The 115,343-nt window shown below is 62.0% G+C and carries 105 protein-coding genes and 2 pseudogenes (2 of these 107 cut by a window edge); 59 read left to right on the forward strand and 48 right to left on the reverse strand.

Going from position 1 to position 115,343, the window contains the following annotated elements:
- The 5 genes from GN300_RS08965 to GN300_RS08985 all read left to right on the forward strand — a co-directional run.
- Nucleotides 1–510, forward strand: the 3' end of a protein-coding gene (locus tag GN300_RS08965; protein ID WP_063315494.1) for a glutamate synthase-related protein. The gene continues 4,959 nt to the left of window position 1, outside the view; 510 of the gene's 5,469 nt are visible here — the last part of the coding sequence; its start codon lies beyond the left edge, outside the window; the stop codon is at nucleotides 508–510.
- A 32-nt stretch (nucleotides 511–542) separates the two neighbouring features.
- Complete coding sequence (locus tag GN300_RS08970) at nucleotides 543–2,315, forward strand: sulfite reductase subunit alpha (RefSeq protein ID WP_063315493.1); 1,773 nt, start codon at nucleotides 543–545, stop codon at nucleotides 2,313–2,315.
- Between the two features lie 46 nt (nucleotides 2,316–2,361).
- Complete coding sequence (locus GN300_RS08975; protein WP_063316005.1) at nucleotides 2,362–3,255, forward strand: hypothetical protein; 894 nt, start codon at nucleotides 2,362–2,364, stop codon at nucleotides 3,253–3,255.
- A 129-nt stretch (nucleotides 3,256–3,384) separates the two neighbouring features.
- Entirely contained in the window at nucleotides 3,385–5,016 is a 1,632-nt protein-coding gene (locus tag GN300_RS08980) for an ABC transporter ATP-binding protein (RefSeq protein WP_063315492.1), read from the forward strand.
- Nucleotides 5,016–6,563, forward strand: a complete 1,548-nt coding sequence (locus GN300_RS08985; RefSeq protein ID WP_063315491.1) for an ABC transporter ATP-binding protein — start codon at nucleotides 5,016–5,018, stop codon at nucleotides 6,561–6,563. Before GN300_RS08980 ends, GN300_RS08985 begins: the two co-directional genes overlap by 1 nt.
- Nucleotides 6,564–6,574: 11 nt before the next feature.
- Here GN300_RS08985 and GN300_RS08990 read toward each other — a convergent pair whose 3' ends face one another.
- Together GN300_RS08990 and GN300_RS08995 are read right to left on the reverse strand one after the other, a co-directional pair.
- Nucleotides 6,575–7,162, reverse strand: a complete 588-nt coding sequence (locus GN300_RS08990) for a sugar O-acetyltransferase (RefSeq protein ID WP_063316004.1) — start codon at nucleotides 7,160–7,162, stop codon at nucleotides 6,575–6,577.
- Between the two features lie 102 nt (nucleotides 7,163–7,264).
- Nucleotides 7,265–8,421: pseudogene (locus GN300_RS08995) on the reverse strand (acetyl-CoA C-acetyltransferase).
- 655 nt (nucleotides 8,422–9,076) lie between these two features.
- Between GN300_RS08995 and GN300_RS09000 the strand changes: the two are divergent.
- The gene (locus GN300_RS09000; protein WP_063315490.1) at nucleotides 9,077–9,457 is read left to right on the forward strand and encodes a hypothetical protein; all 381 of its coding nucleotides are present in this window, start codon (nucleotides 9,077–9,079) and stop codon (nucleotides 9,455–9,457) included.
- Between the two features lie 96 nt (nucleotides 9,458–9,553).
- Here the strand turns inward: GN300_RS09000 and GN300_RS09005 are convergent, their stop codons facing one another.
- Genes GN300_RS09005 through GN300_RS09015 form a run of 3 tightly spaced genes read right to left on the reverse strand, consistent with a single transcriptional unit; the run spans nucleotide 9,554 to nucleotide 11,508 of the window.
- Nucleotides 9,554–10,639, reverse strand: coding sequence for an ABC transporter substrate-binding protein (locus GN300_RS09005; protein WP_063315489.1), 1,086 nt, complete (start codon nucleotides 10,637–10,639; stop codon nucleotides 9,554–9,556).
- A gap of 54 nt (nucleotides 10,640–10,693) precedes the next feature.
- A complete protein-coding gene (locus GN300_RS09010; RefSeq protein WP_233405601.1) occupies nucleotides 10,694–10,987 on the reverse strand; it encodes a siderophore-interacting protein in 294 nt (97 codons plus the stop codon).
- Nucleotides 10,927–11,508 (reverse strand): siderophore-interacting protein, encoded by a 582-nt coding sequence (locus tag GN300_RS09015; protein ID WP_233405602.1) that lies wholly within the window; start codon nucleotides 11,506–11,508, stop codon nucleotides 10,927–10,929. Before GN300_RS09015 ends, GN300_RS09010 begins: the two co-directional genes overlap by 61 nt.
- A gap of 172 nt (nucleotides 11,509–11,680) precedes the next feature.
- Here GN300_RS09015 and GN300_RS09020 point away from each other — a divergent pair, with 172 nt between their 5' ends.
- The 3 genes from GN300_RS09020 to GN300_RS09030 all read left to right on the forward strand — a co-directional run bounded on the left by GN300_RS09020 (nucleotide 11,681) and on the right by GN300_RS09030 (nucleotide 15,146).
- Nucleotides 11,681–13,264 carry an AraC family transcriptional regulator gene (locus GN300_RS09020; RefSeq protein ID WP_063315488.1) on the forward strand — a complete coding sequence of 528 codons (1,584 nt, stop codon included), beginning with the start codon at nucleotides 11,681–11,683 and terminating at the stop codon, nucleotides 13,262–13,264.
- Between the two features lie 157 nt (nucleotides 13,265–13,421).
- Nucleotides 13,422–14,537, forward strand: a complete 1,116-nt coding sequence (locus GN300_RS09025) for an agmatine/peptidylarginine deiminase (RefSeq protein WP_042451624.1) — start codon at nucleotides 13,422–13,424, stop codon at nucleotides 14,535–14,537.
- Nucleotides 14,538–14,573: 36 nt separating this feature from the next.
- The gene (locus GN300_RS09030) at nucleotides 14,574–15,146 is read left to right on the forward strand and encodes a TetR/AcrR family transcriptional regulator (RefSeq protein ID WP_063315487.1); all 573 of its coding nucleotides are present in this window, start codon (nucleotides 14,574–14,576) and stop codon (nucleotides 15,144–15,146) included.
- Between the two features lie 3 nt (nucleotides 15,147–15,149).
- On the opposite strand, the gene GN300_RS09035 is transcribed toward GN300_RS09030, so the two are convergent.
- Complete coding sequence (locus GN300_RS09035) at nucleotides 15,150–15,806, reverse strand: TetR/AcrR family transcriptional regulator (RefSeq protein ID WP_063315486.1); 657 nt, start codon at nucleotides 15,804–15,806, stop codon at nucleotides 15,150–15,152.
- 167 nt (nucleotides 15,807–15,973) lie between these two features.
- Between GN300_RS09035 and GN300_RS09040 the strand changes: the two genes are divergently transcribed.
- Genes GN300_RS09040 through GN300_RS09065 form a run of 6 tightly spaced genes read left to right on the forward strand, consistent with a single transcriptional unit; the run spans nucleotide 15,974 to nucleotide 23,751 of the window.
- Nucleotides 15,974–17,362 carry an NAD(P)/FAD-dependent oxidoreductase gene (locus GN300_RS09040; protein WP_191908647.1) on the forward strand — a complete coding sequence of 463 codons (1,389 nt, stop codon included), beginning with the start codon at nucleotides 15,974–15,976 and terminating at the stop codon, nucleotides 17,360–17,362.
- Entirely contained in the window at nucleotides 17,359–18,513 is a 1,155-nt protein-coding gene (locus GN300_RS09045; protein ID WP_063315484.1) for a serine hydrolase, read from the forward strand. Before GN300_RS09040 ends, GN300_RS09045 begins: the two co-directional genes overlap by 4 nt.
- Nucleotides 18,510–19,550, forward strand: a complete 1,041-nt coding sequence (locus tag GN300_RS09050; protein ID WP_030536186.1) for an NAD(P)-dependent alcohol dehydrogenase — start codon at nucleotides 18,510–18,512, stop codon at nucleotides 19,548–19,550. The genes GN300_RS09045 and GN300_RS09050 overlap by 4 nt, the downstream gene beginning before the upstream one ends.
- Nucleotides 19,551–19,569: 19 nt before the next feature.
- On the forward strand, nucleotides 19,570–21,231 hold the full coding sequence (locus tag GN300_RS09055; protein WP_063315483.1) for a class I adenylate-forming enzyme family protein: 1,662 nt from the start codon (nucleotides 19,570–19,572) through the stop codon (nucleotides 21,229–21,231).
- Nucleotides 21,228–22,973 (forward strand): amidohydrolase family protein, encoded by a 1,746-nt coding sequence (locus GN300_RS09060; RefSeq protein ID WP_003943041.1) that lies wholly within the window; start codon nucleotides 21,228–21,230, stop codon nucleotides 22,971–22,973. The genes GN300_RS09055 and GN300_RS09060 overlap by 4 nt, the downstream gene beginning before the upstream one ends.
- Entirely contained in the window at nucleotides 22,963–23,751 is a 789-nt protein-coding gene (locus GN300_RS09065; RefSeq protein ID WP_030536188.1) for an SDR family NAD(P)-dependent oxidoreductase, read from the forward strand. The genes GN300_RS09060 and GN300_RS09065 overlap by 11 nt, the downstream gene beginning before the upstream one ends.
- A 1-nt stretch (nucleotide 23,752) precedes the next feature.
- On the opposite strand, the gene GN300_RS09070 is transcribed toward GN300_RS09065, so the two are convergent.
- The 3 genes from GN300_RS09070 to GN300_RS09080 form a co-directional block, all read right to left on the reverse strand.
- Nucleotides 23,753–24,232 carry a carboxymuconolactone decarboxylase family protein gene (locus tag GN300_RS09070; RefSeq protein ID WP_003943220.1) on the reverse strand — a complete coding sequence of 160 codons (480 nt, stop codon included), beginning with the start codon at nucleotides 24,230–24,232 and terminating at the stop codon, nucleotides 23,753–23,755.
- A complete protein-coding gene (locus GN300_RS09075) occupies nucleotides 24,229–25,353 on the reverse strand; it encodes a dihydrodipicolinate reductase (RefSeq protein WP_030536189.1) in 1,125 nt (374 codons plus the stop codon). Before GN300_RS09075 ends, GN300_RS09070 begins: the two co-directional genes overlap by 4 nt.
- A 61-nt stretch (nucleotides 25,354–25,414) precedes the next feature.
- A complete protein-coding gene (locus GN300_RS09080; RefSeq protein ID WP_058038404.1) occupies nucleotides 25,415–26,095 on the reverse strand; it encodes an NUDIX hydrolase in 681 nt (226 codons plus the stop codon).
- Nucleotides 26,096–26,173: 78 nt separating this feature from the next.
- Here GN300_RS09080 and GN300_RS09085 point away from each other — a divergent pair, with 78 nt between their 5' ends.
- Entirely contained in the window at nucleotides 26,174–28,111 is a 1,938-nt protein-coding gene (locus tag GN300_RS09085; RefSeq protein ID WP_063315482.1) for an O-acetyl-ADP-ribose deacetylase, read from the forward strand.
- Between the two features lie 25 nt (nucleotides 28,112–28,136).
- Here the strand turns inward: GN300_RS09085 and GN300_RS09090 are convergent, their stop codons facing one another.
- On the reverse strand, nucleotides 28,137–28,874 hold the full coding sequence (locus GN300_RS09090) for a helix-turn-helix transcriptional regulator (protein WP_054781200.1): 738 nt from the start codon (nucleotides 28,872–28,874) through the stop codon (nucleotides 28,137–28,139).
- A gap of 176 nt (nucleotides 28,875–29,050) precedes the next feature.
- Here GN300_RS09090 and GN300_RS09095 point away from each other — a divergent pair, with 176 nt between their 5' ends.
- From GN300_RS09095 to GN300_RS09130, 8 genes are all read left to right on the forward strand, one after another.
- Nucleotides 29,051–30,796 (forward strand): amidohydrolase, encoded by a 1,746-nt coding sequence (locus GN300_RS09095; protein ID WP_063315481.1) that lies wholly within the window; start codon nucleotides 29,051–29,053, stop codon nucleotides 30,794–30,796.
- The gene (locus GN300_RS09100; protein WP_063315480.1) at nucleotides 30,783–32,219 is read left to right on the forward strand and encodes an amidase; all 1,437 of its coding nucleotides are present in this window, start codon (nucleotides 30,783–30,785) and stop codon (nucleotides 32,217–32,219) included. Before GN300_RS09095 ends, GN300_RS09100 begins: the two co-directional genes overlap by 14 nt.
- Nucleotides 32,209–33,342, forward strand: a complete 1,134-nt coding sequence (locus GN300_RS09105) for a nitrilase-related carbon-nitrogen hydrolase (protein ID WP_082845715.1) — start codon at nucleotides 32,209–32,211, stop codon at nucleotides 33,340–33,342. The genes GN300_RS09100 and GN300_RS09105 overlap by 11 nt, the downstream gene beginning before the upstream one ends.
- Nucleotides 33,343–33,579: 237 nt before the next feature.
- Nucleotides 33,580–34,722, forward strand: a complete 1,143-nt coding sequence (locus tag GN300_RS09110; RefSeq protein WP_063315478.1) for an Ig-like domain-containing protein — start codon at nucleotides 33,580–33,582, stop codon at nucleotides 34,720–34,722.
- Nucleotides 34,723–34,751: 29 nt separating this feature from the next.
- A complete protein-coding gene (locus tag GN300_RS09115) occupies nucleotides 34,752–36,497 on the forward strand; it encodes an Ig-like domain-containing protein (RefSeq protein ID WP_233405603.1) in 1,746 nt (581 codons plus the stop codon).
- 104 nt (nucleotides 36,498–36,601) lie between these two features.
- Nucleotides 36,602–38,725: a phosphocholine-specific phospholipase C gene (locus GN300_RS09120; protein ID WP_063315476.1), complete on the forward strand. Its 2,124-nt coding sequence runs from the start codon at nucleotides 36,602–36,604 to the stop codon at nucleotides 38,723–38,725.
- Between the two features lie 80 nt (nucleotides 38,726–38,805).
- Entirely contained in the window at nucleotides 38,806–40,275 is a 1,470-nt protein-coding gene (locus GN300_RS09125) for a cellulase family glycosylhydrolase (RefSeq protein ID WP_007730277.1), read from the forward strand.
- Nucleotides 40,276–40,358: 83 nt separating this feature from the next.
- Entirely contained in the window at nucleotides 40,359–41,420 is a 1,062-nt protein-coding gene (locus GN300_RS09130; RefSeq protein WP_082845714.1) for an alpha/beta hydrolase, read from the forward strand.
- 8 nt (nucleotides 41,421–41,428) lie between these two features.
- Here GN300_RS09130 and GN300_RS09135 read toward each other — a convergent pair whose 3' ends face one another.
- Nucleotides 41,429–41,755 carry a helix-turn-helix domain-containing protein gene (locus tag GN300_RS09135; protein WP_063315475.1) on the reverse strand — a complete coding sequence of 109 codons (327 nt, stop codon included), beginning with the start codon at nucleotides 41,753–41,755 and terminating at the stop codon, nucleotides 41,429–41,431.
- 56 nt (nucleotides 41,756–41,811) lie between these two features.
- Between GN300_RS09135 and GN300_RS09140 the strand changes: the two genes are divergently transcribed.
- Nucleotides 41,812–42,696, forward strand: a complete 885-nt coding sequence (locus tag GN300_RS09140) for an SDR family oxidoreductase (protein WP_054188281.1) — start codon at nucleotides 41,812–41,814, stop codon at nucleotides 42,694–42,696.
- A 61-nt stretch (nucleotides 42,697–42,757) separates the two neighbouring features.
- On the opposite strand, the gene GN300_RS29700 is transcribed toward GN300_RS09140, so the two are convergent.
- Complete coding sequence (locus GN300_RS29700; RefSeq protein WP_267933004.1) at nucleotides 42,758–42,886, reverse strand: hypothetical protein; 129 nt, start codon at nucleotides 42,884–42,886, stop codon at nucleotides 42,758–42,760.
- A gap of 179 nt (nucleotides 42,887–43,065) precedes the next feature.
- Nucleotides 43,066–43,638: a TetR/AcrR family transcriptional regulator gene (locus GN300_RS09145; RefSeq protein WP_050654987.1), complete on the reverse strand. Its 573-nt coding sequence runs from the start codon at nucleotides 43,636–43,638 to the stop codon at nucleotides 43,066–43,068.
- Between the two features lie 53 nt (nucleotides 43,639–43,691).
- Here GN300_RS09145 and GN300_RS09150 point away from each other — a divergent pair, with 53 nt between their 5' ends.
- Nucleotides 43,692–44,129: a DUF2867 domain-containing protein gene (locus tag GN300_RS09150; protein ID WP_007730272.1), complete on the forward strand. Its 438-nt coding sequence runs from the start codon at nucleotides 43,692–43,694 to the stop codon at nucleotides 44,127–44,129.
- Here GN300_RS09150 and GN300_RS09155 read toward each other — a convergent pair.
- The 3 genes and pseudogenes from GN300_RS09155 to GN300_RS09165 all read right to left on the reverse strand — a co-directional run bounded on the left by GN300_RS09155 (nucleotide 44,130) and on the right by GN300_RS09165 (nucleotide 48,027).
- Nucleotides 44,130–45,754 (reverse strand): annotated as a pseudogene (locus GN300_RS09155) (cation:proton antiporter).
- A gap of 39 nt (nucleotides 45,755–45,793) precedes the next feature.
- The gene (locus tag GN300_RS09160; RefSeq protein ID WP_003943143.1) at nucleotides 45,794–46,459 is read right to left on the reverse strand and encodes a YoaK family protein; all 666 of its coding nucleotides are present in this window, start codon (nucleotides 46,457–46,459) and stop codon (nucleotides 45,794–45,796) included.
- Nucleotides 46,460–46,473: 14 nt separating this feature from the next.
- A complete protein-coding gene (locus tag GN300_RS09165; protein ID WP_003942885.1) occupies nucleotides 46,474–48,027 on the reverse strand; it encodes an MBL fold metallo-hydrolase in 1,554 nt (517 codons plus the stop codon).
- A gap of 244 nt (nucleotides 48,028–48,271) precedes the next feature.
- Here GN300_RS09165 and GN300_RS09170 point away from each other — a divergent pair, with 244 nt between their 5' ends.
- Entirely contained in the window at nucleotides 48,272–49,249 is a 978-nt protein-coding gene (locus GN300_RS09170) for an ABC transporter substrate-binding protein (RefSeq protein WP_003942949.1), read from the forward strand.
- Between the two features lie 33 nt (nucleotides 49,250–49,282).
- Here GN300_RS09170 and GN300_RS09175 read toward each other — a convergent pair whose 3' ends face one another.
- Both GN300_RS09175 and GN300_RS09180 read right to left on the reverse strand, forming a co-directional pair.
- Nucleotides 49,283–49,768 carry a hypothetical protein gene (locus tag GN300_RS09175; protein ID WP_042922885.1) on the reverse strand — a complete coding sequence of 162 codons (486 nt, stop codon included), beginning with the start codon at nucleotides 49,766–49,768 and terminating at the stop codon, nucleotides 49,283–49,285.
- 71 nt (nucleotides 49,769–49,839) lie between these two features.
- Nucleotides 49,840–50,718 (reverse strand): alpha/beta fold hydrolase, encoded by an 879-nt coding sequence (locus GN300_RS09180; RefSeq protein ID WP_003942926.1) that lies wholly within the window; start codon nucleotides 50,716–50,718, stop codon nucleotides 49,840–49,842.
- A gap of 98 nt (nucleotides 50,719–50,816) precedes the next feature.
- Here GN300_RS09180 and GN300_RS09185 point away from each other — a divergent pair, with 98 nt between their 5' ends.
- Nucleotides 50,817–52,775 carry a BTAD domain-containing putative transcriptional regulator gene (locus tag GN300_RS09185; RefSeq protein WP_058038410.1) on the forward strand — a complete coding sequence of 653 codons (1,959 nt, stop codon included), beginning with the start codon at nucleotides 50,817–50,819 and terminating at the stop codon, nucleotides 52,773–52,775.
- A 4-nt stretch (nucleotides 52,776–52,779) separates the two neighbouring features.
- Here the strand turns inward: GN300_RS09185 and GN300_RS09190 are convergent, their stop codons facing one another.
- The 4 genes from GN300_RS09190 to GN300_RS09205 form a co-directional block, all read right to left on the reverse strand.
- Nucleotides 52,780–54,354 carry a carboxylesterase/lipase family protein gene (locus tag GN300_RS09190; RefSeq protein ID WP_003943103.1) on the reverse strand — a complete coding sequence of 525 codons (1,575 nt, stop codon included), beginning with the start codon at nucleotides 54,352–54,354 and terminating at the stop codon, nucleotides 52,780–52,782.
- Between the two features lie 25 nt (nucleotides 54,355–54,379).
- Nucleotides 54,380–55,057 carry a GAP family protein gene (locus tag GN300_RS09195; RefSeq protein WP_003942973.1) on the reverse strand — a complete coding sequence of 226 codons (678 nt, stop codon included), beginning with the start codon at nucleotides 55,055–55,057 and terminating at the stop codon, nucleotides 54,380–54,382.
- A gap of 74 nt (nucleotides 55,058–55,131) precedes the next feature.
- On the reverse strand, nucleotides 55,132–56,826 hold the full coding sequence (locus GN300_RS09200; RefSeq protein ID WP_058038411.1) for a hypothetical protein: 1,695 nt from the start codon (nucleotides 56,824–56,826) through the stop codon (nucleotides 55,132–55,134).
- Nucleotides 56,823–57,482 carry a response regulator gene (locus GN300_RS09205; protein WP_058038412.1) on the reverse strand — a complete coding sequence of 220 codons (660 nt, stop codon included), beginning with the start codon at nucleotides 57,480–57,482 and terminating at the stop codon, nucleotides 56,823–56,825. Before GN300_RS09205 ends, GN300_RS09200 begins: the two co-directional genes overlap by 4 nt.
- Nucleotides 57,483–57,655: 173 nt before the next feature.
- On the opposite strand from GN300_RS09205, the gene GN300_RS09210 reads away from it, so the two are divergent.
- The 3 genes from GN300_RS09210 to GN300_RS09220 all read left to right on the forward strand — a co-directional run bounded on the left by GN300_RS09210 (nucleotide 57,656) and on the right by GN300_RS09220 (nucleotide 64,077).
- A complete protein-coding gene (locus tag GN300_RS09210; RefSeq protein WP_058038413.1) occupies nucleotides 57,656–59,101 on the forward strand; it encodes an MFS transporter in 1,446 nt (481 codons plus the stop codon).
- 76 nt (nucleotides 59,102–59,177) lie between these two features.
- Nucleotides 59,178–62,573 carry a BTAD domain-containing putative transcriptional regulator gene (locus tag GN300_RS09215; protein ID WP_082661420.1) on the forward strand — a complete coding sequence of 1,132 codons (3,396 nt, stop codon included), beginning with the start codon at nucleotides 59,178–59,180 and terminating at the stop codon, nucleotides 62,571–62,573.
- 118 nt (nucleotides 62,574–62,691) lie between these two features.
- Entirely contained in the window at nucleotides 62,692–64,077 is a 1,386-nt protein-coding gene (locus GN300_RS09220; protein WP_063315474.1) for an FAD-binding oxidoreductase, read from the forward strand.
- Here the strand turns inward: GN300_RS09220 and GN300_RS09225 are convergent.
- Complete coding sequence (locus tag GN300_RS09225) at nucleotides 64,058–65,386, reverse strand: diacylglycerol kinase family protein (protein ID WP_058038414.1); 1,329 nt, start codon at nucleotides 65,384–65,386, stop codon at nucleotides 64,058–64,060. The two genes, GN300_RS09220 and GN300_RS09225, sit on opposite strands and share 20 nt — an antisense overlap.
- Before the next feature lie 140 nt (nucleotides 65,387–65,526).
- Here GN300_RS09225 and GN300_RS09230 point away from each other — a divergent pair, with 140 nt between their 5' ends.
- From GN300_RS09230 to GN300_RS09245, 4 genes are read left to right on the forward strand one after another with little or no spacing between them, the layout of a single operon-like run.
- Complete coding sequence (locus tag GN300_RS09230; protein ID WP_063315473.1) at nucleotides 65,527–65,961, forward strand: hypothetical protein; 435 nt, start codon at nucleotides 65,527–65,529, stop codon at nucleotides 65,959–65,961.
- The gene (locus GN300_RS09235) at nucleotides 65,958–66,221 is read left to right on the forward strand and encodes a hypothetical protein (protein ID WP_007730221.1); all 264 of its coding nucleotides are present in this window, start codon (nucleotides 65,958–65,960) and stop codon (nucleotides 66,219–66,221) included. Before GN300_RS09230 ends, GN300_RS09235 begins: the two co-directional genes overlap by 4 nt.
- A complete protein-coding gene (locus tag GN300_RS09240; RefSeq protein WP_058038416.1) occupies nucleotides 66,209–66,853 on the forward strand; it encodes a TetR/AcrR family transcriptional regulator in 645 nt (214 codons plus the stop codon). Before GN300_RS09235 ends, GN300_RS09240 begins: the two co-directional genes overlap by 13 nt.
- Before the next feature lie 10 nt (nucleotides 66,854–66,863).
- Nucleotides 66,864–67,499 (forward strand): DUF5701 family protein, encoded by a 636-nt coding sequence (locus tag GN300_RS09245; protein WP_058038417.1) that lies wholly within the window; start codon nucleotides 66,864–66,866, stop codon nucleotides 67,497–67,499.
- On the opposite strand, the gene GN300_RS09250 is transcribed toward GN300_RS09245, so the two are convergent.
- Entirely contained in the window at nucleotides 67,496–68,929 is a 1,434-nt protein-coding gene (locus tag GN300_RS09250; RefSeq protein ID WP_058038418.1) for an amidase, read from the reverse strand. The genes GN300_RS09245 and GN300_RS09250 overlap by 4 nt on opposite strands.
- Before the next feature lie 68 nt (nucleotides 68,930–68,997).
- Here GN300_RS09250 and GN300_RS09255 point away from each other — a divergent pair, with 68 nt between their 5' ends.
- The 3 genes from GN300_RS09255 to GN300_RS09265 are packed head-to-tail and all read left to right on the forward strand — an operon-like array spanning nucleotide 68,998 to nucleotide 71,845.
- Entirely contained in the window at nucleotides 68,998–69,630 is a 633-nt protein-coding gene (locus tag GN300_RS09255; protein WP_231917414.1) for a TetR/AcrR family transcriptional regulator, read from the forward strand.
- Nucleotides 69,627–70,481: an alpha/beta fold hydrolase gene (locus GN300_RS09260; protein WP_058038420.1), complete on the forward strand. Its 855-nt coding sequence runs from the start codon at nucleotides 69,627–69,629 to the stop codon at nucleotides 70,479–70,481. The genes GN300_RS09255 and GN300_RS09260 overlap by 4 nt, the downstream gene beginning before the upstream one ends.
- A 59-nt stretch (nucleotides 70,482–70,540) precedes the next feature.
- Nucleotides 70,541–71,845, forward strand: coding sequence for an HNH endonuclease signature motif containing protein (locus GN300_RS09265; RefSeq protein ID WP_063315472.1), 1,305 nt, complete (start codon nucleotides 70,541–70,543; stop codon nucleotides 71,843–71,845).
- 81 nt (nucleotides 71,846–71,926) lie between these two features.
- Here the strand turns inward: GN300_RS09265 and GN300_RS09270 are convergent, their stop codons facing one another.
- The 4 genes from GN300_RS09270 to GN300_RS09285 form a co-directional block, all read right to left on the reverse strand.
- The gene (locus GN300_RS09270; protein ID WP_047272333.1) at nucleotides 71,927–72,625 is read right to left on the reverse strand and encodes a type 1 glutamine amidotransferase domain-containing protein; all 699 of its coding nucleotides are present in this window, start codon (nucleotides 72,623–72,625) and stop codon (nucleotides 71,927–71,929) included.
- Between the two features lie 139 nt (nucleotides 72,626–72,764).
- On the reverse strand, nucleotides 72,765–74,198 hold the full coding sequence (locus GN300_RS09275) for a lipase family protein (protein ID WP_116057683.1): 1,434 nt from the start codon (nucleotides 74,196–74,198) through the stop codon (nucleotides 72,765–72,767).
- A gap of 145 nt (nucleotides 74,199–74,343) precedes the next feature.
- Nucleotides 74,344–75,036: a TetR/AcrR family transcriptional regulator gene (locus GN300_RS09280; protein ID WP_082845713.1), complete on the reverse strand. Its 693-nt coding sequence runs from the start codon at nucleotides 75,034–75,036 to the stop codon at nucleotides 74,344–74,346.
- A gap of 58 nt (nucleotides 75,037–75,094) precedes the next feature.
- The gene (locus GN300_RS09285; RefSeq protein WP_007735738.1) at nucleotides 75,095–75,265 is read right to left on the reverse strand and encodes a hypothetical protein; all 171 of its coding nucleotides are present in this window, start codon (nucleotides 75,263–75,265) and stop codon (nucleotides 75,095–75,097) included.
- A 154-nt stretch (nucleotides 75,266–75,419) separates the two neighbouring features.
- On the opposite strand from GN300_RS09285, the gene GN300_RS09290 reads away from it, so the two are divergent.
- Nucleotides 75,420–75,833 carry a hypothetical protein gene (locus GN300_RS09290; protein ID WP_063315471.1) on the forward strand — a complete coding sequence of 138 codons (414 nt, stop codon included), beginning with the start codon at nucleotides 75,420–75,422 and terminating at the stop codon, nucleotides 75,831–75,833.
- Nucleotides 75,834–75,848: 15 nt separating this feature from the next.
- Here GN300_RS09290 and GN300_RS09295 read toward each other — a convergent pair whose 3' ends face one another.
- From GN300_RS09295 to GN300_RS09305, 3 genes are all read right to left on the reverse strand, one after another.
- Nucleotides 75,849–77,123 (reverse strand): RNA polymerase sigma factor, encoded by a 1,275-nt coding sequence (locus tag GN300_RS09295; protein ID WP_058038423.1) that lies wholly within the window; start codon nucleotides 77,121–77,123, stop codon nucleotides 75,849–75,851.
- Between the two features lie 3 nt (nucleotides 77,124–77,126).
- Nucleotides 77,127–77,555 (reverse strand): YciI family protein, encoded by a 429-nt coding sequence (locus GN300_RS09300; RefSeq protein WP_007735729.1) that lies wholly within the window; start codon nucleotides 77,553–77,555, stop codon nucleotides 77,127–77,129.
- A gap of 161 nt (nucleotides 77,556–77,716) precedes the next feature.
- Complete coding sequence (locus GN300_RS09305; RefSeq protein WP_054188299.1) at nucleotides 77,717–78,310, reverse strand: hypothetical protein; 594 nt, start codon at nucleotides 78,308–78,310, stop codon at nucleotides 77,717–77,719.
- Between the two features lie 93 nt (nucleotides 78,311–78,403).
- On the opposite strand from GN300_RS09305, the gene GN300_RS09310 reads away from it, so the two are divergent.
- Both GN300_RS09310 and GN300_RS09315 read left to right on the forward strand, forming a co-directional pair.
- Nucleotides 78,404–79,375 (forward strand): alpha/beta hydrolase, encoded by a 972-nt coding sequence (locus GN300_RS09310; RefSeq protein WP_058038424.1) that lies wholly within the window; start codon nucleotides 78,404–78,406, stop codon nucleotides 79,373–79,375.
- Between the two features lie 9 nt (nucleotides 79,376–79,384).
- Complete coding sequence (locus GN300_RS09315; protein ID WP_233405604.1) at nucleotides 79,385–80,464, forward strand: helix-turn-helix domain-containing protein; 1,080 nt, start codon at nucleotides 79,385–79,387, stop codon at nucleotides 80,462–80,464.
- A 22-nt stretch (nucleotides 80,465–80,486) separates the two neighbouring features.
- Here the strand turns inward: GN300_RS09315 and GN300_RS09320 are convergent, their stop codons facing one another.
- Nucleotides 80,487–81,386 (reverse strand): LysR family transcriptional regulator, encoded by a 900-nt coding sequence (locus GN300_RS09320; RefSeq protein WP_042922908.1) that lies wholly within the window; start codon nucleotides 81,384–81,386, stop codon nucleotides 80,487–80,489.
- A gap of 140 nt (nucleotides 81,387–81,526) precedes the next feature.
- Between GN300_RS09320 and GN300_RS09325 the strand changes: the two genes are divergently transcribed.
- From GN300_RS09325 to GN300_RS09345, 5 genes are all read left to right on the forward strand, one after another.
- Nucleotides 81,527–82,933 (forward strand): FAD-binding oxidoreductase, encoded by a 1,407-nt coding sequence (locus GN300_RS09325; RefSeq protein ID WP_063315470.1) that lies wholly within the window; start codon nucleotides 81,527–81,529, stop codon nucleotides 82,931–82,933.
- Between the two features lie 14 nt (nucleotides 82,934–82,947).
- On the forward strand, nucleotides 82,948–83,589 hold the full coding sequence (locus tag GN300_RS09330) for a histidine phosphatase family protein (RefSeq protein WP_054781119.1): 642 nt from the start codon (nucleotides 82,948–82,950) through the stop codon (nucleotides 83,587–83,589).
- On the forward strand, nucleotides 83,589–84,773 hold the full coding sequence (locus GN300_RS09335) for a winged helix DNA-binding domain-containing protein (RefSeq protein ID WP_063315469.1): 1,185 nt from the start codon (nucleotides 83,589–83,591) through the stop codon (nucleotides 84,771–84,773). Before GN300_RS09330 ends, GN300_RS09335 begins: the two co-directional genes overlap by 1 nt.
- A gap of 133 nt (nucleotides 84,774–84,906) precedes the next feature.
- Nucleotides 84,907–86,382, forward strand: coding sequence for an aldehyde dehydrogenase (locus tag GN300_RS09340; protein WP_058038427.1), 1,476 nt, complete (start codon nucleotides 84,907–84,909; stop codon nucleotides 86,380–86,382).
- The gene (locus tag GN300_RS09345; RefSeq protein ID WP_054188305.1) at nucleotides 86,379–87,116 is read left to right on the forward strand and encodes an SDR family oxidoreductase; all 738 of its coding nucleotides are present in this window, start codon (nucleotides 86,379–86,381) and stop codon (nucleotides 87,114–87,116) included. The genes GN300_RS09340 and GN300_RS09345 overlap by 4 nt, the downstream gene beginning before the upstream one ends.
- 82 nt (nucleotides 87,117–87,198) lie before the next feature.
- On the opposite strand, the gene GN300_RS09350 is transcribed toward GN300_RS09345, so the two are convergent.
- Nucleotides 87,199–87,840, reverse strand: coding sequence for a TetR/AcrR family transcriptional regulator (locus GN300_RS09350; RefSeq protein ID WP_058038428.1), 642 nt, complete (start codon nucleotides 87,838–87,840; stop codon nucleotides 87,199–87,201).
- Nucleotides 87,841–88,133: 293 nt separating this feature from the next.
- On the opposite strand from GN300_RS09350, the gene GN300_RS09355 reads away from it, so the two are divergent.
- Nucleotides 88,134–89,483, forward strand: a complete 1,350-nt coding sequence (locus GN300_RS09355; protein WP_058038488.1) for a lipase family protein — start codon at nucleotides 88,134–88,136, stop codon at nucleotides 89,481–89,483.
- 17 nt (nucleotides 89,484–89,500) lie between these two features.
- On the opposite strand, the gene GN300_RS09360 is transcribed toward GN300_RS09355, so the two are convergent.
- Genes GN300_RS09360 through fepB form a run of 5 tightly spaced genes read right to left on the reverse strand, consistent with a single transcriptional unit; the run spans nucleotide 89,501 to nucleotide 94,330 of the window.
- Nucleotides 89,501–90,343, reverse strand: coding sequence for a siderophore-interacting protein (locus tag GN300_RS09360; RefSeq protein WP_058038429.1), 843 nt, complete (start codon nucleotides 90,341–90,343; stop codon nucleotides 89,501–89,503).
- A 21-nt stretch (nucleotides 90,344–90,364) separates the two neighbouring features.
- Nucleotides 90,365–91,189, reverse strand: coding sequence for an ABC transporter ATP-binding protein (locus tag GN300_RS09365; RefSeq protein WP_007735712.1), 825 nt, complete (start codon nucleotides 91,187–91,189; stop codon nucleotides 90,365–90,367).
- 24 nt (nucleotides 91,190–91,213) lie between these two features.
- A complete protein-coding gene (locus GN300_RS09370; protein ID WP_082845712.1) occupies nucleotides 91,214–92,269 on the reverse strand; it encodes an iron chelate uptake ABC transporter family permease subunit in 1,056 nt (351 codons plus the stop codon).
- Entirely contained in the window at nucleotides 92,266–93,312 is a 1,047-nt protein-coding gene (locus tag GN300_RS09375) for an iron ABC transporter permease (RefSeq protein WP_233405606.1), read from the reverse strand. The genes GN300_RS09370 and GN300_RS09375 overlap by 4 nt, the downstream gene beginning before the upstream one ends.
- 4 nt (nucleotides 93,313–93,316) lie before the next feature.
- Nucleotides 93,317–94,330, reverse strand: a complete 1,014-nt coding sequence (gene fepB, locus GN300_RS09380) for a Fe2+-enterobactin ABC transporter substrate-binding protein (RefSeq protein WP_063315467.1) — start codon at nucleotides 94,328–94,330, stop codon at nucleotides 93,317–93,319.
- A gap of 105 nt (nucleotides 94,331–94,435) precedes the next feature.
- Between fepB and GN300_RS09385 the strand changes: the two genes are divergently transcribed.
- Nucleotides 94,436–96,052, forward strand: coding sequence for an AraC family transcriptional regulator (locus GN300_RS09385; RefSeq protein ID WP_063315466.1), 1,617 nt, complete (start codon nucleotides 94,436–94,438; stop codon nucleotides 96,050–96,052).
- Here GN300_RS09385 and GN300_RS09390 read toward each other — a convergent pair.
- Complete coding sequence (locus GN300_RS09390; protein WP_003943112.1) at nucleotides 96,040–96,417, reverse strand: glyoxalase/bleomycin resistance/extradiol dioxygenase family protein; 378 nt, start codon at nucleotides 96,415–96,417, stop codon at nucleotides 96,040–96,042. The genes GN300_RS09385 and GN300_RS09390 overlap by 13 nt on opposite strands.
- 100 nt (nucleotides 96,418–96,517) lie before the next feature.
- On the opposite strand from GN300_RS09390, the gene GN300_RS09395 reads away from it, so the two are divergent.
- The 7 genes from GN300_RS09395 to GN300_RS09425 all read left to right on the forward strand — a co-directional run bounded on the left by GN300_RS09395 (nucleotide 96,518) and on the right by GN300_RS09425 (nucleotide 101,232).
- Nucleotides 96,518–97,243, forward strand: coding sequence for a TetR/AcrR family transcriptional regulator (locus tag GN300_RS09395; protein ID WP_007735703.1), 726 nt, complete (start codon nucleotides 96,518–96,520; stop codon nucleotides 97,241–97,243).
- On the forward strand, nucleotides 97,240–97,677 hold the full coding sequence (locus tag GN300_RS09400) for a hypothetical protein (protein ID WP_063315465.1): 438 nt from the start codon (nucleotides 97,240–97,242) through the stop codon (nucleotides 97,675–97,677). The genes GN300_RS09395 and GN300_RS09400 overlap by 4 nt, the downstream gene beginning before the upstream one ends.
- Before the next feature lie 88 nt (nucleotides 97,678–97,765).
- Nucleotides 97,766–98,128, forward strand: coding sequence for a hypothetical protein (locus GN300_RS09405; protein ID WP_233405607.1), 363 nt, complete (start codon nucleotides 97,766–97,768; stop codon nucleotides 98,126–98,128).
- 31 nt (nucleotides 98,129–98,159) lie between these two features.
- Nucleotides 98,160–98,306 (forward strand): hypothetical protein, encoded by a 147-nt coding sequence (locus GN300_RS09410; RefSeq protein WP_156511705.1) that lies wholly within the window; start codon nucleotides 98,160–98,162, stop codon nucleotides 98,304–98,306.
- A 128-nt stretch (nucleotides 98,307–98,434) separates the two neighbouring features.
- Nucleotides 98,435–99,145 carry a TetR/AcrR family transcriptional regulator gene (locus GN300_RS09415; RefSeq protein ID WP_197487713.1) on the forward strand — a complete coding sequence of 237 codons (711 nt, stop codon included), beginning with the start codon at nucleotides 98,435–98,437 and terminating at the stop codon, nucleotides 99,143–99,145.
- Nucleotides 99,142–100,314: a serine hydrolase gene (locus GN300_RS09420; protein ID WP_082845711.1), complete on the forward strand. Its 1,173-nt coding sequence runs from the start codon at nucleotides 99,142–99,144 to the stop codon at nucleotides 100,312–100,314. Before GN300_RS09415 ends, GN300_RS09420 begins: the two co-directional genes overlap by 4 nt.
- 69 nt (nucleotides 100,315–100,383) lie before the next feature.
- Complete coding sequence (locus GN300_RS09425) at nucleotides 100,384–101,232, forward strand: DUF4344 domain-containing metallopeptidase (protein WP_082845710.1); 849 nt, start codon at nucleotides 100,384–100,386, stop codon at nucleotides 101,230–101,232.
- 105 nt (nucleotides 101,233–101,337) lie between these two features.
- Here GN300_RS09425 and GN300_RS09430 read toward each other — a convergent pair whose 3' ends face one another.
- From GN300_RS09430 to GN300_RS09440, 3 genes are read right to left on the reverse strand one after another with little or no spacing between them, the layout of a single operon-like run.
- Complete coding sequence (locus GN300_RS09430; RefSeq protein WP_233405608.1) at nucleotides 101,338–102,993, reverse strand: AMP-binding protein; 1,656 nt, start codon at nucleotides 102,991–102,993, stop codon at nucleotides 101,338–101,340.
- Nucleotides 102,990–103,454, reverse strand: a complete 465-nt coding sequence (locus GN300_RS09435; protein ID WP_063315461.1) for a MaoC/PaaZ C-terminal domain-containing protein — start codon at nucleotides 103,452–103,454, stop codon at nucleotides 102,990–102,992. Before GN300_RS09435 ends, GN300_RS09430 begins: the two co-directional genes overlap by 4 nt.
- 14 nt (nucleotides 103,455–103,468) lie before the next feature.
- Nucleotides 103,469–104,839, reverse strand: a complete 1,371-nt coding sequence (locus tag GN300_RS09440; protein ID WP_007735697.1) for an MFS transporter — start codon at nucleotides 104,837–104,839, stop codon at nucleotides 103,469–103,471.
- A gap of 219 nt (nucleotides 104,840–105,058) precedes the next feature.
- On the opposite strand from GN300_RS09440, the gene GN300_RS09445 reads away from it, so the two are divergent.
- Together GN300_RS09445 and GN300_RS09450 are read left to right on the forward strand one after the other, a co-directional pair.
- Entirely contained in the window at nucleotides 105,059–105,757 is a 699-nt protein-coding gene (locus GN300_RS09445) for a TetR/AcrR family transcriptional regulator (RefSeq protein ID WP_225320187.1), read from the forward strand.
- Nucleotides 105,758–105,795: 38 nt separating this feature from the next.
- Nucleotides 105,796–106,647: a PHP domain-containing protein gene (locus tag GN300_RS09450; protein WP_063315460.1), complete on the forward strand. Its 852-nt coding sequence runs from the start codon at nucleotides 105,796–105,798 to the stop codon at nucleotides 106,645–106,647.
- Nucleotides 106,648–106,945: 298 nt separating this feature from the next.
- On the opposite strand, the gene GN300_RS09455 is transcribed toward GN300_RS09450, so the two are convergent.
- Both GN300_RS09455 and GN300_RS09460 read right to left on the reverse strand, forming a co-directional pair.
- Nucleotides 106,946–107,473, reverse strand: a complete 528-nt coding sequence (locus GN300_RS09455) for a CinA family protein (protein ID WP_063315458.1) — start codon at nucleotides 107,471–107,473, stop codon at nucleotides 106,946–106,948.
- A 77-nt stretch (nucleotides 107,474–107,550) separates the two neighbouring features.
- Nucleotides 107,551–108,699, reverse strand: a complete 1,149-nt coding sequence (locus tag GN300_RS09460; RefSeq protein WP_063315457.1) for a glutamate--cysteine ligase — start codon at nucleotides 108,697–108,699, stop codon at nucleotides 107,551–107,553.
- Nucleotides 108,700–108,859: 160 nt separating this feature from the next.
- Here GN300_RS09460 and GN300_RS09465 point away from each other — a divergent pair, with 160 nt between their 5' ends.
- Entirely contained in the window at nucleotides 108,860–109,165 is a 306-nt protein-coding gene (locus tag GN300_RS09465; RefSeq protein WP_054800586.1) for a hypothetical protein, read from the forward strand.
- Between the two features lie 57 nt (nucleotides 109,166–109,222).
- Here GN300_RS09465 and GN300_RS09470 read toward each other — a convergent pair whose 3' ends face one another.
- The 4 genes from GN300_RS09470 to GN300_RS09485 form a co-directional block, all read right to left on the reverse strand.
- Nucleotides 109,223–109,492, reverse strand: a complete 270-nt coding sequence (locus GN300_RS09470; RefSeq protein ID WP_054800585.1) for a Rho termination factor N-terminal domain-containing protein — start codon at nucleotides 109,490–109,492, stop codon at nucleotides 109,223–109,225.
- A gap of 87 nt (nucleotides 109,493–109,579) precedes the next feature.
- The gene (locus GN300_RS09475) at nucleotides 109,580–111,748 is read right to left on the reverse strand and encodes a catalase (protein WP_003943216.1); all 2,169 of its coding nucleotides are present in this window, start codon (nucleotides 111,746–111,748) and stop codon (nucleotides 109,580–109,582) included.
- Between the two features lie 142 nt (nucleotides 111,749–111,890).
- A complete protein-coding gene (locus GN300_RS09480) occupies nucleotides 111,891–112,127 on the reverse strand; it encodes a CsbD family protein (protein ID WP_003943084.1) in 237 nt (78 codons plus the stop codon).
- A gap of 302 nt (nucleotides 112,128–112,429) precedes the next feature.
- Entirely contained in the window at nucleotides 112,430–112,894 is a 465-nt protein-coding gene (locus GN300_RS09485) for a hypothetical protein (protein ID WP_225320190.1), read from the reverse strand.
- 281 nt (nucleotides 112,895–113,175) lie between these two features.
- Here GN300_RS09485 and helR point away from each other — a divergent pair, with 281 nt between their 5' ends.
- A protein-coding gene (gene helR / locus GN300_RS09490; RefSeq protein ID WP_082845709.1) for an RNA polymerase recycling motor ATPase HelR crosses the window boundary here: on the forward strand, nucleotides 113,176–115,343 show its 5' portion. Its footprint extends 55 nt past the window's final position; 2,168 of the gene's 2,223 nt are visible here — the first part of the coding sequence; its start codon is at nucleotides 113,176–113,178; the stop codon falls past the right edge of the window.

Genomic DNA, 115,343 nt, shown 5'->3' on the forward strand with positions numbered 1-115,343 from the left:
GCGTCCGCCATCGCAGCACGTCAGGTCCGCACGTTCAAACTCGCAGTGCGCGATGGGCGCCCCGCACTGAACGGAGCAGTCCCCGCCTATGGCGAGACCGATACCGCGACGATGTATGCGCTGCTCAGTGCGTACACCGTGCTTCACTTCGCGCAACAACTCGCCACCGCCCGCACGCCGGGTGCGTCCGGACCCGACGATCCAGCAGTGCAGAAAGCGGCCCGAAACCTGGTGCTGACCGAGGACTTCGCCCTCGTCCAGCACTTGGTCAAGTACTCGAAAGAGATTCTGGCCGACTACGACGACGAACAGTTGGCTGCGCTGATTGCAGCCAAGCGGGTCGACGACTACAAGCAGGCGCTGAGCCTACGCAACGTGTTGGCCATGGACAGCCCGGCGACGTACGGGTGGATTCTGTTTCAAGACAACAAGAATCGGGACAAGCTCGGATCACTGCCGAACTTCGACGAACTGTTCGCTTCGCGCACGATCCCCGACCTGGTGTCCTGACCTCCTCCCCGAAAGTAGGTGAGCTTCAAATCATGGAAATCCCGTACATCCCCGAATACGCACCGTTCACCGGCGACCAGCGCGCGTGGCTTTCCGGATTCCTGGCCGGTCTACACTCGCGAACTGTCATGTCCGGTCAAACCGGTACTGCAACAGCGACAGTGGAGAGAGCTGCCGGCGCAGCCGTGCACATCCTTTACGGAAGTCAGACCGGCAACGCGGAGTCCTTGGCTGAAGACGTAGCCGCAGCTGCTCGTGCCCACGGTCTCGAACCACTTGTCGCGAGTCTGGACACCGTGGATATCAATGCACTTTCCGCCATGCGCCGGGTGCTCGTCATCACCTCCACCTACGGCGAGGGCGAGATGCCCGACAACGCGCAGCTGTTCTGGGATGCAGTCGAATCCGAGAGTGCGCCCCGGCTGGAGGGTCTCTACTTCGGAGTACTCGCACTCGGTGACACCAGCTACGACGGGTACTGCCAGTCGGGAAAGAACATCGACGCCCGCTTCGAAGCGCTCGGCGGGACCCGGGTTGTCGACCGCACCGATTGCGACGTCGACTACGAGGATCCGGCGGCCGAGTGGATCGTTCGGGCCGTCGCTGCGGTGGCCGGTGTCGACGGTGATGCGGGGGCCGCTGCCTCGCCGGTTGCGCCCGCTCAGACGAAGACCAAGTCCCAGTGGACTCGCAAGAACCCCTATCCTGCAACCGTCCTCGCCAACCGGCTGTTGTCCGGCGAGGACTCAGCCAAGGAAGTCCGCCACTTCACCTTTGCGCTCGACGAGGACGGTCTGGACTACGAGGCCGGAGATGGATTGGGCATCCGCCCGATCAACGACCCCGCCCTCGTCGAGGCGATCATCCATCAGCTCGGTGTCAGCGGCGATTACGTGGTTACCGCGAAAGACGGCTCGTCCGCACCGTTGGACCAGGTGTTGACCAGCGACTACGAGATCTCCATTCCCTCGCGCGATTTGATCGAAGACATCGCCCGACGCAGCGGCGACGCCGAACTGCAGCATATTCTCGACACGGAAGATCGGGAAGCGCTCGATGCGTGGCTGTGGGGCAAGGACGTTCTCGATCTCCTCCAGTTGGACAACAGCATTCGCCTGAATCCCGAGGATCTGCTTACACTTCTTCGCCCGCTGCAACATCGGGTCTATTCGATCTCCTCCAGCCCGCTGGCCCACGACGGCACCGTCCATCTGACGGTAGCGAGTGTGCGCTACCGCTCGGGCGAGCGGGACCGCGGCGGCGTCTGCTCGACGTACCTGGCGGACCGCGTCGGCGAGGGAGATCGGGTCGGAGTTTTTGTCTCCAAGAACAATTCGTTCCGCCTACCTGCCGATGACACTACTCCCGTCGTGATGATCGGACCCGGCACCGGTATCGCACCCTTCCGCGCTTTCCTGCACGAGCGTCGCGCGCGCAACGCGTCGGGGCAGAATTGGCTCTTCTTCGGCGATCAGCATCAGTCGAGCGACTTCATCTACGAGGACGAGTTGAACGGGCTGACCCGTGACGGTGTCCTGACTCGCCTCGATCTGGCCTTCTCGCGCGATCAGTCCGAGAAGATCTACGTCCAGACTCGTATGCGCGAGCAGGGCCGAGACTTGTTCGACTGGCTCGAAAACGGTGCGCACGTGTACGTCTGCGGCGACGCCACTCGGATGGCAAAGGACGTCGACGACGCATTGCACGAGGTCGTCGCCGAGCACGGTGGGTTGGATGCGGACGCCGCCGAGGATTACGTCAACAACCTCAAACGATCGAAGCGGTACCTAAGGGATGTCTACTGAGATGTGCCCGCACCGTGGCGAATGTCGTTGCGCAGCTTTGGCACGCATGTCGGACCTGGACGCACTGCTTGCGCGTCCAGGGTTCCGCGGCGGACTGATCGACACCGCACCTGAGGTAGTCGGCAAAATGCTGCCACTCTTGGACGACGCCGTAGCAATCACCGTTGCAGGTCCGGTGGCTGTCAACGACTCGGGCAAGTACTCCGTTCCGACATTTCCCGGCGATCCGTTGGTCTGCGCGCCCGGGCTCGTCTCTCTACGTTTGAACGTTGCCTCCCTCGGCTCGGTGGTGACCACTGAAGCAGGGCAGCACCTACCGCCGACGCTCCGCATGTTCGACATCCACGGATCAAGTTCACACACCACGTATTTGACCCCGGCCTCGGATCGTCTCGCCTTCGAAGCGATGCGAACTGCGCCGAGCACTGCGAGGGAAACAAGCCCTCCCATCCAGACATCGAATACGCCCGCATTCTGGGCCGAAGCCGATCAGCTGACACAGCTCGACTTCATCCTCGCGGACGGCGGCAGCGAACGTCGTAGCGGCCTGGTCGCTCTGGGCGCCCTCGGTTACCGGCGAGTCGATCCTCACCTCATGGCTGCCGGGATGGAGCACCTGTCCTACCACCAACTGCCCGTCACGACCGTCGTCGCCGGGAACGGATGCCTGCAGATCCACCGTGGTGACCTCGACGCCGCAGCCATGTTCGGGGGGACGCTGACTTTGGCGTCCGACACCTGCCGGACGATGATCGACCTGAATGGTGTCTCGGAGTGCTGGCTGACCCTCACCCACGGCGTTCACGGCCTGACCACCTCGATCGAGATGTACGGCTTCCGCCGCAAATGCGTGGCAGTCTTCACCCAAACGGGTCCAACCGAACCCGCAGTCATGGGCGTGTGGGAGGACGTCATGAGTTCCATCTCGGCCGCATCCTGACACCGACAGATGCAGGGCGAGTGTAAGAAATCGGCGTACGGCGATAACCACATGGAGCCATCGACCCCTAACCTTAGGTCTCGGTCATTTGTCGTGCCTGCACCCTGACGCTGATTCAAGGAGTTATCCATGCCCCGCCCTCTCGTCGAACCGTCGCTGGTCCCGGCCTTGCGCCCGGCGCTGCCTGCATTGGCTGCCGGGGTCGTCGCGGCCGCAGCGTCGGGGGTCGCGATGCTCGGGGCGCTCTGGTGCGTCGTGCAACTCATCGGTGAACCGTCGATGAGCTGGGCCGGGTGGGCATGTGGGCTGTGGCTCACCGGGGTAACGCTCGCTGCCACGTCGTCGTGGCTCTCGCATCACGCCGAGTCACTCTTCGAGGCCAGGCTTCGACGCCAGCTCGCAGCCCACCTCGTTCGCCTACCGGCAAGCACGCTGTCCCGCTACAGCGGAGACGCACTGCGGAGGCTCGTTTCGGACGACATCTCGGCGCTGCACCATATGACTGCGCACCTACCGGCCGAGTTCGCCACACTCATCGTGGTCCCCGCGGTCACGATCGCGGCATTGGTTGCCTCAGCCGGCCCCGTGGCGCTTCTCGCTCTGGCTCCCGGCATCGTGGCAGCTCTGTTCTACCTGGTCGTGATCCCCCGAATGGCCGCTCGGCACAGCGCCGAAAGTGCAGATGTCATGGGCGACATCGTGACTGCCGTGGACGACTATGCCCGCGGCATCCGCGTCTGCCGGATCTACGGCGCGCAGACCGGCGCTGCCGCCGACTATGCAGAATCGACAGCACGGTTCACCCGGGGAATGCAGGAGCGCGTTCGACTCGTGGCTACCCCTGCGGCCGTCGCCGTTGCCCTCATGCAGGCGACGGCGACGTTCGCGATCGCCTATGCCGTCGGATTCCACTGGGATGCAACGACGTTGGCCGCCACCATTCTCTTCAGCCTCGCAATCGTGACACCGGCCCTGCGGCTCGGGCACGGCCTCGACTACGTCGCTGCTGGACGCTCTGCTGCGGGCCGGCTCGCCGCTGCCCTGGACGAACCCACCCTCCCTGCCGGTGAAGCGCCAACCGTTCCGGCCTCGAGTCCCTCCGATCGACTGGAGATCGTCAACCTGACTGTCACGATCGCGGACCGCAGAGTCGTCGACGACGTCACGCATGCATTCCGCCCAGCCACGATCACTGCGATCACGGGACCGAGTGGAGCAGGCAAGACGACGCTCCTGAAAGCATTGGCCGGCTTCGAGATCCCGGAACTGGGTACCGTCCGCCACGCAGGTCGTAGCATCACCGCGATCGACGAGAACCTGCGGCCACAGTCCGTTCTGCTCACACCCCAGGGCGCAGACGTGTTACCTGCCACGGTGCGCGAGAACATCGCGCTGGCCGCCCCCGATGCAACGGACGCGGAATACACCGCCGCCCTACGCCGGGCACAGATCGACGTCAGCCTCGACGCCCACGCCACTTCACTCTCCGGAGGAGAACGTCAGCGCGTCGGGCTTGCTCGGGTGTTCCTCTCGCCCGCAGCAGTACTGCTGCTCGACGAGCCGACCAGTGCACTCGACGATCGCACGGCCGCCGAACTGCTGAAGGAATTGCGACACCTCGCACATGACGAAGGAAAGACGATTGTGATCGTCACCCACGACCCCGCTCTTGCAGACGATGCCGACGATCGACTCGACCTCGGCGGTCGAAACGTGAACGACGCTGCCTCGCACAGTGCAGCCCTGACTGGAGCCGAATAATGAACAGCGCCAATGTAGCCCGACGACGCTTGATCACCATCGGACTCGGTTGGGTGTCCGTCGCTGTCCTCGAGGCGATCGCGTACACCACCCTCGCGCTCTCGATCGCTGATCACCGGTCGCCGGTTCTCGTCCTGGCCACGGCCACCATCGCTCTATTCGTGACCGTCCTGGTCTCGCGGGGCGGTTACTTCACCGGGGCTCGACTCGTCGGCGATCTCTACGACGCTCTCGGCGATGCCTTCGCCCGTGCGAAACTGTCCTGGTTCACCGACGACAACCGGGCACTGCTCGCCACCGTCGCCGGGCGCGGAATCCCGTCGCTGATGAGTGTTCCCGCGCACCAACTTCAGACCTTCCTGGTTGCACCGCTGATCCCGCTGCTCCTGCTTCCTGGGATCGCGGTCGTCGCGGGGCCAGGCGTCATGCTGCTCGTCGGTGGACTGCTCGCCGTGTCGCTCGTCGCTCAGACGCTGGCCCAACGTGCGCTCAGCCGAGCGGACGAGCGCCGACACGAAGCCGAGCTCGCAGCAACTCAGTCGACACTCGAGCTCACCGACCACCTCGAATTACTGCGCACAGCAGCCGGTCCCACACGTTCCGTCGAACGAATCGAGCGAAGCTGGCGGAATCAGGAAGCCGCGCTTGCACGGACAAATCTCGCCGCGGCACCAGCGACATTCATCTCGGCGATCGCCACCATTGTGCCGCTGGCAGGTGCAGTGATTTTCCTCGCCGCCACCGGATTCGACGATCCCGCAGCCGCTCTCGCGCTTGTCATCCTCACCGCCCGCGCCGCTGCGCCGCTCGACGAACTCGCCCTGGCCGGAATCGGAGTCAACGAGCTGCGCGCAACGGTTCGCGACTACCGCACAGCGACTTCGGCTCCCGCACTGGCCGAGCCCGCACCCTGGGACGCCGCGCGCCCTGTTGGAACGGACATCGAGGTCGCCGGGGTAGATCACGCTCCGGTTCTGCGTGGCATCACCGCGGAGATCCCCGCGGGTGAGCGAGTTCTCGTCGCAGGACGCTCGGGTACGGGGAAGAGCACACTTCTCGGGCTGCTCATGCGCTTCGACGATCCGGACCAAGGCAGCGTCACTCTGGGCGGAGTTTCACTGCGCGACTTGCCCTACGACGACCTGGCGGCACACATCGGCTACGTGCCGCAGGACCCACTCGTGTTCTCGGGCACCCTCGGGGAGAACATCGGACTTGGAAGACCGGGCGCTACCGAAACCGAGATCGAGGACGCCGCCAGGCGCGCTGCCCTCGGCGCTGTTCTCGACCGCTCGACGCTCGGTATTCATCAGGACATCGGACACCAGGGTGCCGCTCTCTCCGGCGGCGAACGTCAGCGGGTGGCGATCGCTCGCGCCTTCCTCAAAGACGCTCCCGTCCTGGTTCTCGACGAAGCCACCTCGGCCCTCGACGAGGCCACCGAGCGCCGTATCGCCGGCGCCGTGCGGGAATTGGCGGCCACCGTCTTCGTCGTCACCCACCGCGACCCCGCCATCTGGGAGCCCACCCGCACGATCACCCTCTGACATCGCATGCCCTAGTGCTCGCGTTGCAGTCCCTCAACTTCGGCAGGTGTCCGACGGATAACCCTTGCCGGCGATCCAGCAGCAACGACGTGATCAGGAATGTCATGCAAGACCACACTTCCCGCGCCGATCACGGCGTTGTGACCGATCGAAACTCCTGCACCGACAGTGACTGAGGCGCCGAGCCACGTGTTCTCACCGATGACGATCGGAGCAGCCCGCTCCCATCCCTCGCGACGCCGGCGATGATCATCGACAGGGTGCAACGCTGTCATCAGTTGGGCTCCAGGCCCGATCCTCACGTCAGCGCCGATTGTGATCAGCGCATCATCCATGAAGAACCCGTTCGCGTTGACGAATGCGTTTACTCCAAGCCGAATGTTGTATCCGTAGCTGCATTGGAACCGCGGCACCACCAAAGCTCCCTCACCTACCTCACCCAAAAGGCTGGCGAGAGCCCGCGAGCGGACAGCATCCTCGTCCGCCGAAGCCCCATTGAACGAGTCGAGTCGACGCCAACACTCCAGCCGCCGCTGCCTCAGCTCGTCATCATCGAGATACCACTCACCACGAGCAAGACGATCCGCCTGTTCTCCCACACTCGGATCGTCGCACACCGCGCCACGGCACCCCTGTTGGGCGCGTTGCACCCGACAAAGCGCTACAACAGAAGGTCTTCCATGCCGCCCAATTTCTCGAGCTCAGCTCAGCCGCTCGATGATGGTGACGTTCGCGGTCCCACCACCCTCACACATGGTTTGGAGTCCGTACCGTCCATCAATGCGGTCCAACTCGTGCAACATCGTGGCGAACAACTTGGTGCCAGTGGCCCCAAGGGGGTGGCCCAATGCGATTCCACCACCGTTGGGATTGACCCGGGAGGGATCTGCACCCGTCTCGATCAACCAGCTCAGAACTACCGAAGCGAATGCCTCGTTCATTTCTACGGTATCCATCTGGCCGATCGCCATGCCGGATTTCGCCAGTGCATACTTCGTCGCGGGTATCGGCGCCGAGAGCTGCAGCATCGGATCGTCGCCCCGCACGCTCATATGATGAATGCGCGCACGTGGCTTCAATCCATGAACCTCGAGCGCCTTCTCGGAGACGATCAGGGCCGCTGATGCGCCGTCACAGATCTGCGAAGCCACAGCAGCCGTCAGCAACGAGCCATCCCTCAATGCGGGCAGTGCAGCCATCTGCTCCATGGATGTCTCTCGTGGGCATTCGTCAACGACGCATTGGCCCAATGACACTGTCTCACGCTCGAATCGGCCGTCTATGATGGCAGCACGGGCACGCTGATGCGATTGCAGTGCCCACTCCTCCATGTCTTCACGGCTGATACCCCATTTCTTGGCAATCAGGTCGGCGCCGACGAACTGTGAGATTTCGGCCTCGCCGAATCGTGCTGCCCACCCCCGGGACTTGCTGAAGGGCGTGTCGAATCCGTACTCGTTGCCGGCACGCATTGCCGCCGAGATAGGAATCGAGGACATGTTCTGCACACCGCCGACAAGCACCACATCTTGGGTCCCGCTCATGACCGCTTGCGCTGCGAAGTGGACGGCTTGCTGTGAAGATCCGCATTGTCTGTCGACTGTCGTTCCTGGGATGTCCAACGGTAGGCCTGCTGAAAGCCAGGCGGTGCGGGCAATGTTGCCCGATTGCGGCCCGATAGCGTCGACACAACCGAAGATCACATCGTCGACGGCCATCGGGTCCAGTCGAGTGCGGTCGAGAATCGATGTGATCACGTGGGCCCCCCATGTCCGCTGGGTGCTCTCCTGCGAGCGAGCCGTGCCGTACCCACCGGAGTGCGGAGCGCATCGACGACATAAGCCTGAGGTGCAACCATACGAACTCCTTCGAAATCGAGCTTTGTCGGGCTTTCGATGTCGCACACACTCTAGCGATCAAGCATTTGTTTGGTAAATGAAACGTGATTTCGAGACCCGCAGCCACCACCACAGGATTGGTCTCCGCACTTCTATCCAACGAAATCCACTGCTGTCGCAATCATTCGACAGTTCGAGGCTCGACCCCCCAAACGCGACTTGGCTGCCCACGCCGCAGACCCCTCACGCCAGCGTGAAACGGCGAAAGATGCGAGAACAGCTGCGGGAGTGCATCTTCGATCGGAACGAGCGCATCATCCATATCCATTGCCTTCCCTGAGAAATCGTTCAGCCCGCCTTGCGAACAACACCAGCTTTGTCGAGCTACACCGCAAGCCGGCTGGCCGATGGCTGGAAAGTTAGTACTTTCGTTGGAGCCCAGCATGATTGGGCTATTCACTGCCCAATACAGGCTTCGTATACCGATACGCGTTGCAGGACAATGATTCTACAAACGGTCACGCACTCAGCGATTCACGAACCGCCGCTGGCTCGAAAACTGGATCCCCTTGCGGTAATTGCGCTCCGGGTAGAGCATGGGCACCACACCGTCTTCGATTACCGGAGGTTACCGTGACGAATCTCGTACGCCGATTATCTGCCTGCGTATCCATAGTGGCCGTTTCGGTTCTCGCGCCCGCAGCCGTTGCCTCCGCGGCGGTCACCGCTCCGTTCCAAATCAACCCGGCGCCGTTCGGGAACCCAAACGGCAGCTTCGACGCACCCCCTGTCCACTGTGTGGCGGTAGTCGGCGAACAACCTGGCACGGTGACGATCACCGGCGCCAAAGACGAGCGGTGGGGTTGCATGCTTTCGACGGAAGTGCGCTGGATGAACCTCTCGACAGGAGCCTCCGGCTCCGGTCGGCTTTCTGGCGACAACCAAGGAACCCCGGGAGAGGCAACCCTGCAGACTGGAGCCGGGCAAGTTGCCGTCGCCATATTGCCTGCCGCCGGACCTGTCACCCCGGGTTTCGCAACCTTCTTCGTCCCATAGGCAACCCTCAAACCCGGGACACCTGCTGTACGAACGACCCGTCGCCACACAATCGTGTGGCGACGGGTGAGTGCTTTCCGTTCTGCAGTTGCGTGCCTACAGCTTCGCGCTGATGAGCGGCACGATATGTTCAGACGCCCACATCGTTCCGATCGGGCCACCGCTCGTGATTGCCCACAGAACGTCGCCGCCGTCGGCGGTGCGAGGAGGCAGGGCGACCCAACGACCGGAGGACACCGCTCCCAGCGCTTGGAAGAGCTTCCCGCCGGTCAGCTTGTCGAAATCCTCCTCGCTGCCGGCGGCACTGCGGCCGATCAGCAGGAAGTCCGCATCGATGTTCTCGAGAAGTTCCTCGCCGACAGTGCTTTGGGTGACGAACTCCTGTGCACGCGGGTTCTCGGCAAAACCGAGCTCGCCCAAGAAAGTTGCCGGAGCCGAATCGGGCGCTGAAAGGTACTGCAGCCCATTGCCGGTTCCGTAGAAGATCGCCCAGGTTGCGGTCAGGCCAGTGAGTTCAGGGTTCTCCTGACGCACCTTCGCAAAATACCGATCATGGTCCGCCACGATCTTTTCGGCTGCCTTCGAGAGGTCGAGTGTTTCGCCGAGTACGCGGATCGATTCCTTCCACGGCACGAGCATCCGCGACTTCGTGTCGGGGCTCGTCACAACCGGTGCGATGGAGGACAAACGTTCGTAGTAATCGCCCATCGACAAACCACCCAGGCCGTCGGCCCAGCCGACGGCGACGATGAGGTCAGGTTCGCTCGCGGCGATCGCTTCGACGGGAAGTGTGCCGCCCATCGCGAACTCGAAGGTGTCGAGATCCTCTGCGCCGTAAGGCAGCAAGTACGACTGGGAAGCCGACTCCTTGACCATCGACGAGGAGAGAACGGGTTTGACGCCGAGCGCGAGGAGCATTTCCGTGTCGACGGCATTGGGGACGATTGCGGCAACCCGCTCCGGGCGCTTCTCGAGAATACTTGTACCATATGGCGATTCCAGGGTCAGCGGGTAAGTAGTCGTTCCTTCCGCAGCGGGAAGGGCGTTCCCCTCCGAACCGGGAGTGGACGACGTTTTCGAGTTTTCGGCCGAGGCCGAGCACCCGGACACAAGGAGCGCTGCGGCGAGCGCGGCCCCGATCAGTCCGATGATCCGTGATCGTCTGGTGCGCAGGACTGTCATTTCTGCCTTTCGGTGTTATCGAGCGCTTCGGTCTTACCGAGCGATGGAGCCGGGTCAGGAATCTGTGCGCACTGTGTCGCTGCGTTTCCAGTAGCCGGTGAAATCGATGTCGGTCTTCGCAATTCCTCGATCACGAATCAAATGACGCCGAAGCGAGCGAATCGTCGCCTGTTCGCCTGCAAGCCAAGCGAATACGCGTCCGTCAGGCCATTCGACTGCACTGACCGCGTCGAGCAACAAAGAAGTAGTGCCGGGCTCCGCCCCCTCGCGTGGCAACCACGTGACACTCACCCCGGGCAACTCGCGCACCGATTGAATGTGAGCCGAGTCCGCAATTTCGACGAACACATGCCCCCTGGCATCGGCAGGCAATTCCTCGAGCAGCGCGCGATCGCAGGTAGCGCCGTCTCGTCACCGACGACGAGCAGATACTCGCAATCTTCCGGGAGTCCCTGCGATACAGAGGGACCCGCGATGTGCATTCGGTCGCCCGGGCCGGCGTCGCGCGCCCAGGTGGTAGCAACTCCACCGCCGTGAACGACGAAATCGACGTCAAGTTCCCTTGTTCGCGGAACGTAACGGCGCACGGTGTACGCGCGGGCAAGTGGACGGCGTCCCGCTGCGAAAGTCACAGTGCCGTCGACTATCACCGGCAAGACCGGATCGGTTTCGCCAGGATAGGCGAACAACAATCGGAGGTCGTCGTCGAAGGCGGGCTCGGCGAAGCCGTCGGCGTTTGTGAAGGTGTCGAGCTGCGCTCCGGTGAGCGTCACTCTCCGCATGCCCGGCGTCACGTCTGTCACCCGACGTACCTCGAGTTCACGCAAGGTGACTGAGTACGCCGTTGTCGGACGGGTGTTTCGGGGCACGGAAAGACTCCTCGGAAGCGCACAGACGGGGGGTTCGACCCACGCTCGATCACGGCGGGAGGGCCATTGAATAAAGCTAGCCTGCCCTAATCGGTTACGGTTATCCGTGCGTGCCGACTTCTTACACTCATCGGTGGCTGCGTGAGAAAGCATCTGAATCGGGAGGGCATACGTGGGACCACGGTTCGTGTTCTCCGCGGGCGAAGTCCCCGAGATCCCCGCGTCCCGACTCTCCTCGATCGCGAATGTACGTGAGCCACTGCTCTTCTGGGTACACACCGGACACGCGGAACTACAGATCGGCGACCGCACCCGCAGCGTGACCGCTGGGGCGGCAACCTGGGTGCCCGCGGGAATCGCCTACAGCATCCGAGTCGACCCGGGAGCGGTCGCGTTTCCCATTCCGATGCCCGCTGCCGACCTGCCGCCCACGTTGAACCGGATCATCGATTTCGAGATCCCGGCAGCCTGGCAGGACTGGCTCGTCCACCAGTTCGCGCACAACTTGGGATTTCTGCGCGGTGGGGCGACTGTGGGGGCCGGACTACTCGAGCTTGTCGCGGGGGCCCATTCCAACGACGCCGACGCTTCGGTGTCGTACGCCCCACCGAATTTGCCACGCTCGGCCGAGACCCTCGAGATCGCTCGCACGCTTCTACGGACGCCAGCCGACGACACGGAGCTTTCCCAGTTCGCCCGGCAACTCAAGATCGGCGTCCGCACCCTGCAGCGCCGATTCACGGAGGAGACGGGGTTGCCTTTCGCGCGTTGGCGCACCTCGGCCCGGATCGCGGCAGCAATCGCATACCTGAACTCCGGCCGCGAAATCGGATGGACGGGTGGGCAGGTCGGATTCGCGACGCCCGCGGGATTCACCCGTGCCTTCCGTGAACACACCGGTGTGACACCCAGTGACTACACACGTGCAAACCAAGGCTCAGCGCCGATCCATGAGAACGAGACCTTGGCACAGAGCGTCGCACTCTTGTCCAAGGAAGGCGCCCACTCAGGCTCGGCGCCGATACCGCCGACGATTCCCGCAAGCGGAACGTGGGCCAGGGTCAACAACTTTCACGTCGTCGTCTGGATCTACCGAGGCTCCGCCCGGGTCACTTTCGGCGACCGAACCTGGAATCTGAGGCGGGGCGACGCGATGTGGCTTCCCGCGGGAGTACGCAACAGCGTCGAGATCGCGGAGGGTTCGCTTCTACTTCCGCTCGGATCCCAGCCTGGCGACTCTCCCGTCACTGCACCGCCGCCACGAGTGCTGCACTTCGCGCGCGAAGCGGAGGCGTATCTGTTGCACACGGTCGTTGCGAATTACACCCTTCTGCGCCCCGAGATCCATGACCCAGCGAGGATCTCGAGGCTGATCCGAAACAGCGCGGCGACGCGGACACCCGGCGGCCGAACCGATCCTGTCGAAACGATCCTTACCGCACTCCGCGCGGACCCCACCGATTCGCGCACGCTGCCGGAGTGGAGCGCTCGACTCGGCGTCGACGAGGGCCTGCTCCACAAACGCTTCGTAGCGGCCACCGGCCAGAGCTTCCCGCGCTGGCGCGGTCAGTTGCGGATGACCCTCGCCCGCGCTTATCTCGAGGAGGGCTTCTCGGCCGGAGAGACCGCCCGTCGACTCGGCTACGCGCACGCGTCCGGATTCACCAAGGTCTTCATCGGTGCCCACGGCATGTCGCCCCGGGACTACCAGCGCCGCGGATGGCGGGGAACGGTCGAAGGACTCATCGACTCGTGACCTTCCGACGGATGAGTCCTTCGATCCGTCGTGTCGCCCGCCGAAACGGTCTCGAACTGGCACTACTTCCTTGACTAAATTTTCAGTCAAGGTTTACGCTCCATGCAAGCAGGACGCGGACCGGGCGCGCACGCACACAGCACAAGGAGTCACCGCAATGCAAAGACGTCGGTTTATTCAGGCAGGCGCCGCTGCGCTCAGTGGCCTCTTTTTGGCAGGTTGCGGCGATTCCGACTCAGCCTCGCGCGGGAGCGATGGCAGCAACGATCTTCGCGAGTGGGTGATGCCGGAAGAGGGGGATCCGCACAAGCGCACCTGGATGGCGTTCGGTGCCAGCGAAGCGATCTGGGGAGCAGCCCTCCTGCCCGAGGTCCAGCGCAACCTCGCGACGATCGCGCAGACCATCGCGCAGTTCGAGCCCGTCTCGATGCTTGTTCGTTCCGAGGAACTGGACTTGGCTCGCTCCCTCGTCGGCCCATCGGTCGAACTGATCGCCGCGCCTCTCGACGACCTCTGGATGCGCGATACCGGCCCCGTATTCGTGAAAGGCAACGGGACCAAAGCGGGTATCGATTTCAACTTCAACGGTTGGGGCGAGAAGCAGGATTTTGATCAGGACGGCCAGGTCGCAGCTTTCGTTGCCGCCCGCGCGGGAGTCGAATCATTGCCTACCGACCTGATCCTCGAAGGCGGCGGCATCGAGGTCGACGGCGAAGGCACAGCCATCATCACCGAAAGCTGTGTACTCAACAACAACCGCAACCCGGGATGGTCGAAGTCGGACGTCGAAGCCGAACTCGGCCCCCTGCTCGGTCTCGACAAGATCATCTGGCTACCGGGAATCGCCGGCAAGGACATCACGGACGGCCACACGGACTTCTACGCCCGTTTCGCACGCCCAGGTGTCGTGGTCGCAGGCCTCGACACAGACCCGGAGTCGTTCGACCACGACGTGACCGCACGTCACCTCGAGATTCTCCAGAACGCGACCGACGCACAGGGACGGAAGCTGGAAGTGGTGGTCCTCGAGGCGCCGGTCGCAATCAGGCCCGACTTCGAATCGGACGATTTCGCAGCCGGATATATCAACTTCTACGTATGCAATGGGGCGGTCATCGCACCCGAGTTCGGTGACCCCGAGGCCGACCAGGCCGCCAGAAGTGAATTGGAGCGCCTCTTCCCCGACCGCCGTGTCGTGCAGATCAACATCGACGCCATCGCCGCGGGTGGTGGCGGCATTCACTGCACCACCCAGCAGGAACCCGCGGACTAGAAACCTGTCCCGACCACCCTCGTAGAATTCGGACTCGTGTCGAACCGCCAAACGCAAATCTTGGAAGCAGCAGTCCGCGTCATTGCCCAACACGGCGTACGCGGGCTGAGGGTGGAGACGCTCGCTGCCGAGGCCGGAGTGTCGACGGCACTCATCTACTACCACTTCCAGAACCGTGCAGGTGTGCTGCGCCGGGCCCTCGATCACATCAACGATCGCGCCGCGCTGTACACCGAAAGCGCCTTCACGGAGACAGACCCTCGTGCGCAGCTCGAGCAGATGCTCCAGCTGGAGTTTCAGAATGCCCCGAAGATTCGAGAGAACAGCATCGCCTGGGGTGAACTCCGAGCAAGCGCAGTCTTCGCCGACGAACTGCGCGAACCGCTACGCACCACGACGCAAGAGTGGGCAGACGACGTCGAATCTTTGATCCGCCAAGCGCAGGACGCCGGACTCGCTGACCCGAAGGCAAGCCCGGCCGACGCCGCCGAGCGACTCACCGCCCTGGTCGAGGGTTTGAGTGAGCGCTGGCTGAGCGGCTCGATCCCCATCGAACGAGCCAGAGAACTGCTCACCGGCGCGATCAGTGTGGAGATCGATCCGAGCTAGCCTCTACCGCTCGCCGACGCCCTTCGATTCCGGAGACAGAGCCGGGAACCAGATGTCGGTCAGAACCTCGGCCGCCTGCATCCGAGTCACGTCGATCGTCCCCTGCACGGCCCAGCGTGTGAAGAATCGCTCCAACTGACTCACGAGCAGTTCGACGCGCAACCTCGCCTCGTCGTGCTGTTCCTCCGGCCAACGGCCCAGGTACTTGGGCATGGCATTCGGTAGTTCGGTCATACCGTCTCTCGCTGTCTCGCGGAACTCCGGTTCGAGTGCCACGGCCTCGTCCCACGCCGGCAGCAGGCGCTTGTTCTCGTCGAACCAGTCGAAGGCACGCTCCAGCCACGCAGTGAACTCCACGCGAGAGTTCGTGTCGAGGACCCGATCGAGATCGATGTAGAAAGCGAACGCACTCGCCGCCATCCCGGCCGCGCCGATCGTCTTGAGCATCTCCACTTTGCTGGCGAAATGCACGTAGAACGTGGCTCTACTGCATCCGACGACCGAGGCGATGTCATCGACCGTCACGGCCGCGTATCCCCGTTCCTCGAACAGAGTGCGTGCGGCGTCCACGAGTTTGGCCCGCGTCGCTCGTTTCTGCTCGTCGCGAAGGGTTCCCCGCCTGTTCCTCGGGCCGTCCGTAGTCGTGCTCACGTCGCCCACCTTGCTCGCATTTCAACCTCCTGGCAAATCACCAACTCGCCGTCACCAAAAAACATTGCGTCATTCATTGACACAACGTCAGCGAATGGCGCACTATGACTCAAGTCACTTCTCGGGCTTCGATTCTTCTTCTCGCACGCCCGAGACAGAACAGAAAGCGATGGCGAATGAGCCCCTCCCCCTTGCCGAGCGTGTGCATCATCGGCGCCGGGCCTACCGGAATCACGACGGCCAAGCGAATGAAGGAATTCGGAATACCCTTCGACTGCTACGAAGCGTCCGACGAGGTCGGCGGAAACTGGTACTACAAGAATCCCAACGGGATGTCGGCCTGCTACCAGAGCCTGCACATCGACACGTCGAAGTGGCGCTTGGCATTCGAGGACTTCCCGGTCTCCGCTGACCTTCCCGACTTCCCGCACCACTCCGAACTCTTCCAGTACTTCAAGGACTACGTCGAGCACTTCGGACTGCGTGAGTCGATCATCTTCAATACCAGTGTTGTTGCGGCAGAACGTGATGCAGACGGACTGTGGACCATCACGCGCTCGGACGGCGAAGTTCGCACCTACGACGTCCTGATGGTCTGCAACGGACATCATTGGGATCCCAACATCCCGGACTACCCCGGTGAGTTCGACGGGGTCCTCATGCACAGCCACAGCTACAACGACCCGTTCGACCCGGTCGACATGCGCGGCAAGAAGGTAGTCGTGGTCGGAATGGGCAACTCCGGCTTGGATATTGCCTCCGAACTGGGCCAGAGATACCTCGCCGACAAGCTCATCGTGTCGGCTCGCCGTGGAGTCTGGGTACTGCCGAAATATCTGGGCGGAGTGCCCGGCGACAAACTGATCACCCCGCCCTGGATGCCGCGTGGTCTACGACTGTTCCTGAGTCGTCGATTCCTCGGCAAGAATCTGGGAACGATGGAAGGCTACGGTCTGCCGAAGCCGGACCACCGCCCCTTCGAGGCCCACCCGTCGGCCAGCGGCGAGTTCCTCGGACGCGCCGGGTCAGGCGACATAACCTTCAAGCCTGCCATCACCAAACTCGACGGAAAGCAGGTTCATTTCGCGGACGGCACCGCCGAGGACGTCGACGTGGTCATCTGCGCCACCGGCTACAACATCAGCTTCCCCTTCTTCAGTGATCCGAATCTGCTGCCGGACAAAGACAACCGATTCCCACTGTTCAAACGAATGATGAAGCCCGGAATCGACAACCTCTTCTTCATGGGACTCGCGCAGCCCATGCCGACGCTCGTCAACTTCGCCGAGCAGCAGAGCAAGCTCGTCGCGGCCTACCTCACCGGTAAATACCAACTGCCGTCTGCGAACGACATGCAGGAGATCACCAAAGCCGACGAGGCGTACTTCCTCGCCCCCTATTACAAGTCACCACGCCACACGATTCAGCTCGAGTTCGATCCCTACGTCCGCAACATGAACAAGGAAATCGCCAAGGGCACCAAGCGTGCTGCGGCCTCCGGGAACAAGCTACCTGTTGCCGCGCGTGCAGCAGCACACGAACTCGAGAAGGCGGATCGCGCATGAGTCTGGTGAACGGTCACTGCGACAACGAGTTCGACGCCGTCCGAGCGGCTTTCGAGACTCAACTCGAATCCGGTGAAGAACTCGGCGGCTCCGTTGCCATCACCGTCGACGGAGAATCCGTGGTCGATCTCTGGGGCGGGTACGCCGACGAATCCCGTACCACTCCATGGGGCAGCGACACCATCGTCAACACGTTCTCCATCACCAAGACCATGACGGCCCTGTGTGCGCTCCTGCTGGTCGAACGCGGCCAATTGGACGTGTGCCAGAAAGTTGCTCACTACTGGCCCGAATTTGCGGCAAACGGTAAGGAAGACATCGAAGTTCGCCACCTCCTGTCGCATACGTCTGGTGTCTCCGGTTGGGAGCGCCCGATCGAACTGACGGACATCTACGACCTCGAGGCGTCCACCGCTCGCCTCGCTGCCCAGAAGCCTTGGTGGACCCCGGGTACGGCGTCGGGCTATCACGCGATCAACTACGGCCATCTCGTCGGTGAGGTCATTCGTCGCATCGACGGGCGAACTCTCGGCAGGTTCTTTGCCGAAGAGCTTTCCGGTCCACTGGGAGCCGACTTCCATATCGGCACGTCCGCAGAGCATTTCGGTCGAATCGCCACCATGGTTCCGCCGCCCGCGTTGGAGTTCGACCTGTCCACGCTCGACCAGGACAGCATCTTCATCAAGACCCTGACCTGCCCACTGCTCGACTACCCCGAGGTCAATACCGCACCCTGGCGGGAAGCCGAGATCGGCGCAGTCAACGGCCACGGCAACGCACGTTCTATCGCTCGGGTCCAATCCCTGATCTCGAACGGTGGTGTGCTCGACGGCCGGAAGCTGCTCTCGCAGAGCACCATCGACCTGATCTTCGAGATCCAAGCCGACGGTATCGATCTCGGGATCATGACACCACTCAAGTTCGGCATCGGCTACGGACTGCCACATCCGGTTACCGCGCCACTGATTCCCGACGGACGCACCTGCTGGTGGGCAGGTATCGGCGGCTCGATGCTGGTCAACGATCTGGACCGACGGATGACCTTCGCCTACGTCATGAACAAGATGGCACCGGGTCTGATCGGATCCGACCGCAGCAACGCGTACCTGAGCGCCGCATACAACTCCGAGGTCAGCGAGGTCAGCTCATGAAGGCAGCCCAGCTCATGGGGCCCGGGCTCCTGGAAATCAACGACGTGCCGGTCCCGGAGATCGGCCCGTCGGAACTACTGATTCGGGTGGGCGCAGCGGGAATCTGCCACTCCGATCTCCATCTCCTGCACTTTCCGTACAAGATGCGCGAAGAACCGCTGACAATCGGCCACGAAATTGCCGGAACGATCGAAGCCGTCGGGAGTGGCGTCGACGGCCGTTCCGTCGGAGAGCGTGGCGTCGTCTACCTCTGTTGGTCATGTGGACAGTGCCGAGAATGCATGAGCGGCAACGAGAATATGTGCCTCGCCGCTGGACGCACCGCGATGCCGCCCTGCCCCGGACTCGGCCCTGAGGGCGGGATGGCCGAGTACGTCAAGATCCCGGCTCGCTCATTCGTACCCATCGGAGACCTCGACTTCCTGCAGGCCGCACCTCTCGCCGATGCGGCACTGACGAGCTACCACGCCATTCGCGGTGCCCGCGAACATCTCCAGCCCGGTGCCACCGCCGTCGTGATCGGCGTCGGCGGACTCGGTCACGTTGCAGTACAGATACTTCGCGCGATCAGTGCCGTGCGCATCATCGCCGTCGATGTCGGACAGGATCAACTCGATCTCGCCAAACGTTGCGGCGCCGACATCACGCTCGAATCGGGACCGGACACCGCGCAGCACATCCTCGACCTCACATCGGCCAGAGGCGCAGAAGTCATCTTCGACTTCGTCGGTATCGACGCAACTGCACAGATGTCTGTTCAAGCGGTTGCGCCGAACGGCGCGTATCGCATGGTAGGTCTCGGAGGCGGAAACCCCGGAATCACTGCCGAAGCTGCCGGCGGACCAGGCTGGCCATGGGGCGCATCGATCCGGAAGTCCTACGGCGGCACCAGAAACGACCTCGTCGATTCCATCGCCCTGGCACAGGCCGGTCTGGTAACGGTAGAAGTAGCCCGCTTCGACCTCGCTGATGCCCGCGACGCACTCGACCGTCTCGAACACGGCAAGGTCACCGGACGCGCAGTGCTCGTACCCTAATCTTCGAAAGGCACTTCACGTGACTACTTCCGCTGATACACAAGCATTCATCGCGTCCGTCATGGCCGGGCTGACCGGCCCCGGTGGTCCTTTCGAGATGCAAGTCGAGGATGTACTCGGCAGTTCGATGCCCGTCATGAAGAACCGCGACAAGGCACTCGGCGACGTGCTCGCTGCATCCTTCGACTACGGATCACGCGACTATCTGGTGACCAAGGACCGACGCTTCAGCTACCTCGAGCACGGCGAGGCCGTAGCAGCATTGGCGACGGCGCTGCGCGAGCGGTACGGCGTCCGCAAGGGTGATCGGGTCGGCATACTTGCTGCCAATACGCCGGAATGGGTGATGACCTTCTGGGCGGCTCAGTCCCTCGGTGCCATCGCCGTCGGATTCAACTCGTGGTGGGTGGCCCGCGAGGTGGCGTACGGCATCGATCACACCACCCCCACAGTGGTGATCGCCGACGCCAAACGCGCGCAGATTCTTTCCGAACTGAACACCGATGTTCCCGTGCTCACGATGGAAGAAGATCTACCTACCTTGATGGAGAAGTATTCGGGTTCTGCACTGCCCCGCACGTCCGTCGACGAGGACGATCCGGCCGTCATCCTGTACACGAGCGGAACCAGCGGCCGCCCCAAAGGGGCTGTTCACAGTCACCGAAACGTGTTGGCCGTCATCGACTACCACCGCTACAGCGATCGCCTCGCTGCGGCGTTCACCGGCAAACCCAGCGACGGCCGACCGAGTGACTTGCGGTATCTGCTGACCGCGCCGCTGTTTCACATTGCAAGCCTGCATAACCTGGCGATCCCACGACTCGCAACGGGCGGAGCAGTGGTCATCCATCAGGGCGCCTTCGACGTCGACGAAGTCCTTTCCCTCGTCGAACGCGAGAAGGTCACAAACTGGGCGGTGGTCCCCACCATGGCAACCCGTCTCCTCGAGTACGGCAGTCTCGAGAAGTACGACCTGACCTCACTGAGCGCCTTTGCGCTCGCGTCTGCGCCGTCATCTCCGGCCTTGCAGGACCGACTGCGCGCACGACTGCCTTTTGCGCAGCACACCTTGGTCGACAGCTACGGGCTCACCGAATCCTCCACCGGCATTTCAGTTGCCACACCACCGGAACTTGCCGCGTTCCCCGGAACTCTCGGCCGGCCGATCATCGGGGTGAGCGTGGAGGTGCGCGACCCCTTCGGTGTTGCAGTCCCCGACGGCGAGGAAGGTGAGATCTGTGCGCGCAGCGCCTATGTGATGTTGGGGTACTGGAACGACGAGACCGCGACTGCAGCCGCTATCGGTCCTGATCGATGGCTCCGAACCGGCGACTTCGGAGTGTTCGAGGACGGCCGGCTCCGTCTGACGGGTCGCCGGTCCGATCTGATCCTGCGCGGCGGCGAGAACGTCTACCCTCTCGAAATCGAGCAGACCATCGACGAGCATCCCGCCGTACTCGAATGCGCTGTGATCGGCATTGATTCGGCCGACCTCGGCCAAGAAGTTGCAGCCGTCGTCGTTTTGCGGAGTGAGGGAGCCGCCGGCGAAGAAGAACTACGCGACTATGTCGCCGAACGACTGGCTTACTTCAAGGTGCCGGTGAAGTGGAAACTGAGCACAACTCCTCTGCCCCGCAATGCAACCGGAAAAACGATACGTGCAAAGGTGGTTCTCTCATGACCTACGACGCCGTGATCAACAACGGTCTGTGGTTCGACGGCACCGGGGCCAAACCAGCTGTCCGCAATCTGGGTATCCGCGATGGGTTGGTTACTGCCATCTCCCTCGATCCACTCGACGAAACCGACTGTCCCCGTGTCATCGACGCGAAACGCAAGTGGGTGATCCCGGGCATCGTGGACATCCACACCCACTACGACGTCGAGATCCTCGAAGGCCCGGCACTGAGCGAATCGCTCAGACACGGGGTCACGTCGATCTTTGTCGGATCGTGTTCCCTGTCCACCATTCACGCCAGCCCCTCCGACGCGGGTGATCTCTTCGGCAGAGTAGAGGCAATTCCGCGTAAGCACGTCGTCGACGCACTCAACCGTGCCAAGACCTGGAACTCTGCGAGCGAGTATGTTGCTGCACTAGAGGCGCTTCCGCTAGGTCCCAACGTTGCAGCCTTCATCGGACACTCCGATATGCGGGCCGCCGAGATGGGACTGGATCGTGCTACCAGGAAGGACGTCCATCCCACAGACGCCGAACTCGCGTCGATGGAAGCACAGTTGGCCGAAGCTCTCGACGCAGGATTCGTCGGGATGTCCAGTCAGCAATTGTTGTTCGACAAACTCGACGGCGAGACCTGCCGCTCACGCACGCTGCCGTCGACGTATGCAACCACGAAAGAACGACGCCGACTCAATGCGATCCTGCGCCGTCGGGGACGGGTATTTCAGGCCGGACCTGACCTCTCCAACCCGATGAGTACCGGAGCGATGGCGTTCTCCAGCGCGGGTATCTGGCGTAAGCGACTCAAGACGAGCATGCTTTCGGCCGCCGACATCAAGTCCAACAAGTTGGCCGTGGTGATACTCGGCCCATTGGCACACTTGGTCAATCGACTCGGCGGCGACCTGCGCTGGCAGCACCTGCCAGTTCCCTTCGAGGTATATGCCGACGGCATCGACCTGGTTGTCTTCGAGGAGTTCGGATCCGGCGCTGCAGCACTGCATCTGACCGACGAGATGGAACGCAACGTCCTCATGCAGAGCGAGGATTACCGTCGACAATTCCGCAAGGACTACGACCAGAAGTTCGGTGTCAAAGTTTGGCATCGCGATTTCTTCGACGCCGAGATCGTGTCCTGCCCCGACGAATCCCTGGTCGGCAAGAGCTTCGGGCAGGTCGGCGTCGAACGTGGCGGCCTCCACCCTGTCGATGCATTCCTGGATCTGGTCCTCGAACACGGCACGAAAGTGCGTTGGCGCACAACCATCTCGAACCACCGGCCGGAGGTTCTGGACAAGTTCGCCCAGGACAATGGCGTCCAACTCGGGTTCTCCGACGCCGGAGCGCATTTGCGCAACATGGCGTTCTACAACTTCGGCTTACGCCTACTACGACGTGTCTACGATGCCCAAAAGGTCGGCCGTCCGTTCATGACCGTCGAGGCAGCGGTGCATCGTCTCACCGGTGAACTCGCCGAGTGGTACGACGTCGATGCCGGGCACCTTCGATTAGGTGATCGCGCCGACCTGGTTGTGATCGATCCCGCTCATCTCGACGATTCGCTCGACACTTATGCGGAAAGCCCGGTTGTGGAGTACGACAACCTCTCCCGCATGGTCAATCGCAACGACCAGACCGTCACCGCAGTGTTCGTCGGCGGCGAGTACGTCTTCGGCGACGGAGAAGCAGCACCCGTTCTCGGCAACCGCCGAACCGGAAAGTTCTTGAAAGCAGGTGCCCATTAACACGTCCAGATTTGCCGGGAAAACAGCAGTCGTCACTGGAGCAGCATCAGGTATCGGTGCAGCCATCGCACTAAGGCTTATCGACGAAGGCGCACAGGTAGCTGGAATCGACATCGCTGCAGAGGGTTTGAAAGAGATAGCCTCCCAGCACGGCGGGGCCTTCCTCGCCGTTCCCACTGACGTCACCAAGGAATCCGATGTTGCCGAGGCCCTTGCCGCGGCGGCGGCGGAATTCGGCGGTATCGATCTGGCTTTCAACGTTGCCGGTGCGTCGAGGGTGGGGCAGATCGTCGACCTCGACGAGGCCGACTGGGACTTCACCATCGACCTGGTGCAGAAGGGCGTCTTCCTCTGCACCAAACATGAAGCGCGGCATATCCGAGAGCATGGTCGCGGTGGTGCGATAGTCAACGTGTCCTCATTGAACGCGCACGTGCCGAGCCCCTACGGGAGCGCATACGCGACAGGCAAAGCCGGAGTCGAGATGTTCAGCAAGAATGCCGCGATCGAACTGGCTGCGTCGGGGATCCGGGTCAATGCCGTTCTACCCGGCCTGGTCGACACGCCACTGGTCGCGCCGGTCATGAACTACGAACCCGCCCGCGACATGTTTCTCAGCCGAATCCCCATGTCCCGAGCAGCAACTCCCGACGAGATCGCGGGCCCCTGCCTCTATCTCGCCAGCGACGACGCCTCGTACATCACCGGAACCAGTCTGGTCGTCGACGGCGGCTGGGAGGTCTCGAACTACCCGGATCTGACGACGCTGGGCAACTAGTTCAGTTGCCGGGCAACACACATTGAGTATCGAGGCCGAGGACGTGGTTGAGCCTGCCGAAGGCCAACCACGATCCGAGGCACATGCTCAACTCGACGATTTCTCGCTGGGAGTAGTGAGCTGTCATGCGTTCCCAGAACTCGTCGTCGAGCCCGTGGTGGTCGAGGGCGTATCTCTCGGCGTATTCGGCAGCGAGGCGCGTCCTGTCGTCGAAGGCATCGGTGGTGCGCCAGTCGGTGACAGACTGATCGAACGTCGACTCCACAGTCTCGCCGTCACGCTCGGTGCGCCAGTCCTGACAGAAGATGCACCCGTTGATCTGAGCGATCCGAAGCCTGGCCGCCTCGAACTCGCGGAGTCCGAGAGTGCCGTCCGTGTAGACCTTTTGGGAGAACCCGGCGGCCGCGGGTCCGATGCCGGGGACCATCTCTCCCCACACGTAGCCGATCGGATTCTTGCCTTCGGGTATGTCGATATTCATGTGAGTACCTCCGAGTTTCGGGCACCGAGCTTGCCGACGCCGGGTGTGAGCGGAACGTCCAGCGCGTCGTAGAGACCGGGTTCAGCCTGACGTAGCCAGGGAATTGCGTTGACGAGACGTCCTACGGCCGTGGCATTTCCACCGGCCGCGCGATTTCCACCTTCATCGGTGGCTTCGACGTTGATCTCGATTCGTGGTCGTCCTTCGACGATCACCTTGTGCGCGCCGTCGCCGCCGTCGGGCGGGAGCGGCCAGTCGCGGGCACAAGACGGATGAATACGCGTGACGTGTTCGATCACGATCAGGGGTTCCCCGCCGACGATTCCCTGAACCTCGAATCGCAGTGCGCCTTGGGTGCCGGCCGCGAACTCCCCCATATGTTCGGTCGACACGGTTTCCTCGAGCGGGCGGCGCAGCAAGGTCTCGCGGATCTCGTCGAGTTCCACCCCGAGTGCCCGCGCGATGAGCCGAATCTGCCCGCCCCAGACCATGGTGGGTACGGTCGGCGCGACCATGGGAGGTTCGTAGTCCATCGGCTGACCCATCCCGATCAGGTAGCGGACAGAATCCGGCTGTTCGTAGGTCGTGTAGTCGAAGATTTCCTGACACCGGATCTGGTCGATTGTCCCCGCGAGCCCGCTGACGAGAATCGGCAGGATGTCGTTGCCCCAGCCTGGGTCGATACCGGAGACGAACAGAGCACCGCCGCCCGCCTTGGCAGCAGCTTCGACGGGATCACGAAGTTCGGGAGGCGCAGATTTCGGGTCGTACAGCGCATATACCGACGGCGTGACCACCACAGCTCCGGCGGCCAGTGCCCGCGTGATGTCGGCAACCGCGTCGTCGGGCCGAATGTCGCCGGACGCCGCGTAGACCACCGCGCCGGGAGACGCTGCGAGCACGGCATCGGCGTCGTCGGTAGCCGCGACGCCCAGGTGCACTCCCAGATCGGCGAGGTCACCGGCGTCTCGCCCGACCTTCTCGGGGTTCGCAACGATGACGCCGACAAGTTCGAGGGCCGGATTGGCTGTCACAGCGCGAATCGATGCACGCCCGACGTTGCCGGTACCCCACACGACAGTCGGAATCTTGGACTCGGCTTCATTCGAAACTGCACCCATCAATCGGACATTACCCAGCTCAGCGCGTCAGGTCAGCAGAACTGCAAGAATTCGTTTCACTTCATCCGGTCAAAAATGCCATTGCCTGCGCAGTCAGTGCGCCGTCACCCCGCCTCCGGTACGTCTCGGCGGGTCGGCCGTTACCTGGTCTGCTCATCTCGCCGGTACTTTCGAGCGCGTCGAACACCTGCCGGCGGAAGCTGTCCTTCTGGAACGGACGATCGAAGATCACCTCGTAGAGTCCCCGAAGTTCGGCGACGGTGAACGTCCCGCCCGACAATCCGTCCGGATCCACGTACGACGCATACCTCGTGCGTAGGTCCGTGACCGCGAGTCGCACCATGTCGGCGTGATCGAATGCGAGTCCGCTCACTGCCTCGTCGTCGTACACATCGACGAGAAGCGCCGAATCGGGCAGTGCCGATTCCGGTAGGCAAGCCGTGTGTGCGACCGACAAAACCCATCCACGGTCGTCGCGGTCCGGTCGGTCGAAGATCGCCAACTGGTGGAAGCTCGTCTGGGCCAACTCTGCCTTGACCGACAGGGCACGATCGGCTGCGGCCGTGAGCAATTCGCGTTCGTGCAGAAATGTTCCCGGTAGCGCCAGCGCACCGAGACGGTGCCGAACCACCAGAACTTTCAGAGATCCACCGCTGTACGTCAGCACCGCGACGTCCACTGCCACAGACGGACGCGGATAGTCCGTCAATCCCTTACCGCTCGTGCCTGTCCATTTATTCACCCTTGCATGTTATCTCAAACATGATCTATGGTTAGCGCAAAGTTGATCAAACGATCATCGCGAACCGAAGAGGTGGCCATGAAACTCACCGCACAGCAGTCCGATCGAGCGGCCGGCGTTCTGCTCGGCACCGCAGCAGGAGACGCGCTCGGCGCCGGCTACGAATTCACCTACCCGAAGGCCGAGGTCACGATCGACATGATCGGTGGCGGCCCGTTCGACTGGGCGCCGGGAGAATGGACCGACGACACCTCAATGGCAGTTGCGATCGCCGAGGTGGCCGCTACCGGAATCGACATCGGAAGCGCTGACGGTCTCGATGCCATTGCAGCACAGTTCATCCGGTGGTACGACTCGAAGCCCGCGGACATCGGCAACCAGACGCGAGCAGTGTTGTCCGTCCGCTCCGAAAGCGCAGCGGCGATGGCGGATTGTGCGCGAGCGATCAGCGGCCGCAAGGCCGGCAACGGCTCGCTCATGCGGACTGCTCCCGTCGCCCTCTCCTACTTGGACGATGCAGAAGGTGCCAGGTCGGCAGCGCACCGGATCAGTTCACTCACGCACGACGACCCGCGTGCCGGACAGGCGTGCGAGTTGTGGACCCATGCCATCCGCCATGCCGTTGCCTCCGGCAACTTCGACGGTGTTCGCGGCTTCCTCTCCGTTGCCGATCAGGACGTCGCCGAATACTGGGGCCCGCTGCTCGATCAGGCCGAAACCGGGAACCCGCAGGACTTCTCCAAGAACGGTTGGGTGGTGCATGCACTTCAGACTGCTTGGTGGGCAATCACTTCCACGGACAATGGCGATGCTCGCCACCTCCAGTACGCATTGGAAGCGGCAGTAAGAGCCGGCGGGGACACCGACACGACGGCGGCCATCGCGGGTGGCCTCCTCGGCGCCCGCTGGGGAGCGTCGGCGGTTCCCGCCCGTTGGCGCCGAATCATGCATGGCTGGCCGGGATACCGTTCCTCCGATCTGATTCGCCTGGCAATAAAGACCGCTCGCGGCGGTACCGACGACAAGAACGGATGGCCGTCGACGGCAGAACTCGACTACTCGAGGTTTCGCGGAACCCACCACCTGACGACGCACCCGCACGACGACGGCGTCATGCTCGGCGGCGTCGATGCGGTGTCCACTGCAGACTACGACGCCGTGGTCAGCCTGTGCCGCATGGGAACACGACAGGTCGCTCCTGATCACGTCGAGTTCTGGTTGGTCGACGACGGTCTCGATTCCAACGCCAACCTCGAGTTCGTTCTCGACGACGCAGCGCGCACCGTCCAGGCGTTGCGGGCCGAGGGAAAGCGCGTACTCCTCCATTGCGTTCAGGCGCACAGTCGCACGCCGTCGGTTGCAGCGCGATACTCGATGTTGATCGGACGTGATCCCTACGACGTACGCTCGGCTATGCCGTGGGCTCGCCCGAAGCGTGAACTCTGGAACACGGCAGTCGGAAACGCGTCCGTCGGACACACAGCCGTCGGATACACAGGAGGATCCATGCCCGCTATTACAGTCGTCGAAGGTGACATCACGACGCTGACCGTCGACGCCATCGTCAATGCGGCCAACTCCAGGCTCCTCGGCGGCGGCGGTGTCGACGGCGCGATCCACCGTGCCGGGGGACCGGAGATCCTGAAGGCTTGCGAGGTATTGCGCAACACCAGCCTTCCCGACGGCCTGCCGGTGGGTGCGGCCGTAGCCACCACCGCCGGAAAGCTGCACGCCAAGGCCGTGATTCACACCGTCGGCCCGAGGTATTCGCGCTCCGAGGATCGTTCCGGTCTGCTTCGGTCGGCATACACCCGCAGCCTCGCCGTGGCCGACTCGATCGGCGCCCGAACCGTCGCCTTTCCGTTGATCTCGGCAGGGGTCTACGGCTGGCCGAAGGAAGATGCCGTCCGACAGGCCGTTTCAGCGATTCGCGCGGCGAAGACCGAGGTCGAGACGGTCACACTGGTCGCGTTCAACAAGGAAACGGCAGACTTGATGCGCCGCGCCATCGACTGACCTTCGGACGGGACAGTCAACTCCCTCAGCCGTGCACCAGGCGTGACACCAACTCGGTGCGTGTATGCACGCTCGACTTTCGATACACGTGTTGCAGGTGACTCTTCACGGTTGGGACGCTGATGAACAGCGCACGGGAGATGTCGATGTTGCTCGCACCCTGTGCCAGCAGTTCGACGACGTCGCGCTCCCGAGCAGATAATCTCCAATGTTCCGGCACTGCAGAAGAACTCGGGGCACTGGGCATTTGACCGAGCATGCAATAGGACTGTTCGACGAATCCATGAGACTTCTGCAGAAATTGCATCTCTTCCCTCGAGAAGTCACCGTCGCGGGCACTTCGGAGCAGGGAAACGCCCGCCACGATGCGCCCGGCATGACGCAGATACAGTTCAGCCTCGTATCGATAACCCATCGGGCGAAAGAAGCCGTCGTAATAGTCGGTCTTGTCGAAACGCTGGCCAATGTCGTTCGACGATGCGAGGTCGGCGCCCGATTCGGCGAACCTACGCGGATGAAAAGGGTCCAACTCGTGAAAGTGCCTGGTGTAGCGACCATTTTCCTCAGGACACACCCGATCGAATACGTGCATGTCGGCATTCATGCTGCGATCAACGGAATAGAAAACCATCCCGGACACGCGAACGAACCTGGCAAGAAACTCCATCGCGTTGCGTTTGAATTCGATGTTGCGAGCGAACTCGTTGTTGCGTCGGATCGGTTGGAGATTCGGTGCAACGAGATCCGACCGAACCACCGACATATCGCGCTCCTCCACAACGAACCAGTACGACGCTACCTGCGGCCATAATCACTGGTCAAGACCGATCGGACTTCATCCTTTCGGATGATTCTCCCCCAGCCCGGCCGCTCATAGAGTGCTACTACCTGGCGAGCCACACGCGGTGGACTCGTCGAGATACACGGAGGTAGGTCCACGTGAGCAGAACACTCATCCGATCGTCGAAGGTCCTGACCTTCGACGATGCGAACCCGGTCGTGGAAGCGGTACTCGTGGACAACGGCGTGATCCTCGAGACGGGCAGGTTCTCCGACCTGGTCGAGTCCGCTGGCCCGAACACCCGGGTCATGGAAGCCGGCGACGCGGTCGTCATGCCAGGACTCATAGACACCCACCCGCACGTCATGCACTTCGGTGCACTTCGCGGCGGCCTCGTCGACTTGAGTGATGCACTCGATCACGCCGATATCGTCGAGCGCATCAGTGCTCGGGCCGCCGTCACCGCACCCGGCGAGTGGATCATCTGCACGCCGGTCGGTGAAGCCCACTACTTCATTCGCCGATCGTGGCGCGACCTTGCCGAGCGACGATTGCCCGACCGTCATGTCCTCGACCGGGCGACCTCCGACCACCCTGTGCTCATTCAAGCGTGGGCGCCGCGTACTCCGAACATCGTGGCGTTCAACAGCGCCGGCTTGCGTGCTGTCGGTCTGTCGGACTTCATCCCTGATCAAGTGTGTGATGTGGAGATCGAGAAGGACGAAGCCGGACGTTTGACAGGAATACTTCGCGGACCGGTGAACAACTACTACACCTACGACCCGTTCTGGGGACAGATCCTTCTCAAGCTCCCACCACTCGATCCCGATCACGCAGTACCCGGTGTACTCGACGAAATGGCTCGCTTCTCCGCCCACGGTGTCACCACTTTGTACGAGGGACACGCCATGGAACCGATCCACATACAGATGTATCAACATCTCCGTACATCCGACATGCTCACCATGCGAGTCCAGGCCACTCACGACGTGGAGTCGGTCATCTTCTATCCCTTCGAACCGTTGTCGCTGCACGAGTTCGACGATCGATTGAAATCACTTGCGCCGCAATCGGCCGATAGCGCCGACGACATGTTGCGAATCGTCGGTATGACCATCAGCCCTGGGGGACCCTGTTTTGCAGGGCATTTCGCCATGCACGAAACCTATACCGATCCTTTCGGCAGGCCTACCAAGGGAAATCGCTTCGTCTCACTAGAGAAAGAAGAATCGTACGTTCGATTCTGCGCGGAGAATGACGTTCGGGCCAACATTTGTATCGGTTCCTACCGTGAGCACGACGACTTTCTCGAGATCGCCGAGCGTGTCGTCATCGAACACGATTTTCGAGACAAGGCGTGGATTCTGCAGCACGCGATCACCATAAGCCCGGATCACGTTCGCCGGTACAAGGCACTCGGTTTCCAGATCACCACTTCTGTCGGATTCGCATGGGGCAAGGGCGCAATGTACGACGAACGGATCGGCCGGCACATATGGCGTGACATGGTCCCCTTGAGGCGCCTACTCGACGCAGGCCTCGACGTCTCCTGCGGGTCTGACTGGGGACCGAAGAGTCCATGGGAACAGATTGCACTTGCACAGACGCACGAGATTGCCGGCACAGACCTGAGAAACGACGGTCCGGACCAGGTCATCAATCGCCAGGAATCTCTCGCTATGTGGACCACAAGCGCAGCGAAGATCCTCGGATGGGACGAAATCGGATCCATCCGACCCGGAAATCACGCGGACATCATCTTCGTCGACCGCGACCCTTCGACCTGCGATCTCGACGAATTGAAGGACATTCGAGTGCATCGAACCATGTTGGGCGGAAACATAGTTCACGACGACGCCGTCCTCCCTGCCGCCACCGAGGGGATCTTCGATGAAGCCGAATGAGTACATCGAGCATGACGCCACGGGCCTCGCCGAACTGATTCGCGACAAGCAGGTGTCCGTTGACGAAGTTCACCAGGCAGCACGCACCGCGATCGAGACCGTCAATCCGACGCTGAACGCCGTCGTCGAGGGCCCGTGGGATCGAGCCCTCGATTGCAACGAACAGGGACTATTTGCGGGGGTTCCCTTTGCACTCAAGGATTTTGCCGTACACGCGGCCGGAGTACCGACCAGGTTCGGAAGTCGGCTGGCGGGCGAAGGTGCAATCTTTCCTCACGACACCGAACTGATGACACGATTCCGGGCGGCAGGATTGGCTGCTGTGGCGGTGACCACCACACCGGAATTCGCGTTCAACGGAAACACCGAACCTGTTGCTCAAGGCTCAACGCGCAATCCGTGGGACACCGAACGCAGTGCCGGTGGATCGAGTGGCGGATCAGCGGCATTGGTCGCAGCGCGAGCCCTTCCCATCGCTCACGCTACTGACGGTGGAGGGTCGATCCGAATTCCGGCGTCCGCCAATGGGTTGGTGGGTCTGAAACCGAGCCGGGGGCGTGTACCAGTGGGCCCTGACTCGAGCGAACCACTCTCAGGGCTGGGGGCCGAGTTGGGGCTCGCCCGATCGGTGCGTGACTGCGCAGCGTTACTCGATGCCGTGAGCGGGCCGGCCCCGGGCGACAAGTACGTGATCCGTGATCCCTCGCGACCATACACTGACGAGATCAACCGCTCCCCGGGGCGTTTACGCATTGCGATCCACACTCAGTCGTGGTCCGGAGATCCGGTGAACATCGAGGTCGCGAATGCCGTGTCCTCTGTCGGCACGGTTCTCGAGGGGCTCGGGCATCACGTCATTCCCGACACGCCGGTCTTCGACTGGGATCAGTTCGTCGAGGCCAACCTTCCGGTGTGGAGTGTCTCTCTTGCCGAAGGCGTCGATGCACTTGCCGGAGCTTTCGGCGTGACCCCCGGACCCGAGAACCTCGAGGCGACAACCTTGGCCTGCGTGGAGTACGGACGCCGAGTCACGGCCATTCAACTCGCCGGAGCGCTCGCCGTCTTCAACCAGGTATCCCGTACGGTCGGAACCTTCTTCACGAATTACGATCTGTTGCTCACCCCGACGCTCGGTGAGCCACCCCAACTGTTGGGCGAACTCGATTCCAATGACGCATCACTCTCCCCTAGCGAATGGACTCGCAAGTTGTTCGGCATCTGTTCGTTCACTCCACTTTTCAATGCGACGGGCGGACCCGCAATCAGCCTGCCGCTCGGTTCCACGCGCTCGGGGTTGCCTATCGGCGTTCAACTGGCCGCACCCATGTGTGAGGAGGGCACCCTGATAGCGGTTGCATCCCAATTGGAGAAGGTCGTGCCGTGGGCGCACCGCATACCGAAAGTGAACGCCGGTGAATGCTGACACGGCCGCAACTCCCATCGCCCCCTATACGGCGATTGGTCTCTCGACAGTGGTACGCAACATCGAACACCGATCGCAGATCAAGGCGAACCTCGACACAATCGAGGAAGCGATTCACGCTGCGGTGTCGACAGTTTCGATCAACATGCCTGTCAAACTGATTGCATTGGCAGAAGGCGCCTTGACCGGATTCGGGGACGAAGCCTTCGACATACCTCACGTGAAGGCCGCGCGCGAGATGTTCATCGACATCCCCGGCCCCGAGACAGACCGACTCGGCGGACTTGCCAAGCAGTACGGGGTTTACATCATCGCTCAATGCAAGGCGCGGTGGCCCGAAGTCATGGCCGATCGCTTCTTCAACTCCATGGTGGTGATCTCCCCGGCAGGCGAGGTGATACATCGCGCCACGAAGAATCACGTCTGGTGCCGAGAGCGTTCCTGCACGCCTCACGATGTCTACGACCGCTGGACCGAACTGTTCGGCGACGGCATCGACGCATTCTATCCCGTCCTGCATACTTCGGACATCGGTTCGATCGGTACGATCTGCTGCAGCGACGGAGAGTATCCGGAAGCAGTACGCGCCTTGGCTTTTCAAGGTGCCGAGGTCGTTTACCGTCCGAGCGAGGCGGTTCCGATGACGCAATCAGGACCTGACTCCGGGGGAACGTGGCTACTCCAGAACCGTGCGCATGCGCATTTCAACAGTCTGTACATGATCTGCCCGAACACCGGACCGGTCTATCCGACTCAGTCGGCGTTACAGTCATTCGACATCGCCGGAGGAAATTCACACGTCGTGGACTACCACGGAGCGGTACTCGGCCACACCGTCTCCGGACACAATTCATTCGTGTCGGGCGTGATCGACATCGAAGCATTGCGCCAGTTCCGCGTCATGAACTTGAACTCCAATTGGCTCAAAGACCTCCGTACCGAACTCTTCCGTCGTATGTACGACGAACCGATTCATCCTGCAAACCTGTGGCTCGAGAGTAATCCCGTTCTCCATGCCGACGCCGACAAGATATACCGGGCCAACATCGCCCGATTGCTCGCCCGCGGGGCGTACCGAGAACCTGCATACGACTTCCGCGGCGCTAACATCACCCCACGTTAAAGCAGTGCAGAGCGGTCGGAGAAGTGGAGAAATTTCACCGGTTGGACGTTTGTCCAACAATTTGTCCGAATCGCATATTTCGCGGCTCGCTCTGTGTTCTACTCCTCTCCAGGGTTTGAGCTGGTGGTGAGCAAACGACGAGACGTATTCGATTCTCTGTCAGCTCGAGGCTGGTTCCCGGACCCGGCTTCAAGCCGAGAGCTCGATCTTGTCGAGCGCTACTCAAGGAGAATGTGAATGGTGTCGACGTTGATGCGCCGAGGAGTGGGGGTGGCCGCGTCGTTGACCGGATGCGTTGCCCTCGTGATCGGCGGAGCCGGAGCCTCGTCCGCCGCTGATGTGGACCTTCCGTTCACGGCATCGTGCCACGGGTGGCAGTTCCCCGGACCGATCACGCACAACGAGACGCGTGATTCCGGCGTCACGATCAGTGCGCCGGCCGTGGTCCCGCCGAACTCCACCTTCACATACCGCCTCGCGCCCAAGCCGATGACGGTCCCCAAGGACGGTTACGACCTCAGGTCCGTCGTGAACTGGACGCGTCTCAAGTTCGATTTCGACATCCCTGCAGGCACCTCCTACGTGGGGGCGCAGATCGTGGCCGGCACCAGCTCGAATCTGGGTGGGGTCGCCCCGACGATCACGCGGGTGAACGATGCCGGTTCACCCGATCCGAATGGGGCGCATCTTCGTATCTCCGGCAACAACATCACGGCGGGCAACGGACCCAACACCGACGACAACGGCGGCGGCGGAATCGAGGTCGGTGGAGGAAAGACGTTCCAGCTCCCGGCAGTCGACGTCACCGTCACGTCAGGGGCTGTGGGAACCCAGATCAAGCCCATGCTCCGCGTGTCCGACACCAACTCCGGTTCCTACGACAGTGCCGCCAACTACCTGACCTTCCTGCAACAGGAAACCCTGCTCGGCGGCGTCAAATACTGGCTGACCACCAATTGCTCACCACGCGACAATCGTTCGGCCGGATTGAACGCCGGCGGCCGGCCGCTCGCCGTGATCAACGTCGACTCCAGCCTCGCTCAGACACAGACGCGAATCGACGCACCCGGTAAAGCTGTCGTCGGTGACTCCGTGGAGTTGACGGCAACGGTCACTCCGTGGCCGTCGGGAGGAACAGTGCAGTTCCGCGACGGAGGGGTTGACCTCGGCGCTCCGGTGGCCGTCGTCAACGGCGTCGCGAAGGCCAACCGCACGATGACAACAGCGGGCGACCACAACATCACGGCGTACTACACGGGATCGGCCGGTTTCATGGAGTCGATGTCGGGCGCCGTGACGATCAACGTCGTCGAACCGTCCGAGCCCGAGCCTGGCACCGGTAGCCTCGGCAGCCTTGGTACCCCCGGATTCGGGTCGTGAAAACTGTGAACAGAAACCAGGATTCGACGATGAACTCGAAACTCCTACGCGGCTCTGCGATTGCAACCGTCTCGGTACTGGCCGGCGGCTTGTTCTCCATCGTCGGCGGCGGGATCGCCTCGGCTGCCCCCGAGACCAAGAGCGTGGCCTTCACAACTGCATGCCATGTGCGCGAGATGGACGGTGTGGCAAGCCCGATCACGTTCAACGAGACACTCGGCTCGGGAGTCACCATCACCGCGCCGACCACCGCGGCACCAGGTGAGACCGTCACCTACCGCGTGCAGCCGAACGAGATGAAGACAAACAGCGGCGGCCATGCCAGCCGTGGAGTCGTGCACTGGGCCCGGATCAAGTACGACTTCGACATCCCGTCCGGCGTCGAATTCGTGAGTTCCCAGCTTGTGGCGGACAGTGCGTACGGCCTCGGATCCGACAGTGCCACTCCGACAGTCACACGGATCGACGACGGCGGTAATCCATCGGCATCCGGTACGCACCTGCGTATCTCCGGATCGAATCGAACCACCGGAAACGGTCCGTCCTCCGCAGTTCGATCGAGTGACGGCATCATCGTCGGTGCCAACACCAAGTTCCGACTCCCCGCAGTCGACGTCACGGTCAAAGCTGGTGCGGCCGGTACCGAGATCAAGCCTTCGCTGAGGGTTTCCGATCCCGGTTCCGCCAACTACGACGACGACCGAAATGCGCTCACATTCGTCCAGCGCGAAAAGGATGTCTTCACAGTCAACTACTGGGAGCGCTACAACTGCTCCCCGCGGGACAACAGGAACTCCGGCCTCAACGCCGGTGGGCAGGCCCTGACCACCATCTACGTCAGCCAACCGACAACCACCACAATCCAGATGCCCGGCTCGATCCAAGCCAGCACACCGACCGAGCTTGTCGCAAAGGTGGATCCGGCTCCGGTCAACGGAAACGTGCAGTTCAGGGTGGACGGCGCCGACGTCGGTACACCGGTCACTCCGGGCGCCGACGGCACTGCCCGGCTACCGCATACCTTCTTCACCGCCGGAACCGCGCGGGTCTCCGCAACGTTCCAGGGAGTCAACGGATTCCAGAGTTCCAACTCGACCGAGGCGATGGTGACGGTGACTGCCGCACCTGTCGTCAAGCAGACCGACACGGCCGTGAACGTTCCCACCGATGCAAAGACGGGCGTATCGGTGTCGCTGAGGGCGCAGGTCACGCCGACACCCGCCGGTGGCACTCTCCAGTTCAAGGACGGCGCTGCAGATATCGGCGCTCCGATCCCGGTGGGCGCTGACGGCAAAGCCACTCTGGAACATGCCTTCACCTCGGCTGGATCTCATGCCGTCTCGGCCTACTACTCCGGCGCAACAGGATTCATGCCGTCGATGGCATCCGCTCAAACGGTCACCGTGTCTGATCCCGCACCGTCCGATGTCACCACCTCGACCTCACTGGCAGCTCCCGCGACGACCAAGCAGAATGTCGCGGCAGAACTGTCCGCGACGGTCACCCCCAACCCCGGCGGGGGCTCGGTTCAGTTCTACGACGGCGACCAACCCATCGGACAGCCCGTTGTCGTCGGAGTCGATGGAGTGGCGCGACTGACGCACACTTTCGCATCGACGGGCGATCATCGGATCAAGGCGTCATACGCCGGGCGAAGTGGATTCACACAGTCCGCGTCGGACGAATCCGTCGTCAAGGTTTCTGCTGCGCCTGACGACGGCGGGAACGGCGGTTCGGGCAGCCTCGGTTCACTGGGCGGTCTCTTCGGTTCCTGATCGAATTCTTCTCGACGCTGTTGCCGCTGCACCGATTCGGAGCAGCGGCAGCAGCCTGTTGCGGCCGTGGTCATAGAACTGATTGATTTATCGATGGAGCACAAGTGTCCAGGAATTCTCTTTCTCGACGGTCGTTTCTCGCCGCCGGGGTCGGTGCAACTGCAGTCGCCGCTACTTCCCTTCTCCCGCCGTCGCTTCAGCGTGTACTGGCGACACCCGTCAACTCCGGCGGGCTCGATTCGATCGAGCATGTTGTCCTCGTCATGCAGGAGAACCGATCTTTCGATCACTACTACGGCGCACTGAGGGGTGTTCGCGGATTCGGGGATCCGAATGCGCTGCGTCTGCGCGGCGGCCACAGCGTCTTCGAACAACCCGGGCCTACCGGTCCTGTGCTCCCCTTCCCTATCCGCGATTCGGCTGCGGCGCAACGCATGGACACCCAGAACGTGACCGGACTCGACCACAGCTGGGCGGGCGGACATGCCGCACTCGCCGACGGCTGGCACGACGGTTGGATCGCGGCAAAAACCGGCACGACGATGGCCTACTACGACCGGCAAGACATTCCCTTTCACTACGAACTGGCGGACGCGTTCACGATCTGCGACGCCTACCACTGCTCCGTTCCGACGTCCACGAGCCCCAACCGGAACTATTGGGTCTCTGGATACACGGGATACGAGCCACTTTCGCCGAATCCAACCGAGTCGGTCCTGCCTTCGGATCCACCCGGTCCCGGGGGACGAGCTGTAACCAACGCGGCCTACAACCCCTGGCACGCCGGTTACGGATGGACGACGGTCCCCGAGCGGTTGCAGTCCGCCGGCATTTCCTGGAAGACCTACCAGGAGTGGGACAACTTCGGAGACAACAACCTCGAATACTTCACCGCCTTCAAGAAAGTGGCGGCAGGGCTGCTTGGCCGGCCGAGCCTGCTCCCCTACGAAATCCAGACCTTGGCCGGGTTCTATCTCGCCCTGCCGTCGATGCCGGCGCCGGTCCAGGACGCAGCGGTACTGGCCCTCGCGAATGCCGCAGACCAACTGTCGCCTGCTGATCGCCAACTCTACGATCGCGCGCTGTACCGATCCCGGCCCGGCACACTGGCTGCCGAGTTCAGGAAAGACGTCGAGTCCGGTCGACTGCCGCAAGTCAGCTATCTCGTTCCGTCCGAGGTGGATTCGGAGCACCCATCGGGTTCGTCACCGGCAGCGAGCGCAACACTGCTCTATCAAGTACTCGACGCCATCGCGTCCGATCCGGATCTGTGGACGAAGACGGCCGTGATCGTCAACTTCGACGAGAACGACGGGTACTTCGACCATGTACCGCCACCTCGACCGCCGCGCTCGGTCGAAGCCGAATGGGTCGGTAATCAGCCGCTCGGTCTCGGCCCGCGGGTGCCGATGACGATCATCTCGCCGTGGACTGTTGGCGGTTTCGTTTGTTCACAAGTGTTCGACCACACGTCCGTCACGCAATTCCTGGAGAAGCGGTTCGGAATCACGCAGCCGGAAATCGACCCGTGGCGACGCACGGTGAGTGGCGACCTGACGTCGGCGTTCGACTTCGCCAACCCGCGTAGCCGACCGACTTTGGCGCGCCCGCAGCCCACTCCGCCTCTGGAACCGCGGTGGACACCGACCCCACCCACCGAACAGAGAATGCCCCTGCAGGAAAGCGGCACTCGACCAGCACGGGCCCTTCCCTATCAGCCCGACGCCTACACGACGGTGAACCCGGAAACCGGCTCGTTGGCGGTCCATCTGGTCAATACCGGCGCCGCATCAACGCACCTGGCCATGTACCCGTACGCAGGTGAGTTCGACGAGCCACGGCATTACGACGTCGTCGGCGAGGTCGACGACACCGTTGCGCTCAGGGATCGCGTCTACAGCCTGACCCTGTTGGGTCCCAACGGTTTCAGGCGCGAGTTCAGCGGAGCTACAGACAGTGCGGCAGCTTCGCTCGACGTCTCGACAACTGTCGACGCAGGGACGCGCGCGCTTGTACTGACCGCGAACAATTCCGGAAGTCGTGCACTCTCCGTCGACGTCGACGGAGACCGACGGAAGCTCGCTGCCGGCGCACGCGGCCGGTGGGCGGTGGCGTCGGTGGACGGCTGGTATCAGGCCATCGTGACGGTCGACGAAGATCCTGAATTCAAGCGCGTGCTCGTCGGACACATCGAAAACGGGCGGACCAGTGTAAGCCAACCGACGTGAATCGACACCGAGCGTTCAAGCCCAGGGCCGAATCCCCATTCGGACAAGTCAATCCATCCACACACCCAGAAGGAGTTTCCGTGCGTCGTATCCCGCTCTCAGCACTGATAGTCGCGGGCTCACTGATACTGGGCGGCGGAATTGCCGCGGCTCAGGGCAGCCTGCCCACGTCGGGGAGCGCCGATGGCACGTCGGTGCCACCGTCGTACCTGACCGACGACGCCGGGCGCTCCTTGATCCTGCGAGGGTTCAACACGGCGTCGAGCGCAAAAAGCGCACCCGACGGCATGCCGAAGTTCACCGAAGCCGATCTCGAGCGCGAACATGCCGACATGGGAACAAATTTCGTGCGTTTCCTGATCTCCTGGCGTTCGGTGGAGCCAGAGCCGGGACAGTACGACCAGGAATATCTGGACCGCGTCGAGGACCGAGTCAGCTGGTACGCCGAGCGCGGCTACAAGGTCATGCTCGACATGCATCAGGACGTCTACTCCGGCGCGATCACACCAGAGGGCAACAGTGGCAACGGCGCCGGCAACATCGGCAACGGCGCGCCGGCCTGGGCGACCTACATGGACGGCCTTCCGGTCAGCCCTCAAGACCGGTGGGAGCTGTACTACGTCCAACCCGGTGTGATGCGTGCATTCGACAACTTCTGGAACACCACCGGCCAACATCCCGAACTGGTCGAGCACTACGCGAACGCCTGGCAGGCGGTGGCCGAACGTTTTGCAGGCAATGACACCGTCGTGGCATACGACCTGATGAACGAGCCGTGGGGCGGTTCCCTCCAAGGCCCCGCCTTCGAAGGTGGGCCCCTCGCTGCCTTGTATCAGCGAACCACCAACGCCATCAGGGAAGTTGATCAGGACAGCTGGGTGTGTGTGGCCCCGCAGGCCGTCGGCGTCAACCAAGGTGTCCCCAGCGGGCTCACGAAGATCAACGACCCACGAGCCGGCGAACAGCGAATCGCCTACTGCCCACACCTGTACCCGCTGCCCCTCGACCTCGGTGACGGATACTCCGGCCTCTCACGCACACTCACCGACGCGACCATCGACACCTGGCGCGACAGCGTCGAACACATCGCAGGCAACGTACTCGGCGGCGTTCCGATCATTCTCGGCGAATTCGGGCTCGACACAACACTGCCCGGCGCAACCGACTACATCGACCGCGTCTACACGACCGCCCGAGACCTCGGCGCGGGTGTCTCCTACTGGTCCAGTGATCCAGGTCCTTGGGGCCCGTACCTGCCGGACGGATCGCAGACACTCCTCGTCGACACCCTGAACAAGCCGTATCCGCGTGCCGTCGCGGGCACACCCACCGAATGGTCCTCGACCGTTGACCGCCTTCAGCTGACGTTCACCCCGAACCCCGCAGTGACGGCACCGACCGAGATCTACCTACCCGAAAGCGGCTTTCCCGGCGGCGTCGACGTCGCGGGCGCCGACATCGTGAACTGGAACCCCCAAAGCCGTCTTCTCACAGTGGAAACCGCGGACGACGCGGGCCCCGTCACAGTCACGGTGACGCCGGCAAGCTGATCGCGAGCGTCGAGATTCCTGGATATTTGTCCAGTTCTTTCGTAACGTACAAGCGACGGGGGATCAGCCGACGGAAGGCGAGTATGTCCACGGAGAAGATGTCTGTCCAAGATCGTGTTGCGCGGGTGGTGCTCGATGTCGTCGGCGCCTTACCGACCGGCGCGCAGCGCATTCTCGGTGGCAAGCCGAAGGAGATCGACGGGCAGACTCTGCACCCCGAGATCCAGCTTGCGCTGAGATTGCTCTCAGCGGTCGAAGGTACGAGCTTCGAGCATCTTCCGGTCGAAGAGGGACGGGCTCAGATCGACGCCGAGTCACGACTGTTCGGCGGTACGCCCATCGACATCGAGACGGTACGTGACCTCGAGATCCCGGCCGGGGATCACGCGATTCCGGCTCGGCTGTATCGCCCGGCCGGAGTCTCAACGCCCGCTCCACTTTTGGTGTACTTCCACGGCGGCGGGTTCGTCCTCGGCAGCCTCGAGAGCGGCGACAGTGTGTGCCGCTTCCTGGCCCGCCACGGCGAGGTCAGTGTGTTGTCGGTGGACTACCGGTTAGCGCCGGAGTTCCCGTTCCCCGCCGGGGTCGATGACGCCGTCGCCGCATTCCGGTACTGCGTCGAGCATGCCACAGATCTGGGTGCAGATCCGAAATCCATTGCGGTAGGCGGAGACAGCGCGGGCGGGAACCTGGCTGCCGTCGTCGCGCAGTCCACGACCGAAGACGACGTCAAACCAGTATTCCAACTGCTCTTCTTCCCCTGGGTGGACCTTTCGTCGAAGCGCCCTTCGCACAAGATGTTCGGCACCGACTTCTTTCTCACCGACGCCCAACTCGACTGGTATGCAGCCCATTACCTGTCGGGCGGCGCTTCGGCTCTCGACCCGCGAGTCTCACCGCTGCTCACTCCGGACCTGGCCGGCCTACCGCCCGCGTACGTTGCCGTCGCCGGTTTCGACCCACTACGCGACGAGGGTGAGGAATACGCGAACAGGCTGCGAGAGGCCGGAGTCCCGGTTGCACTCAGGCGTCACAATGGATTGATCCATGCCTTCGTCAACACCACCGGTGTCGGCCATACCGGTCAAGATGCGATGTTCGAGGCCTGCGGCGCTCTGCGGGTTGGACTTTCGGGCCCGCACTGAGGGCAGGGTCACGAAACGGGGAGTGCCAGATCCGCCCACTCGACCATCGCTTCGAGCACGGAGCGCAGTTCCATCCCCGTCGCGGTGAGTTCGTACTCCACTCGCGGCGGCACCTCGGCGTAGGCAGTCCGGGTCACCAGATCGAACTCCTCGAATCGCTTGAGTCTGGTGGACAGTGTCCTGGGACTGATGCCGGGCAATGCGCGTCGTAGTTCCGTGAAGCGCATCGGGCCGTGCGTGAGCTCACGAACGATCAGCGTTGCCCACGGTCCGTCCAGAACCAGCAGAAAGCGCGCGACGCCGCACTCCGGAAGCACGTGACCTGATTCACTCATCGATTCCCCATTAGTTCACTTGAAGTAACTGGTTCCCAATCTGAACTATAGGCGTCATGACTTACACAGTGCATGGCGCCACCGGCGCACAGGGTTCTCCCGTTCTCGCGGGATTGGTCGCGGCTCTCGCCGGATCGACAGGTGCCGAAGTCCGAGCAATCACCCGCAACCCCGACCAGACGTTCGAGGGTGCGAACACCGTCGTCGCGGACAATGCGTCAGCCGACTCTCTCGCCGACGCTTATCGCGGGGTAGACGGGGTGTTCTTCCACCTGCCACTCGCCGGTGACACCGAGACGCTAGCTGGTTACGCCCACAACGTTCTGGCAGCAGCAAGAGTGACACGTCCTTCGCGGTTCGTGATCTCTACCAGCGGCACGGTGACCGGCGACGCTACTTCGCCGCTTGCCGGTCCCAACACACCCGTTCTCTCCGAGCTCGTCGACGGACTCCGCGCCGAAGGTATCGCGGTGACCGTCCTGACCCCGCGTTTGTTCCTCGAGAATCTTCTTCTGCCTACCGTGCTGTCGGGGGTGAAAGACGAAGGGGTCCTGCGTTACCCACTGCGTGCCGATCTCGCGGTCGCATGGAGTTCACATCTCGACGTCGCTGATGCAGCCGTTGCGGCCCTGACTCTCGACGTAGCACCGGACGCGGTCGACATCGGACAGATTCCGGCGATCACCGGCATCGAACTCGCCGAGGCATTCGCCGAACACTTCTCGCGCGCGGTAACTTTCGAAGCCGTGACGCCCGATGCCTTCGGTGCGTCGATTGCGCCGATCATCGGAGGGGGCGCAGCAGCCGGGGTTTCCCAGCTCTACACGGGACTCGAATCTGCCGACAGCGTCGCGTTCGACTCCGCGACGGGTTCTGCCGTTGCCTTGGGCATCGTCGCCCGCAGCACCCGGGCCTGGCTGGTAGATCTCGGAGTGAACTGACCGGAACAACGCAAACGGCCGGCTCCGCGAAGTATCGCGTGGAGCCGGCCGATTTCCGGGGTTACCGGTGCGTGCGGGTCTTCAACTGGCGGTTCAGCTGCCGACTCCCGAAGTCCAGACCGGCACCGTCACTGGTGGCCAGCACGGTGAGTCCAGCGGCGACCAGCAACGAAATAGGCACAACGCTCATGGTGAGTCACCTTTCTTCCTGTCGTGAAACGGTTTTGCGCCTCCGGGAAATGTCGACATATCCGGCACCCCACTTCAGCTGACCTCAAAGTATCTGTAACTATGGGTTACGCGCAATGTGTGGTCCCTCACCTGAAAGCGCAGGGTGATGCGCAGATCACGCTGCGTTCGACGGCGGACTTACCTGGCCAGAACCATGTTCACGAACTCGTCGGCGAGCGCCTGAGCGTCCGCACCGCTGCCAGGAACCACATCGGGCGCACTGTGTACCAATTGCATCTGCCCCAGGTACATCGAATAGGCAAGTACGCCACGATGTTCCGCTTTCTGCCTGTCCATCCCCAGATCGACCAACAACGTCACGATGTAGGTAACTCGACGCTCGGTGACACGTCGAACCGCCGCCGAAACCAAAGGATGGCCGATCCCGGCAAGCAGTTCCAACTCCGCACGGCGACCGGCCAATCCGGTCGTGACCGAATCCACCAGACGACGCAACCTCACCTCCGCCGGTTCACCAGAGGACTCGACGGAGGAGATCAGTCTCTCGGTTGCCAAAACTTCCCACCGGCCGAGCGCAGCTTGCAGCAATTCGTCGCGGTTGGCGAAGTGCCAATAAAAGGAACCCTTGGTCGATCCGAGCGTGCGCGCCACCTTTTCCACTGCAACTGCATCAGGCCCATGGCTTGTCAGAGCCTGGAAAGCTGCATCGATCCACTGGTCGCGAGAGAGTCGGGCGCGGGCATTCGTCACCTCCGTACGGTACCGTATGGGTAAGTTCCATACGGCACCGTACGGAGGACGAAATGACACTCGCTTTCAAGGCAATGCCTGCACCGGACTGGGCAGAAGCCACCACGATCACCATCCCGTCTGTTCCGACCCATACATCCGAGGAGTGGGCGCAGGCAGTCTTCGACGTCAGGAATGTCCCCGCACCCGTCCTCGCGATGTTCTGGCTCAGGGAGCGGATAGTCGGACTGCTCGGCATCGCCAAGGGACGCCCCGACACCTTTGCCGTCGACAAGATCGCCGACGGCGAGGCCCTCATCGAAGCGGACGAGAAACACCTACGATTCGTCGCCTCGGTTCAGGCCGACAACGACGCCGGCCTCCTGCACGTCGTCACCGCCGTGGAGCTGAAGAACCGCGCGGGCCGAATCTACTTCGCACCCGTTCAGGTACTGCACGGCGTGATCACGCGGGCAATGATGACGTCCGCTCGAAAGAGACTGTGCACGTGATCAACCGTCCGGACCGCCCTTGAGTTCGAGGCTGATCTGATCGGCATCCAGCGCGGCAAGTGCCGATCCGAGCATCCGTGCGTCGAACACGCCATCGTCACGTGCGTCGAGCAGTGCCTGACGCTGCGCGTCGATCACGTCGAGGCGGATCCTCTTCTTCGACCGACCCTCTGGCGGAACGACACTCGCAGCAGCATCTTCGAGGAGGTCGAGCAACCTGCGATGCTCGTCTAGTTCGGATTCGGTGAGATCCTGCGAGGCCGGACCGGTCGCCACTACGACGCGCTTCAACGTTCCTCCCTGAAGGATCAACGAGCCTGCTGCCACCAGGAACGCAACCAAGATCAGGAGCGATCGACTCGGGGTGCTTCCGGCAGAGTCTGCGCTGCAGCCAGAGTGACCGCCCCGCGCATGCCGGCCCAGATGACGATCGTGCCTTCACGCCATCCCAACGGCGCAGCAAGGTAGTAGTCGATATCGGCAACCGTCCGCCGAACCCGAACCTTGAACCTTTCCATCTGATTCGCCGAAGGTGCCCGGCGCCTGCTGCGTCGTTCGCCTGGCGGGTAATCCTCGGGATTGTCGAGGCGATTCGCGATGTCGGAGAGTCTGGGTTTCATGCGTTCACGAAAATTCGCCCGTGCTTGGAGCGCTCGCAGGAGCGGGGCCACGTACAGAGCCCGCACCAAGATCGTGAGGAACAGTGCACCCGCCGCCACGAAGACCGCCGTGAATATGCCCTCGTGGTCGACCCGGACATCGTCGACTATCGACGAGAGTTCGAGGCCCATCACCAGGAAGATCGCACCTTCGAGGACCAATTCGACTGTGCGCCAGTTCTGGGAGTCGGACAACCGGTGTCGCGGTGACAGCTTCCGAGGAGCGTCGTAGCCGGTGACGAGCCCGGCCACGACGGCAGCAACCAATCCTGACGCACCCAACTCTTCGGCGGGGATCGCCGCCAGAAACGGCACCGTGAACGAGATGACCGTGTTGACCGTCGAATCGGTGACACGGGCGCGAACCATCAGGTTGACCTTGCCGACGACAACTCCGATGACCGCGGCCACGACGACGGCAAAAGCGAACTTGCCCAACACACTCCACAGCGACACCGATGCGGCGGCCCCGGCGATGGCAGTACGCAACAGGACCAGAGCGGTGGCGTCGTTGAGCAGGCTTTCGCCTTCGAGGATCGACACCACCCGCGGCGAGACCGGGAGTTTCTTGACGATGGACGTCGCGACGGCATCCGTCGGGCTCACGATCGCACCGAGTGCAATGCCCCACCAGATACCGAGTCCTGGTATCACCCAGGAGAAGAACACACCGAGAACAAGCGCACTCACGACCACGAGCAGAACGGAAAGCCCACCGATGGCACCGAACTCACGCCGAAACTCCATCGACGGCATCGAGACCGAGGCGGAGTACAGCAGTGGTGGAAGCACGCCTGCCAGAATCCATTCCGGGTCGATGTCCACTGCTGGGACAAATGGTAAGAGGCTGACAACGATCCCGGCCATCACCAGAATCAACGGTGCTGCGACTCCGATCCGCGCTCCGAGCGTCGATGCCGCGACGATTCCGAGCAGTCCGAGCACCACGATGATCAGAGCATCCACTGCTTCCCCCTGTACCCCCGGATTTGTGTCTGGCTCTTTCTACACCTTTGCCGGAGACGGGGGCGAGACCTGCCAGGCAACGGCGATCAGAACAACCGTGAACGCCGATGCGGGCCACAGAGCGTGAAGACCGATCCATCGGTGAACCAACGCACCGACCACCGCGCCCGCGATCAACCCGGCACACATCCCGAAGTGCTGCAGCCACGCCCACTTCGGGCCACCCAGAAAGGCTCCGGTCAGACGCTGGCCCATCTTGACCAGCGCACCGGTCATGTACGTGACACCGATCGTCACCTCGCCGTCGCGCTGGAACACCGAGTTGACGGCTCCCATCGCCAAGGCCATCGCCGAGATCGCGCCGGGGGTGACGTCGAGGCTGCTCATCACCGAACCGATGGACAGCAGCCCGGCTACAACCGCGAGCACCGTGACCTTGCGAGCCCGGACCGAATAGCGCTCCGTGAAGTGGGTGACGACGGTTCCCAGCGCGATTCCCAGGAGGAAGAGCACGATGATTCCGCCGGCAACTCTCGCGGTCGACCACACCCCGTCGGCAAATGCGACGCTCGCCTGCGTCATGTTGCCGCTCATGAACGAAACGAAAGGCCCACCGAGCGTGATGAATCCGAGCGCGTCGACGTAACCGGCCAACCCGGCGAGCGCTGTCGCCAGGCCGATCAGCGACCTGCTGTATCCCGTCACCCGACGAGCTCGGTTCAGCTCAGCTTGCTGGTGCGCAGCTCGTGGCCCTTGGACGTCTTGCAGCGGCCGGTCTCGAGATCCCACTGCCAGCCGTGCAGATCGCAGGTGAGGTTGGTGCCGTCGACGACACCGAACTTCGACAGGTCAGCCTTGAGGTGGGGGCAACGACGCTGAATCTCGTACCCGCCCAACTCGATAGACGCGCTGTCGTCGTGGGCCTCGGCGAACCAGCCGTCGGCGTACGCGATGCGCTCGTCGGTGAGGCACTTGAAGAACGTGTAGAGGAATTCGTTGTACCCACCGATGCGCCACGCCGTGAAGCGTGTCGACAGGAAGATGGTGTTGACCCAGTCGGGCTCGTCGTCGCGCAGAACGGTGCGAACCAGTTCGGGAGCGATGCGGAAGCCGTAGCGGTACTTACCTTCTCCGTCGATGGGCTCACGAACGATCCGCTTCGGGAAGTCGAGGACGACCGTCTCCTCTCCCATCACGAGTCCGACGGGGTAGCCGATTCCGTCGCAGATCAGATCGGACTGAGCCATGATCGGCTCGAACTTGGCCTTGAGACCGTCGAGCAGCGGCTCGCCTTCGGCCGGAGCCCACGTGGCCTTCTGCGCGGCGATGACCGGTGCCATCTTCTGCGCCATCTTCTCGATGTACTCGGCCTTGTTGGAGAAGATCTTGTCGACGTCTGCGTCCGGGATGGGATGCGTCAGCGCGACCTTCTCGCTTCCGCGAAGTTCGACGGCCGAGCCGGGGATCATCAGCAGACCACGATCGTTGCCGTTGATGCGCATCTGCTCGAGGAACGTGATCTGGTCGGGGAAGATGTTTCCCTCGTCGCCGTGATCGTCGTTGAGGTAACGCAGGTCGTCGTCGAGGAAGACCGGCGGGCCGGCCGACGGGACAACCCAGGCAGCGTCGACCTGGGAGATGTAGTTGCGGCAGCGGTCCATGCCGCGCTGACGCTTCTGCTTGCCGAAGTTGCGCTTGGTGCCCTTCGGGATGTCGTAGACCATCGGGTACCAGATCGCGCCCGAGTACTGCAGCAGATGGATGTCGACCTTCCCGAAGGCGTCGGTCAGCGGGTCCAGGTCGACGGGCCTGGCGTCGTTCATGTTGAAACAGGTGGTTTCCCCGTCCGAGACGACGAGGCCCGAGTCACCGATCGGACCGTCCGCGGGAGCGCGCAGAGCGATGATCATGATGTCGAGATCGCCCTTGGGACCGCTGACGGTGTGCTTGACGGAGTCTTCCGTCTCGAAGAACTTGTGGAAGCCGAGCTTCTCGAGTTCACGCTTGAGGTCCGGCACCGGGTAATCGGGGAGCAGGACTGTGGCGTCCTTGTTGACGTGCGCGATCAGATTCTTCGGATCGAAGTGGTCCTTGTGCAGGTGCGAGACGTAGAGGTAGTCGCAATTGCCCAGCGCGTCCCAGTCCAACTCTGTGTTGTCGGGGAACGGCACCCAGGACGCAAAATACGTCGGGGTCACCCATGGATCACACAGGATGGATCCGGCCTCGGTCTGGATGTGAAATCCTGCGTGGCCGACGCTGGTGATCTGCATTGCAACCTCCGAAATCGTACTGCTGGTCAACTCAGCATAGTCGGCGCGATCAGGGCCAAATCGCGATCGAGGAGGCGGCCGGTTGTGACGTCATGCACGTCAGAGGTCGAAAGTGGGTTGTGAATCAGACCTGCCGGTGACGCGGACAACACTCTCTGTGCTGGCGTGTTCGCCGTATTTCTTGGCGTTCGCGGGAGCTGTTTCAGCATTCCCGAAGACAGCCCCTAAGGCTAACCTAACAAGCATGACTCGACTCCTTTCTCCCTCCACGACCGATCGCGACTACTGGGCGATCGTGGACAACCTGACGCGACGCGGTTTCTTCGGCGTCGGCGCGGGCGTCGCTGCGGCCGCGTTTCTCGCCGCCTGCGGCAGCACGGAAAGTTCGACGCCCGAGAACGCGGAGACCTTCGAGTTCACGCGCGGCGACGAGAAGCTGATCATTCCGACGGACCCGCAGAACGTCGTTGCCCTCGACCCGCGGGACGGCCTCGAATTGTCGATCCTCGCCGGATACCCGGTGACCGCCTACCCGACCGGCGCAGCCGAACACCTACGCCGTGAGGTCCCGGATGCCACGGGTGTCGAGATCTTCGCCGAAGGTGCTTCCGATCCCAACTTCGAATACATCTCGACTCTCGGCGCAGACCTTCTCGTCCTCAGCGCCGGCTGGTGGGACACCGGGTCGTACGGCAACGACCGGATGCAGCAGATCGCACCGGTCCTGCCCGTCGGCAAGGACTTCACCCCGGAGTGGCGGAAGGTCATGTCGGACTTCCTCACCGGCATCGGGCGCAGCGATCGCGCCGAAGAAGTACTCGCCGAGTACGACGCCCATGTAGCTCAGGTCCGCCCGACCGTCGAACCGCTGATGGCCGGCAAGAAGGTTGCCTTCGTCGCCGCCGCGGAGGATCAGATCGCGTGGTTCCAGAACGATTTCCGCACCGCCGTCGCCGAGGACCTGGGATTCGAGGTGCTCCGTGAAGGCCCCGACCTTCGCGTGATGCTCGGATCGGAGCAGTTCAACCGTCTCGAAGAAGCCGACGTCATCTTCGCCTTGGACCGCAGCGCCTCCGGCAGCGTGTACACCTCACCGACGTGGCAGCGTCTGCCCGCCGCGCAGGCTGGTCGAGTGATTCCCTTCGACTACTACAAGGCCGCGGGATACGCCTTGACCGCCAAGGTTCTCGTCGACGACTTGGCGGCCGGGGTCAAGCGGTAGAACCCGACCTTCGTCAACCCGACGGGGCCCCGATCATTCGGCACCGGCGGCTCGTCCTGTCACGCGGTCCCGAAACTCGCGGAACGCTTGGAAACCACCGGTGAGCGCCCGCGCCAGTTCCTCGGCGCTGTCGACCCAGACGACGTCCTCCAACTCGGAAACGTCGTCGGGCTCGTGATTGCGCTGGGGAACGAGAAACGTCGGGTCACCCTGAGGGTTGACGATCAGGAACCCAGCCGCCGCGCAGAGGTCGTAGACGAACGCGCACTCGGCAGGCGACAGCGTCGCGTGGAAGATTCCACCACTGAGTGGATCGCTCTGCTCGAGCGAGTCGAGATGAAGGTCGGAGAAGGCCCCGTCGATCGTCAATGCCCTGTCGTCACGGTCGACGATCTCGCCTCCGTACGGGCTCTCGACCACGCGCAGCCCGTGCTGATCGAGGAAAGCGGCGACCGCCGCCCGATCAACATCGAGTTGCACGTCCTTCGTCACCCGCATGAAGTGCAGCGAGAAACCCATCGATCCCCCTCGTCCATTCGCGACGCACGTGATGCGCTCGCCAGTACCTCGACAGCCGAGAAGCGTCAAAACTACCTCTCGAGTAGGGTCCGGATAGCCTCGACCACTTCGGCAGGCGCCTCTTCTGCCATGAAGTGACCTGCGGACAGCGTGCGGTGCTCGAGATCGGGCGCCCACGCTTTCCACAGGGCCTCGGCGTCGTAGCCGAGCATCGAGCCCCAGTCCTGCTGAATGACCGTGACCGGCATGTGCAGTTGGTTGCCCGCCTCCCGATCGGACTGATCGTGTTCGATGTCGATGCCTGCCGACGCCCGGTAATCGGCAACGATCGACGGCACCGCCTCCCGTGAGGCGCGCAGGTATTCCGCCCGCACGTCTACCGGAATCGCTTCGCGGTTCTGCGTCCACACGTCGAGAAAGTACTCGAAGAACGCGTCGGCGCTGGCGCTGATCATCTGCTCGGGAAGACCAGGTGGCTGAGCCATGAGATAGAGATGGAACGCCACAGCAGCATTCGATCCATGCAGGATGTCCCACATATCCAGGGTGGGGAGCACGTCCAGCGAGCCGAGTTGCGTGATCACATCCGGATGATCCAGCCCCGCTCTGACGGCAACCAGTGCGCCACGATCGTGGCCGACGAGGGCGAACTTCTCGTGTCCCAATTTCCTCGCCACCTCGACGATGTCGGCAGCCATTGTTCGTTTGGAGTAGGTGTCCGGGTTTTCCTCGACCGGTTTGTCGCTGGCTCCGTATCCGCGGAGATCCGGGCAGATGACGGTGTGATCCGACGCCAAGGCAGTGGCTACGTGACGCCACATGAGGTGAGTCTGAGGGAAGCCGTGCAGAAGGACGAGTGGTGTTCCGCTTCCGCCGACCGCGACGTTGAGCCGCACTCCGTCTGCTGTGGAAATCTGCTGGTAGTCGAAGCCTGGAATGGTGATAGTCATCGATCGCTCTCGTTAGTCGGGGTGATGGCAGGTCGGGGTGATGGCAATCAGCTTCGCCGCAGTCGATGAGCGTTCGATGAGCGCGATAGCGTGGGGAAATGCGAGACCACACATTTGAAGCCCCGGCTTTCGGAGTGCTCGGACCCGTGGTCGCGTGGAACGAGTCTTCACACCAGATCGATCTGAAGGGTCCACGACACCGAGCGGTCCTCGCTCGTCTCGTCGTCGCCCGCGGCCGTGTTGTTCCCGTGGACGTGATTGTCGACGACCTCTGGGTCGATCCTCCGTCCGGCGCTACCAGCGCAATACGTACGTTCGTTTCCGCATTGAGGCGTGTGCTCGAACCGGATCGCGCGCCGCGAAAGAAGCCGAAAGTCATTGTCACCGAAGGGCCCGGTTACGCCTTTCATGCAGCACCCGACGCGGTCGACGCTTGGGAATTCGAAAGACTGGTGCGAGAAGCCGCAGATTCGACGCCGGCGCAATCACTCGAACTGCTCCGAACCGCGCTGCAGCTGTGGAGAGGGCCGGCCTACGCGGAGTTCGCCGACGAGCCTTGGGCCCGAACGGAGCGATCACGCTTGGAGGAACTGCGTCTGACTGCCGTCGAACGCTTGGCATCCGCGCAGCTCGATCTCGGGCGAGCTGCCGAAGCGATTCCCGATCTGGATGCCCACGTGACGGAACACCCTTGGCGCGAGGAGGGTTGGCGACTACTCGCTCTGGCGCTGTACCGGTCCGATCGTCAAGGCGATGCTCTGGCAGTCCTACGTCGCGCACGGAAGTTACTCGCCGAAGAGTTGGGCATCGACCCTGGTCCACGACTGAACGACCTCGAGTCCGACATTCTCCGCCGGGAAACCCGCCTGGATCCTGTAGGGGCAGAACAGATCTTCAGTCAGGTTTCGGCAGCGTACGACCGGACCGTAGCGGCAGGATCGAAATCGAGATTGGAGTCAACCGTCGGCCTCCTCCGAAGTTTGGCAGTTGCGGGCGGAAGCGGACTCGAGACTGCCCGAAACCAACGACTGACAATCATCGGCGCCGCTGAACAATTGGACGACGTCGAACTCACCGCGCGGATCATCGGCAATTACGACGTGCCCGGGATCTGGACGCGATCCGACGATCCTCGGCAGGCTACGCAGATCGTCGAGACCGCTCAGCGCACTCTCGATCGACTTCCGGCCGGCAACGAACCCGCTCGGGCGAGACTGTTGGCGACAATCGCACTCGAATCGCGCGGACTGCCCGGTCATCACGGTCTCGAATGTGCCCGTGCCGCAGTACAGATCGGTCGCGCTCTCGACGATCCAGGGCTCCTGGCCTTCGCTCTGAACGGATTGTTCATGCAGACGTTCTGGACTAACGGTCTGGCCTCCGAGCGCGACGACATCGGCCGTGAACTGGTCGACCTCGCCATTCGACACGGCCTGGCTACCTTCGAGATCCTCGGCCATCTGATCCGCATGCAAGCCCTCAGCGCCCTTGGGCAATTCGATGCAGCCGAGCTACATTCCGAGACGGTTGATCGATTGGCCGGACGTCACGAACGCCCGTTGGCAGCGGTGTTCACCACCTGGTTTCGCGCTATGCGTACTGCCGCTGCCGGCGCGGAGGCCGCGCACTGCGAGAAGCTGTACGAAGCTGCGGCGGTCAATCTTTCCGATGCCGGCATGCCGGGTCTCGCGGACGGCATACTCCCTCTCGCAATTCTCGCCCTCCGCGTATGGCGGGGACTGCCGGCGATTTTCGACCCGACCACGCAGTGGGGCCCCTACGAATCCTGGGCCCGGCCACACCTGCTCATCGCACAGGGGCAGACGAACGAAGCAGCGAAGGCCGTCGAGGCATTGCCGGACCCGCCCGAAGACCTACTCTCCGAGGCACTGTGGTGCTTGACTGCCGCAGCGGCGACTGCAGTCGGCGACCGTCGAGTCAAGGAGCGTGCGCGAGCGGCGCTCCTACCTGCCGCCGCCGAAATAGCCGGCGCCGGAAGCGGAATGCTCACCGTGGGACCCGTCTCGCACTACCTGGCCGAATTGGAGCAGGGCTGAACCGTCAGGTGAATGCAATCACCGTCTCACCCCACGCCTCCCGGATCTCGCGGTCGAGATCAGCGACGACGGCATCGCGTTTGTCGATCAACAGTGTCGAGCGTGTGTCGGTGTCGTAAGTGGGCCACCCCGGGTCCGCACCCAGTTCGCGATCGTCCCCGGCGTCGTAATCGCCTGCAGCTCTGGCAAAGTCCAACCACCTCGCCTGCATGCGCTCAGAGACATGACGCGCCGCGCTCAAGCCACCCAACTTGTAGGTAATGTCTCGTGCCCCGTGGTTGATGTTGCCGAAGACGTAGGCAAGTTCGGTGCCGTGGGTCGCACCGATCTTCAGCGCCTTGAGCATCGGCGGCGCGTAGTCGAAGCGATACAACCACGTCGGCGCAACCTTGCTGTGCGCCTCGGCGATCCACAACGTAGGCAGCCGGAATCCGAAATCACGGGTCAAACCGAGACCGGCGCCCAGCTTGGACAGTCCCGAATACGCGCCTTCGATTTGAGAATGATCCGGTAGCTCGAGTCCTGGATGCTCGTCGGCGATCTCCGCGAACATCGACGTGATCACGACGGGATCGATCGGCATCAACGGCGACTTCATCATCCGGAAGAGCGAAGATTCGTCCTTGTTGGTTCCGATGATCAGCGGAATCGGGTGTGCATTGCCGTGACGGAACGCGCGCACCGGGTAGTCAGGGAGCAGATCACCGTCGACGATCGGCGCGAACGCCAAAGTGCCAGGCGTCTCCTGGGGGACGCGAGCAAACAGTTCGTCTGACGGCCCGATCAAGTCTTCGGCAGACGTGGACCGCAACAGACCCAGATCGCTTCCGCCGCTGAAGATCTCGAGAAACAGCTTCGCGACGATCTCACCACGTTCACTACCGTACACCGAAGTGGCGGGCGAACTTTCGGCAATAGCGCGATGAAACAGGCCGCGAGCGGACGGGACGGTCATCAGCGTCGTCACCGCGCCGCCACCTGCCGACTCGCCGAACAACGTCACTTTGTCGGGATCGCCACCGAAAGCCGCGATGTTGCCTTGAACCCATTGCAGCGCTGCAATCATGTCGCGGAGAGCGACATTGGGCTCGAAGGTATGTTCACTCGAATTGAAGGACGAGAAATCGACGAAGCCGAACACACCGATGCGGTAGTTGATCGAGACGACGACAACGTCGCCGTTCTCAGCCAATGTGGTTGCGTCGAAAAGTGGTTGGCTGGACGCTCCGCGGAAATACGCTCCGCCGTGAATCCAGACCATCACCGGTTTACCCGGCGCATCAGAACCGACGGGGCCCGGTGCCCACACGTTGAGGAACAGGCAGTCTTCGTCCATCGGAACGTTCTCACCGAGCGGGATCATCGCGAGCCGACTTTGCGGCTCACACGGTCCGAATTCTGTTGCGTCCTGGACCTCGGTCCACGGCTGCGGCGGAACCGGCGCGCGAAATCGCAGCGCACCGACCGGAGGTGCCGCGTAACGAATCCCCTTCCAACTCGACACCGAGCCTTTCGTCGATCCTCGAACCGGCCCGTACGTTGTCTCGACTACCGGCGCTTCGCTGGGTGTGATCGTCATTCGATTTCTCCTCGAAAACAAGTTGCTACTTCGACAGGGCTTCGACAACGTGCGAGAGTTCCAATGCTGCCAGCATCAGGAACAAAACGGTCATGATTGCCGCATTGTGGCGGATCAGAGTGCTTTTGGTGGCGCTCAGTGCATCGGTCACCTTCGCCGAGGGCACGGCAGCCAATGCTGACAGCACGATCAAGGCGATGGACGCCGCTACCGCGAACAGAACGGAGTACGCGACCACTGATACCCAGCCGAGGTGCCCGCCACCGATGATCGAACCTGCCTTGAGTTCGAGCGGCAGGTTCTTCGCGTTGGGTACGGTCAACAACAGTCCCAGAACCGCAGCTTTGGCCGGTTGCATCGAGTCGATCTGCGCCAGCCACGACGGCATCGCCGGCTCGGCATCGTCTTTCGGACGGCCACGCCAACTCGAGTACGCGAGCGCCAGAAAACCGACAGTGAACACGACGGCGAACACCGTCTGGACGGTATGCGCGCTGCCACTGGACTTCGATTCCACTCCGGTGGTCGAGAGTGCCGTCGCTGCTGTAATCGCTGCCGCGGCCAGCACGATGCTCGCGGTGTACGCGAATGCATTTGCCTTCGCCCGAGTGGACAGCAGGATCGCGATGATCGCAACCAGAGGAATCGGGCTGATGACGACGCCGGTGGCGAGTGGGATGAGCTGCGCAGTAATCGATTCCATTTCTGCGACCGTACAAGCGGCCAATCCGGCCATTGGCGAAACGTTCGGCCTCCACGACATCGCCACTCACGGTGTCACAGAAGCACGGCTGTGAGGACCACACGGTCTTCCTCTTCGACAAGTTCGAGGGACGTTACCGTACCGGCGAGCGATTCAAGCCCGATCCCTGAGTCCCGTGCCACCGGCATCCGACCCGGCGAGCTGATCCGCACTACTACCGCCCGAGCATCGGCGAGTGTCACCTCGAGGAAGACGGGCCCTCCTGCACCGTGTTTCACGGCGTTGGTCAGTCCCTCCGACAGGATCTCCACCACGCTGTCGAGCCGAGCGGAGCCGGAACCGATCACCGCCCAGACTTCGTCGTCGACGTGACTGACGACCGGAATTGCGTAGCGCCACACCGTGACAAGATCATCGATACGCTTTCGGGCATCGGAGTCAGCCGGCTGATCGGATGACGCAGTCAGGTCGCTTTCCAAGCCGTCGAGAATGTGGGCAATGGTTGCCGCAACATCGACTGGGCGACCGGCAACGGCGCCCGAAGACCATGCGGCCGCTACGAGTTCGCCCTGCACCGACGAGTGCAACAACCTGGCCAGTCCACGTCGGGTGTGCATGAGCTCGGCATGGATACGAGCTGCATCGAGCGCTTGCCGGCTCAGGGCACTGCGGAGTTGACGCTCCTCGTCCTGACGCTGCGTATCCGCAGCCCTGATCAGGCAGACGGACAGCGCAACCAACGGGTAGACGGCCATCGACGAGAGATAGAAAGTCGGGGTACGGCCGAACACCGTCAGGAGCAGCCACGTCGCGGTACTGCTGATCAGCGCACTCGAGCAGTACACCGCAGAAAGAGTCGCGATCCGTCTCAGAGGGCCGTCTCCGCTGCTGACAACTCGGCGAGCGCACGCATTGCCACCGACGAAGAGCCAGAAACCGACGCCGAGCTGGACCGCCGTGAACGTCACGCCGTAAGTCGTGAGCAGGTAGACGGTCACCAGTGCCGTGTACGCGAACACCGGTACGTACAGTGGCGCCGGTTCAACGCTGCGTACGACGCCGATCAGTCGATCTCTCGCCGTCAGCCGCACAGTCGGCGTCGGTGATTCGATCGGGGGAATCTCCCGGAACAGTCGATGACTCATCGGGCGAACCACGTCGTCGGAGATTCGCTTCAAGAGAGCTGCTCCTCGCACTCCCTCGAGTTCCGTTTCAGCAACCGCGTGCATGACCGTCTCGATACTGCGCTCGAGCTCTCGCCGACACTGCGCACGGGTTTGGCCGAGGCGGAATCGATCCCGGGTCTGTTGGAGTTGGACGGCGGCCCCGGCAACCTTCAAACTCCGTTGCAGCGCGAGGCGGTCACGGAGAGCGCTTACCAGTACGGCGGTCAACGACAAGAAGACAACGCTGCACACGACGTTGAGTCCAACACGGACGAGCATCGGTCTGGGGTCGACGGGGAGTTCGAGCGAGCGGGTGATCGCGTCGAGGACGAACGGGCGGATCGCGCCGATCACTGCGAACAGGGCCAGGGCTGCGAGCTGCGATCGGTGTGCTGCAAGAACAGCCCTCGCCATCAGCAGCATCAGCCCGACGACGCAGTGGGTCGCGAAGGCGCCGACTGCCATCACGCCTACTTCGCGCACCCCGGTACACAGGTAGTAGTTGGCCATCACGGTCACCGCGAACGGCAGCGTCAGAATCCAGGACCACTTGGTGACGATGTTCCGATCACCGAGTCGAAGCCACCACTCGCGCGGGTTCACACCGAGTCGGTCACTTCGGGCACACCGAAATGGCGGATGAAGATACTCGCAGCAAGCACTCGCGGATTGGTGGACGAATCGTGCGTCAATCCCAGGCTCTCGAGAGTGCGCGCGATGAGCTTCTCCACACCTCGGATCGAGGACCCACGATGCGCTGCGATTGCGCTGTTCGACCACCCGAGCGAGATGTAACGCAGAAGATCGAGCTGTGATCTGGTGAGGCTCGACAAGGCGGAGTCCGGATCACTCCCGAGCGCCGGTGGCTCGGTTTCCGTCAACGCGGCCTCCACTACGCCGATCAACTGATCCGCCGACTGGACAGCCGCCTTGTCCACGAACAGCGATTTCGGCGGCACACCCGCAGAACCTGGCGCTGTCGATGCGTTGGGGTAGTTCGTCAGGAACACGATCGCGCAATGCGGAGCCTTCACGGTGACGATGTTCGCGAGATCGACGCCGTTCGGCCGCACGCCAAGGTCGATGTCCGTGACCAAGAGGTCAGGATCGAATCCGTCGAACTCCGTGAGCGCTTCGACCGCCGATCCGGCCGTATGGACCACGAACCCGGCGTGTGTGAGCGTGTCACCGACGAGCGCACGCATCAGTGGTTGGTCTTCCACCACCAACACCCGTCGCACCCACTGGCTGGTCTCCATGACCAGAGATTAACCGTTGGGAGAGTGCGTATTCGACCGAGCAGGTGGTGACGGATTCCGAGTAACACAGCAGTTATCAACCACGCGGGTTCCAAGCATTTCGCCCGATATGTCCCAAGCGTCGGAGCGCAGGGTGTTCCGAGTACACACCCCTTCGACCATCAGGACGGGCCATGACCGCACCGATCACCCCGAAGAACACCGCAGTACGACGAGCCACTTTGCTGGCAGTATGCGTGAGCACCGCAATGCTCATGCTCGACATCGCCGTCGTCAACACCGCCCTGCCGTCGATCGCATCCGATCTCGATACCGAAGTCAGCGCCCTGCAATGGGTGATCGACGCGTACACGCTGGCATTGGCGACGGTGGTTCTCAGCGCCGGATCGTGGGCAGACCGACGGGGTCGACGCCATGTTTTCATCATCGGCATTCTGTGGTTCACCACGGCATCTCTGTTCTGCGCTCTGGCGCCGAACATCTGGGTGCTCGACCTCGCGCGGGCCGCTCAGGGTATCGGCGGTGCCGTACTCTTCGCCTGCTCACTTGCCTTGCTGGCGGACGTGTTCGAGAAGGGTCCCCAGCGCGCGACTGCTCTGGCTGCATACGGCGCCACGATCGGGGGCGCGTTTGCCGTCGGCCCACTGGTGGGCGGGTTGCTCACCGAGTTGTTGGATTGGCGCGCAATCTTTTTGATCAACGTTCCGATCGGGTTGATCACACTGGCGATGACGGTGCGGTGGGTTCCCGAGTCACGCGATCCTCGGCCTCGCCGCGCGGACGTGCCCGGGCAGATTCTGGTGTCCACCGGCCTGGCAGCTCTGGTGTTCGGTTTGTTACGCGGTAACGAGGATGGGTGGTTCGAGCCGCAGCCGATGATCGCCGCGGTGATCGCCGCGGCCGCCATGATCGGTTTCTCCCTGCACGAGCTTCGTACCACCGAGCCCATGCTGCCCCCGCATCTGCTCGCCAATCGGGCCTTCGCCGGAGCGCAGATCGCAGCGTTCTCGATCTCCGCCTCCCTGTTCGCGGTGTTCGTCTACACGACCATCTACCTGCAGAACGTGCTGCATCTGTCTCCCGTGGACGCCGGCCTGGTGTATCTACCGGCGACGATAGCGATGTTCGTCGTCGCGGGCGCCACCGCGAAATTGGACGGGCGCATCCCCGTCTCGGTCTCGTTGACGTGCTCGCTTCTACTCGTCTCGGTGGGGCTGGTCATGATGACCGTCGTCGACGTGACCAGTTCGCCGTACGCGATACTTCCCGGATTTGTTGTCGCGTGCGTGGGGGCCGGGGTGTTCAACCCCGTCATGAGTGGGTTGGTTCTGGGCGAAAGCACTTCGAACCATTCCGGATTGGCCGCAGGGATCAACGACGCGTTCCGGCAGACCGGCATCGCAGTCGGGGTTGCCGTGCTCGGCGCCTTCCTTCCGGCGCAGTCGATGCTGCCCGGCGGACCACCGGACGACTTTGTCGGTGGACTTCGGTTGGCACTGTTTGTCGCAGCCTTCATCGCAGCTCTCGGTGCGTTGGTCTGTGCGGCGACGCTGCGCACTACCAGCGTCAACCAGACTCTTTCCGAGGAATCCGAGCAGATGTTGACGAGAACTAGTTGACCGTTTTGTCCTGCATGTATGAATTTCGCTCCTTAGAATCGAACCGTCCTGCGTCCGCAGGTACGAGGGGAAACGGATGATCTATCGACTGCTCGGGCCGTTGGAGGTCGCACGGGGTCCGGCGACGAGCGACGTGATCGATCTGGGCCCTCGAAAACAACGAACGGTCCTTGCCGTTCTACTGCTCAACCGTGGTCGCGTCGTCTCCACCGACCGGCTGATCGATGCTCTCTGGCACGACGACGCACCGGCGAGTGCGATGGCAAGCATCCAGGCGTATATCTCCAACCTGCGCCGAGCGCTACGCGTCGAAACCGGTACGGCGTCACCGATAGTGCGTCAATCGCCGGGCTATGTCCTCGAGGTCGCTCCGGCAGACGTCGATCTGTCGGTGTTTCTCGACGACGCCGAAACGGCGCGACAACACGCTGAGAACGAACGGTGGCAGCAGGCTTTGACGACCGCTGACCGTGCCCTCGCCTCGGTCCGGGGGCAGCTTCTGGACGACCTGAACGACGCGCACTGGGTGGAGGTGGAAGCCGCAGCCTTCGAGGAAGTGCGGACCGAGTGCCGGGAGACCCGGATAACGGCGCTTCTGGCTCTGGGGCGCCTGGCACCCGCGCTGGTCGAAGCTGCTCAACTCTGTAGCGAGTACCCGTTCCGCGACCGGACCTGCTGGCTGCGAATGGTTGCCCTGCATCGGGCGGGCAGGTCACCGGAAGCCTTGGAACAGTTTCGATTACACGCGTCTCGGCTCGACGCCGAGCTGGGACTGGAGCCCGGCGGGGAGCTGACAGCATTGCAAGGCGCAATCCTGCGCCACGAACCCGGCCTGGCCGCCTGGCCGCGCACTCCGGGATGGACGGGGGCCGAACAAGTGTCGGTCCCGGCTTCTCCCCCAGCCGTAGCAGCGATGCCCGAGACGGATTCCTCACGCTTGTTCGTCGGGCGCGACGCTCAGACGATTGTCGCCGACAAGATGCTCGACGACGTTCGCCGTGGCTCACCTCGCTGGTTGATCTTGACCGGCCCCGCCGGCATCGGCAAGACACGATTCGCCGAGGAGTGTTCGTCGAGAACAACGTCCATTCGAGGAGCCACCGTCTGGGCACGTTGCCCGGAGGACGACGGAACGCCGCCGTGGTGGCCGATCCGCCGACTGGTTCGGGAACTCGGAGCCGACGCCGATTTCGTACTGACGCCGCCGACGGACATCGATCCGGACGAAGCGAGATTTGCCGTCTACGAACGGGTTCGCACCACCATCGAAGCTGCGGCGAAAGATGCACTGTTGACCGTCGTCATCGACGACATTCAATGGGCCGATCCCACGTCCCTTCGTTGCCTGACCTACCTGGTCGGCGCAATGACCAGTGCCAGAGTCTGGTTCGTGTCGACGCTCCGAGACTCGGAAGTCGGGCCGGCAGTGCGCAAGTTCGAAGAAGCCGTACTCCACGGCGAAGGAAACCGAACCATGATTGTGCCGGCGCTCGCGCAGGGCGAGGTTGCAACACTCGCAAGGTGCGTCTCCGGGGACTGGCTCGACGACGCGGAGGCGCGAACCCTGGCGGAACGAACCGGCGGCAACCCGCTGTTCGTCTCGGAGTACGCCAGGCTTCCCCGGAACGAGCGACTGGGCGACGGCATCCCCGTCGCCGTTCGATCTGTCCTCGGTCGACGGCTTGCCGCAGTGGAACCGGCAGTGTTGCACGCTCTTCGGGTTGCCGCAGTTATCGGCGACGCCATCGAGGTGTACACACTGGCCGCAGCCACCCGTCTCGATGTCGACACTCTCGCCGACCATCTCGACGCGGCTGCTGATGAACGAATCATCGTCGCGGACTCGGCAAACGGCGGTTACGTCTTTGCTCACGGCCTTCTCCGAGACGAAGTCCTCGAAGCGATACCCACGCTTCGTCGCCAGCGGATACATGCCCGAGTTGCCGAAGTGCTCGAAAATTCCTCCGATCCGGACCGGCTGAGCCGCCGCGCGCAACATCTGATGTCGGCACTTCCCCTGGTCGATCCACTCGTCGTTCTGGAGGCATGCACGGCTGCAGCTCAGGATGCGACCGATCGGTGGAGTTCGGAGACCGCGGCCGAGTGGTGGGAGGCAGCTGTCCGCGCGTTCGACTTACTTCCGGTGTCCCAGCAATCCGCTGACGATCGGGACGACCTGCTGGTGGCCAGAGTCGAGGCCCTCGCCCGCGCAGGTCGAGGGCAGACAGTTCTCGACGTCGTCAATGCCGGTCTCCTCGAGGCTGTTCGGGAGGGGCGAACCTCCGCCGTCGGACGATTGGCAGGCGCATTACTTCGGGCCGCCGGTGCGTGGCCGTGGGTTTCCTACGGTACCGATCCGGGACCACTGCTCGAACGGCTCGCGGCGGTCGAGCCCTTGGTCGAGAACGACAGTTCAGCTCACGCACGGGTTCTTGCTGCGCTGGCGGTGGGAAGTTGCTACCACCCCGAAGCCGAGATCCCGAATCGATGGAGCGCCCGTGCTCTCGACATCGCCCGCGAACTCGACGATCCGGATGTGATCGCGGACGCGCTGCTCGGACGGATTCTGCTTTTCTCCGGAGTCGCGGTGCACAGCGCGGAGTCCATGCGCCTACTGCGCGAGCTTTTCGAACTGCCGCACCAACAATCGCGTGTCGACAGCGTCGTCGCACACGCCGTCGCGAGCATGACGGAGATGAATCTGGCCAATGTCGATGCTGCCGTCAAACACGTCAGGCAGGGGATCATCGGCTGCGAGCTACTGAGACTCCCGGTGGTTCGGGTCCAATTACGCTGGATGGAAGCAACTCTCGCCGAATGGTACGGAGACTTCGCGCAAGCCCGCCGGCAGTACGAGACGGCCAGGCAGATCCATCTGCAAACGGAGTTGTACACGGCTGGCAGCGCAGATCTGGCGTTCAACACTCTGGAATGGGAGCGAGGTGCGTTGGCCGAATCTGATCCCGGTGTCGTGGAACCTGATTCGTGGACCATCGCCATCGACGCCGCCCGAGGCGAGCGCGAGGCCACTTCCGACGGCATCAAGAAGTGGCTGATCAATCGCGGGCCACAGACGTGGACGACATTGGGACACCAGACACTACTTGCACGCGTCGTGGCAGATCTGGAACTGGTCGAATACGCCGACACCTTCATCGAACTTCTCTCGCCACACACCGGCTGCATCGCAACGGTGGGCCATGTCGGTGAACTGGGCTCGGTCGCCGAAGCCTCCGCTCGGCTGCACGCGCTTCTCGGTCACGTCGAGCAGGCATCGACTCTCCTGGATCAGGCCGAGAAGATCGCAACTGGCTCCGGTGGAGCACCAACACTGCTGCGCTGTCGACTGCTTCGGGCGCTGCTTCGAGAGCCGTCCGCCGAACGTGAACGGGAGCTGACGGAAGTGGCGGCCGAATCGGAGACACTCGGCATGCGGGGCGTAGCTGAACGAGCGCGATCGACATGGCCCTGAACTGCGAGAATGCGCTTGGATAAAACTTGGATCCGCTTGGGATACATACGTCAAGAACCACCCAAGCCTGTTCGGACATCCTTCCCTTGACCGAAAGACGGATGAGGAAAGGAAGACCATGAACCTTCAAACCCCCACGCTCGACGCCGCGGTCGAATCACTGCGCGCAGAGGTGACCGGCTCCGTTTCCCTGCCTGGCGAAACGGGATACGAGTTGGCGATTCCGTGGAATGCAGCGGTTCCCGTCGCGCCTGGCGCTGTGGTGGCAGTCGAGAGCGCGCAAGACATTGCCGCAACGGTGCGATTCGCGGCGAAGTTGGTTCTGCGCGTCGGTGTTCAGCGCACCGGCCACGGCGCGGTCCCTCTCGGCAGTGACGTTCTCCTCGTCCACACCGGCAGGCTCACGGAGTGCGTCGTCGACCCCGAAAACCGCACTGCCCGAATCGGCGCGGGCTTGATCTGGCAGGACGTCATCGACGCTGCCGCACCCCACGGCTTGGCGCCACTGGCAGGTTCTTCACCCACTGTCGGAGTCGCCGGCTTCCTCACCGGCGCCGGCATCGGCCCGTTGGTGCGCACGTACGGGCTGTCGTCGGATCACGTTCGTTCGTTCGACATCGTCACCGGCAGTGGCGAACTCATTCATGTCACCCCCGACGAACATGCCGAATTGTTCTGGGGACTGCGCGGCGGCAAGGCCACACTGGGCATTGTCACAGCCATCGAGATCGACCTACTACCGGTCACCCACTTCTACGGCGGTGCACTCTATTTCGACGGCGCAGATGCAAGTGCGGTCGCGCACGCCTGGCTGGACTGGGGCGCCGACCTGCCTGAGCACAGCTCGACCTCTCTTGCCTTTCTGCAACTTCCACCCCTTCCACAGGTTCCGCCACCGCTGGCCGGCAGGCTCACCGTCGCGGTCAGATTCGCAAGTCTTGCCGAGGAATCCGATGCCAAGTCACTGATCGACCGAATCCGTTCAATCGCAACACCCTTGATCGACGCAGTCGGTGTGCTGCCTTATGCCGCCCTCGGGGCAGTGCACGCCGATCCCGTCGACCCGATGCCGACGCACGAATCCACGGCATTGACCAACGAGCTGTCACACGAGGCCGTCGACGCACTGCTCGCCGCTGCCGGCCCCGGATCCGGTTCACCCCAAACCGTCGTCGAATTACGACTCCTCGGGGGCGCCCTCGCACGGGAACCTGAGCACCGCAGCGCCTTCTGCCATCGTGACGCTGCCTTCTCGCTGTTCACCGTCGGAGTTCTTGCCCCACCGATGGTCGACGCGGTAGTCCCGCACGCCGAGACTCTCGGACGAACGATGGCGCCATGGACGAACGGGCATGCACTGCCCAACTTCGCGCCGAGCGTCGACCCGGAGAAGATCGCCCGCACCTACGACGAGGACACCGCTCACTGGCTGAGCGCTTTGGCGGACACGCATGATCCACAGGGAGTTCTGGCCGTCGGTCAGGTCATGCGCCGGATCTCCTGAACTTCGCCAACTCTCGCAACCGGACCAGATCCCAGGCGTGCCGGGGGCGACGGATACCCGGTCGATCTCGGGGGACTCTGACCCTCAGCGCCTGCGGACTGACCGTGCATCTGACCGGAGTTGGCATCACCAGCGCCTCGCCGTCGACGCCGACCGGAATCTCGTCGGTGTCGGCGTCGACGATCACCTCGAATCCGGTGCCCTGAGCCAGACCGTGTTGATGCGCCCTATGGAGCAACCCGATGGCCTGACGTGCACTGCTGACGGAGATCGCGACGATTCCGAGAGTGCCCCGGTCCAATCGCGGCCGATGACCGAGCCCCGCCAGGTCGTTCATCTCGTACGGGCCGTTGCTGACCAGCACAGCCTGTGGACCCACCGCGGACACGCTCGGGGAGCGCGCGGTCAGCACCGCTCCGGCACGTCCGGCGAGGAGATCCGGGAGCATCTGCAAGAAGGTGCTGGTCTTGGCGTCGCGGTACTCCGGACTCTGGACTACCTCGGCGTACGCCCCGAACGATGCGTTGTTGACGAAAGTTCGACCGCCGACATTTCCCAGATCCACCGTGACCTCGACGCCGTCGACGAGCGCGTCGAGGCACCGAGATGGATCCTCGAGATCGAGCCCCAGATCCGCGGCGAAGTGGTTGCGCGTTCCCGCACTGACGACGAGGAAGGGCAGGTCGTGTTCGGCCGCGACAGCAGCAACCAGTGCCTGTGTTCCGTCGCCACCGGCCACACCGAGTAGGTCGGCGCCGTCCGCGACCGCCTGCCTGGCCAAGGCCGTCACGTCGATCTTCTCGGGCCCCTCGAGCAGTGCGACCGTGGCCCCCAGTTCCTCGGCCTTGCGTTTCAAGTCGAACTTCTCGACCTTGCCACCACCGGAGTTCGGGTTCATCACGAAGAACGGCTTGACGGGCGGCGGTGCCGGTCGCTCGACAACCGGCAATTCCTTCTCCTCCCCCGCCAAGGCGGTGCGAGCGCAGATACCGGCTACCACGAACAACCCGATCGCGAGCAGCACCACCCACAGGAGTCGTTCTCGGACCAGGAACGTGAGCACCACGATCGGGGTCAGTACCACCATCGCCAACGAGATCCAGCGGAGGAATCCGCGGGTGGTCAGAAACCAGTACACGGCCACGACACACACGACCACCCCACCGATCCCCAGGATCAGCATGGTCAAGGCTTTCAGTCCGGCGAAGATCAGGAGCACCGCGACTGCAAGAACCAGGGCCGCGAAGGCTGCGCGCGCCAACCAACTCTGTTTCGACGAGGGCCGATCCGTGTGGGCAGAGGTCGTCATCGAGCCACCTCCCCGCGATTGTCATTTCGGCCGGTACTTCGACGCTATCCCTTCGAAGCAGGCCAGTCACCTACCGGCAAGAATCTCGCGATCGCGCACTGCTACTTTATGACGACACCTCGTCATAAAAAGGAGTAGCCGTGACAACACCGCCGTCCGAAGCGTGGGAATCCGCCGAAGGAACCCTGACCGGCATTCGGAAAGCGGGACTCCACGGACTACGTTGGACGGCCTGGTTGGCCGGCGCGACAGGTCTCGCACAGTTGGTGTCGATCGGGCTGAACTTCACCGACACTGTCAGCGGAATCGTTCCGGCCACGTACCCGCCTGTAGATGTGGCGTGCAGCGTCGTCACGCTCGTTCTTCTGGTCAGCCTGCTTGTCGGCCGCCCCAACGGTCCCGCGATGTTGTCGAGTCTCGCCCTCCTCATGGCCATGCTGATGGCGCCCACCCTTCACAAACATGCACCCGAGTCGCTCTGGCTGGCGGCGGCACACGCCGTCTCGGTCGTCGCCGTCATCACGCTGTCCGTGATGACCTCGCGGTTCTCCAGTGCCGAGTTGGATCGGTCGTGACACCGGATTCACCCCTCTCGCTTGCAGCCGAGGAATGGATCACTGATCTCACTACCGCGGAGATGGAGCGATTGCGCAAACGCACGACGCTCACACTCGCCGAAGAACAAGAGGTCTGCCGATCCGTACGCTCGATCGCGCAGCAGATGATGCTCGCACCCGTATCGATGTGGCAAGGTGATCCGCGCCTTGTTGCGGACCTGTTCGACCTCCCCGTGACCGTGAATCAGACCCAGGAGGATCGACCATGCCGAAGTTGACCGGTGGTGCGACAACCGCAGAGCACAAAATCGCCACCCGAGAAGCCATGTTGGACGCATTCATTCGCGAACTTCACGAGCAGGGCTGGCAAAACGTGAAGCTGCAGACGGTGGCCCAGGCGGCCGGCGTCTCGCGGACAGCGGTGTACAACTACTTCCCCGACAAATCCGCGTTACTGCTCGCCTGGTCCACACGCGAGATGGACAGATTCCTACTCCTGGCCGAGCGTGAACTCGCGGACCGCGAGAATCCTGTGGACCGACTCGAAATCCTCGTCAAACTGACACTCGTCGAGTTCTCACTGCAACGATTCACAGGAATCGCGTTGGTCGAATTGTTGTCAGCGCAGGATCGCGAAATTTTCCTCGAACATATTGTCCCGCTGTCGGTTCTGGTCGAACAGCTCGTTCAGGAAGGTGTCGACGCCGGTGTCTTTGTCGATTCCGATGCTGCCGCATCCGCGCAACTCATCCTCGCCTGCGTGGAAAGCCGACGGCCGATGCTCATGGCCGGCGACCGAGTGGACGCCGTCGTAGCGACCACCGTCCCGTTCATCATGCGCGCGTTGGGCGTTGCGTGGCCGGCCTCCCTCGCGGCCGAACCCTCCGATCGCTCTGCTCACGATCGGTAGGATCGCAGGTATGCATTTCGACCTCCCGCCCATCGATCAGCAAGCCGAGCGATTGATCGAACTCGGTGTTCACGAGATGGCCGGACTTTCTGCCGGCGATGTCAGGGAGGCCGCAACCGGGCACGGTGATGTCGGACTACTCACCGTGCACGAAAAACTGGCTCCGGCTTCAGTTCTGACTCCGTTGCTCGAGCTCGGGAACAAGCGCGGATTCATAGTCGTCGACATGGCGGACGTCGATCTGTTCACCCCCACCGAGCAGTCAACGCTGCCCGAAAGCCCATTACATCTGCTCAGTGGAGTCGACCGCGGGGATCACCTGGCCAACTGGAGCCCGGACGAAGCATTGCCCGCAATCGTCGACGCACACCGTACGCCGCTGACGCTTACCGAAGGCATCCACTGGCTGTTGCAGCGCCCCGACATTCTCGAACGCGGAAAGTGTTTCATGACCATCGGCTCCCGACTGCGCAAACCTGACGGATCCTTCGACACCAGAACTCCCGCCGTGTGGATCAGCAACGGAACCGGTCGCGACGGCAAAGACAACCGCAACGCCCCGAAAGTCGGGTGGTGCTGGTGGGGTAACCGCCACACGTGGTTGGGGTTCGCATCGGCGAGCGACCGGGTACCGCTCCCGAACTAGAGCACGGTTGCGCGGTCGAATCGGTACCGATCCTTCCACGGCATCTCGGCCTCGAGCATTGCAGCGGCAGAAAGTAATTCCGCGTCGCAACCCCATTTCGCCGAGATCATCACGCCGAGTGGAACGCCGTCTTCCGTCCAACCGAGTGGCAGACTGATCGACGGGAAACCGGTTGCATTGGCGACGACGGTGTTTCCTGTGAAAGCGACCATGTCGATCAGTTCGGTCGCGGGGTCTTCGTCGTTGCGCAACTCCCCGATCGCAAGCGGCGGCTTCGTCACAGTCGGAGTGACGACAAGGTCGGCGTCGGCGTAGTCGAGACTCCATCGCCGCGCCCAGGCCTGAACAATACCGATTGCCGCGGCCAGCTCACCCGAAGACACCTGGTTTGCTTGAACTCGCAAGTGCTGCACTATCGGACGCAGAAGGTGTTCGTACTCCTCCGGGATCGGCTTGGTTCCCGCCAAAGACGAGAACATCTTGACGAAAGCATCGATGAAAATGTCATCGCGAGCCTGCGGTCGCTCGAACACGTTGTGGCCCAGACCCTCCAGCACAGACCCAACCTTCGATACAGCAGCCGAGAGCTGCGCATCCACGGCTCCGCCGGAGACCGATCCGTGAGCAAGAGCGACGGTCAAGGGGCGAGCCCGAACTCCCCCAGCCTGTACGACGAACTCTTCGAACGACTTCGGCCGAGGCGGGTGGATAGTTCCGGCGCCGGGTCGCGTCGCCAGAACGTCCAGCAGCGCAGCGGTATCGCGAACTGTCCGGGCGATCGGCCCCTTGCTCGCAAATCCGAAGTTGTCATGCCCCGCCACGCCCATCGTGATCAAACCGCGGCTCGGCTTGAGGCCAACGACTCCGCACGTACTTGCCGGCGAACGCAACGAACCGGCGGTGTCACTTCCCTGTGCAAACGGCACCAGACCAGCGCCGACGGCGGCAGCAGCGCCGCCACTGCTGCCGGCGGCACTCCGCGTGCGATCGAACGGACTGCGAGCAGGCGGAGCGACTTCCGGCTCGGTGTAACAGGCTGCCCCGAACTCGGGCACCGTCGTCTTCCCGATGTCGATCAACCCACCTTCTCGGATCGCCTCGACGATCTCGTCGTCAGCGTCCGGCACGAAGTCGCGAAAGAGCGCCGATCCGAAGGTCGTGCGAATGCCGCGCGTTGCGTCGAGGTCTTTGATTGCCGTCGGAACGCCGAACAGACGCGGAAGGGGCCCGGCGTCCCGCTCGTCCAACCTGCGCTGCGCTTGTTCGGCGAGGGCGACTGCGTGCTCCCCGGCGATCGTCGTGAAGGCGCCGACGTCATCGGAAGTGGTCGCACGGTCGACGAAGTACCTGGTGACTTCGGGAATCGAGACCTGTTTGGCGGCGATAACACCGGCAAGTTCGACGGCGGACAGTTGATGGAGATCGGTCATCGGGCAGCGCTCCTTGGAGGTCGATGGACACTTGTAATTTCGATACGCGTATCGCTATTGTTGTCAGCATGGTATCCGAATCCACCAGCTCTGCAAGGGCTGGTCGACCAAAAGCATTGAGTCACAGACAGATTCTTGATGCCGCGGCAGAGATCGCCGATACGGACGGCCTGGATGCGGTGTCATTTCGAGTGCTCGCCGAACGACTCGGCATATCGCCGATGTCCGTCCACCGCACAACCGGCGGCATCGACGCCTTGAGGCGAGATCTGATCTCGACTCTCGTAGGCGAAGCCGTCTCGTCGATCGACTGGCCGACCGACTGGCGCGGGGTTGCCCGCACGTTCGCCTACGGCCTCCACGATCTCCTGATGCGCCATCCCCTGGTCCTGGAAGCCCATCGGCAGGCATCACTGGAAGCACCCGGGGCCGACGATACCGCCCACCGAGTCGTGAGCGCCCTTTCCTTGGCCGGCCTCGAGGACGAGCAGGCCACGTACGCATACGGCGCGCTGCATGATTTCGTCACCGGACACGTCGCAATTCAATTGGGACGCGGCGCTTTCGACAGCGCACCTGCCGATCGACGCGAGGCATCGGTGTTCGCACTTCATCACGATCCCACCCGAAGGTTCGAGTTCGGAGTCGCCCTCATCCTGGACGGTGTGGCGTCGATCGCGCAGCAAGGAACCACATCATGACGAGCAGCGTGACCACAACCGAAATTCGCGACGCGTCGGGGCGTCGTATCGCATTCTGCGAGTACGGCGATCCGACTGGCCACCCGGTAGTCGTGGCCCACGGATCACCTGGCAGCCGATACGAAGGGCTCTCACTCCACAACGCGTCTTCGACGGCAGGCATGCGGCTGATAGTCCCCGATCGACCCGGCTTCGGACGCACGGATCCGTACACGGACAAGGGATTTCATTCCTGGGACGACGACTACGTCACCCTGGTCGATCACCTAGAGTTGGACTCGGCCACACTGATGGGTTTCTCCGGAGGCGGCGGTTACGCGCTCGCAGTCGCTGCAGCCGTTCCCGAACGAGTCTCGAAACTGGTGCTGGCGTGCGCCATGATCCCCGGGGCACCGCGAGATACTTTGCGACGCAGAATAAAACTGGTATCTGCGTTGTACTTTGCCGCCACCTGGGCTCCCCGTGTGGCCGGCGCAATGCTCGCAGGAACCGGAGTGTTCTCCAAGCTACGCAGCGACTCAGTCTCGATCTGGCCGGCCGCCGATCAGGCCGTCATGACCGACGAGGTACATCGCCCCGCTCTCCAGTTGGATTCATCCGAAGGGATCGCACAGGGTGGATCCGCAGGGGTTGTCGACTTGGCTCGGTATCGCCACGAGGTGCCTGGACTCTTCCAATCGATCTCGGTACCAACGGTTTTCCTACACGGAACCGACGACGGAAACGTACCCATCGAAGTAGCCCGCTGGGCACACTCGTTGATTCCCGACTCTCGCTTCGAAGAGATCAACGGAGGCGGCCATCTGTTCGTCGTCGCCGACCCCACTCCACTCCTTCGCGCCCTCGCCTAATTCCCTCTTGACTCGAACGCGTGTTCGAGTATCCTTTGGGGAGGGGATCGGGGGATTCAATGAGTGTCTTGTTGTCGGACGTGGTTTCGGGTTCTGCGGTGGGGTTACGCGGACGGTTGTGGCAGTTGTCTGCTGCAGAGTTGCGCGCTGCTGCGGTGTCGGCGAGTGCGGAGATTCTGCGCCTCGAGGCGGTTCGTGTGGCGGTGGTGGACGAGTTGTCGTTGCGCCCGGATGATCAGGTGATTGCCAGCCGCGGTGTCGGTTCGTGGTTGGCGGCTAACACGATGCTGCAGGTTCGGGACGGGAAGAAGATCGCCGCGTTAGGTGCGGCTTTGCGGCCGTTTCCGGCGGTGGCTGCTCGGTTCGATGGCGGGGATTGCTCGTTCGAGCATGCCGTGTTGATCGTGGCGTTCTGCGAGTCACCACCGAAGGGCATGCCAGACGACGCGCTCCCTCGCTGTATCGATTTGTTGTTGGCTGCTGCGTCGGGTGTGGAGGCGACGACGACGAAGGTGCGGAACGTGATCGCGACCTTGGAGCGGTTGTTCGAATCCGATGAGATCCCGCCCGCCGAGGATGTCGATCTCAATGAGTTGCGGATCGCGTCGACGTTGAACGGTCGGGTGGTGGTGCGTGGTGATTTCGATGCCCTCACCGGTGAAATGTTGTTGTCGGCGTTGTCGAATTTGACGATGCCGACCCCGGCACCGGACGGAACCCCGGATTCTCGGTCGGCGGCCAAGCGGACGGCCGACGGGTTCACCGAACTGATCCGCCGGTACCTCGACTGCGCCAAAACCGGCACCGACGGTGGTCAGCGCCCGCACGTGAACGTGCACATCAACGCCCGTGATCTCGCTGAGCACCGAGACTGCGCCGCCACACCCTCGCCCGATGGTGGTGGAATGGCTGTGTCGGATCTTGATGTCGGGCACATGCCGTGGCTCGGACCACTCTCGGTGTCGCAGAGCAGGCTTCTCGGCTGCGACTGTTTCCTGTCGACCGTTCTGCTCGACGGTCACGGGGCGCCGCTCGATGCGAAACCAGGAAAGAGGTTGGTCACCGCCGAACAGCGAGTGGCGTTGATCGCCCGAGACAAGGGCTGCGCCTTCCCCGGCTGCACATGCGTACCGGCTTGGACCGATGCGCACCACATTAAGCACTGGGCCAACGGTGGCCCGACGGTGATGAACAACCTGGTCCTGCTGTGCCGTTCACATCACCGGCTGATGCACCGCAAATCCGGGTTCGTCGGGAAATGGGAAATCCGCATAGGAGTCGACAACAAACCCTGGTTCATCCCGCCACCCTCGATCGACCCGCAGCAGCACCCGCGGCCGGCGAACACCACCTTCAAAACCTGAGAGGTCAAACCTCTTTGTCGACAACAGAACACGGACCAGCGCCGCATCGAGGAGACCTCGATGCGGCGCCAAAAAGCATGCTCAGCCCAAGTCGGCGACAATCCGCTCGGCGAGAGGCCGTGACGACGCCGGATTCTGACCGGTGTAGAGCTTGCGGTCCACCACGACATAAGGCGACCACGCCTCAGCCTTCGAGAATTTGCCGCCCAATTCGCGTAGGCGAGTTTCGAGCAGCCACGGAGCCTTGTCCGCCAGACCAGCCTGCGTCTCCTCTTCGTTGGTGAACGCGGTCAGCTGATAGCCGTCGAACAGCCAGCTTCCATCGGGTCTCTGGGCCGGCAGGAGTGCCGCCGGCGCGTGACAGACCGCCGAGACCACCTTGTCCGCGTCCAAGAAGTTCACGAGAAGCTCACCGAAGGATGCCGACACCGCAAGATCCTCCATCGGTCCATGTCCACCCGGTACGAAGACCACGTCGTAATCGGCAGCATCGGCGTTCTCCAAAATCTCCGGCGAATCGAGCACCGGCTGCAGATCGGCGATGTACTTGCGCATACGGTCGGCGCCTTCTTGCCCACCGTTCACCTCGGGCGCCAGGCTTCCCTCGTCCACAACGGGAGCTTTACCGCCAGGCGTCGCGATCACGATGTCGTAGCCGGCGTCGACGAAAACGCGATGCGCCTCGACCAGTTCTTCCGCCCAGTACCCGGTCGGGTGGGGTGTTCCGTCCTTCAGCGTCCAGTGATCTGCAGAAGTGACCGCAAACAACAGCTTTGTCATCGCGCAACCTTTCGTCGGTAACAGGAACCCATTGGTGACAAGACACCATCTTCAAGGCCCGATCAATGAAATAACGTCCAGTCAGTGCAACACGCTGCCCTTGTGAGAATTCCTCACCACCGCAGAATCACGTCACCCGTCAGGTCCCGATCGGCTTGCCGAACAGTCCCGCGACGAGTTCACCAACCGCATCCACCCAGACTGGCCAGGTCCTCTGATCAAGCGCCATGGATCCAGCGTCGAAGGTGCTGCATCCCTGCTGAGCAGGCACACCAGCGAACCGATCGCGAAGCCACAGTAGAGCACTCGGCAAAGCGACGACTTCCATGCTGACATGCTCACTGAAGTGGTCTCTGGTGTAAACGACACTCGCAGAAGGATCTTGGCAATAGGTATCGACAAGTTTGTTCACCGGGCCAACAGGCACCAACCAGTCGGGATTCGACTGATAAATGTACATCGGCACGTCAGGAACAGACTTACCCATGGCAGCTCGGGAGAGCGCAGCTCTCACCGTGGGGTGTTGGACGGGATCTCCCGGGACATCGAGGAAGCCCTTGATGTTGAGGAAGGGCACTGCAGCTGACGTCCAGAGCATGCACAGGTTGTCCTTGGCAGCGAAAAGCGCTCGGCCGGCAGGGTTTATGTGCTGATCGATGAAGCCTGCAAGTTCAGGATCTTCTCGGCTCACTCCGATTACACCGGCAGCGACGATCCCGGCCCCTAGAGCGTTGTTGGCATTGTCGAGCAAAGCGCCGAGATCCGCGGCAACACCACCTTCGGCGACTCCGACGATATTCAGTTCCGGCGCGTACGCCTGCCGTATTTCAGCTGCGTGACCGGTAGGAATCGATCCACCCGAGTAGCCGAGCAGCCCTACGCGAGTTGACCGCCCTTGCAGCTCCATGGGTTCGAAGTTCTCAGCAGCACGAATACCGTCGAGCGTGATCCGGGCCGCGACGGGGCCGGAGGCGAAGGAAGAATTGGGTCCCTGATGATCGGGCACCGACAATGCCCAACCCTGCGCCAGTGCCGCCTGCACTTCGAGGAATTGAGCCCCACCGGTCGCAGCGCCCGTCACCAGCCACGGCAACGCGCCTTGCTGCATGACATACGAAGGTGCGCAGTAGTTTCCGAGTGAATCCTCTGCCATCTGAAAGGACAGCAGCGGGCGCGGGCCCCCATCGCGAGTGTCGCCACGCGGCTTGATCACTGTGGTGACAGCAGGAATTGCCTCGCCCGCAGCATTATTGGATCGATACGAGATCTGCCACGCATCCACGTTGGTCGGAATCAGGTTGAGAGTACCGAGATTCACCGCACGAGCGGCGATGATCTCACCCGGTTGCTTGGATTCGACGACCTCGACAGGCGGTTCATAGAAGGCCTGGTCCAGTTCAGGCAAAGGCGGTGCAACCGCAGGCGGCAGGGCAGGCTGGACCTGAATTTGGGCGGGAACACCTTCGTCCGGTGCCGCTGAGGCAGGTGCCGAAAGTCCGATCTGCCCGATTACTGCAATCACGGCAATTGCGAGGCCCCCGCGTTGTCGGTCAGTTGTCCAGCGTCGTCCCATACCAATTCCTCCCCGGAAAAGCACAGATTGCCTTGTGTTGCCGCAGTTTTCATCACGAGCACACAAGTTAGATGCGAGTGTCTAACACATTGAGGACGAGAGTAGAGCGTTGTGGGCCGGATTACAATCCCCTGGTGTTCGTGACCTATTCGTCGGCGTGAAGGGGCGCGTCGTCGATCAACGCATTCAAGAGCACCGTCATCAGATCGACCAGTACCGACACGGGAGGACGAGGCTCCGCAGTGCTCCACTGGTGCGCCAGCGCGGTAAGCGCGCCGATGAAGGCGGTGGACGCCCACCGGTAACCACCCGGCGGTTCGTAATCTTCGCCCACGATCCCTTTGATGATCGACTCGAAAAATGTTGCCCAGACCGAACGTTGGTCCACACGATGCTTTTCCACCCGGGGACTGACACCTACGACGTCGATGAAGGCAACGTGTGCGCGTCGTGGGTCACTTCCGACCGACTCGACGAAGGCGGCCATGGCCGTCGCTGCCTTGTCACGGAGATTGACCGAAGGCTCTGCATCGAGTGCGTCGACCATTGCAATTCTGGCGTCGAGTTGGATCTGGTCGTACAGCGCGAGGAGTAGATCCTCGCGACTACCGAACTCGTCGTAGAACTGCCTTCTGGCCAGACTCGCGGACGCGCAGATATCCGCCACCGAACTTCCGGCATACCCCTGGTCTGCAAACACGCTGAGAGCAGCATTCAAAAAGAGGGAACGGCGTTCGGCCTTGCGAGCCGCGACCGACCTTCCGCCGTAATTTCTGTCCGTTTCAGCGATTGCCACGTCTGCCAGAGTATGCGGCATCGCGCCGCACACAAAACGCATCTGACCTGCTGCGAAGTTCCTTCACCACCACTACCGGCGCATCGGCACTGCAGCACGATCAGGCCAATACGAAGGCCACGGCAAAAAGTGTCCAGGCGGCAGCGAGAACCGTTGACGCCGCAGTAACTGCCCCGGTCACGGCAGGTCGAGTGCTGCGGTTGCGCGCGGCGATGATCCCGACCGTCATCAAAGTCAATGCCACCAGGAACGACAAAACCACGATTTTCACCAGCAACCCCTTCGACGACGGTCAACAGAACCGGAGACTATTTAGATAGTACACAAATAAATCGTGCATTAATTAAACTCAAAGTCTGTCAGGGGATTCTTGACAGAATTCAACAGCGCCTGTCAGGCTAGTCCTGACGAAAGGAGAACTTTTCATGGAAGACCTGATCGAACGCGCCCTGACTGCGAAGATCGAGACCGCCGCGATCACCACGGTCAACGCCGCGATCACCGAGGCCGGCACTCAGGCAGACAAGATTGTCGGAACAGATCCTTTACCTGGTAGCCCTGAGTGGGAGGCAGAACAGGACACCGACATCCCGGCGCAGCGTCAGATGGCGTGGCAGTTGGCCTGTTTCCGGATTCAGCTCGCCGCGGGTATCGATTCGACGGCAAGCGTCATGAGCCTGCGTAGATTCGGCGCAACATGGTCAACCATCGGCCGCGCAGCGGGAATTACCCGTCAGTCCGCGCATGAACGGTGGGGTCGACGTGTATCGGACATGCTCGATCCCTACGGAGTCGGGATGCCGCCCATGGTGCCGAATGATGATCCGACTCAGCCCTGACTAACAATCGCGTGACTACCGATCCGGCAGCAGCGCATCGGCTTTCGCGACCAGCACAGCGCGCTCACGCTCGTTCCCGGCCAGCCGAGCCGCTTCGAGGAGTTCGGTTCTAGCCTCCTCGGATCGGCCGAGCTGACTGAGCAACTCCCCCCGAACGCTGGGAAGCAGGTGGTAGTCGGCCAGTTCACCTGAAGCGACAAGCTTGTCGACGAATTCGAGCGCAGGGCCAGGACCGTATGCCATGGATACCGCCGCCGCATGATTGAGGTCGACCACAGGCGATGGCGTCAGTTGCGCCAGAGCCTCGTAGAGGATGACTATCTTCTTCCAATCAGTGTCTTCGAAAGTTGCTGCTCGCGCATGACATTCGGCAATCGCCGCCTGCAGGCCGTACGGGCCTCGTCCACGCCCGACGGCGTCAGCTCGTTCCAGCGCGGCAAGCCCACGCGAGATCTGTAGGCGATCCCACCTCGTCCGATCCTGGTCAGCCAGCAGGATGGGTTCACCGGTCGAGGTTGTCCGAGCGCCGAATCTCGAGGCTGTCAGCTCCATCAAAGCGACAAGGCCGTGTACCTCGGACTCCCTGGGGACCAATTCGGCGAGTATTCGCGCGAGCCGCAGAGCCTCAGCACTGAGCTCCGCCCGCATCCACTCGTCCCCGGAACTGGCTGCATAGCCTTCGTTGAACACCAGGTACAGCACTCCGAGGACCGCGCTCAATCTGCTCGAAAACTCTTCTCGCCCTGGAACTTCGAAAACCGCTTTCGAGGCGGTCAGCGCCTTCTTCGCGCGGACTATCCGCTGCTGCACCGTCGCCGTCGGTGTGAGGAACGCTTTCGCAATCTCTTCCGTGGTCAAACCGCCCACCACCCGAAGCGTCAACGCCACCTGCGCTTTTCGATTCAACACGGGATGGCAGGCGATGAACATCAGGCGAAGGACATCGTCGTCGATGCGGTCCGGATCCCAGCTGACGTCGTCGAAATGTGAAGCGTCGTTCTCGAGTTCACGCGCAAAGTGGGCGTAGCGCTCGTCCAACCTCTCACGTCGTCGCCACCCGTCGATCGCTCGTCGTGTCGCCACAGATGTCAGCCAGGCAGCGGGGTTTCTCGGAACCCCCGTCGCGGGCCACTGCTCGACGGCTTCGAGCAGAGCCTGCGCGGCCAGATCCTCGGCGAGATCAAGATCTCCGACGGTGCGAGTCAACGTGGCGACAATCTTCGCGGATTCGATACGCCAGACCGCGTCGACAGCCTTTCTCGTTTCTTCTCGCACCGCCTCGTCGGTCATGGTTCAGCCTGCGACCGGACGATCGGTACCGAGCTCTTCACGCCAGCCGGCCTCTTTCTGGATGTACTCGTTGTCCTGATCGAAGTCCGACATCTCGCTCACGCGGCGTACCTCGAGCTTGCTTCCCGGCCCGAGCGGGCAGCGCTTCGCCCATTCCAAGGCTTCGTCTTTGGTCGACGTCTGAATGATCCAGAATCCCGAGAACAACTCCTTCGTCTCCCCGTACGGGCCGTCGGAGACCAGCGGAGGATCGGACTCGAAATCGACGATGAATCCCTCCTCCATCGCCAGTCCCTCACCGGCCAGCAAGACACCTGCCTTGATCAGGGACTCGTTGTACTGCCCCATCGCCGCGATGATCTCGTCGAAGTCCATGTCCTTGGATGCTTCGATGGCCTCATCGGTGGAACGCATGATCAGCATGTACTTCATGAGAATCTCCTTCGTTCGTGGACCGCTCTGTTCGGTCCCTCTGCTTACACGTCGAACGGCGCACTCACCGATCGACAAACTTCCGAAACAATTTTTCCGAGGACATAACCGCCGGTCGCGATACGCTGCCCACGGTATCGGCGGACGGGCCGTCGGGCCGGTCAGAAGTCGAGAAATCCCGGCACAACTTCGCGAACGAGCCCGGTCGCGTCAGAGCTCCCGTAGAAATACACCGACCCGTAACCGAATAGGTACTCCTCTACGAAATCGGGGTGGGACTCAGCAACCACCGGCCACCCCTCTTCGTTGATCTGGAACAGGAAGCTGTGTCCATCTGCCTCGACGGCATCGGCGTAGGACGGTTCGTTCTGAATGAGCACCGGTTGCGGAGCTATCAACACCAACGGCATCACCTCGTCGTCCGAGGGAATCCTGATCAACGCCGCGCTGCCAAGGCCCGCATGGCTGCCCGCCGATTCCGCACTTCGTGACGACGGCAAGTGCAGGACTGCCCTAACCCCGATGTCCGGGTATTCGAGGTCGTCGTCGCCGATGGAGAAACCTCGACGGATGAAGATCGAAAGCTCTCGCACGCCGAGCCACGGCGCCGTGTGTGCCTCGAGCGTCAGAAGGTACTCGTGCGACCGCAGAATCGCCTGACCAGCGAAAACCTGCGGAGGTCGTCCACCAATCCGTGCCCCACTTTTCGAATCGCTCGAACCCACCCCGAGATGTACCCTGTCCACCGGCGTCATCCTAGGGAGATCCGACGGGTGTCGGAGGGAGACTCTCCGATTTCCTACAATCCGCTGGTGACGTAGGCCACAATCAGGCTCGATGATGGGTGCATGACAACATTCCCGACTCTCGACCCCGAACTCGCCGCGGCACTCACCATGCTCCCGAAGGTGGACTTCGCTGATCTCCCCAACGCACGGGCCACCTACGACGCTCTGGTCGGCACCATGTCGGCCGACCTGTCATTCGACGGGGTCACGCTTCGTGAACTGTCGGCACCCGGCCTGGACGGCGATCCGGAGGTCACGATTCGTTTCTTCACCCCGGACAACACTGCCGGCCCTGTCCCCGTTCTGCTCTGGATCCATGGCGGCGGATTCGCAATCGGCACCGCAGAATCCAGCGATCCATTTTGCGTCGAGGTGGCGCGGGAACTCGGATTCGCCGTTGCGAACGTGGAGTACCGCCTCGCCCCCGAAACCCCCTTCCCCGGCCCCGTCGACGACTGCTACGCCGCACTCCTCTACATCCACGCCCATGCCGAGGAGCTGGGGGTCGATCCACGCCGCATCGCAGTGGGAGGGCAGAGCGCAGGCGGTGGACTGGCCGCAGGCACTGTCCTCAAAGCCCGTGACGAGGGCGTTGTGCCCGTGGCCTTCCAATTCCTCGAAATCCCTGAACTCGACGACCGCCTGGCGACGGTCTCGATGACGAACTTCGTCGACACCCCCTTGTGGCACCGCCCTAACGCCATCCTGTCGTGGAAGTACTATCTCGGCGGGTCATATTCCGGTCCCGAAGATCCTGACGTGTCCATTTACGCTGCGCCGTCCCGGGCTACCGACCTCACCGGTCTGCCGCCGACCTACCTGTCCACCATGGAACTCGACCCGCTCCGCGACGAAGGAATCGAATACGCCCTTCGGCTGCTGCAAGCGGGAGTCAGCGTCGAATTGCATTCCTTCCCCGGAACCTTTCACGGGTCGGCACTGGTCGCGACCGCCGCGGTCAGCGAAAGAGGTGCCGCCGAAGCCCTCACTGCGCTCAGGAGAGGGTTGCGTTCGCTCTCGCCGGTCTCGTAGCGTTGCGAGATGCAAGGACTGATGTACCGGCTTGCCGAGCTCGATGCAGACTCGGCAGGCCTGGTACGTGTCATCGATTACTTCGACGCCCTCGTGCGGCACGGCTCCGACACCGCGTCTTTGCTTCGTGCGAGCGCGCAGTTGGCGGACTGCGTCGTGGGTATCGAGATCGTCGAGCGCGGCAGAAGCAAGAAGAATTTGCGCCGTTGCGATCCGCGCGGCCGCTGGTCACCCGATCCTCAGCTCCCACCGAGCATGACCAGAAACATTGCCGTAGACGACGAGGTTCTCGGAACGGTATGGATCGAACGACCCGGGGCCAGCTTGCCACTCGACGAAATGCTCGTCGACCGGATGGCCCTGACCGCAGCGATAATTCTGCAACCGCGACGCCTGCCTACCGAAGCCGAGCACACTCGAAATCTGTTGTTCCCGATGGATGAACTCGCGGTGCTCACCTCCTGCGCCGGTCTCGGTATCGCACCCCAAACCCCAGTCCGTGTAATGGCAACCAAGGCAGTCTCAGACACGGCCGACGGCACTGCACACCTTGCCATTTCGCCAGATTGCACACCTGGCAAAGCCGTTGGGATAGACGCTGACGGCGAGTATCTGAATCTCGTGACGGGTTCGTTCGCACCCACACCCGAGCTGTCCGAGGCCGCGCTGTCGTCATTCATTCGCGCCGGAATATCTTTGACTGCTCCCGCTTCCGAAGTGAGCACAATACTGAGCACTGCACGATTCGCTCGAGCACAGGCGTCGGCAACAACACCGATCGTGAACGCCGACAATCTCGGCGCCCTCAACCTCCTGGCGCCGGGACCACACATCGATCACTCGCGAATACCGGATCTGGTTCGTGCCGAAGAGATCGGCGACACCAAACAGGGATTAGAACTACTCGAAACCTTGAGGTCATACCTGCAGTCCGGAACCTTGAGGGCCGCAGCCGATTCCATGCATCTTCACCACAGCAGCGTCGCGCACCGATTGGCGAAACTGTCCCAGCACGTCGGATTCCACGTCGACGCCATCGAGAACCGAGCACGCGCAACGGCCATGATGCTGGTACTCGATGGCGGATAGGACCCACCGCGCATCACAGGCACTACGCAGTGGTTGACGATCTTTCGCGTTCAGCGAGCGCAACAAACGGCGCAAGCGCCGGATTCGGATTATCCGGGCGGTAGGTCACTGCCACGTCGAGAGTTGGTTGCTCACCGGCGATCTCACATAGATGGACACCCGGGATGCGGAGCATCCGCGCTCTGCCCTGGGGGATCGGCGCAATACCCACCCCGTCCGAGACGGCATGCAGCACCTGCTCGTCGTCGGCCTCGAATCGAACGATGCTGGGCGCCCCGTTTGGCCAAAGTTGTTCGAGAGTACGCAAATACATCCCCGGGGCGTTGGCCTCCGGCCAGAACACAACGGGGACGTCCACCAGATCTCCGAGTTCGAGCGTCGCTCGACCACCGAACGGATGATCCACGGGAACAGCGACCAAGATAGGTTCGGTATCGAGGACGATCAGGGGAAGTTCTCGATCGTCTTCATCGAGCGGCGGGCGAACAACCGCAATGTCGACGGCTCCGGTTCGGACGAGGTCGACAGTCTGCGCCGAAGTGCCACGATGAACGACAACTTCGACGCCCGGGTAGAGCCTTCGATAGGTGCTGACCAGATCCGCGACTGCGCCGCCCGCCCACGAACGGGTGTACGCGATGCGCAGTTCTCCGTCCACACCGCGCGCGGCCAACCGAATTCGTTCGACCGCCCGGTCCGCACACCCGATCAAAAAGCGCGCCTCTCGTACCGCCACCTTGCCGGCTTCCGTGAAGGTGAACTGCGGACCCCGACGATCCACCAGCGGAACTCCGAGTTCGCGCTCGAGAACCTTGATCTGTTGGCTGAGGGCCGATTGCGCGACGTGGACGTTCGCAGCGGCTCGAGTGAAGCTCCCATGATCCGACAGAGCGATCAGATAACGGGCACGCTGCAGGTTCATACGGCGATTATAAGAAAAACAGATGGTGGTGTCACTACTTGGTCTTGGACACGGCATCACCTGAGGTCGGAGGATCGAGTTCACGTTGATCCACCGTCTGTCTCCCGAAAATTGTCACCCGAACGATCACAAGGTTGCACATGAATCCCCGAGCACTCACTGAACCTGCAACAGACGCGAGGCTTATCGACGCCCTCGCAGAGATCGTCGGCCACACGCATCTGCTTACCGATCCCGAACTGATCGAGGGCTACACACGTGACTGGACGGGACGTTGGATCGGCGACGCGATCGCGGTCATCCGCCCCGGCAACACCTCCGAAGTGTCTGCGGTTCTTCGAGCATGCTTCGACGCGGGGGTTCCCGTCACACCGCAAGGCGGCAACACCGGACTGGTCGGTGGTGGAATCGCCTCGGCTGGGTCCGTGGTGCTGAGTACCAGGCGTCTGGAAACGATCGAAGCCGTCGACCCCATCGGTCGGACAATCGCAGCCGGCGCCGGCGTGACCGTTGCTCGCGCCGACCTGGCCGCATCGGCACACGGTCTCCGCTTCGGAATCGATTTGGCATCAAAGGAATCCGCAACACTCGGCGGCATCGTCGCAACCAACGCCGGTGGGACGCGCATGGTCCGATACGGAAATACACGCGCACAGATACTCGGTATCGAAGCCGTGCTCGCGGACGGTTCGGTACTGAGTAGATGGACTCCACTCGTCAAAGACAATGTCGGATACGATATTCCAGGACTTCTTGCCGGCAGCGAGGGAACGCTCGCAGTCATCACCAAGGTCCTGATGAAGCTGGTCACCCCGGCGACCGACACCCAGGTCGTGCTCGCGGGTGTGCGCGACGTCGATCAAGCGCTTCATTTGTGTAATCGCGTGCGTCAGAGCGGATTGACCGTCGAAGCCGCCGAAATCATGACTGACGACGGCATCTCCCTCGTCTGCGCACACACCGATGCCCGTCGCCCGTTCGGCACCCCTTCACCGATGTACACACTCATCGAGGTGTCATCACCGCGCGAAACGGAAGAGTCGCTCCTCGAAGTACTCTCCGACTCTGCCGACCTCATCGAGGACGCGACGGTCGAGCCTGGGCCGGCTCGAAAACTGTGGACTCTGCGGGAAAGCCATACCGAAAGCATCAGCGCGTCGTCGACGACGCCGGTAGTCAAGCTCGACATCTCCGTCCCCTTGTCCGTGATGGGAATGTTCATCGACAACCTCCGAGAAAGCCTGGCACAACGATTCCCCCTCGTGCGGCCAATCCTGTTCGGGCACTTCGCCGACGGAAACATTCATGTGAACCTTCTGGATGCCGAGCCGAGGGTCGCACACGAACTGACCGATATGGTGTTCCGACTCGTCGCCGCCCACCATGGAAGCATCAGCGCCGAGCACGGGATAGGCCGCGCGAAGTCGCCGTGGATATCGCTGGGGCGCACTGAAACCGACATCGCCGCAATGCAGTTGATCAAATCGTCCTGGGATCCCCGTGGAATCCTCAACCCTGGAATACTGTTGCCGGAAAAAGTCGGGTAAGCAAAAGGGGTCTCATGCAGGATCTTTACGTCGTCACTCATCCTCATGCCGAACACACAGCGCAGGACGTAGTCGGCGGTTGGCACAATTCGGTTCTCACCCCCGCTGGTCGGCGCGATGCAGGTTTGATCGCCGAAGCACTGAAACGACGACGCACCGGAACTTCGCGCGCGGTCCGCATCACCTCGTCCGACCTCGAACGGTGCACCGAGACATCCACGATCATCGCCCGGACACTCGATGCTCCGGCGACAACAGACACTCGATTGCGCGAAATCAGCTTCGGAGAAGCCGAAGGACGCCCGAACTCGTGGCTGGCCCAGCGGCAGGTCCCGGCCCCTGACAACAACCGCCTCGATCACCGTGGCCCCGTTGCCGGTGCCGAGACCCGCCGCGACATCGCAGCAAGGGTTCACGAATGCATGCGCGAACTGATGGACGATCTCGATCACGATCACATCGTCGTAACCCACGGCTTTGCACACACATTCGTCGTCTCCGCCTGGCTACAGATTCCCGTCGAAGCCGCAGGATTTGCGACCTTCGCGACCACCCCGGGTGCAATCACACATCTCCGACACGACGACTACTGGCGCAACCGAACCCTCGTGCAACTAGCTGATACGACGCACCTGGACTGTGGCACGATGGCCTGATGCGCCATGTCTCCGACGACGAACGCCGTGCTCGCATAGGAGTACGTCATGCGCTGGAGCCAATGTTTCACGTCGATTCGCCGGAAGCTGCCACGCGGGCGATGACGGTACTGCACGCCACCGAGTCAGCGACGGTCTATCTGTCTTGCTGGGCGAGGGTTCGGTCCGTGGACGCCGCCGACGTCGACCGCGCCCTGTACGACCAACGCAGTCTCGTGAAGCAATTGGCAATGCGCCGCACACTCTTCACCTTTCCCCGCGACTTGCTGCCGGCCGCGTGGTCGAGTGCGTCCGCCCGCGTCGCGAACACCGAGCGGGCACGAATGGCCAAGGATGTCGTCAAGGCCGGACTCGCCGTCGACGGCAACGACTGGCTCGATCGCGCACGGACGGAAGTGCTGAAGTTGCTCACCGATAGGCCTGAAGGGCTTTCAGCGGTAGAGATTCGTCAGGCCGTGCCGATGATAGACGTCAAGGTCGAGGGTTCGGCAGGTGAAATCTGGTCGGCACCCAGGGTTCTCACGCATCTCGGGGCGACCGCAGACATCATGCGCGGCACCAACACCGCCCGCTTCCCCGTCTCACGCCCACTGTGGACTCTCACTCGACACTGGCTCGACGACGCCCCCGTCGATCTCGAATCTGCAGACGGCTATCGAGAAATAGTCCGCCGTTGGCTCTACACCTTCGGACCGGGCACGGAAGACGACATCGTCTGGTGGCTGGGCTCGACGAAGACGGTCGTCCGGGCCGCCCTCGCCGAACTCGACGCCGTTGCAGTCTCACTCGACGGAGGCGACACCGGCTGGCTGCTACCGGATGACGTCGCCACGGTGTCTGATCCAGGTCCTTGGGTCGCACTCCTACCGGTGCTCGACCCGACAATCATGGGGTGGAAGAACCGTGACTTCTACCTCGGCCCGCACCGCAACCAACTCTTCGACACCCGCGGTAATGCCGGCACCACCGCTTGGGTCGACGGTCGCGTCGTAGGGTGCTGGATCCAAGACGAAACCGGTGTGGTGCACGTCCGATTGCTCGAGACCGTGTCAGCGTCTGCGCGACGTTCTCTCGATGCCGAGGCGGCGCGCCTCACCGAGTGGCTGGGCGGCGTCAGAATCGGCACGGGGTACGTCTCACGGGCTATGAAGCAGGCGGCTGAAATTGCTGGAGCCACGCCTTGACTATGTGACCAGAACACTGTTCTAGCTGGTCTTTCTGCTAACGCCATCCATACGCGGCAAGGCAACCATCGACAAGTGTACGAAACGTACAGTACACTTCGAACTTCACCGATTGACCGATCTAGGAGGATCCATGGAAGGTCAAGCAGTTCGTGAATACGGTGCGTACATCGATGGAGCGTTCCGAGCCATCGGCACATCCACCTTCGAGGCGCGTGACGCCGCTTCCGGCGCTCTACTCGCCACACTGTCCCGATGCGGGGCAGAAGAAATCAATGATGCGGTCGAAGCCGCCAGGCGGGCATTTCCTGCATGGGCGAACCTGACCACTGAAGAACGATCCGCAAAAATCTTGCAGTTTGCCGCGCTCGTGGAGGATCGAACCGAAGAGCTTGCCCAACTCGAGTGCAGGGATACCGGGCGGCATATCAGGGAGATGCGAGAGGACTATCGAGCCGCCGTCTCACACCTGCGATACTTTGCGTCAATCTCGTTGGCCCACCATGGCTTCGGCCGCGAGTTGGCATCGGGATACCTGGTCGCGAAGCGAGTGCCATTGGGCGTATGTGGACAGATCATTCCCTGGAATGATCCCGTGGTGATGACGGCATTCAAGATCGCGCCGGCTCTCGCAGCCGGAAACACCGTCGTACTCAAACCTGATGAAAATGCCTGTGTTTCAGTCATGGAGCTGGCCAGGATCGCCGCCGACGTGTTTCCCGCAGGCGTTTTCAATGTTGTCCCTGGTCTTGGCGAGGAAGCCGGCGCAGCCTTGATAGACCATCCGAAGGTCAGCAAACTCGCTTTCACCGGAAGCACCGAAGTCGGCCGACTCGTGGCACACGCCGCAGCATCCCGGCTGATCTCGACCACTCTCGAACTCGGCGGCAAGAGTCCCAGCATCGTGTTTCCTGATATCGAGGACATCGATGCAGTGGTCGCCGATGCCACCGCGGGTGTCCTCATGTGCAACGGCCAATCCTGCCTGGCCGGAACACGTCTCTTCATCCACGAGGATATCTATGACGCCTTCGTGGAAAAACTCGTCGCAGGATTCCGATCATTGCGAGTCGGGCCACCACTCGAGGAGGACACCGAACTGAGTGGATTAATCCACAAGGAACATGCCGATCGTGTGATCTCGATGATCAATTCCGGAATCGAAGAAGGCGCACAAGTACTTACCGGCGGCAACCGAACAGTAGTGCCGGGATTCGAAGCCGGAAACTTCGTCGAACCGACAATTCTGGAGGTCACGAACTCGATGCGAATTGCGCAGGACGAAATCTTCGGGCCTGTTTTGTGCGTCCTCAAGTGGAACAATTACGAGCAAGTGATCACAGAAGCCAACGACACTCCATACGGACTCGCTGCTGGGATCTATACCTCGAACCTGAAGAACGCCATGGAAACCGCGGACCGTCTCGATGCGGGCTGCGTCTGGATCAATCAGTACTTCAATCTGGGAGGCGGCGTCCCCTTCGGCGGATTCAAGGAAAGCGGTCTCGGGCGAGAGTTCTGCCTCGAGACGCTCAACGAATACACCCAACTCAAATCCATCACTGTCGCCACGTCGACGCCCACGACAAACCAAGGAAACACACATTGAATATCTCGGGAAATACCATCTTCATTGCCGGCGGAACCTCCGGTATCGGGCTCGCACTTGCAGTGGCATTGCAGAACGAGGGGAACAAGGTAATCATCGGTGGACGGCGATCCACTCTGCTGCAAGAGATCTCGAGCAAGCATCCGAAGATCAGTACCGTCGTCATCGACGTAGACGACCCGAAATCCATTCGAACGGCGTATGAATCCGTAACGGAGGACTTTCCCGATCTGAACGTCCTTGTGACGATGTCGGGAATCATGTACCCGGAGGACCTGAAGAACCCGGACTTCCTCGACGTCGCCGAACGAACGATCACGACGAACCTACTCGGGACTATTCGACTGGTCGGCCAGTTCATTCCGCATCTGTTGACGAAGCCGACCGCCACCATCGTCACTGTGTCATCCGCCGTCGGCTTCGTCCCACTTCCCATCACGCCCACGTACAACGCCACGAAAGCTGCCGTTCATCTCTTCACCGAGAGCATGCGCGTTCAACTCGCCGATACTTCGATCCAGTGCATCGAACTCATCCCACCGGGCGTCCGCACCACACTGATGAACCAGGAGAACTCGGAATCGGCTCTACCCCTTGATGATTACATCGAAGAAACCATTGCTCTACTGAAAGCTGACGACAACGCCACAGAGATTGTGGTCGAAGCGGCCAAGCCACTTCGTCATGCCGAGATCAACGGTGAGTACCAGAACGTGCTGAAAATGCTCAGCTGACAGTGCCGAGTTGACACACATCGCGCAACGCTGGAGAGGGCAGTACCCTCTCCAGCACAAAGGATTTCAGCGAATATCCCCTTTAGACACCGTTCCGGAGTCCACGAACTGCATGATCGATGATCGAGCGCACCGTGTTGTCGTCGATACTCGCGTGCCCCACCAACATCCGGTAGATCAAGGGACCGAAGAAGAGATCGATCGCTTCCTCGATCTCGATGTCGTCGCGGAAGTATCCGGACTCAACGCATCGTCGAATCAGTTCGGCGAAGCCGCGACGACGTTCGTCGAGGAAGAAGGTACGGAAGTATGCAGCCGTCGTCGGGTCGTTGGCACACGCGCCGACAAGTTCGGCAAAGATCGACCCGAGTGGACCTCGGTAGAACCTTCCGATGTCCTCGAGGTAATCGTTCAAATCGTCTTGCGCACTGTCGGTCTCCGGAAACGTCAAGTGCCGGGCCATGAGCACACCGAACGCTTCAGCGGCGATCGCCTGCCGCGACGGCCAGTGCCGATACAGCGTGACTTTGCTGACGCCCGATTGCTCGGAGATCGCATCGATGGTCGCCGCCTTCATTCCCCCGGATTTCAGAAGCGCTTCCGCTGACCGAAGGGCCTTCTCGTGGGCCGCCTCGCTACGTGCACCGCTCGGAGGAGTGAGCAGTCCAGCCTGGGCGCCGGCCGAGTCTCGAAACACGCCGTCATCGGGAGCGCGCTTACCCATGTCCACTCCTTCGTCCTTCAATACCGTGCAGCACAGAACATTTCCCGGAATCGGACAACCCGGAACAGCCCAAGGCAGCAGCTCGTCGCGACAGCTACTAGTCGTATCGTACACATGGCATCCTGAGCAGAATTAGCAAGGCCACTTCAAAGATCTCAATCACATTGCGTCCATGCATGATTCAAACAACCGGCGCAAGCCTCTCGTTTATTACTCAAAAGTAAGATAACGTGTGGTCGTCATCACACCAGCCCGTCAAGTACCGAGAGACATACGAAACCGAAGGGTCGATCGTGGCATCAAAGATTCTCTTTCAGGGAGCGGTGGCGCTGACAGCCATTGCACTCACAGGCATCACAGCACCTACTGTCGCCGCGCAACCGTCGGCGGATTCCTTCTATCAGTACGACGGTTCGGCACCGCTGTCGTCGTATCAGCCTGGGGCCGTGCTCAAAACGAGAACCTTGCCCTATCACGTCGTCAACATTCCTACCCCGTTGCAAGCCGTACAGGTGTTGTACCGGTCGACCGACGCTCTCGGCCGGCCGTCTGCGAATGTCACATCGATTCTTCGACCACCCAATGCCCAGCCGGACAAAGTTGTCTCGTTCCAGTCTGCCTACGATTCGCTGAACCCGGAAGACGGACCGTCACGAGCAATCGCGGGGGACACCCCGATCGGCAGCCTTACCGTCAGCGGGCGCAATGTCGCCTTCGGCGGGACTCTCGCTTCCGGCGAAGCCGTCATGTTCGGTCCTCTACTGGCGCTGGGCTACACCGTCGTCATTCCCGACACCGAGGGCCCGAACGCGGACTTCGCGGCAGGACCCGAATACGGAATGATGACTCTCGACTCCCTCCGTGCCGCTCGCAACACATCCGAGACAGGTATTTCCGACTCAGCCGAGATCGGTCTGATGGGATACTCGGGCGGAGCAATCGCCACCAACTGGGCGTCCATCCTCGCGCCGGACTACGCCCCGGACATCAACGAGGACCTGATCGGCGCCGCCCAGGGTGGTCTGTTGGTCAACCCGGCAAACAACCTCCGGTACGCAAACGGAAGCATCGGTTGGGCAGGCGTTGTCGGGATGGCGGTCGTCGGACTTGCCCGTGCCTACGACATAGATTTCGACCCGTATCTCGGCGATCGCGGACGCGAACTCCTACCTCGGATCGAGGATGCCTCGATCGGGAACGTCATCCTGCAGTACCCGGGGGTGACCTGGCAGGACCTTGCCAAACCAGAGTATGCGAACCCCAACTCGGTGCCCGAGTACGTCGACGTGGCCAACAAGATCAACATGGGCAACGCGCCGATACCCACCATCCCGATGTTCATCGCTCAAGCCGCAAACGGAGCCCTCGAGGGCACCCAGCCAGGTGGACCGGGCGTCGGCCCTGGCGACGGAGTCATGGTTGCCGGGGACGTCCGCTCACTCGCCACTCGCTATTGCGACGCAGGTTTGTCCATCCAGTACGACCAGTACGACACCATCAGTCACGTTCCGGGTGGCGCGCTGTGGCTCCCCGGCGCCATCACCTGGCTCAACGACCGTTTCAACGGAAATCAGTTGCCGAACAACTGCTCGAACATCGCACCGGGCAATTCCCTGGCGCCGGAAGAACACGCGGTGGGCTGACGAATCCAACAGTCGCATCAGATACCGATTGCCAGATCGTCGATGTCTGCGAGCGTGCCGCCGTTTTCGAGGATGCTCGTGTAGTTCCGAAGTCGGTTCTGATCTATCTCGGTAGTGCTGACCCCTCGCTTCCAGTACCCGAAGACAACTACATCGTCCTTCGCCAGGCCGACTGTCTTGCGGAAATGCGCTCGAATGGCTCGCATCTCGTCCCGTTCCCCGGCACCCCACACCGCGTAGTCTCCTGGGTTATCGAGTTCGACGGCGTACCCGGCGAGGCCGTCTTCGACATGGTGCAGCTCGAGGCCGGGGATCACGGGTAGTTCCGCGAAAGCCTCGGCGTCACCGGTGGCGACCCAGCCGACGCCGGTCAGTCCCTCGGGCCACTGAAGCAGAATCGAATAGAGGGCAGGTATCGCGGTATCGTCGGCGAACAGTGCGACGCGGCGCCCGGCGATCTCGGGAACGAGGAAGTGCGGGCGAGGACCGGTGAGTGAGAACGTGTCACCCACACGCAGGTCGGCGGCCCACCTCATCATCGGGCTGGTGTGGCCGTGCAGCACTACGTCGAAGGTCATCGAACTGCTCGGCGCGTTGCAGGTGCGCACCGTGTAGACGCGAGAGACGTCGCCGTACTGCGGACCGAGCTGGATGCGAAATGCGACGTTGGGCCGCAACCAATTCGGGTCGTCCGCCGACGAAGTCAACTGGACGGCGATGCGCAAGATGCTCTCGGTCGGCCGTTCGACGCGTTCGACGACGGCAACCACGTCGTTGAGACCGCGGTCGTGGTCTTCTCCGCGTGGCGCCTTTGCCGACGCAGACGTTTCAGTTTCTTCAGGTCGAGATGCGGTAGTCATTGATATCTCCTGATCGGTGGTTCAGTTGTGGACGGGTAGCTGACTGACAGGTCTTCGATCACGCGGAACAACAAGTGGCCGTCCGGTTTCCGGGTCTTCGAGAACCAGCGCCTCGAGGTCGAAGACTTCGCGCAGTAACTCAGGGGTGAAGACGTCCGAGGCACTGCCCTGCATGACAATTTTTCCGGACCGCATGGCAACTACGTGCGTGGCATATCTGGCCGCGAGGTTCAGGTCGTGCAGGACCGCGACCAATGTTCGACCGGACTGGTGGAGTTGGGAACAGAGGTCGAGAACCTCGATCTGGTGTGCGATGTCGAGAAAGGTGGTCGGTTCGTCGAGCAACAACACCGGGGTGCGCTGCGCAAGCGTCATGGCGATCCATACCCGCTGACGTTGTCCCCCACTCAGCTCGTCCACCAATTGGTCTGCTGCATATCGCATTCCGACTTCATTCAGGGCCTCGGAGACAACATGCTCGTCTTCGGGTGACCACTGGCGCAGCATGCTCTGATACGGATATCGGCCGCGGGATACGAGGTCTGCGACACTGATCGCTCCAGGAGAGAGCGGGGACTGTGGCAACAGGGCGATTCGCCGGGCGACTTCTTTGGTTCGATAGGACCGAATATCGTTACCGTCGAGCACAACACGACCCGATCGAGGTGCGAGCATTCTGCCGAGCGCACGCAACAAAGTCGACTTGCCACACCCGTTCGGTCCGACGACGACGGTGAACCCTCCATCGGGGATCTCGAGACTCAACTCGTCCACGATGGTTCGATCGGCGTACCGTAGTTCGATCTTCTCGGCACGCAGCCGCGATGTTGGGGTGGCAGTAGTCATGAATCTCTTTCGTAGCGAGTTTTTTCAGGCCTGACGAGCGAGCAGCCAGATCAGATAGGCACCACCGAGCAGACTGGTGACGAGACCGACCGGAGTGCGGAGACCGACCTCGACCGCTTGCGCGATCAAGTCGGCGCCCGCCAGCAGAACTGCGCCGAGCAGGAAGGAAGTCGCGACAAGAAAACCGCTGCGCCGTGCCAACCGTCGTGCGATCTGGGGAGCGGCGAGCGCCACAAATGCGATGGGGCCGGTGGCCGCGGTCGCCGCGCCGGTGAGCGCGACCGCAAGCAGAATGCCGGCAAATCGGTATCGCTCCACGGAGATCCCGAGCGAGGACGCAGCGTCGTCGCCCATCTCCATCATGGTGACGCGCCGGGACACCACGACGAGAGCAGGAACGAGAACACCGACGGCGATCGCAACACTGACCGCGTGTGGCCAACCGCGCCCGGTCAGCGAGCCGGCCGTCCACTGCTGCACAACGGTGGCGTCGTCGATATCCGCACGCACCACCAGGAACGACATCACGGCGCTCAGCATCGCGCCCACGCCGATACCGACCAGGACAAGTCGAAGACCGCCGCTGACGCCGTCTTTGCGTGCCAGCGCGTACACCAGAAGCGCCGTCAGCATGCCGCCGAGAACAGCGGCGCCCGCGGTCTGCAGTACCCCGCCTCCGAAGAAGACGATCTGAACCACGGCTGCAGTCGCAGCGCCGGTGGTGAAACCGATGATGTCCGGCGAGCCGAGAACATTGCGCGAAAGCGTCTGGAAAACCGCGCCGGCCACACCGAGGCTTCCGCCCACGCCGATCGCCGTGATCAGCCGCGGCAGCCTGCGATTCTGGACGGACCGAACCGCCGCTGGGGCGCCTTCGCCGTGCAGGGCACGCAATACTTCACCCAAGGACAGATCCAGGGTTCCATACATCAGCGTGGCAAACGAGAGCGCCGCCAATGCCGCACTGATTGCCACGGCTACGAACAGCACTCGCGGAACTATCCGCCACGAGTACGACCCGATTCGAACCACCCAACCGCGGAACAGCGGTGGAACCGGCTGCGCTGCAATCGCATTCACAGCGACGCCACCCGCCGCGAGCGAACAAGCGCAACAAACAAGGGGCCACCGAGCACCGCCACGGCGATCCCCGTCTGCAGATCTCCCGGCGCTGTGGCAACGCGACCGAGAACGTCGACCAAGAGCAGAAATGCCGGGGCGACAACGAGCACGCACGGCAGAAGAAATCGCAGATCCGGCCCGACGACGCCGCGCACGATGTGCGGCGCAGCCAGGCCCACGAATCCGAGCGGTCCAGCCGCCGCAGTTGCGGCCCCTGCCAGCAGGATGACTGCGACAGCGGATCCGACCCGTGCGGGTCCGGTGCTGGCACCGAGCCCTTTGGCGACATCCTCGCCGAGCGCGATTGCGTTGAGTGGACGAATCAGCAACAACGACAACACGATACCGACGATGACGAAGGGCAGAACAGTGACGATCACGTCTCCGCCGCGGCCTTGCAACGAACCCACTGCCCAAAATCGGAACTGATTGAATGCGGCCTCGTTGCTTATGAGAACCATGCTGGTGAGAGCCGTGATCGCCGTCGCAACAGCGGCACCGGCAAGCGCCATGCGCGCTGGGGTCGCGGCGCTGCGATGCGCCGACCCCAACATGTACACACCTACCGAGGCAACGGCCGCGCCGGCAAGCGCGAACCACAGATAGCCGCCGACCGAAGTCACCCCCAGATAGGCAATCGCAATGACGACTGCTGCTGATGCTCCGGCGTTCACACCGAGTAGTCCCGGATCGGCTAGAGGGTTGCGGGTGATCGACTGCATCAGCGCGCCGGCCAGTCCGAGCGCGGCCCCGACCACAAGCCCGAGAATTGTTCGAGGCAAACGTGATTCGATCACAATCAGGTGCTCGTTGTTACCGGCGTCGTAGGAAAGAACTGCATCGAGGACAGTGGAGACGGGGATGTTGCGTGAGCCGATGACGAGTCCGCCGACGGATGCCAGCACGATTACAACGATGGAGACGAGGACCAACAACCCCGCACGCGCTGCCGTCCCGGACCGCAGTGGCGCTTCGGTCCGGGACTGCACAGAAACACCCACGCGGTCATCCACCGAACGTGGACACCAGCGACTCGACCGTCTGCTTTGCACTGAAGTAGTCGAGACGGAAGGCTGCCGTTCCCATCGCGTATACCCGATCACCCTTGACCGCAGGTTGATTCGCAAGGAGCGGGTCGGCCGCGAGTTGCTTCTCCACGTCCTTGGGCCCCATCGAGACGGCAAACAGCGTCTGCGCCCCGTCTAGTGCGGCAGACATGTTTTCGGAGCTGACGATCGCGACGCCGGAGGCACCCCGCTTGTCCGGAGCGACAAACTGCTCGGCGGGCTCGGCATAGGTGAAGCCGAGCGAGCCCAGCAGATTGCCCTGCGGGCTGTCGGCTCGGAACGTCCAGACACCGTCGGCACCCATGTAGACCAGTGCCGTCACCGGCTGCTCGGGAAGTTTGATCTTCGCGGCTTGGGTGGTGACCCAGCTGTCGTATTCGTCGACGGTTTTGGCGGCCTCGCTCTCGAGTCCGGTGACAGTCCCGAGCTGATCAGCGAGCTCCTCCCAGGAGCTGGCGCCGTAGTCGAGAAGAACAGTGGGTGCGATGTCGCTCAGCTGTGAGTAGGCATCGAGTGTCGAGTCGCCGCCGTTAGCGGAGCCGATGATCAGATCGGGCTCGAAGGTCTCGATCGCGTCGAGGTCCAGCTCGAGATTTCGGTAGAGCACCGCGACGCCACGATCAGCCGCCACGCCCGACCACTGGGAGAAAAACCCCTGGTCATCGGTCATTCCCGACGGCGTTGTCGCCGCACTCGCGACCACCGGCGCTCCGATCGCAAGCAGCGTGCCGGTCAACGACGGCGAGGTGGACACGATCCGAGTCGGCTTTGCAGTGATCTCGGTACTGCGGCCGCCGTGATCGACGGTGCGCGGCCAGCCCTCGGTGGCCCCGGAGGTTTCCTGGGTGCCCTCGGTTCCGGTGTCACTACCTGACGAATTCGAGCAGCCGGCAAGAGCGAGGGCGACGACCGCGGCGAGTACTGCCGCCGTCGGGCGTAGAGATCTGCGCATGAGTATGTGGCTTTCTGAAGATACGAGAGTGCGCCGCTGCGAACGCAGTCGGCAGAGGTAAAGTTAGCCATACTTAAGTCGCAAGGGTTGTCCAGGAGCGCCAACGTGTTACCACTATCGGGAAGGTCGGACGCAATCGACTTGGGGCCGATCCACGCCTGCCGCACCGAGCCAAGCATCGGCCGCTCACCCCTGTTGTTCTGGGTTCTCGCAGGCAGTGGACGCGTCAGGACCGGATCGACCGTCTACGAGGTGCCGGCAGGCGAGTTGTTGTGGATCCCGGCGGGCGTGCGATATTCGATGGAGACGGACTCGGATTCCGTCGCGTTTCCCATCCTGCTTCCGCCCTCGAACGGCGTCAGCGCCGGGCCGGCTACCGTGACGCGTCTGCGCGTTCCGCCCGGATGGGAAGACAGACTGATCCACGAGTTCGTTCACAACCTGGGCTATCTGCGCGGCGACGCTGCACACCCGTCGTCCTTGTTCGAAATGATTACCCGGGCCGACGACGGGGCCACCTCGCTGCCGCAATTGCCGCAATCACGGGAAGCGTTCGAGATCGCGCACGCCCTGTTGCGAACACCTGGCACCGACGACACCGAGGCACAATTCGCGAAGCGTGCCGGGATCAGCATTCGAACGCTCCAGCGATACTTCGTGGAAGAAACCGGCCTCACCTTCACGCGCTGGCGGCTTCGAGCTCGGATCGCCGCGTCGTTGGAGTACCTGAAGCAGGACCGCGAGATCGGTTGGATTGCAAACGAAGTCGGCTTCGAAACGGGCAGCGGATTCACGCGTGCGTTCCGGTCCCAGATAGGAGAGAGCCCGAGCGACTATCGCCGCCGGGCCCTCTCCGGTCCAACCGATCGCAGCGTGGACACCGACAACGATCAAGCATTGGTCCGCATGCTCGCAGAGCCCAGGCAGCCCGGGGAAACAACGCCGCCGATACCGGCCAATGCGACGTGGCCGCGCGTCAACGGCGCCCACGTCGCCGTGTGGGTCTACCGAGGCCAAGCCCGGGTGGACGTCGCGGACCGCAGTTGGGAACTGCGCACCGGAAAGGCCATGATTCTTCCTGCAGGCGTCCTCAATACCGTCACGGTTCCGACTGGTTCACTGCTTCTGCCGCTCGGCTTCCGTTCCTCGAACGGGTCGACCGTATCTGCCGACGCCCTCGAGACCGTGCAGTTCTCCCCCGCTGACGAGTTGGCATTGCTGCACACTTTCGTCGCCGCATACACGCCCTTGCGCCCGCACGGCCACGACAGTTCCGCAGCATTCGACATCATCGCCACCGGCCCTCTTGCACAACCGGTTTCGAACACCTCGCCCGCCGATTCGATTGCCACACGACTGGCAGCGACGATCGCCGCCCGGCCGGCCGACCCTCGCACTCTGGGCGAGTGGGCGCAAGAGTTCGGTACTGACGCGGCCAGGCTGCGCCGGGAGTTCCGTATCGAAACCGGCACCACGTATCCGCAGTGGCGATCGCTTTCACGGATGACCCAGGCACGCACCCAACTCCAACTCGGGGTTGCACCCGGCACGGTGTCGAGGAACCTGGGTTACGCGCACCTGCCCGCATTCAGCCGAGCGTTTCGCACTGCGCACGGGATCTCACCGCAGCGCTTCCAAGCCCAGTCCGTCGAACGCGCCCTCTGGTTACGTTCTGTGCCGCGCGCCGCGGAGCCGAGCGCTCGGGTTCTTCACACCCACTGAACGAGTTGCCACACGATTCCGTTGGGGTCGACGAACTGGCAGTAACGCTCACCCCACGGTTCCGTCTCCGGTTCGGTGACGACGGAGGCACCTTCAGCAGCGATGCGGGCGAACTCGGCGTCGACATCGTCGACCACGAATGCAATGAGCAAGCCTTGACCGGCCGGACCTGCGACGAAGTCGGGCTTGAACGTCCCGAGCCCGGTGCGCAGGAAGACCACGTTGACCCCGGCATCCGGATGATTCAGGGAAACGAAGCCGTCATCGGCCATGGCCTCGGTGAAACCGAAATGGGTTTTCGCGAAGTCTGCCGATGCGTCGGTGTCGGCGACGTTCAAGGACAGAGCAGTGCTGGTGATTTTCATCGTGGGCCTCCCAGGATCGATAAACCTTATGCAGTGCATACAGTATGCACCGTATAAGGTATACCACCGTTGAGGTATTCCCGATTTCTGGAGACGACTGATGGCACGCGAACTGATCGACCTGCTCTGGCGCGATCACCCCCTCGCGCCGAAGGGTGGCACCCGCGGCCCACGAGCGAAGGTCACCACCTCACAGGCGGTCGACGTCGCGATCTCCGTCGCGAATACCGACGGCCTCGACGCCGTGACGGTCCGCCGATTGGCCGCCGAACTCGGAATCTCGGGCATGGCGGTGTACACCCACGTCGGATCCCGCGACGATCTGCTGGTGCTCATGGTCGACGCCGTACACGGACACAGCCCACTCCTGCCGTACGGGAACATGACCTGGCGCCAACGTGTGCGTCGGGTCGCCGAGGAAGAACTTGCCCTCTATACGGAGCATTGGTGGCTCCTGGACATCTCCGATCAGCGCTCCGCGTTGGGTCCGGGAACTATCGCGAAGTACGACCACGAACTTCACGCCTTCGATGGCACGGGACTGAGCGACATCGACCGGGACTCCGCCCTGACATTTGTCGCCGACTTCGCCCGATCCTCGGCGCAAGCGCGGCGCCCTGACCCCCGAGCAGCCGACATGGCCGAGGTGTGGTCGTCCTGGAACCAGCGTCTGGCTGCTTATCTCGGCGACGACTTCCCGCTGGCGCAGCGAGTCGGAGGGGCGGCCGGCGAGGCCAAGAACTCCCCGTACAGCCCCGAGGCGGCCTGGGAGTTCGGGCTGGACCGGGTACTGGACGCCCTGGACGGCCTCATTCACATCGAATGACATTCCTGCAATTCGTGGGAGACAATGTGTCCGTGCAGCGTTTCGGTTGGTCTCGACGGTCCGACGGCGACCCTTCGGTGTTCGAACCGCGAGAGCTGTTGCACGCCTACGAGAATCGATCGATCCGAGAGGTACGAGATTCCGGCGAGCTTCTCATCGAGATTCCGCTGAGCGACGCGAGCATCGTCGAGATCACCGTTCTTGATGCCTCTGCGGGCTGGATCGACTCCCGCGTGCGAGGACTCTGCAGTTCACTGGACAAGATCGACCGCCGGGCTCAACGCGTACTTCGAGGGGGATTCAGCATCGGCTGGATCGAACTCGAATCGGAGCGCCACGGCGTCATCGACTACTGGGAAAACGGGGTCAACAACGAATACCCCATCTCCATCGTGTGGAACGGAAACTCCTGGGAAGAAGCGGCAAGCACCTAGCCTCGAAATCAGCGGCATATATCCACGAAGACGGGGTAGACGAGTACATACCAGCGGCACATCGACTCAACTCCAGGCGTGGTGGACAATGTTTCTCAGCGACCAGTCAATTCGTCACCACACCCGTCGTTTCGGAGCATCTCTGTCGCCTTCACACAAGTGGCCTCCGCCCACCGAAACACAGCGCATCGCACGCTGGAGTGAGCGGTCGGAGATGCTCGGCGCGCTGTCGGTACTCCTGTTCTGGGCTTTCGGCTTCGGCATCCTGCTGGGAGTCGGCGCGATTACAACGGGAATCTTCGCGCTCCGACGTCACCCGAAGAAGTCTGGTGGGCATCTACTCTCGAATGCCCGCCAGCTGCCATGGGATGCAATAGTCGGCCTCTGCACCGGCGTCATCGGTCTTGCCCTGAGCGGTTGGTTCTTCGTGGTGGTCCTGCCGAACATATAGCCCGACCCGGACCCCCGAGGGGGATGTCGCGATGAGCGTCCGAACATATTTCACGGCAACCATTTTCGCGTGCGTCTCCACAGCCTTTTACGAGTCTGCGTCGGCCGAGCGCCTGCATGCCAGGATCGTGCAGGACACCGACGCAAGCCACTACGTCCAGACCGACAACCAGCGTTGACGATTGACGCGATAAATCAGATTGCTGATGCCGCTTCGGACAGCCCGGGCCGATTGTCTCGTGGCTGGATACGAGAAAGGCCAGGCAGGGCCGTGCTATCGTCGGTGTCATCATTGATGACAACGACGATGACTGGAGACGCCGTGACGACGGGGCGAACCAAGCGAGCAACGGTGCGACTGGATCGCGAGACGATCGTGGACGCTGCCGTACGAATCGCAGCGCGCGGTGAGTCCGACGGACTCACCGGCAAGGCACTCGGTGTCGAACTCGGAGTCGACCGTTCAGCGGTGTGGCGCCACTTCGACGACAAGGATGCACTCCTGCGTGCAGTCGGCGACAAACTCTTCGAAACGGCAGTCGCGAAAGTACCCGAAGGGCTCTCCCCATCAGACCGACTCGAATCCTTGGCCAAATCTGTTGTCGAAGAGTTCGTCGCTCACCCGTACGTCGGCACGGCGATTTCGCTGCACTTCACGTGGGGCCCCGGCGGCCTCGCGACCATGGAAATGATGCTCAGTGCACTCGAAGAACTCGGGCTCGGGGAATCAGAAGTTGTTCTCTACCAACGAATGCTGGCCGACACAATTCTTGCATTCGCAGGCGCCCGAGCGGGGTACGCACTTCTGCCCGAAGAAACGCGCTCAGTCGAGGAAACAGCGTTGATCAAGCACTACATGGTCGTGAACCCTGATGAATATCCCTCGATCGCGGCCAATGCCGCCAGGCTCGCTCTGGTCGAGTTCGACGCCATCTTCGACGCACTACTCGCAGCGCTACGTGCCGCGGTAGAGCAGCGAGGCAACGCCAGGTCCGACGGACAGGAATCCGAACAGTGACAGTTCGCAATCGACGAAGGTCCGCGGTCCGCGCCGCCACGGCAATAGCCGTCGTCGGCGCGGTTCTGGTGGTAGGAGCCGTAGGAGCTACTGCAGCGCTGCGGATTCCATCTCCGGTATCGCTTGTCAAACTCGCGACCCGCCAGCCGTCCACCCAGGGCGAGTTGTTCGCAAGCCACGAGATTGACGCCTCACCCAACCCTCGACCCCTCAGCGTCGCCACGAAACCACTCCCGACCACGGTTCCGTGGGCGGGGAAAAATATACCGATCGAAGAATTCATCACTCGAACGTCCACGAATTCGTTCCTGGTCATGCGTCACGGCGAGTTGGTACACGAGTGGTACCGCGAGGGATTCGAGGCTACTACTCGTCAATCTTCCTGGTCCGTTGCAAAATCAATCGTCTCACTCCTGGTCGGGCACGCGATCGACCGGGGGATCTTGAGCGAGACCGATCGATTGGTCGACATCCTTCCCGAACTACGCACGGGCACAAACTATGACGACATCACCGTCCACAACCTTCTCGACATGACCTCAGGGGTCGATGTATCAGAGAACTACAATCCGTACTTTCCACTGACCGGAACCGCCCGGATGCTGCTCACTACGGATCTCGACCAATTCCTCGGAGACCACCGTGAATTGGTCTTCCAGCCCGGCTCGAAGGGCGAATATCGCAGTGTCGATACTCAACTACTCGGCGCGGTGCTTGCACGCAAAGAAGGCCGACCGCTTTCCGACATCCTCCGTGACGATCTCTGGGCCCCTATCGGTGCCCAAGATGCGGCGACATGGAACCTCGATCGGGCGGGTGGGGAAGAAAAGGCGTTCTGCTGCATCAATGCCACTGCGCGCGACTTCGCAAAAATCGGCAAGTTGGTCATGGACGGCGGAATGGTCGACGGCACGAGCGTTGTACCAGCGGAATGGATTACCCGGATCAGCACGCCTGCACCGAATCTCGTCGACGAGTGGGGATACTCCGCGCAATGGTGGCATCCCAGCGGAGGAAGCGGACAGGATTTCTCAGCCATCGGCGTCTACGGTCAGTACATCTACATCGATCCGGTGACCCAAACAGTCATCGTCAAACTCAGCGACCACGGCGCAGAGCAGGACGAACAGCAGACAATCGACGTTTTTCGAGCACTAGCGCGATCCTGACCATCTTCTTCCTCAATGATGAACCACCGCAATCGATTACCGCAATTTTGCTTCAAGGAGGGGAATGCAATGATCACTCTTCGACGTCGAAAAGATCTCCCGCGTTCACGGACCTTGCACGTGACACTCCTCGGGGTTGCGTCAGCCCTGCTGATCACCGCGTGCAGTTCGGGAGAACCCTCGACAGCTGATGCAAACGCGTCAAGCCCCGCCGCGGAGACGAACGGAAGTTTTGTCGTCACGTACGAGACAGCCGGCAACGCAGAGAATGCGGCTGAGGAGACTTTCTTACGGGATCATCGAGTCCTCGACGATTTTGCGGACACCATGAACAGTTACGTTCACATCCCCCGGGACGTGAAGGTCATCGCCAAGGACTGCGGTGAGTCGAACGCATACTATGTCCCAGATCAGCACTCCATCGAGGTCTGCTACGAACTGTCCGCCCAGGAACGCTCGAGTTTTTCCGGTGCCGGAGATTCAGGGGACTCCCTTGACACAGCGGTGTATCAGAGCATGGTTGCGACGTTGTATCACGAAGTAGGGCACGCACTCATCGGCGAACTCGAACTCAAAACGACAGGCCGAGAAGAAGACGTCGCCGATCAGATGGCTGCGTACATTCTCACCAGCGACGACGAATCGAAAGACTATCTGCTGACCACGGCCGATTCATACGCGTTGGCGGGAAGCCGGATCGAGGCCCTCGACGACTCGGCCTTTGCCGACGCACACTCGCTCGATGCGCAACGATCCGTGAATTTCCTCTGCTACGTCTACGGCTCCGACGAGACGACCTTTCAGTACCTCGTCGACGATGGCGCGCTGAACAGCGACCGGGCTGAGGGCTGCGCCGGCGAATACACTCAAATGTCCGAAGCGTGGGAAGCCCTTCTCGCCCAATACGTTCGGGGGTGAGCTGGGGGCAAAGCTCAGTTCGCATTGCCCCACCCAGAACGGCCCCAACCACAACCGGGCCCCACCCACAACCGGGTCCCACCCAGGACCGAGTAAGGACGCCGGCTACACGCGATCGTTCGCGGAGGTGGCCAACGCTCGGAGTTCACGTCGGAGGATCTTGCCAGTAGTGGTGAGCGGCAAGCTGTCGATGAAGGTGATCTCCCTGGGGTATTGGTAGAAAGCAAGGCGGCTTTTCACGTGGGTCTGCAACTCCTGACGGAGCTCCTCCGAGGAGTTCGATCCCTCGGACAGAACGACGAAGGCATGAACAGCTTCCCCTCGCAACGGATCCGGAACACCGATGACACCTGCCATGGCTACCTCGTCGTGCGAGAGCAGGCACTCCTCGATCTCTCCGGGGCCGATGCGGTATCCCGCGGACGAAATGACGTCATCGGCGCGTCCCTGGTACCAGAAGTTCCCGGCGTCATCGGTCCGCCCCAGATCACCGGTGTGAATCCAGCCGTCGTACACCTTTTCATCGGTCTTCGACGGTTGGTTCCAATAGCCGAGGAATTGTCCGGGATTTCCTGCCTTCACACAGATTTCACCTACCTGACCCACCTCGACCGGCTCGCCGAGCGGATCGAGTAGGGCGATTTCGAAGCCCGGAAAGGCCCGACCCATCGAACCGCTGGCGGGGTTCCATTTCGAACGCGAAGTCCCGATGGTAAGATTCATTTCCGTCTGCCCGTAGAACTCGTTGACATCTACACCGAGCGTGCTCACAACCCAGGCTTGCAGGGCGTCACCGAGTGCCTCACCACCGGTTCCCAATGCCCGCAGCTGAATACCACGCGCAGCAGTCTTGTCGACGCCGATGCTTCGCATCTGCTTGAGGGCAGTGGGCGGAATGAAGGCGCCCGTCACCTTGTGACGGCTCAGAATCTCGACCGCACGCGAAGGCGTGAATTTGTCGGGCGTCGCAACTACGGGGCACCCCAACGCAAGTGCGGGGAACAGTACGTCGAACAAACCACCGATCCAGGCCCAGTCTGCCGGCGTCCAGAAGACGTCTCCCAGCTGCGGAGCATTGTCGAACGCCGTCCGCATACCGGGCATGTGCGCCAGGAGAATTCGGTGCCCGTGGAGCGCGCCTTTCGGATTCCCGGTCGTCCCTGAGGTGTAGATGATGATGGCATGTGAATCGGGGCCCGTGGCTACCAGTTCACTACATTCTGCGGCATCGTCGACGAGGCTGTGGAAATCGAGGATTTGCACGGGCGTCGAATCGGAGAGCTGATCGAGCCTTCCGACCACGATTACGGCTTCGAGGCCAGGGATGTCACCGATTCCGTCGGCAACTCTTTCATAGCAGTCCTTCTCGACCACAAGAACTTTCGCACCGGAGTCACGCATTCGATGCACCAATGCGTCGGACCCGAACTTGACCGAGAGCGGAACGGTAACTATTCCGGATCGGAAGGCGCCCAGATGTGTCGCCAGAACCTCGATTCCCTGTGGGACCATCACACCGACGCGGTCGCCTGAGACGAGGCCGAGATCTGCGAGCACGGTCGCGAACTTTCGGCTCATCGTGGCGACTTCACCGAATGTGTACCGCGCCCAGTGCCCACCGGTGTCTACGACGAGGGCCAGATCATCGGGATTCTGTTCATCGACACATGCGTGCGCAATGTTGAATTGCTCTGGCACAGCCCATTCGAAGTGTTCTGCTTCGAGGTCCTGCCACCATGACATATGCCGCCGAGAACTCACCGAGCACCCACTTCGATTTCGAGGGAATGGGTCTCGCCTACCAGGAATGAGAATTCGCCGGAGAAGACAAGGTCTCCGTCTTGGTTGACGAGTGAGCCTTTCGACGTCACGATCGCGGTCTCACCGTCCGAGCGAGGGCGCACCGACAGCACTTCCGACACCGCATGCACCGAGTCGCCGAGGTAGGTCGGCCGGTGGAATCTGACCTGATCGAGCCCGTAGAAGCACTGCAGGTAACGGGGGTCCAACTCCACCAGACCGAGCAAGGTGGACAACATGAGGGCACCGTGGGCGATCTGGCGACCGAAGCGCGTCTGCTGCGCGTAGTCGGGGTCGAGGTGAAGGGGATGGCGGTCCCAGGTGAGGTCGGCGAAACTTCGCACATAGTCTTCGGTGACGACCCGCGGGTCCGTCACCGCAATGTCTCCGACAGAGATCTCTTCGAAACTCTTTGTGATCATTGAAGTTTCCTCTATTAGTTGACAACCGTGGAGCGTTGATCGACCGGCGGCAGATACGCCCCGTTGTCATCGATGTACATGTCGCGACTTCCTTCGTCGAGGTCGGTGTCACGGACGAAGTAGACGCTGATCAGCGAAATAACAGACAGGGCAGCGATATACACAGCGACCGCAAGCGATCCACCGGTTGCGCGAACCAACATGGCGGCAACCATCGGCGCGATTGCACCACCCAAGAGCACCCCGATCTGAAAAGCGATGGACGCTGCGCTGTACCGCACCCGTGCGTCGAACAGTTCCGCGATGAACGTCGCCTGCGGCCCATATGAGATGCTGAGCATGAATGCGCCGACTGCCAATGCGCCGGTGGTGATCCAGAAGTTGCCGGTATCTATCGCGGCGAATGCAACGAAGACCCACACTCCCATGCCGGTGATGCCGACCATCAGGATCCGGCGTCGGCCGAATTTTTCGGACAGTTGACCGAAGATCGGAATGAAAATGACTGCAACGAGCGCGGACACCATGACCGCTCCGAGCATGAGGTTTCCGGACAGCAGATCGAACTGATCGGCATAGGTCAGGCTGTAGGTGTTGAGGATGTAGAAGTAAGCGCCCGTGCTGATCATCGAACCTGCGGCAAGAATGATTTGACGAGGGTAGTTCTTGAACGCGTCGACCATCGGAATCTTGACCGCGGTGTTCTGCTGCTTCACGCGAGCGAATGCGGGAGTCTCTTCCAACGCGGTGCGGATGTAAAGCCCAACGGCGACCAACGCGATACTCAGCAGGAAGGGAATTCTCCACCCCCACACCAGGAATTGGTCCCCCGTGAGCGCCTTGGTGCCGAACATGACGGCCGTCGCCAGCAGAAGGCCAGCAGGCACACCGACCTGCGGCATACTGCCGTAGAAGCCGCGGCGGTTCTTGGGTGCGTATTCCACAGCAGTCAGAACTGCACCGCCCCACTCACCCCCGACGCCGAAGCCCTGAATCAGTCTCAGCAATACGAGAAGAATCGGGGCCCACACACCGATCTGGGCGGAGGTCGGAAGGACGCCGACCAGGAACGTCGCTGCTCCCATCAAGAGAAGTGCGAGCACCAAGACCTTCTTGCGTCCGATGCGGTCGCCGAAGTGGCCCATCACAACACCGCCGAGTGGCCGCGCCAGGAAGCCGACCGCGAAGGTGGCGAAGGAAAGAATCGTCGCCAGCGCGGGGTCTGCGCCCGAAAAGAACAGCGGCGCAAAGACCAACGCGGCGGAGGCGCCGTAGATCTGAAAGTCGTACCACTCGATCGTGGTGCCGACCAGAACCGATCCGGCCACACGCCGCAGGGCAGGCCTGTCGACAGTTGCGGGAGATGGGGGATTCGCGTCGTTCATGTCATTGCTCCTTGTATGGAGTGCCCTGTTAGCTCTCGCACCGAGAGGGAGGCTCGACAAGGAGACTATGCAGTGACCCAGGGCACAGTCAAGCTTTTTTCAATCGATCGATTGATTAATTGAGATGCAATTTGCCAGTACATAAACAGCTATCAATCGACTGATTGACGGACGGTCGATTTCGGCGGCGATGCTAGCATGATTGGGCAACCAACCGAAATGAGGATCATGGACCTGGGGCGCGTTCAACGGGCGGCAGTCACGCTGTTCGCGACGAAAGGATTCGCCGCCACCGGCATTCGTGAGCTCGGAGCCGAAGCCGGCATCAACTCGGCAACGCTCTACCACTACGTCGGCAGCAAAGAGTCACTGTTGGCCTCGATCATTCGGTCCTGCCTCGACGAGCTGACGCAGTCGGGCGAGCGGGCAATGCGCCGAAGCGCCGATCCCGTAGTCCAGCTCGCCGGCCTGGTGTCGTCACACGTAGGCATTACCGCCGTCAACCAACTGACTGCCCGCGTCGCCGAGTACGAGATGCGCGGGTTGACCGGAGACAACCGCATCGAGTTGCAGACGCTGCGCGACGAGTACGAGCAACTTTTCGGACAGATCCTCGAACGCGGACAACGCGTGGGCGCCTTCGACATCGAAGATCTGGCATTGAGCCGACTCGCGATACTCGAGATGTGTACCGGGGTCGCGCACTGGTACCGGCCCGGTGGGCGTCTCGAGTTGGAAGATGTCCAGCGATTCTTCGTCAGCACCACGTGCAAGCTTCTGTCGGTTCCGTCCGACGAACTGCACGGTGTGGAGTTCATCCACGACGTCCGAAAGCTGGACAGCGAGCCCGAGACTCAGTCCTCCGAGATTTGGGGAACCACTGCACAGAGCGAATTCGCGCGACAGTCCGAGCTTTAACCGCCCCCCGAAACTCCCGGCTCTGGTACGAACTGAACATGCAACTACCCGCGGACAGTCATGTTCACAGCGAGTGGTCGTGGGACACCGGCGGACCGCTGTCGCACGCATCCGGACGAATGCAACAGACTTGCGCGCGTGCCGAAGCAATCGGATTGCCGGCGTTGGTGTTCACCGAGCATCTCGACTTCGATGCTCGGTGGCGCACAACCGCCGCAGATCTGATGCCCCATCAGCATCACCTGCTGAGCACCGACGGCTACGTCCGCGCACCGATCCTCGACGTCGACGGCTATCTCGACAGCATCGAACGATGCCGACACCGTTTTCCTGAATTGCGGATACTCACCGGCGTCGAGTTCGGACAACCGCACCTGCACGAAGCGCAGGCGTCGCACCTCCTTGATCTCGGTGTCATCGACCGGGTATTGGGTTCCTTGCACACGCTCGAAGTCGGCGACGATCGGAGTGAACCGAACACACTGTTTCGAGAGTGGAGCGCCGACGAAGTCATGTGGGCATACCTCGATGAGATCCCGCGTATGGTGGCTGGCTCTCGGACCTTCGAGGTGTTCACCCATATCGACTATGCGGTGCGTGCATGGCCGATCGAAAGTGCCGGACCTTTCGATCCCCGTCGATTCGAAGAGGGATTCCGAAATGCGATGCGCGCCATCGCCGACAGCGACCGGATCCTCGAGATGAACACCCGTCGGCTGTTGCCCTGGATACCCCAATGGTGGAGCGAAGAGGGAGGTAAAGCGGTGACATTCGGCAGCGATGCACATGTGCCCGAAGCTCTGGCAGCCAATTTTCCGGAAGCGACCGCGATGCTCGCGCACTACGGATTCCGTCCGGGTCAACGTCCCGAAGAGTATTGGACCCGCTGATCCGCCTGATTCCCAGACCGATATTTCCGTGAACTCGGGTTGTCGGAGACGGATCAACCCGCAATAGTCGATGTATGGATCGGTACAAAATCACGATGCCCGACGGCTCTTCGACCGAGGAACCTTTCAATTCCGACAAGGAAGCAATCACTTGCGCAGTGGATGCGAACCGAGGAGTCAGCAAGAACCTCGTAGTCGAAAAATACACGGCCGACGGTCATCTGGTTCCAACCGCGCAGGCGCCTGCGAAACACACCGGTCGTCAGAAGAAGAACCGTTCGAAGAGTTGAAAACTCGACTAGTTCACAACTCTCGAACTCGGTGTAAGGCGACCGGATGCGTGACGCAGAAGTAGTTGGATCGCGTGCTCGACAGTTGCACCGAGGACAGCTTCGGGGTCACCCGAGAAAACCTGCTTCTCCGTTTCGGCGGTCCCATGGTCGACGACTCCGAACCACACAGTTCCGGGTCGAACGTTCTCCTGGGTATCAGGACCGGCTTCACCGGTGACGGCCAGCGCCAGCGACGCACCCATCAGTGTGGCGGTGCTGTGCGCCATGACCCTGGCTGCCTCTTCGCAGACCACTGGCCCGTCCGGAACATGAAGTACGGAATGTTTCACCTCGCGGGTGTACGCGACGATCCCACCACAAAACCACGATCCGGCGTCCGGCGCCTTTCCTAGATGTGCGGCGATGTTCCCGGCGGTCAACGATTCCGCCGTCGCCACCGACAGACCGTGTTCCTCTACTACTGCGGCCAACTGCCTGCACATATCGTCGAGATCCTTGTCCGACGGAAGCTCGGGTCGTGGATCGCCATTCATATGTTGCTCCTCCTGCTGTCCGATCGGTGACCTCGATAGGAAATTGGAAGTCTTGGAATGCCAATTCCAACCGTGCCCTACAGCTCACTGCCACCTTGTGAACTGCACCCTTCGAAAGTGCGTCGGGCGCACTCGTCGATCACATCAGCCACCCGTGACCGGCGTGCGAGTTGCCGGCGCTGCACGATCGCCCCGTTTCCGTTGCTGAAGACCTTGTCCAAGGAAGCCGTGACCTGCTCGAACTCTCCGAATGCGGTCAGAGCAGGTTCGACATGATCCACCAATCGCCGAACCGCCTGGTGTGCAGTCAGCAAGCGCACGGATTCCACGTCCAGCGACCTGCCGTCGAGTCCGTCGCGTGCTGCACGCCAGCAAGCCGCGCGGAGTAGCTCCTGATCGACGGCAGGCGCAACCTCACCTTTGGTGATCGCAGCGGATGCGGTGCCGACGAGTGCCTGCACCAGTGTGGCCAGAGTCATCGTCTCCTCCACGGTGGCGGGCACGTCGCTGATCCGAATCTCCACGGTGGGAAGGTGATCCGACATGCGCACGTCCCAATAGACCATGTGTGGATCGAGAATGACCCCTGTCTCCAGCATCGCTCCAACAGCATCTTCGTAGTGCGCCACGGACTCGAAGTAGGGCGGCGGACCCGAACTGGGCCATCGGCCGAACAGAACGTAACGCCAACTCGCATAACCGGTATCGCGACCGGCGCTGATCGGAGAGTTCGCCGTCAATGCCAACAAGGTCGGTAACCAAGGGCGCAGATGGTTGATGATCTGGACCGATCGTTCTCGATCTTCCACACCGACATGAATGTGGCAACCACACATCACACCTTCGGTGATCGCTCCGAATTGACCGGCCATTCGCTGGTATCGCGACGTTTGAGTGATCTCGTCTACCGGCGGATCGTAGAACGGCGTCCCGACTGCGATGAGTTGACAACCCACACGGGCAGCGGCGTCGGCGGTGACGGCACGCGACTCACAGAGTTGATCACGAAGATCACGAATATGGTTTCCGATTGACGTGGACGTCTCCACCTGACAGCGCGTGAGTTCGAGTTGCAGCGAGATACCGAGTTCCCGCCCGGCGGCAGCAACCTCGGAGTTGCGCAGAGTGGGATGCCCAGTCTGCGGATCGCAGAGCAAGAACTCCTCTTCGACACCGAGAGTCGGTGTACCTACCGAGAATATGTCGGGAGTCGGCTTCGCGTTCATAGGCCTTCCTCGCACCGGTTTTCATCCACTTCCGATACTTCGAGCGTACGACCTTCTACCCCTTTCGGCACTACTCCAACCGTTTCATCCAGTCACCGATCGGGTAGTTGCCCTGTGGACCGACGACGAGCGAAGAATCGCAAGTCTTTATGAGCTCAGGATGGAGTGTGCCGTGACAAACGCGAGCGAAAGTTCACCGGTAGATGACGAACACACAAATCGATCGCACGTAGGGGAGGCAATCAGCGACGGTCGCAACTATCCCGGATACCTGCTGATCGGGCTGGGTCTGGCAACACTCGGATTGACCTTGGTGGCAGCAGGTTACGGATTTCGTGGTTGGGCAGCCATTGCCGGCGTCGTGTGCGTGGTGTCCTTCATCGTCGGAACACTGGCCATCTTGATGGAACACCGACGGGTCAAACGACTGGAAGGTCAGGAACTCTTCGATCAAGAAGGGCACTGAACCGACCGCTCGAGTTGTATTCTGCTCAAGCAGAATACAACTCGAGCAGAATCCGGCTCAGTGAGTGCGGAGTTTCTCGATCAGCTCACCCTTGTTCAGTTTCGAGTACCCGTGCAGATCGAGTTCCTTGGCGCGTTTCTTCAGATCGTCGACCGTCCACTCCTCGTACGGCGAAGATTGTCCGCCGGACTTGGCGACAGTCGACCGCCCTCGATTGGCGGCCGCATTGGAGATTCGGGCCGCCTTCTCCTTGGAATCGCCCTTCTCACGTAGCTCTTCGTAGAGTTCTTGATCCTTGAGTTGAGGTTGTGAGTCCTTGCGAGCCACTGTTTCGTCCCTTCACTCGTCTTCACTCCGACGGTGTGGCCGAACTGGCAATTCGGCCACACCGCAGGTTCGAACGTACGTCGGCACTCAGGATGTAGGCGGCACCTCGAAACGCCCCCACACGCGGTGCGTCTTCAGTAGCTGAGCCAGCGAGGCGAGCGCTCCTTCCGCGTCTGCATCGACGACGACTCCCAATGCAGACTCGTCGATACCGGCCGCAGCCAGCGCACTCATGCTCTCTCCCCAACCACCAATTGCCTTGCTGTGACGATACATTTCGTTCAGCAGAGTCTCCACCCGTGGATCCAACTTGCCCTCGCCGATCCGAGAAACGTCGCCGCTCAGCAGGATTGCATCGAATTCGATCGAACGAGCTGTGAGGTACGTTCGCTGCACCGTCACCGCGTCGTCACCGTCCCCGATGGTTCCGCCGTGCGGGCCGAGGATCAGCGGCACCATGCCGGCGTCGAAGATCTTGTCTCGAACGGCGACAACCGTTTCGAGATCGGAGTTCTCATCGACCAGTAGTGCGATGATCCTTCCGTCTACCGGCCATTCCGCACCAACCTGGGACAGTGCAGGGCTGAGCTCCGGATCACTCAACGGCTCGGTCGGTTCGGGAACCGGAAGGCCAAGCCCCCCTGCGACGATCGACACGAGACCCGCGTCGATATTTGCCAAGATGCCCAGATTCCGGGTCTTGATGTTCTCCTCGTAGCACTTACCCAATTCGAAGGTATACGCCTGCGCGACGTGCTCCTGCTCGACAGGGGAGAGACTGCGATAGAAGAGTCGAGCTTGCGAGAAGTGATCGTCGAACGATGCCGGCGCCTGCCTCACCTTTCGCCCTGAAACTTCTTCGGGCACCTCGATATAGGCCGCGCTCTCCGCCGAGGCCAAGAACGGGCACCCACCGTCCAACGAATTGGGATGGTACGGCGCAACTCCGGTATGTACACCGTCCTGATGAAAGCCGTCGCGAAGCATGTCGTTGACAGGCGCGTGAGGACGGTTGATCGGGATCTGATCGAAATTGGGGCCACCGAGTCGCGTGATCTGGGTGTCGAGGTACGAGAACAAACGTGCCTGCAGGAGACGATCGTTGGTGATGTCGACACCCGGAACCAAGTGGCCCGGATGGAATGCAACCTGCTCGGTCTCGGCGAAGAAGTTCGTCGGATTGGCGTCGAGTGTCATCGTTCCGATGACCTGAACCGGCGCGAGTTCTTCGGGCACGATCTTGGTGGGATCCAATAGATCTATGCCTTCGAACATTTCGTCTTCGGTATCAGGGAACACCTGCACGCCCAGATCCCAGGACGGATACGCACCCGCCTCGATGGCGTCGGCAAGATCGCGTCGATGGAAATCCGGATCCACACCGCCGGCGATCTGCGCTTCCTCCCACACGAGTGAATGCACTCCGGCGGCCGGCTTCCAGTGGAATTTCACCAGATTCGTCTCGCCGTCGGCATTCACGAGCCTGAACGTGTGAATACCGAAGCCCTCCATCATGCGATAGGAGCGCGGGATGCCGCGATCGGACATGTTCCACAATGTGTGCGCCGTGGCCTCGGTGTGCAGCGACACGAAATCCCAGAATGTGTCGTGCGCGCTCTGCGCCTGCGGGATCTCGCGGTCCGGGTGGGGCTTCGCGGCATGGATGATGTCCGGGAATTTGATGCCGTCCTGGATGAAGAACACCGGGATGTTGTTGCCCACCAGGTCGAAGACACCTTCGTCGGTGTAGAACTTGGTGGCGAAACCGCGTGTGTCGCGTACGGTGTCCGCCGAACCTCGTGAACCCAGCACCGTCGAGAACCGCACGAACACCGGGGTTCGAGCACCGGAAGCGAACACCGATGCTTTACAGATGTTTTCGGCCGCGCCATTCGCCAGGAACGTTCCGTGTGCAGCCGCCCCGCGGGCGTGGACGACGCGCTCCGGAATTCGCTCGTGATCGAAGTGTGTGATCTTCTCACGCAGGTGGTGGTCTTGAAGAAGAGTCGGGCCACGCTCGCCGGCAGTGAGTGAGTGGTCGGTCTCGTAGAGACGTGTACCGGTTGCGGTGGTGAGGTACTCCCCCCGCTGGCCGCGACCATTTCCCTTCACCTTCTCCTCGGCACCCGCGACGGTACGCACCTCCGGCTGCCGCTGGTCATCCTTGGGCGGCAACGGCTGTCGAGGCTTGACCGGCTCTTTCAGGTCCGGCGCTTTCGGGGCCGGTGCACCTGGGACGGACTGAGATGAAGGCATCGAACAGCTCCTCTTGATCGTCATGCTGGGCGCAAGAATCTTGTTGCGCCTTATGTAAGTAGAGATTTCAAACTGAACGCGGAGCCACGACTCACCCCCGGCTGGGATCAATCCCAGGCCGAGGGTGACGAGTGCGTCAGGGCTATTGCTCGGACTTCTGTCGCGCTTCGTCCGCGGCCGCTTCTGCGCGAGCCTTCTCGGCTTCTGCCTCTTTCTTCGCGACTTCTCGCTGGCTTTCGGCCTTGTCCTGCTGGGCGCGGCCCTCTCGGGTCAAACTGTCGTTTCCGGAAACCGCACCCACGGCTTCCTTGGCCTTACCCTTGACGTCCTCTACGACGCCTTTGATTCCCTCGCTGGGACCGCTCTTGTCATCTGGCACGTTGACCCTCCAATACGTTTCGGATTGTTGCTCCGGGATCCCACACAGGTAGGAATCCCCCACAGAAGGCCCTACCCCGTCGAAATTCGCATAAACATCCGTGCACCGACACGCCGCAACGCGTACAAGAAGCGGCCACCGAGGGGAGTGCCGTTCACTCTCGTGTGTTATTCAGTGCTCATGAGCCAGTTACAGACCGATCCCCCCGTGGGCGGACCGCTGTCCACGATTCGCGCGCTTGCGCCCAACCTGGCTCCGATCGAGCGATGCGTCTCGAACATCTCAAATAGCAAACAGCATTCTCAGAAACTGTTTACCGGGCAAAGGAATTGGCGAGACTCGTTCCAGAAGGGGAAGAGGTCGGTGGTGGTGGCCGTGGGGTGGTCGATCTCGGCGAGAGTGTAGAAATCGAGAATCGTCCGCCCGGCGGTTGCGCTGACCTCGCATGCCTGCAAGCTCAGTTTCGCCTCCGCCACGAAGCCGATACTGCGGGCGAAAGGTCCGAGGGTCCCGGCATTGACAAAACCCTCGAGGTTTTGTCCCCACTGGTTGTAGTCCGACTGCAAAGCAAAGCTGCATGTTTCACCGAACAACTCGGTGCAGGTTGTCGGCTTCCCACCGATCGTGTGAACCGTATCGGCGAGCTCGTGCGAAGTACCTTCGCGCGGTGATCCGGAAAGGAGAAGCAAGACGGCGACGGCCAAGGCAACCACCAGAAGGATGCTCGCGGCCGTTGCCAGTATCGCCTTCACAATCCCTCGATCCACGTAAGTTCATGAGGGGAACCGATTTTGGAACACCGGTCACTGGATTTGTACCCGTGGCACTCGGGGTCCAAACATCGACCAGGCTGGGAGCCGTGCATCAGGCTGGGGGGTCGCGAGAGGATCTGTGGGAAAAAGCCGAGGGAGGATCGACACTCCCTTCCACTACCAATGTATATCGCACCGGGGGCCTTGCGGCAAGGCCCGGGTAGTGCCGCAAAATGGCTCTTCCGATCCCGCACGACCCACTACGGGATCGGAACAGCCAGCGGAAGTGAGGGCACGTGCCAACCCAGGGATACGAAGAAGAACTGCGATCCGAGCGGAACTATGTGGAGGGGCTCTACGCACGCCTCGATGCGGAGCGCGCCCGAGTCAAGGGCAGGTACAGCACCGCTCTGCGCGGAAACGGCGAAGCACTCATGGAACGCGATGCAGAGGTGCGCGCGCTTGCCAAAGAGGTGAAGAGGCTGGACGTAGCCGACAACGGCCTGTGCTTCGGCCGGTTGGACTCGCTGACTGGTGAGACTTCGTACATCGGCCGAATCGGCCTTCTCGATGCGGACAACGACTACGAACCGGTGCTGCTCGATTGGCGGGCGCCGGCATCTCGCCCGTTCTACGTTGCCACCGCTGCCAACCCGGAGAACATGCGTCGACGCCGTCAGTTCCACACACGCAGTCGACACGTGGTCGATTTCACCGACGAGGTACTCGGGCGCCCTGACGGCGCAGAACACGACACCCACAGCGATTCCGCCTTGCTCGCAGCAGTCAATGCACCCCGCGGTGAGGGAATGCGGGACATCGTGGCGACCATCCAGGCCGAACAGGACGACATCGTCCGACTCGAACACCCCGGGGTGCTGGTGATCGAAGGTGGCCCCGGTACCGGGAAAACCGTCGTCGCCTTGCATCGCGTCGCCTACCTGCTCTACACGCAGCGAGAGCGAATGGAACGTCACGGCGTCCTCGTGGTCGGGCCGAACCCGGCGTTCCTGAACCACATCGGCCGCGTACTGCCCTCGCTGGGCGAGTCCGACGTGGTGTTCATGACCACCGGTGATCTCGTTCCGGGTTTACGCGTCACCGCCGAGGACGCTCCTGAGGCCGCTGGGCTCAAAGGCTCGCTGAAGATCCTGGACGTTCTCGGCGCAGCGATTGCCGATCATCAGCGATTGCCCGAGAACCCGTTGTTGATCGAATTGGCGGACGTCACAGTGCGAATCGACGCCGAAACTGCGGAGTGGGCCCGAGAAGAAGCTCGTTCGAGCGGACTCCCCCACAACGACGCTCGCACTGTGTTCACCGAAATCGTCACCTGGGCACTGACCGAGCGGGCGATAGCGCGGATCGGCAAGGGATGGTTGACACGCAGTGACCGTGAAGCCTGGGAACAAGTGCGCGCAGATCTGACCGCAGAGTTGGCGGAGAATGACGCGTTTGCCGCCGCACTCGACGCACTCTGGCCGATCTTGACACCGAAAGAGCTACTGACACAGCTGTTTACTTCGCCGGAACGCCTACGCAAGGCAGGCGCAGACGAGACACTGTTGCGCCGAGAGGGCGATGCCTGGACGGTGTCCGACGTTCCGCTTCTCGACGAATTGGTGGACATGCTCGGCCGGGACAAGCCCGTCGACCAGAGTGCCGAACGTGAACGCCGCGACGAGGCTGCGTATGCAGCGGGCGTGCTGGACATGATGATCAGTCGCGAAGACTTGATGGACGACGAGGATCATCTCCTCGCCCAGGACATGCTGTACGCCGAGGACCTGGCGGATCGTTTCGTCGAACGCGATACCCGGGAGCTCGCCGAACGCGCTGCTGCTGACCGAGACTGGACGTACAGGCATATCGTGGTCGACGAGGCACAAGAGCTGTCCGAGATGGACTGGCGAGTCCTGATGCGCCGTTGCCCGGACCGGTCTTTCACGGTGGTAGGTGATCTCGCGCAACGACGTTCACCCGCAGGTGCTCGCTCGTGGGCGACGATGATGGAGCCGTACGTTCCCGGCCGCTGGATCTACCGATCCCTGTCGGTGAACTATCGCACCCCCGCCGAGATCATGAGCGTCGCCGCCGCCTTGCTCGCCGAGTTCGCGCCAGACGTCCAGCCACCCGAGTCCGTCCGCGCCTGCGGGGTCCAACCGTGGTCCAAGCGAATCTCCGCCGACGAACTAGCCTCCGCCATCGACGAATTCAATCAGGACGAGGCCGGACGCGAGGGTACGAGCGTCGTCATCGGACCTGCGAGTGTGCCCGGCGCTGTGCCGGTTTCGGAAACGAAGGGCCTCGAGTTCGATGCCGTGCTCGTCGTGGAACCGGAGCGAATCATCGCCGACGGCCCACGCGGTGCGTCTGAACTCTATGTCGCCCTCACCCGCGCGACCCAACGTCTCGGCGTCCTACACGAGGGGCCATTGCCGCACGCATTGACCGGGCTCATCCG

Origin of the sequence: Rhodococcus sp. Ni2 (assembly GCF_021352185.1) — a bacterium.
GTDB classification, from domain to species: Bacteria; Actinomycetota; Actinomycetes; order Mycobacteriales; family Mycobacteriaceae; genus Rhodococcus_F; species Rhodococcus_F qingshengii.

Bases quoted from the DNA above. Each gene is read 5' to 3' on its own strand.
- GN300_RS08970 (WP_063315493.1), top strand. From the start codon at position 543: ATGGAAATCCCGTACATCCCCGAATACGCACCGTTCACCGGCGACCAG.
- GN300_RS08975 (WP_063316005.1), top strand. From the start codon at position 2,362: ATGTCGGACCTGGACGCACTGCTTGCGCGTCCAGGGTTCCGCGGCGGA.
- GN300_RS08980 (WP_063315492.1), top strand. From the start codon at position 3,385: ATGCCCCGCCCTCTCGTCGAACCGTCGCTGGTCCCGGCCTTGCGCCCG.
- GN300_RS08985 (WP_063315491.1), top strand. From the start codon at position 5,016: ATGAACAGCGCCAATGTAGCCCGACGACGCTTGATCACCATCGGACTC.
- GN300_RS09005 (WP_063315489.1), bottom strand. From the start codon at position 10,639: ATGACAGTCCTGCGCACCAGACGATCACGGATCATCGGACTGATCGGG.
- GN300_RS09025 (WP_042451624.1), top strand. From the start codon at position 13,422: ATGCAAAGACGTCGGTTTATTCAGGCAGGCGCCGCTGCGCTCAGTGGC.
- GN300_RS09040 (WP_191908647.1), top strand. From the start codon at position 15,974: ATGAGCCCCTCCCCCTTGCCGAGCGTGTGCATCATCGGCGCCGGGCCT.
- GN300_RS09045 (WP_063315484.1), top strand. From the start codon at position 17,359: ATGAGTCTGGTGAACGGTCACTGCGACAACGAGTTCGACGCCGTCCGA.
- GN300_RS09050 (WP_030536186.1), top strand. From the start codon at position 18,510: ATGAAGGCAGCCCAGCTCATGGGGCCCGGGCTCCTGGAAATCAACGAC.
- GN300_RS09060 (WP_003943041.1), top strand. From the start codon at position 21,228: ATGACCTACGACGCCGTGATCAACAACGGTCTGTGGTTCGACGGCACC.
- GN300_RS09070 (WP_003943220.1), bottom strand. From the start codon at position 24,232: ATGAATATCGACATACCCGAAGGCAAGAATCCGATCGGCTACGTGTGG.
- GN300_RS09075 (WP_030536189.1), bottom strand. From the start codon at position 25,353: ATGGGTGCAGTTTCGAATGAAGCCGAGTCCAAGATTCCGACTGTCGTG.
- GN300_RS09085 (WP_063315482.1), top strand. From the start codon at position 26,174: ATGAAACTCACCGCACAGCAGTCCGATCGAGCGGCCGGCGTTCTGCTC.
- GN300_RS09090 (WP_054781200.1), bottom strand. From the start codon at position 28,874: ATGTCGGTGGTTCGGTCGGATCTCGTTGCACCGAATCTCCAACCGATC.
- GN300_RS09100 (WP_063315480.1), top strand. From the start codon at position 30,783: ATGAAGCCGAATGAGTACATCGAGCATGACGCCACGGGCCTCGCCGAA.
- GN300_RS09110 (WP_063315478.1), top strand. From the start codon at position 33,580: ATGGTGTCGACGTTGATGCGCCGAGGAGTGGGGGTGGCCGCGTCGTTG.
- GN300_RS09115 (WP_233405603.1), top strand. From the start codon at position 34,752: ATGAACTCGAAACTCCTACGCGGCTCTGCGATTGCAACCGTCTCGGTA.
- GN300_RS09130 (WP_082845714.1), top strand. From the start codon at position 40,359: ATGTCCACGGAGAAGATGTCTGTCCAAGATCGTGTTGCGCGGGTGGTG.
- GN300_RS09135 (WP_063315475.1), bottom strand. From the start codon at position 41,755: ATGAGTGAATCAGGTCACGTGCTTCCGGAGTGCGGCGTCGCGCGCTTT.
- GN300_RS09140 (WP_054188281.1), top strand. From the start codon at position 41,812: ATGACTTACACAGTGCATGGCGCCACCGGCGCACAGGGTTCTCCCGTT.
- GN300_RS29700 (WP_267933004.1), bottom strand. From the start codon at position 42,886: ATGAGCGTTGTGCCTATTTCGTTGCTGGTCGCCGCTGGACTCACCGTG.
- GN300_RS09150 (WP_007730272.1), top strand. From the start codon at position 43,692: ATGACACTCGCTTTCAAGGCAATGCCTGCACCGGACTGGGCAGAAGCC.
- GN300_RS09165 (WP_003942885.1), bottom strand. From the start codon at position 48,027: ATGCAGATCACCAGCGTCGGCCACGCAGGATTTCACATCCAGACCGAG.
- GN300_RS09170 (WP_003942949.1), top strand. From the start codon at position 48,272: ATGACTCGACTCCTTTCTCCCTCCACGACCGATCGCGACTACTGGGCG.
- GN300_RS09175 (WP_042922885.1), bottom strand. From the start codon at position 49,768: ATGGGTTTCTCGCTGCACTTCATGCGGGTGACGAAGGACGTGCAACTC.
- GN300_RS09180 (WP_003942926.1), bottom strand. From the start codon at position 50,718: ATGACTATCACCATTCCAGGCTTCGACTACCAGCAGATTTCCACAGCA.
- GN300_RS09185 (WP_058038410.1), top strand. From the start codon at position 50,817: ATGCGAGACCACACATTTGAAGCCCCGGCTTTCGGAGTGCTCGGACCC.
- GN300_RS09190 (WP_003943103.1), bottom strand. From the start codon at position 54,354: ATGACGATCACACCCAGCGAAGCGCCGGTAGTCGAGACAACGTACGGG.
- GN300_RS09195 (WP_003942973.1), bottom strand. From the start codon at position 55,057: ATGGAATCGATTACTGCGCAGCTCATCCCACTCGCCACCGGCGTCGTC.
- GN300_RS09205 (WP_058038412.1), bottom strand. From the start codon at position 57,482: ATGGAGACCAGCCAGTGGGTGCGACGGGTGTTGGTGGTGGAAGACCAA.
- GN300_RS09210 (WP_058038413.1), top strand. From the start codon at position 57,656: ATGACCGCACCGATCACCCCGAAGAACACCGCAGTACGACGAGCCACT.
- GN300_RS09215 (WP_082661420.1), top strand. From the start codon at position 59,178: ATGATCTATCGACTGCTCGGGCCGTTGGAGGTCGCACGGGGTCCGGCG.
- GN300_RS09220 (WP_063315474.1), top strand. From the start codon at position 62,692: ATGAACCTTCAAACCCCCACGCTCGACGCCGCGGTCGAATCACTGCGC.
- GN300_RS09225 (WP_058038414.1), bottom strand. From the start codon at position 65,386: ATGACGACCTCTGCCCACACGGATCGGCCCTCGTCGAAACAGAGTTGG.
- GN300_RS09240 (WP_058038416.1), top strand. From the start codon at position 66,209: ATGCCGAAGTTGACCGGTGGTGCGACAACCGCAGAGCACAAAATCGCC.
- GN300_RS09245 (WP_058038417.1), top strand. From the start codon at position 66,864: ATGCATTTCGACCTCCCGCCCATCGATCAGCAAGCCGAGCGATTGATC.
- GN300_RS09250 (WP_058038418.1), bottom strand. From the start codon at position 68,929: ATGACCGATCTCCATCAACTGTCCGCCGTCGAACTTGCCGGTGTTATC.
- GN300_RS09255 (WP_231917414.1), top strand. From the start codon at position 68,998: ATGGTATCCGAATCCACCAGCTCTGCAAGGGCTGGTCGACCAAAAGCA.
- GN300_RS09260 (WP_058038420.1), top strand. From the start codon at position 69,627: ATGACGAGCAGCGTGACCACAACCGAAATTCGCGACGCGTCGGGGCGT.
- GN300_RS09265 (WP_063315472.1), top strand. From the start codon at position 70,541: ATGAGTGTCTTGTTGTCGGACGTGGTTTCGGGTTCTGCGGTGGGGTTA.
- GN300_RS09270 (WP_047272333.1), bottom strand. From the start codon at position 72,625: ATGACAAAGCTGTTGTTTGCGGTCACTTCTGCAGATCACTGGACGCTG.
- GN300_RS09275 (WP_116057683.1), bottom strand. From the start codon at position 74,198: ATGGGACGACGCTGGACAACTGACCGACAACGCGGGGGCCTCGCAATT.
- GN300_RS09280 (WP_082845713.1), bottom strand. From the start codon at position 75,036: ATGCGTTTTGTGTGCGGCGCGATGCCGCATACTCTGGCAGACGTGGCA.
- GN300_RS09290 (WP_063315471.1), top strand. From the start codon at position 75,420: ATGGAAGACCTGATCGAACGCGCCCTGACTGCGAAGATCGAGACCGCC.
- GN300_RS09295 (WP_058038423.1), bottom strand. From the start codon at position 77,123: ATGACCGACGAGGCGGTGCGAGAAGAAACGAGAAAGGCTGTCGACGCG.
- GN300_RS09300 (WP_007735729.1), bottom strand. From the start codon at position 77,555: ATGAAGTACATGCTGATCATGCGTTCCACCGATGAGGCCATCGAAGCA.
- GN300_RS09305 (WP_054188299.1), bottom strand. From the start codon at position 78,310: ATGACGCCGGTGGACAGGGTACATCTCGGGGTGGGTTCGAGCGATTCG.
- GN300_RS09310 (WP_058038424.1), top strand. From the start codon at position 78,404: ATGACAACATTCCCGACTCTCGACCCCGAACTCGCCGCGGCACTCACC.
- GN300_RS09315 (WP_233405604.1), top strand. From the start codon at position 79,385: ATGCAAGGACTGATGTACCGGCTTGCCGAGCTCGATGCAGACTCGGCA.
- GN300_RS09320 (WP_042922908.1), bottom strand. From the start codon at position 81,386: ATGAACCTGCAGCGTGCCCGTTATCTGATCGCTCTGTCGGATCATGGG.
- GN300_RS09325 (WP_063315470.1), top strand. From the start codon at position 81,527: ATGAATCCCCGAGCACTCACTGAACCTGCAACAGACGCGAGGCTTATC.
- GN300_RS09330 (WP_054781119.1), top strand. From the start codon at position 82,948: ATGCAGGATCTTTACGTCGTCACTCATCCTCATGCCGAACACACAGCG.
- GN300_RS09335 (WP_063315469.1), top strand. From the start codon at position 83,589: ATGCGCCATGTCTCCGACGACGAACGCCGTGCTCGCATAGGAGTACGT.
- GN300_RS09340 (WP_058038427.1), top strand. From the start codon at position 84,907: ATGGAAGGTCAAGCAGTTCGTGAATACGGTGCGTACATCGATGGAGCG.
- GN300_RS09350 (WP_058038428.1), bottom strand. From the start codon at position 87,840: ATGGGTAAGCGCGCTCCCGATGACGGCGTGTTTCGAGACTCGGCCGGC.
- GN300_RS09360 (WP_058038429.1), bottom strand. From the start codon at position 90,343: ATGACTACCGCATCTCGACCTGAAGAAACTGAAACGTCTGCGTCGGCA.
- GN300_RS09365 (WP_007735712.1), bottom strand. From the start codon at position 91,189: ATGACTACTGCCACCCCAACATCGCGGCTGCGTGCCGAGAAGATCGAA.
- fepB (WP_063315467.1), bottom strand. From the start codon at position 94,330: ATGCGCAGATCTCTACGCCCGACGGCGGCAGTACTCGCCGCGGTCGTC.
- GN300_RS09390 (WP_003943112.1), bottom strand. From the start codon at position 96,417: ATGAAAATCACCAGCACTGCTCTGTCCTTGAACGTCGCCGACACCGAC.
- GN300_RS09395 (WP_007735703.1), top strand. From the start codon at position 96,518: ATGGCACGCGAACTGATCGACCTGCTCTGGCGCGATCACCCCCTCGCG.
- GN300_RS09400 (WP_063315465.1), top strand. From the start codon at position 97,240: ATGACATTCCTGCAATTCGTGGGAGACAATGTGTCCGTGCAGCGTTTC.
- GN300_RS09405 (WP_233405607.1), top strand. From the start codon at position 97,766: ATGTTTCTCAGCGACCAGTCAATTCGTCACCACACCCGTCGTTTCGGA.
- GN300_RS09410 (WP_156511705.1), top strand. From the start codon at position 98,160: ATGAGCGTCCGAACATATTTCACGGCAACCATTTTCGCGTGCGTCTCC.
- GN300_RS09415 (WP_197487713.1), top strand. From the start codon at position 98,435: ATGACTGGAGACGCCGTGACGACGGGGCGAACCAAGCGAGCAACGGTG.
- GN300_RS09425 (WP_082845710.1), top strand. From the start codon at position 100,384: ATGATCACTCTTCGACGTCGAAAAGATCTCCCGCGTTCACGGACCTTG.
- GN300_RS09435 (WP_063315461.1), bottom strand. From the start codon at position 103,454: ATGATCACAAAGAGTTTCGAAGAGATCTCTGTCGGAGACATTGCGGTG.
- GN300_RS09440 (WP_007735697.1), bottom strand. From the start codon at position 104,839: ATGAACGACGCGAATCCCCCATCTCCCGCAACTGTCGACAGGCCTGCC.
- GN300_RS09445 (WP_225320187.1), top strand. From the start codon at position 105,059: ATGAGGATCATGGACCTGGGGCGCGTTCAACGGGCGGCAGTCACGCTG.
- GN300_RS09450 (WP_063315460.1), top strand. From the start codon at position 105,796: ATGCAACTACCCGCGGACAGTCATGTTCACAGCGAGTGGTCGTGGGAC.
- GN300_RS09455 (WP_063315458.1), bottom strand. From the start codon at position 107,473: ATGAATGGCGATCCACGACCCGAGCTTCCGTCGGACAAGGATCTCGAC.
- GN300_RS09460 (WP_063315457.1), bottom strand. From the start codon at position 108,699: ATGAACGCGAAGCCGACTCCCGACATATTCTCGGTAGGTACACCGACT.
- GN300_RS09465 (WP_054800586.1), top strand. From the start codon at position 108,860: ATGGAGTGTGCCGTGACAAACGCGAGCGAAAGTTCACCGGTAGATGAC.
- GN300_RS09475 (WP_003943216.1), bottom strand. From the start codon at position 111,748: ATGCCTTCATCTCAGTCCGTCCCAGGTGCACCGGCCCCGAAAGCGCCG.